Consider the following 111,387-nt stretch of genomic DNA (forward strand, 5'->3'; position numbering starts at 1 on the left):
AGCACGAGCAGCGCCACGTCCACGGCCAGCGGGCGCACGCCCAGACCGGCCGCGCTCAGCCGGTCGAAGCCGACCACCAGCAACCGGTCGTGGAGGACCCAGAGCGCCGCCAGCACGACGGCGACCAGCCCGGCGGCCAGCAGCAGGTCGCTGTCGCTGACGCCGAGCACGTCGCCGAACAGCAGGCCCTGGAGCCCCGCCGGCGACTCGGGGGACAGCGCCAGCAGGACGCCCAGCCCGAACAGGCCGGTGACGACGACCGCGACGGCCGTGTCCCGGTCCAGCCCGTCGATCCGTCCGGCGACCGCCACCGCCACCGCGCCGACCAGCAGCCCTGCGGCCCCGCCGAGCAGGAGCGGAAGCCCGAGCAGCGCCGCGCCCACCAGTCCCGGCAGCAGCGCGTGGGCCAGCGACTCGGCGCTGTAGGCGAGGTTGAAGAAGAGCAGCCAGCACCCCAGGGCGCCGCCCGCCACGCCCAGCAGGACGACCTCGAGCAGCGCGCGCCGCGTGAGCGCTTCCTGCCACGGGTCGGTCAGCCAGGTGAGGACCGCGAGCGTCGAGTGCACGGGCGCCGGCTCAGTGCTCGTGGTGGTGCGCGGGCAGCACGGCCGGGTGGTGGCCGTGCACGGCGCAGTCGATGTCGACGATCTCGCCGCCGTAGGTGGCTTCCAGCACGGACCGCGTCAGGACCTCCGCCCCGCCGTAGGCGATCTGGCGCCGGTTCAGGCACAGCACCGTCCCCCACCGCCGCGCCTGGTCGACGTCGTGCGTGGCGATCAGCAGCCCGCGGCCCTCGTCGGCGAGGGCCAGCAGCAGCTGCTCCAGCCGTTCGGCGCTGACGGCGTCGAGGCCGGTGAACGGCTCGTCGAGCAGGACGATCGGCGCGTCCTGCACCAGTGCCCGCGCTACCAGCACGCGCTGCCGCTGGCCGCCCGACAGATCGCCGAAGGTCCGGTCGGCGTGCTCGGCCAGGCCCACCTGATCCAGCGCGGCACGCGCGAGGCGCCGGTCGGCCCGCGACGGCCGGCGCCACCAGGCCAGCCGCGAGACGGCGCCCATCAGCGCCACGTCGGTCGCGCTGACCGGGAAGTCCAGGCGCGAGCGCTCGGTCTGGGGGACGACCGCGCAGCGCGCCGACAGGTCCAGCGTCCCGGCGAGCGGGTCGAGCTCGCGCAGCAGCGTGCGGAAGAGCGTCGTCTTGCCGCCGCCGTTGGGGCCGAGGACGGCGACGCGGTCGCCCGCGCGCAGCGTCAGGTCGACCCCGGTCAGGACGGGCGTCCCTGCGTACCCGCACGCCAGTCCCGCGGTCCGCACCAGGACGCGGGCATCGGCCGGAGCCGCGGCCGCTGCGCCCGGTGCGGGGACCGGGTCGGTCACAGCCCCTGGATCGCGCAACCCGATGCACCCCCCGTGAACCCGCGCACCATCGCGTCCGCGTTCGCGCGCTCCATGCCGAGGTAGGTCGCGCCGGCCGACCCGGCCTCGCCGAGCGTGTCGCCGTAGAGCTCGCGGCCCGCCGTCGCGCCGGTCTGCCGCGCGATCGCCTGGGCGAGCTTGTCGTTGAGCGAGCTCTCCGGGAAGACCGCCTTGACGCGCTCGCGGCGGATCAGCTGCGCGAGGTCCGAGATCTCGCCCGCCGACGGCTGCGCCTGCGTGCTCTGGGACGGGATGACCGCGCCGACCACGGTGATCCCGTAGCGCCGCGCGAAGTAGCCGAACGCGTCGTGGTCGGTGACGAGCTTGCGCTGCGCGGCCGGGACCGCGTCCACGCACGCCTGGATGCCCGCGTCGAGCGCCCGCACCCGGGCCAGGTACCGGGTCGCGCCGGCCTCGATCGCTGCAGCCCGCTCCGGCTCGGCCTTCACGAGCGCGGCCCGGATCTGCCCGACGGCGGCGACGACGTTGCGCGGATCGTGCCACCAGTGCGGGTCGTACTCGGAGGCCTCGTCGCCGTCGCGCTCGCCGGGGACCCGCTCGGGCACGAGCGCGCCGAGGTCGACGACCGTGGGCGAGCCACCGCTTTGCTCGACGACGTCTGCCATCCAGCTGTCGAGGTTGTCGCCGCTGACGAACACCACCTTTGCGCCCGCGGTCTCCTGCACGTCGCGCGGACGCGGCTCGTAGTCGTGCGGATCGGTGTTCGGCTTCAGGATCTGGACGACGCGGACGTCCTCGCCGCCGACCGCCCGGACGATGTCGCCGAGCTGGGTCGTCGTCGCCACCACCTTGATCCCGCTGCCGCCTGACTCCGCGGTGTCCCCGCAGCCCGCCGCGACGAGCCCGACGACCGCGAGCGCGGCGAGCACGGGACCGCGCCGCGACCGGCGACCACGGCGCACCAGCGCGCGCCCGATGGCGACCACCGTGAACACTCCCGCGGACAGGACGGCGATCGCCGCGCCGGGTGGCGCGTTCGCCTCCACCGAGATCCACAGCCCGACGACGCCTTCGACCGCGACGAGCAGGACAGTGGCCAGCTGCCAGGTCGGCAGTCGCGTGCACAGCAGCCGCGTGGTCGCCGCGGGGACGACCAGCACCGCGGTCGCGAGCAGGGCACCCAGCGTCGCGAGCGCGGCGACCGCGAGCAGGGCGACGAGGCCGAGCAGGATCGCGTCCGGCAGCCCGGAACGCGCACCGAGCGCCGGGGCCGTCCGCGCGTCGAAGCCGGTGATCAGCCACCGCGTGTGGAGCAGGTAGGCACCCACGAGCGAGAGCCCGCTCGCCACGGCCGCGAACGCGATGTCGCCGCCGTCGACCAGCAGCAGGCTCCCGAACAGCAGCGTCTCGACGTTCGCACCCGACCGGAAGACGTCGCTCGCCAGGATCACCCCGCTCGCCAGCGCGCCGACCAGCACGAGCGCGGTGAGGGAGTCGTAGCGGTCCGCCGCCCCCTCGCGCCGGGCGAGCGCGCCGACGCCGAGCGCGACCAGCAGGCCGGTCCCCGCCGCCCCGAGCGTGGCGGAGAACCCGATCCCGTCCGCGAGCACGAGGCCCGGAAAGGCCGCCGTGCCGACCGCGTGCGAGTAGAAGGCCAGCCCGCGCAGCACGATCCACGTCCCGATGACCCCGGCGCCGAGCGACAGCACGAGGATCTCGACGAGACCGCGCTGGACGAACGGGAGCTGGAAGACGTCGAACATCGCGCGCCGGAGCGTAGCAACGAATGAGAACGTGTCTCGTCTTCTCGGGCGCGGGGCGCTGTCGGGCTGTGGCGCACGGGCGCCCGTCGCCCGGTTACCCTTGCCGCGATGAGCATGTGCAGCAGAGCAACGTCGGCCCTCACCGCTGCGCTGGCCCTCGGCGCCCTCGCCACGGGCTGCGGCTCAGCCGATGAGAAGACCAAGACCCAGGCGCGCGCGTCCGCGCCCGACTCGGGGCAGACCGGGACGAGCCAGCGCGCGTCGGTCCCGATCCGCGACCAGGCCGAGGCCGACCAGGCGTTCGTCACGCCGCGCGGCACGAAGCTCACGAAGAAGGCGCCGGCGCCCGGCGCCGCCAAGGCCGCCGCGAAGAAGGCCGTCGCCAAGACGGCCGCCAGCGGCAGCTTCGGTGAGACCGCGGACAACTTCATCTCCCCCGGGGCCCCGTCCGACGCCGAGATCGCCGCCGAGCTCAGGCAGATGGAAGCGGTCCAGAAGCAGTCGGCCAAGTCGGGCGGCAATGGCCACGGCATCCGCCTGAACCCGGACGGTACCGCGACCGTCGCGCCGGACGTCCCGGCAGCCGTCGCGCGTATCGTCGCCGGGGCGAACGCCATCGCGAAGTTCCCGTACGTGTACGGCGGCGGACACGGATCGTTCGTGGACACGGCCTACGACTGCTCGGGGTCGCTCAGCTACGCCCTCGCGGCGGGCGGTCTGCTGACCACGACGAAGACGTCCGGCGAGCTCGCGCTGACCGGCGAGAAGGGCCCCGGCGAGTGGGTCACGATCTACGCCAACGCCGGGCACACCTTCATGGTCGTCGACGGCCTGCGGTACGACACCAGCGGCCGCAGCGGCCCGCGCGGCTCGCGCTGGCAGACCGCCCCGCGGTCGACCAAGGGCTTCGCCGTCGTCCATCCGCCCGGGCTGTAGCCGGATGCCCGCTGCCGCCGCCGTCCGGCCGGCGCTGCTGCTGCTCGCGACCGCGATCGCAGTCGCTGTCGCCACGGTGGTCGCCGTCGCGACCCTGACGACGACCGCTGCAGGCGCGGCGGCCAAGCCCGTCGTCCGGCTCACCGTCACGTACGACGCGGGCCCGCAGGCCGCAGCGAGGACGGCGACCGTCCGCTGCGGCCGCAAGGCGACAGCGACCGGGTTCCTGCGCACCACCGCCACCCGCGCCTGCCGTGTCGCCCGCGCGCAGGCGAAGTTCCTGGGGACCAAGCCGGCCCGGGACCGGGCCTGCACCCTGATCTACGGCGGCCCGCAGACCGGGCGCGTGCGCGGGACGATCGGCAGTCGCAAGGTCGACCGTGCCTTCTCGCGAGCCGACGGCTGCCAGATCGCCGACTGGACCACGGTCGAGGGCCTGCTGCCCCGGACGCCTGGCGCCGCGGCGCCCTGACCCGGCTTCGCCCCGCCGGCGGACACCGGACCGCCGAACGCCGGCGCCAGCAGGCCGCGCTCCTTCGCGGCGCGATCGGACAGCGGTCAGGGCGGCGTGAGCTTCGACGCGTCGCGCACCGCGCGGACGAAGACCGGCGTCGCGCGGACCGGCGCGGCCTTCGGACCGGTGATCGCGGTCAGGCGGTAGAGCGCGGGCTTCTTCAGCGGCACCCCAGCGGCGAACCGCGTTCCGGTGACCGCCGCCCGCACCTCCCCGGCCCCCACCCAGCGCCCACCGGCCTCCTGCCGCTCGACGAGGACGCGGACCACGCCGGAGGGCCCGACCGTGCCGGTCATCGCGACCTTCTTCCCGGCCAGGACCCGCGAGCGCTCGCCCGGGGCGGTGACCGCGACCGTCCGCACCAGCCCGACGCTGACCGGCGCCGACCGCGCCCGCCCGGCGTTCCCCGGCGCCAACTGCGCGACCGCGCGCAGCGGCGACGCCCGCTTCCACGTGACTCGGGACTCGTAGCGGCCGTCCGCCCCGCTCGTCGCGACCGCCACGCGGACCCACGTGCCGGCGGACGTCTGCTTCTGCACGCTGATGGCGATTCCGGCGGCCGGCGTCCCGTCGCCGTGCGTCACGGCACCGTTGAGGACCGCGTCCTGCCCGTAGGCGACGGCGGGCTCGGCGGCGACCAGGGTCGCGACGCCCACGGGCGCCACCGGGACCCCCGGCGTGGCGGCGGCCACCCGGGCGCGCAGGTCGTCGAGCTGGTCGTAGAGGGCGTCGCCGGGGCAGGCGGTCTTGCAGCCGTCCCGGTGCCCGCAGACGCGCGGCAGCGTCACCGTCTGTCCGTACGGGTAGCGGTTCTCGCTGCCGCCCCCGGAGATCAGCGGCACCGTCCCCACCGCCGGGACGCCGTGCAGCCCGAGCTTCCACGCGATGAGACGGGTCAGCGCGGCCATGCCGGCCGCCGGGAACGGCGTCGCGGCGAAGTCGCCGATCGTCGCCATCCCGGTCGACTGGCTGTTCCAGCCGCCGGCCTGCGCACCGATGACGGCACGGTCGATGCCGCCCGCGCGGCCCTCGAAGATCTGCCCGTAGCGGTCGACCAGGAAGTTGTAGCCGATGTCGTTCCAGCCGTTCGAGTCGCGGTGGTACTTGGCGATCGCCAGGACGATCCGGGCGCTGTCCTCGGGCGCGTAGGTGTTCGCCGACACGGTGTGGTGGACGAACGCCACGCTGATCGCGCCGTAGCTCGGGGACGCCCGGGGCGGGACCGCACCGGCCCCCCACGCGGCGCGCGGGACGATCGGCGGGGCGCCGGCCTGGCGGGTGACGGCCGTCGCAGCGCGGACGCCCGCACGCCGGGCGGGGCTCGACACCGCCGCCGCCGGCGCCGTGATCAGCTGCAGCCGGCCGCCGCGGACCGCGCGGCGGGCGCGCAGCTGCAGCTCGTCGGCGCCGCCGGCCCAGACCGGGTCGGACGCCGCCTGCGCCCGCGGGTGGTCGGGGGCGTGGTCGGCACCGGAGCCGAGCGGGACCCACGGGCTCCAGCGTCCGCCTGTCCGGCGCACCCGCAGCTCGGCGGCGGTACCGCGCAGGTCCGCCCCGCGCAGGCCGACCAGGTCGAAGGCCTCCGGTGCACGGACCACGACACCGGCCCGGCCACCCCCGGGAACCGCTCCGCGCGGCAGCGCGAGCCCCGCGGTCCGCACCCGCGCGGCCGCCGCCGACCCGGGCGCCGGGACGCCGACGAGCAGGCCCAGACCGCCGGTGGCGCCCAGCGCAAGGACGCGACGCCGGGTCAGGCCGCGGGCGAAACCGTCCATGTCACCGCTCCGGTCCATCGTCGCAAGGACCCGTTTCGGCGCCCAGGGTTGCGGACCCTGCCCCCTGCAACCCGCCACCCAGCCACGCGGCTGGACCGATGGTCGAGTGCCGGCGCGCACATTCCTGCGCAGCCGAGGCGTGTGAACGCCAGTTTGCGGCCCGCGGGTCGTTGACGTCCGCATGCACCTGTTCTCCCGTGCCGCGCGCGTCACGGCCCTGTCCGCGCTCGCCGCCCTCGCCTCCGTCGCCCCGGCCGGGGCCGCGGAGCGCTTCAGCCCGCTCCCGGCCGAGCGCCTCAGCGTCAGCGCGCCCGGGACGACCGCCGGCTCGTGCCGGACGCTGGCCACGCCCGGGGCGGCCGGCGTCTGGCAGCGGCGCTACGCCGCTCCGGCGGAGGGCTTCGGCGACTTCCGCCTGACCGGCGGCCGGCGCGGGGACTGGGACCTTGCGCTGTTCGACGCGGCCAGCGGCAAGGCCGTCGACTTGAGCCTGGGCTTCGGGGCCGACGAGGTCACGCAGGCGTGGATGCGCAGCGGCGGCGCCCTCGTCCTGCAGGCCTGCCGCCGGACCGGAGCGCCGCGGTCCGTGACGGGGACCATCGCCTTCGGCCTCGCGGCCTGGCCGGCCGCCCCGGCGGCGCTGAAGTACGTGCGGATCCCGCTCACCGACACGCGCCGGCAGGTGCCGCTGCTGCTGGCCCTGGGCGTCGACGTGGAGGAGAACGTCTACAAGGACCACGCCTTCGCGACGGTCGGGTCGACCCTCCTGGACCGGCTCGAGCAGGCCGGATTCGCGGCGGAGGTCGTGAACCAGGACGTGCTCGCGGCCGACCGCCGACTGATCGCCAAGGACGCCGCGCGGGCGCGCAGCAACCGCCGCGCGAACCTGCGGGCCGACGCACCGGGGGTCCCGTCCGGCCGCACGACGTACCGCATCTACGCCGACTACCAGAGCGACCTCAAGAAGCTCGCCGCGGACCACCCGGGCCTCGTCCGCGGCTTCACGATGCCGGTCAAGACGTTCCAGGGCCGCGACCAGGTCGGCGTCGAGATCTCGGCCGGCGTCGAGCGGACCGACGACCAGAAGCCGGTCTCGCTGATCCTCGGCGTCCACCACGCACGCGAGTGGCCCGCCGGCGAGATGCCGCTCGAGTACGCCTACTACCTGGCCGGGCAGTACGGCAAGGACGCACGCGTCACCAAGCTGCTCGACACGACCCGCGTCTTCGTCGTCCCGATCGTGAATCCGGACGGCTTCATCGCCTCCCGCGACGCGATCGACCCGGCCGACCTGCTCGGCGACCCGAACATCGCGGGTCTCTCGCCGAGCCTCGTCGAGAGCGTCGGCGCCGGCGGCTCGCTCGCCTACCGACGCAAGAACTGCAACGGCACGATCCCGTCGCCCAGCGTCCCGTGCGACCTGCAGCTCGGCGTCGACCCCAACCGCAACTACGGGTTCAACTGGGGCGGCCCGGGCGCGAGCACGAGCCCGAACTCGCAGTCCTACCGCGGCACCGGTCAGTGGTCGGAGAAGGAGACGCAGTCGGTCCACGAGTTCTCGCAGGTGCACAACGTCACGACGCTCGTGACCACCCACACGTTCGGCTCGCTGGTGCTGCGTCCCCCGGGGCTGAGCGTCGACGGCCTGGCGCCCGACGAGGCCCGGCTCAAGGTCCTCGGCGACCAGATGGCCGCCGACACGGGGTACGCCTCGCAGTACAGCTACCAGCTGTACGACACGTCCGGGACGACCGAGGACTGGAACTACGGCGCGGCCGGGACCTACGGCTACACGATCGAGCTCGGTCCCCCGTCCGACGACGACGGCAACTTCCACGTCGCCTACCAGCGCGGCGTCATCGACCAGTGGAACGGCACCGGCCCGCGGGCGGGACTGGGCATGCGCAACGCCTACCTGACGTCGTCGGAGTACGCGACGTCGACCCAGGACTTCTCCACGCTGGCCGGCAAGGCGCCGGCCGGGCGGACCCTGCGGCTGAAGAAGACGTTCACGACGCTTTCGGCCCCGGTCTGCGCGATCTCGAGCCCGGCCGACCTGGACCCGATCGACATCATCAACGGCGTCACCGGCGGCACCCAGAACCCGACCACGTGCGCGAACCCCGGTCCGCGCCAGTCGCAGGCCGACAAGCTCGAGTACACGACGAAGGTCGACTCCTCCGGGACGTTCGAGTGGCTCGTCACGCCGTCGACCCAGCCGTTCGACTACAAGAAGGGCGAGCGGCAGGCGTGGACGCTCACGTGCGAGGACGCCTCCGGGAAGGTGTTCCAGACGCGCGAGATCAAGATCTGGCGCGGTGAGCGGGCGAACCTGGTCCTGCCCTGCGGCAACGCCGCCGCGCTGCCGACGACCGTGACCGCCGACGGCAGGCGGGACACGGCAGCGCCGCAGTCGCGCTTCGTCCGCTCCAAGCTCCGCGCCACGCGGAAGGGCGTCTTCCTCAACGGCACCGCCAAGGACGTCGCGCCGAAGGGCCTGAAGCCGGCGCTGAAGGGCGTCACGGTCGCGCTGGCGAAGGTCGTCAGCGCCAACCGGTGCCGGTTCGCCACCACCAAGGGGACGTTCGGGCCGGTCGTCGACTGCGTGCGCACGAAGTACATCCCGGCGACGGGGACGACGAAGTGGAGCTTCGCCTTCAACCATGCGATCGGCAAGGGGAACTACTTCGCATGGGTCCGCGGCGTCGATCGGGCGGGGAACATCGAGCGCAAGGCGCGGACGCGCAACCTCATCAAGTTCACGGTCAAGTGAGGGGCGTCCGGATGCCGCGCACCACCACCCGGGTCACCGCCGCGCTCGTCGCTCTCACGGCACTCGGCGGCGCCGTCGCGAGCGCTGCCCAGGCCGCGCCAGCGCGCAGCGGCAAGGTCGCGATCGGGTCCCCGTACGCCTGGGACGGCGCGTCGATCAGCGGTCTCGGCGTCGGCAGCGAGACGGCGTGCCTGGCGCCGGGCTCCTGCGACGAGACGCTCGTCGACGTCGCCGCCGGCCAGGTGACGATCAGCATCGGCAGCGCCAGCCAGGGCGCCGTGGACCTGGACCTCTACGTCTACGCGTCGGACGCGAGCGGCAAGGTCGGCGACCAGGTCGCCTCGCAGGCGGACGGCGACTCGGACGAGTCCGTGACGTTCCTCGCGGGCAGCGCCGGGCCGTACCTCGTCCGGGTGGTCGGCGCGACCGCGCTGATGGGCACCTACAAGGGCACCGCATCGGTCGAGAAGGGCGTGGCGGCCGTCACGCCGACCGGGGCGACGGTCGCATCCACGGGGCCGAACGCACCGGGCGCAGCAGCCCCGCCCGCGCCGACCGTGATCTTCACCGACCCCGACCCGTCCACCGGCACCCCCGGCAGCGGGACGGCCGGTGGCGGCACGAGCGCCGGGACGGACGTCCCCGGGGTCAACGACGCGCCGTTCGCACGGGTCAAGGCGCCGCCGAGCCGCGGCACCCGCGTGCTGTCCGGCACCGCGGCCGACCCCGATGGCAAGATCGCGCGGGTCCGCGTCGCCGTCGTCCGGCTGGCCGCGAAGCAGGGCGGCCGGTGCACGCAGCTGGCGTCCGTCAAGCCGTCGTTCGCGAAGCTCGCGAGCTGCACGAAGCCGACGATCTTCCTCACCGCGAACGGCCACGTGATCTGGTCGGTGCGGCTGAAGGCGGCGCTGCCGAAGGGCCGCTACGTGGCCTACGCGCGGGCGACCGACACGGCCGGGCTCACCCAGTCCGGCTTCAAGGGGACGAGCAGGCGCGCCTTCACCGTGCGCTAGGAGGTTCCTGGTCCCGGTCAGGCGAGCGGCGCGGCCGTGGCCGCGGTCGTTCAGGCGAGGGCGGCGGGAATGACCTGCACGGCCGCCGCCTGCTCGCGGGCGCAGTCCTCGGCCAGCCAGCTCTCACCGTAGGACCGCATGCTGTCGACGATCGGCAGCAGCGCCTGGCCCTTGTCGGTCAGCGCGTACTCGACCCGCGGGGGCACCTCGGCGAACGTGCGGCGCTCGACGATGCCCTCCTCCTCGAGGGCGCGCAGGCGCAGCGACAGCGTCCGCGGGCTGATGCCGTTCAGCGAACGCTCGAGCTCGCAGAAGCGGGACGTCCCGGCGGCGAGATCGCGGATGAGCAGCAGCGTCCACTTGCCACAGACGATGTCTGCGGTGCGACAGACGGGACAGCTGTCATCAACGGCCATGCCTCCACTTTACCAAGTGAAGTGCTGCACCGGGACTGCGATCAGCGCAGGACGCTCGCCGCGGACCCGACCGCTTCCGAGCGCTGCGTCTCCGCCTGCGCGAGGTCGTCCATCGTCGTGCCCTTACGGCCGTCGGCCCCCACGAGCAGCTTGAAGTCGTGCGGGCTCGTGGCGGCGGCGAGCGCCTCCTCCATCGTGATGCGCCCCGCCTTCAGGTGCCCGAAGAGCGCCTGGTCGAAGGTCTGCATCCCGTAGTACTCGCCCTCGGAGATGACCTCGTTGAGCTTCCCGGTCTGCTGCGGGTCCATGATCATGTCGCGGACGCGGCCGGTCATCCGCAGCACCTCGCAGACGGCGACCCGGCCGTGGCCGGACGCGCTGCGCACGAGCCGCTGGGAGATCGCGCCCTTCAGCGTGCCGGCGAGCATCGCCCGGACCTGCTGGTGCATGTGCGGCGGGAAGAAGTCGATGAGGCGGTTCACGGTCTCGGCGGCGTCGACGGTGTGGACCGTCGAGAAGACGAGGTGGCCGGTCTCAGCGGCGCTGAGGGCGGTGTGGACCGTCTCCTCGTCGCGCATCTCGCCGATCAGGATGACGTCCGGGTCCTGGCGCAGGACACGGCGCAGGGCCTGCTTGAAGGACGCGGTGTCCTGGCCGATCTCGCGCTGGTTGATGGCCGAGCGCTTGTCGGCGTGGAGGAACTCGATGGGGTCCTCGATCGTCACGACGTGCTTCGCCATCGTCGTGTTGATGTGGTCGATCATCGCGGCGAGCGTCGTCGACTTGCCCGAGCCGGTCGTCCCGGTGAGGAGGACGATGCCGCGCTCCTCCTCGGCGAGCGTGCGGATGACGGGCGGGAGCATGAGCTCGTCGATCGTCCGGATCGAGACCGGGATCGCGCGGCAGACGAGCGACGCCGAGCCGCGCTGCCGGAAGGCGTTCACGCGGAAGCGGGCGACGCCGGGGATGGCGTAGGAGAAGTCGATCTCGCCGTTCTCGCGCCACTCCTGCAGGCGGGCCTCGTCGCGCAGCAGCTGCGGGACGACCGCCTCGGTGTCGGCGCTGTCGAGGGTCGGCAGGCCCTCGATCGGGCGCAGCTCGCCGTCGACGCGGATCAGCGGCGGGGACGGCACCTTCAGGTGCAGGTCCGATCCCCCTTCGGCGACGAGGTGGCGGAGGGCGGCGTCGACATCGAGCATGCAGACTGTTTCGGCCATCGCCGTCAGATCTTGAGGCGGCGGCGCGCCGCGGTGGACAAGCGCGCCGAGTCGTAGCTGACGCGCACCTCCGTGCGTCAGCTGGCATTCGGTGGTGGTGGCGGCGCCGGGAGGACGCCCGGGAACGACGAAGGGGCCCTTCCGGGCCCCTCCTCGTACAACCTGGTGCGGCCGGCGCCTGGCTAGGCGACGTCGCGCAGCTTCTGCGCCTCGGCCAACGACTGGAGCTTCTTCAGGGACTGGTTCTCGATCTGGCGGATGCGCTCGCGCGTCACGTTGAACGTGCGGCCGACCTCGTCGAGGGTGCGGGGGTGCTCGCCACCGAGGCCGTAACGGAGCTCGAGGACGCGACGCTCGCGGTAGGAGAGGTTCTCCAGCGCCTCGCGCAGGGCCTCCTTGGTGAGGATCTCCGCCGCGCGCTCATAAGGAGACTCGGCGCGTTCGTCGGCGATGAACTGCCCGAACTCGGACTCCTCCTCGTCGCCGACCGGCTTCTCCAGCGAGACCGGGGCCTGCGCGGAGCGCTTGATCGAGTCGACCTCCTCGGGATCGATGCCGGTGACCTCGGCGATCTCCTCCGCGGTGGGCTCGCGACCGAGCTCCGTGACGAGCTTGCGCTCGGCGCGGCCGATCTTGTTCAGCTTCTCGACGACGTGCACCGGGATGCGGATCGTGCGGGCCTTGTCGGCCAGGGCGCGGGCGATCGCCTGGCGAATCCACCAGGTGGCGTACGTGGAGAACTTGAAGCCCTTGCGGTAGTCGAACTTCTCCGCGGCGCGGACCAGGCCGAGCGTCCCCTCCTGGATCAGGTCGAGGAACGGCAGGCCCTGGTTGCGGTAGTTCTTCGCGATCGAGACGACGAGGCGCAGGTTCGACTCGACCATCTTCTGCTTGGCGTCGAGGTCGCCGCGCTCGATGCGCTTGGCGAGGTCGACCTCCTCCTGGGCCGTCAGCAGGCGGACCTTGCCGATGTCCTTCAGGAACAGCTGAAGGGAGTCGGTCGTCATGTCCGGCTTCAGATCCAGCGTGGTCTTCGCCTTGCGGCGGCCGCGCTTGTCCGGCGCGCGCTCGACCGTCTTCGTGGCCGCGGTCGCGGGGTCGATCTCCTCGACGAGCTCGATCTCGGACTTCTCGAGGAAGCCGTGCAGCTCCTCGATGTCCGACTCGTCGAGATCGAGCTCACCGACCGCCTTCGCGATCTCCGCGAAGGTGAGCACGCCGAGCTGGGTGCCTCGGTTGAGGAGGCCCTTGATCTCTTCCAGTTCCTGCAGTTCCACTACTGACATTGGCGTCCGTTTCGTTCGCCGACGCGGAGGCTCCCGCGGCCGGCATGGTGCGATACAGCGAGGACGGTCGAGGCAGACTGGCGCCTGCGTGGCGCCGGGCCCGTCCCGAGCGGACAGCCCATGGTAGTCGCTTCACTTTCCGAAGGCAAAGCTTGCAACGCCCGGTGGCCGACCTCTTCTGGAGCTACTACGGCGCAAGTCCCAGACGGTTTCAGTCCTTTGCGAGATCTTTCGCTGATCCAACTGTCGGTCACTCGCAGGGTGGCCTTGAGTCCCGTCGGCCGGGCCGCTCCCCCGGCGGTCTGGGGCGGCTGCGATGATTGGTCCGTGCCCGCACCGAAGAAGCCCGGATCCGCCGACGACGTCATGGCCGGCCTGCCGCGCTCACGGCCGCAGCGCCGGAGCGCCCGGCGCACGCCGGCGCCGGGGTCGTCGGGGGCCGCCGCCGACACCGCTGCCGCACCCGCAGCGTCCCCCACTCCGGCACCGAAGGCCCCGGTGAAGGCCAAGCCCGCCGCGGCGAAGGCGAAGGCCCCCGCCAAGGCCAAGCCGGCCGCAAAGGCCGTCCCGGCCAAGCCGAAGGCGACCCCGGCGGCCGCCAAGGCCAAGCCGGCGGCGAAGGCCCCGGCCAAGCCCAAGGCGACCCCGACGGCGGCCAAGGCCTCGACGCCGGCCAGGGCGACCCCCGCGGCGAACGCCCCCGCCAAGGCCAAGCCGGCGGCGAAGGCCCCGGCCAAGCCGGCAGCGACCGCGGCGGCGAAGGCCACCGCGAAGCCGAAGGCGACGCCGGCGACCAAGACCCCGGCCAAGCCCACGGCGGCCAAGCCCCGCGCCGCCGCGAAGCCCAAGCCGAAGGTCGCGCCCGTCGCCAAGCCGGTCGCCGCCCCCCGGCCGCTCGACCACCCCGTGCCCGCGGAGATGCCCGGCGCGCCGTTCGCCCCGCCCCCGCCCCGGAGCGAGGAGCCGACCCAGCCCGCACCCGACAAGCCGGCGCCCGAAGGTCAGGACGTCGTCCAGCTCGCGGTGCAGGCGGCGACGGACATCGCCCAGGCGGGCGTCGGCGTGGCCAAGGCCCTGCTGGGCCGCCTTCCGCGCCCCTGACACGCCCGCCGGCGGCGCGAGCGGAAGTCTGTGACCTTCCGCGCATGCCGGTGTAGGATTTCGTACATAGACGCCGAACTCCGACGCCAGCGGGCGCGGAGGCGGGGGACCCAACGCCGTCCGTTTCCCGGACTGCAGGGGCGAATCGACTCCTTGGGGTCGTAGCGCTGATCGTTCTGCGCGAGCCCGTCAGCTCACCCCGTAGGCCATCGAACGAGAGATCCACAGAACCGTGATTCGTCACAGCTTCGCGCGCCTCGGCGCTGTCGTAGCGGCGTGCACCGCGTGCGCCGCCCTTCCGGCGTCCGCTGCGGCCCAGTCCGACGGCGGCCTCGGCTTCGGCTCCTCGACCGAGGCGACCCCCGCGGCAGGGGCCGCCGGGACGCTCGTCGTGCGGACCGCCGTCTACCTGGGCAAGACGCTCCGCGTGGACGGCACGATGGCCCACGGGCTCGCAAACCAGCCCGTGCTGATCCAGCGCCAGGAGAAGAGCGGTGCCTGGTCCCGGGTCGCCACCGCGACCACCACCGCCGGCGGCGCGTTCACGGCCCGCTGGAAGACCGATCACATCGGGCGCTTCCCGATGCGCGCCATCCCCCGGCCGGCGACCGGGACGACCGTCTCCGCCGCCGCGCTGCCCGCGACCGGCGTCACGCCCGTCACCGTCTACCGCGCCCGCACCGCCACGTGGTACGGCCCCGGCTTCTTCGGCAAACGGACCGCCTGCGGCCAGATCCTGCGCAAGAGCACGCTCGGCGTGGCCCATCGGACGCTGCCGTGCGGCACGCAGGTGGCCTTCTACTACAAGGGGCGCACGGTCACGGTGCCCGTCATCGACCGCGGGCCGTTCCGCGACGCGACGATCTGGGACCTCACGCAGGCGGCCGCCCGGGCCATCGACTTCAAGGGCGCGGAGACGGTCGGCGCGCTGCGCCTGCCGAAGGCGACCGCGGTCGCCGCCCCGGCCGGCTGACCCGACAGGCGCTCAGGCGACCGGCACGCCGAGTGCGCGGGCGGTGAAGACGCCCTGATCGCTGTGGTCGAGCAGCCCCTCGACGTCCCGTCCGTCGTCGGGGAAGACCGCGATGCCGATCGACGCGGTCAGCCGGACCCCGTGGTGCACCGGCGCCGCCGCGACGAACGTCGCCGCGACCTGGCCGGCGAACTCGCGACCGGTGTCCGATCCGATCCCAGGGGCGATGAGCCACCAGCGGCCCGGCTGCTCGCGGATCAGCAGCGTCTGCGGGCCGGCGGTGGCAGCGAGCACATGCTCCACCGGCAGAAGCATGGCGACCACCGTGTCGTCCCCCTCGACCGCCACGAGCCGCTCGAGGCCGTCGAGCTCGATCGCCAGGAGGGTCACCGGCCCGGTCGCGTCGGCCAGGGCGGTGCGCAGCGCGCTGACGTGCCCGCCCTCGGGCCCGCTGCCGGAGTGCTCGCCCGCCGGGCGCGCGGTCGTGCTGCCGCCCTGACCGCCCGCCGGAGGACCGGGGAACACGGCGACCGCCGGCGGCGACGGACCCGCCGAGCCTGGCGCGAAGGCCTCGCGCCCGACGGAGTCCCCAGACGCCGGCGGGGCCGCCGGTCCGTGCGCAGCAAGGTCGATGCCCAAGTCACGCGGTGCCGCGTCGGTCGTGGGTACCGTCACCGATGGGGTCGCCCCGAGCGTGCGGGCTGCGACGTGGGCGCACACGTGCGCGAGCCGGTCACCGGTGTCCGCCGCGAGCGCCGCGTCGTCGCCGCTGCGCAGCGCGCGGTGCAGGACGGCCCGCAGCGCGTCGACCGCCGTGACGACGTCCACCGGGCCGACCGCGCCGGCCAGGACACCGGCGCGCGCCGCGAGCGCGGCACGGTCCCCCGACTGCAGGCGAACGAGCGCTGCGTCACCTGCGACGGCCTCGGCGATCGCCGAGCACAGCGCGGGCGCCTCCCGCGCCAGCAGCTCGACGGGCACGGACGCGACGTCCTGCAGCGGGCGGTGGGAGAGCAGCTCGAGCAGCCAGGCCTTGGCCACCGCGACGCCGTCGAGGTCGGGCAGCCCGGCGACCGGGCGCGGAGGGCGTCCGTGGAAGGTGGGTCCCGCAGGCATCGCCGGATGGATAGCACCACCGGTCGCGCGGACCGGGGAACCTCCCCGCATTGCGTCGGCTTGTGGTCGAGAATGCGCAGATGAGCGCCCTTCTCGACGTCCAGACCGCCCGCTCCCGCGTGCTGGCGGCGGTCCGCGTCCTGTCCCCCGAGGACGTCCCGCTGGCCGACTGCCTCGGACGCGTCCTGGCCGCCGACGTCCGCGCCGCCGGCGACAGCCCGCCGTTCACCAACAGCGCGATGGACGGCTTCGCGGTCCGGTCCGGGCCCGCCGGCCGGACCCTGCGCATCGTCGGGGAGTCGCGGGCGGGCGCGCCCGCGGACACCGCCGTCGCAGAGGGCACCGCGGTGCGGATCTCCACCGGGGCGATGCTCCCGGCCGGGGCCGACGCGGTGATCATGGTCGAGCGCACGGTCGAGCCCGGCGACGGCACGGTCCGCGTGGACGCGCCGACGGCACCGTCGCAGAACGTCCGCGGGGCCGGCGAGGACATGCGCGCCGGGACCACGGTCCTGACCGCCGGGATGCCCGTGGACGCGGCGGCGATCGGCATCGCGGCCGGCGCTCACGCTGCCGCGCTGGCCTGCGCCCGTCGTCCCCGGGTCGCGATCCTGTCGACCGGCGACGAGCTGGTCCCGCCCGGCGCGCCGCTGGGTCCCGGCCAGATCCACAACTCGAACGCCCTGACGCTCGCCGCCCTGGCGACGACCGCCGGCGCCGACGTCGTTGCCCGCGTGCACGTGACCGACACCGCGGAGGCCACCCGCGACGCCATCGCCGCCGTGCTGCAGGACGTCGACGTGCTCGTGCTGTCCGGCGGCGTCTCGGTCGGACCGCACGATCACGTCAAGGGCGCGCTGGAGGCCAGCGGCGTGCGCGAGGACTTCTGGCGCGTCGCGCTGCGGCCCGGCAAGCCGACCTGGTTCGGGACGCGCGGCGACGCGCTCGTGTTCGGCCTGCCGGGGAACCCGGTCAGCGCGATGGTGACGTTCCTGCTCTTCGTCCGGCCGGCGCTGCGGGCACTCCAGGGCGCCGACCCCGCGGCCCGGCGGATCGCGGTGGCCCTGCTCGAGGACGTCCCGCGGACCGAGGGCCGGGACGAGCTCGTGCGCGTGACCCTGGCCGACGGCGGCGCGACGCTGACAGGGCCGCAGGGCTCCCACGTCCTGACCTCGATGCGGGGTGCCGACGGGCTGGCGCGCATCCCGGCCGGGACGGGCGACCTCGTCCGGGGGACCGAGGTCGAGGTCGAGCTGCTCTGAGCCCGGCACGCGAGCGCGTTGCTCGCGCACCGAGCGACGGGGACGCGTGCGTCCGCCGCCTCAGGTCTCGAGGTAGGCGACCATCCGGTTGGTGAGCGCGGTGAGCGCGGGAGCGGGCTCCTCGATCGCCAGCGGACGCGCCTCCAGCAGCTCGTCGAGCCGCTGGCCCAGCTCGGCGTCGGCCTTCCCGGCCAGGCGGGCCGCGACCTGCGCCGCGCGGCGCGTGGCGACCGGGTTGACGGTCCACAGCGCCTCGAAGCGGCGGCTGAGGTCGTCCGGGCTGCCGGGTTCGGTGATCCCGGGCATCTCCCACGCCAGCAGGCACGCGCTGTAGCCGGGCGCGTCGATGATCACCGCCCACTCGTTGCCGAGCTGGTCATCGCTGCTGATCGGCACCTCGACCGGGCCGCCGTCGGGCGTCACGAGCTCGGGGAAGTCGGCGAACACCACGGCGGCGTCGGCGAAGCGAGCCATGTGCCGGTAGCGCTGCTCGACCGCGCGGTAGAACGGCTGGTGCTGGAAGGCGCCGAAGACGAGGGCCGGGCTGGCCTGGGCGAGCGCCTGATGCTCGATCGCGCGGCTCATCGCGACGAGCGTGGACTTGCGCAGGACCTGCGGCGCGGCGCCGTGGTCGGTGGCGGCGACGGCGGCGTAGATCGACGGGGTGTCCGCCGCCCCGCCGTTCTCGACGGCGCGCTCGATCGCGGCGGACACCGACAGCCCGCGGTGCCGGTAGGCGGCCACGCGGCGGAGCGCGTGCACGTCGTCGTCGGTGTAGACGCGGTAGCCGCCGGAGGTCCGGCCCGGCTCGGGAAACCCGTAGCGCTGCTCCCACATGCGGATCGTGCCCGCCGCGACTCCGGTCTGGGCGGCGACGTCTTTGATGGTCAGTCCGGTCATGGGTGGGGGCGGGCGCCGGGCGGCGGGCCTTCGACGCGGTGTCGAAGCCCATCCTGGGCGCTTGCCGAACGTTACGGACGTCGGCCGCCGACGGCTCATCCGGGCCCGGATTGGGTACGTACCGGCCTTGTGACCCTCCCCGACGCCCCGTCCCCCCGCACGATCCTGCTCACCGGAGCGACCGGCTACGTCGGCGGCGTGCTCGCGCCGGTCCTCGTCGAGCAGGGCCACACGGTGCGCTGCCTGGCCCGTGATCCCGGCCGCGCACGTGGCGCGCTCCCGCCCGGTGTCGAGGTCTTCAAGGGCGACGTGCTCAGCGGCGAGGGACTCGATGCCGCGCTCGCGGGCACCGACGTCGCCTACTACATGGTGCACTCGATGGGCGGCGGCGGGAAGGGCGACTTCGCGGAGAAGGACCGGGTCGGGGCGCGCACGTTCGGCGATGCGGTGGCGCGGGCCGGCACCGCGCGCACCGTCTACCTCGGCGGCCTGGAGGGCGACGCCGGGGACGTCACGTCCGAGCACCTGCGCAGCCGCCACGAAGTCGCCGATCTGCTGCGCGAGCACGTCGGGGACGGCGAGCTGGTCTACGCGCGTGCGGCGATGATCCTGGGTGCGGGCAGCGCGTCGTTCGAGATCGTCCGCCACCTCGTCAAGCGGCTTCCGCTGATGCTGACGCCCAAGTGGGTGGACACCCGTTCGCAGCCGATCGCGATCGACGACGTCGTCCACGCGCTGGCGCGTCTCGCGGTCCGGCCGTCCGCGCCGGAGGAGGTGCAGCTCGGCGGCGCCGACGTCCTCACCTACCGCGACATGATGGGTCGCTTCGCCGACGTGGCCGGGCGGCGGCGGGCCCCGCTGATCCTGAAGGTCCCCGTGCTGACCCCTCGGCTGTCGTCCCACTGGGTCGCGCTGTTCACCCCGATCGAGGCGGGTCTCGTGCGGCCGCTCGTGGACGGGCTGAGCGCCGAGACCGTCGTCCGGATCCCCCCGCCGCCCGGCATCAACGACACGCCGCTGGGCTTCGACGAGGCTGTCCGGGCCGCGCTCGCCGAGGCCCGACCGTCATGATGGACGCCTCATGAAGCCCGCTGCCCTGATTGCCGCGCTGGCCGCCGTCGTGGCCGGCGTCGTCGCGTTGTTCCTCCGGGTCAGGCCGCACACCGCGGTCATCAAGGGGGCGGTCGTCCACGACCCGACCGACGACACCGGGGTCGGCGCGGACGGCGCGGTGCACTCGATCCAGTCCGCCGACATCGACCTGCCGGCGGACGTCTTCGGGGACCTCTGGACGCCGGCGACGCTCGAACGACTCGCCCGCACCTACTGGTCGTTCCTCAGCCGCTGCACCTTCGGCCTCATCAAGGTGCACTACCGCGAGGACGGCCGCGACGTCATCCTCATCACCCGCCCGTTCGTCCTGTTGAGCTTCAAGGTCCCGGTCTACGAGATGAACGCGGACCGCGGCATCGTGCGGTGGCCGATCGACCGCGGGCTGCTCGTCGCCGGACAGGGTCGCGGGAAGGACGGCTACCTGGAGATCGACGTCCGCCGCAAGGGTGAGACGGACGCCGGCTGCCAGCGCGTGAACGTCGAGGTCGAGGTCTCGAACTTCTACCCCCAGATCGCCCACGCGTTCAGCAAGTTCGTCTACACGAACACCCAGTCGCGCGTCCACGTCCTGGTGACCTACGGCTTCCTGCGCCGCCTCGTCAGCCGGGAGCTCGAGGAGTCGGTGACCGGCGCCTACGCAGGCCCGGCCACCGCCGACGAGACGGACGAGCCCCAGAAGGCGCGCGACAAGGCGTCCTGAGGCGGGCCCGGTTCAGCCGTAGCGCTCGCCCGAGTAGGAGCGCAGCTTGTCGCGGTTGTGGGTCGCGAGGATCCGGCGCGTCGTGCCGGAACGGGAGCGCATGACGAGGGACTCCGTCGTCGCCGAGCGCCGTCCTTGGTAGCGGACGCCCTGCAGCACGTCGCCGTCGGTGACGCCGGTCGCGCTGAAGACGCAGTCGTCGCTCTTGACGAGGTCGTCCTGCGTCATCTGCTTGTCGAGGTCGTAGCCCGGGTTCGCCTTCGCGTAGTCGAGCGCGGCCTGGCGCTCGGCGTCGTCACGCGGGTACAGGCGGGTGACGAGGCCGCCGCCCATGCTCTTCAGCGCCGCGGCGGAGATGACGCCCTCCGGCGTCCCGCCAACGCCCCAGAGCAGGTCGACGGGCGAGCGGGGGCTGGCGGCGAGCAGCGCGGCGGAGACGTCGCCGTCCGCGATCAGGCGGACGCGGGCCCCGGCGTCGCGGATGGCCTTGATGCCGTCCTCGTGGCGCGGCCGGTCGAGGACCACGACGGTCAGGTCGCGGATGTCGACGTCGCGGCGGTCGGCGACGAGGGCGAGCGTGTCGGCCATCGGCCGGTCGAGGTCGAGCAGGTCGGCGATGTCGCCGCCGCCCGCCAGCTTCGACATGTAGACGCACGGACCCGGGTCGAACATCGTCCCGCGGGGGGACATGGCGATGACGCTGAGCGCGGACGGCATGCCCTTGGCCGTCAGCGTCGTGCCCTCGAGCGGGTCGACGGCGATGTCGACCGACGGCTCGCTGCCGTCGCCGATCTGCTCGCCGTTGTAGAGCATCGGCGCCTCGTCCTTCTCCCCCTCCCCGATCACGACGAGCCCGTCCATCTGGACGGTGTCGAGCACGATGCGCATCGCGTCGACGGCGGCCTGGTCGGCGGCGATCTTGTCGCCCATGCCGATGAGGCGGGCGGCGGCCAGTGCGGCGGCCTCGGTCGTGCGGACGAGCTCGAGCGCGAGGTTGCGATCGGGCCGGCCGAGCTGCGGGGTCGTGCTCATGCGGGTCCTTGCCTTCTGGGGAAACGGATCCGGTGATTCTCCCGGAAGTCGCCGCGCGGCGACGCGCCGGTGCGCGGCGACGGGGCCGGCTACATCACGCCGGGCGGATTGCGCCTGATCTCGGACTGCTGCTGGCGCATGACGCTGCCGGCAAGCATCGCGAGCGCGCCGACGAACGAGATGTACCAGCCGAGGCGCAGCTCGATCTCGCCGGACGGGTCGCCGGGACGGTCGACGACGCCGTTGTAGAAGATCAGGCCGATCGCGATGATCGCGATGACGGCCGTCGCCTCGCCGCGTGGCCAGCTGAGCTGGTGGTCGCGCAGGATCACGTAGGCGAGGACGATCGGCGCGACCGCCGCCAGCACCAGCAGGATCCGCATGATGCTGTGCACGTCCCAGCAGCTGTAGGTCCCGACACCCATCACCCCGCCGATCTCGGCGTTCGGGCTGACCGACGCGTACCACTTCAGGAAGACGCCGATGAGCAGGAGCCCCCCGCCGGCGACGGCGATGAGTTCCCCCCGGCTGAGCTTGCTCGTGTCCACGTGGCGACCCTATCCGAACCACCGGAAGCCGGGCGACCGTGCGGCGGCGACCGCTCCCTGGCGGGTCCTCAGCCGACGGAGGCGGCGATGCGCAGGACGTCGGCGAGCGCCCACGGCCCCTGCGCGGTCAGGCGCAGGTGCAGCCCGCCGGCGGACCACGTCACCTCGACGACCGGACGCAGCGACGGCTGCGCGGCCACGAGCGGGGCGTGCGTCACCGTCCACCCCTGGGGCGTGGTGACGTGCTCGGTGGTCTGCTGGTCGAGCTGGGGCGGCGCGGCGGCGGTGCCGGCGTACAGCGCGAGCCGGCCGGCCGCCCCGGCGCGGGAGTCGTCCAGGTTCCACTCGACCTCCGCGCCCGCGTCGAGCTGCCGGACCTCGACCCAGCGGGCGAGCGGGAGCGCCACCGCCGGGAGCGGGAACGGGCGGCCGAGGACGGCGTCGGCGGCGGCGATCCCCGCAAGCGGCTCCATCGGCGCAACCGTACCGGCCGTCGCGGCAGCGTCCGCGTGCCGGCGCACCCTTGGTGGGATAGGTTCGGCGACGATGCTGAACCCGGTTCAGGACGACTGGCTCGCCGCCGAGGGCTGGCAGGCCGCCGGCGACGACCCGCAGTGGTCGGACTCGTTCTACTTCGGCGGCGGGGACGCCGTCCGCCGGACCGCCTTCTACACCCGGATCGGACGGCGCCCGAACGAGGGGACGGTCGACGCGGCGATCGGGATCTGGCTGGCCGACGGACGGTTCGCGCTGGCCTTCACCCGCGCCGAGGCGGGGCCGGCCGACGGGCCGGTGGCGGGCGGCGGGCTGGCGTTCGACCCGCTCCTGCCGGGCCTGGTCTGGCGGCTGCGCGTGGCCGCGGACGCGCGGGTCTACACCCGCGCCGAGGACCTCGGCGTCCCCGGCGCACCGTTCGAGCGGCTGCCCCTGGGCGGTGAGCTGACGTTCACGGGCTGGACCCCGCCGCTGCACTTCGACAGCGGGCTCACCGCGCAGGTCGCGGCGCGGCACTACGAGCAGCCCGGGTCGCTGGCGGGGGTCCTGACGGTCGGCGACACGCGGCTGCCGCTCGCGGGCGCCGGGATGCGCGACCACTCCTGGGGCGTGCGCGACTGGCAGGGCGTGCCGTACTGGCGCTGGCTCGGCATGCTGGTCGACCCGGACACCTTCGTCCTGCTGAACACCGTCGGGACGGCGGACGGCGGCGAGACCGCCGGCGGCTACCTGATGCAGGACGGCGTGCTCGCGCCGCTTGTGAGGGCCCGCGTCGACGGCGACCAGCTGGGCTTCACCGCTGTCGCCACCGACGACCGCGGCCGCGGCGTCACGCTGACCGGCGGCGCGATCGCCGTCGCCCCGCTGCGCCAGCGCCGCGACGGCCGCCTCACCCTTGTCAACGAGGGCCTGACCGAGCTGCAGTGGGGCACGCGGTCGGGCCTGGCGATCTCCGAATGGCTGGTGCAGACCGATGCCTGATATCCGCTGGGGCCTGACCGTCCCGTTCACCGGCGTGCCGCTCGCGCAGCACGCCGACCTCTATCGCGCCGTCGAGGCCGCGGGGTACGACGACGTCTGGACCGGCGAGACGGCCGGCGCGGACGGCTTCACGCCCCTGGTCCTGGCCGCTGCCGTGACCGACACGCTGCGGCTCGGGACCGGGATCGTGAACCCGTTCACGCGCGGCCCCGGCGTCCTCGCCCAGCACGCGGCGGCGCTGGCGGACCTGTCGGAGGGCCGGTTCGTGCTCGGGCTCGGCTCGTCGTCCAACGTCATCGTCGAGCGCTGGAACGGCGTCCCGTTCGTCAAGCCGCTGTCGAAGGTCCGCGAGGCCGTCGAGCAGCTGCGCCCGGTGCTGGCCGGCGGCCGCGGGCTCGGCGGGTTCAAGCTCGAGGCCGCGCCCGCTCATGAGGTGCCGATCGTCCTGGCGGCGCTGCGCGGGAAGATGCTCGGCCTCGCCGCCGAGGTCGCGGACGGGGCGTTCACCAACTGGCTGCCGGTCAGCGGCGCGCGCCAGGTGGCGGCGGCGTTCGGGGCGCCGGACAAGGAGCTCGTCTGCCGCTTCTTCTGCATCCCGAAGCCCGAGGCCGAGGCGATGCCGCTCGCGAAGTGGATGTTCTGCGCCTACGGCACGGTGCCCGTGTACACGGAGTTCTTCCGCTGGCTCGGGTTCGGCGAGCAGATCGACCCGGTGTCCGAGGCGTGGCACGGCGGCGACCGCGCCCGTGCCCTTGAGCTGGTCGACGAGGACCTGATGCGGGAGATCTTCCTGTTCGGTGAGGAGGGCGCGATGCGGGAGCGGCTGGCCGAGTTCGCCGAGGGCGGGATCACGACGTTCGTCCTCACGGCGATCACCGAGCCGGCGGACCTGCCGCGGATGATCGACGCGCTGGCGACCGCGCGCCCCTGACCGCGGGCTGTCACCGAGCCCGTACGAGACGGTTGCTGGTCAACAGCGTCGTTCGGTCGCCCTCTGATCCAGGGTGGCCAGGAGGTCGGCGGACACGACGTCCCATTCGCGCGTCGCGTGCCGCCAGGTCACGCGGAACGTGATGATCCCGGCCGAGGTGCGCCGTCTGTGACAGGGGTGAGTCTGAACTCCGCGACCCTCGGGTGACCGTACGAACGTGTTGCTGAGCAACACGTTCGTACGGGGGTCGGGCGCTCGCCCCGCGCGCCTCAGCGGTTTCAGCCGGTCTCGGCGGGTGCAGACTGAGGCGACCATGTTCGCCTCGATCCCGCCCCGCGGCACCGCCGAGTGGTCCGTCCGGCAGCTGCTGCACGACCAGTGGCGCCCGACCGCAGGCTACGCAGCCGCCGGCGCCGCGCTGGTCCTCTACGGCGTGACGCAGGACGACGGCACCTGGGCGGTGCTCGGGGGCTTCCTGATCGTCATGCAGATCGGGATCCTGTCGTGGCTCGCCTGGTGGGGCCGGCCGCAGCCGCGCGACCCGGCGATCGAGCTGCGGACGGACGAGCTGTGGGCGATGACGCCGCTCGGCCCGGTGCTCGTGCCGTGGGCGGCGATCGCCGCCGTCGACCTGGTCGCGGACCGGGCGGGCAGTGCACCGGCGCTGGGCGTCAAGGTCACCGACCCGGCGACGGTGACGATGACCGCCGAGGCGCGCAGCCGCCAATCGGTCCATCGCCCGGACGGCTGGGACCTGCTGCTGCCCACGGCCGGCGTCGGCCGCGATCCCCAGGAGCTGCTGGACGACGTCCGCCGCACCTGGCGCGAGGCAGGCGACCAGCCAGAAGCGGCGGCGCTGGACTGACCAGCAGACCGTCAGTCCAGCGCCGCTGCAGCGCGCATCACGTCCGCCGTGACCGTATCCGCCGGGAAGAACGCCTCGACCGCCAGCTCGGCGAGCGTGATGTCCGTCGCGGTCCCGAACGTCGTCACCGTCGACAGGAACGTCAGCTCCACCCCGTCCGGCCCCTGGAGCCGGAGCGGGACGAACAGGTCGGCGAGCTGCTCGTGGGCGTACGGATCCGCGCCCCCCGGCAGGGCCACCAGCTCGGCGTGCAGCGCGTGCAGCGCCGGGTCGCCCGACTGCGCGGCCTGCCGCAGGAGCCGGTCCAGGACGTGCGAGCGCCACTGGTCGAGGTTGACGATCCGCGGCGCCAGTCCCTCGGGGTGCAGCGACAGCCGCAGGACGTTGACCGGGGGCTCCAGCAGGTGCGGCGCGACCCCGGTCAGCAGCAGGCCGACCGCGCGGTTCGCGGCGACCATCCCCCAGTGGCGGTCCACCGCGAGCGCGGGCGCCGGCTCGTGCGCGGTGAGGATCTGGTCGAGCGCGGCCTTCACCGGGCTGACCTCGCCGAGCAGGTCGTCCAGGTCGCGCTGTGAGTAGACCGGCGCGAAGCCCCCCGCCAGCAGCAGCTGGTTGCGCTCGCGCAGCGGGACGTCGAGCTGCTCGGCGAGGTGCAGGATCATCTCCGCGCTCGGCCGGGCGCGGCCCGTCTCCACGAACGACACGTGGCGAGCCGAGACCCCGGCCTCGAGCGCGAGCTCCATCTGGCTGAGGCGACGGCGGGTCCGCCAGTCCCGCAGCAGGTCCCCGACGCGCTTGGGGTGGACGGCCTGGCCGGTCATGGTCGGCACCGTACCGCGGCACCCGACCGCTGCCGCTTACCTCCGAGGTCATCGCGCACCCGCCTCGCCGCCGGGAGTCTGGACAGCGTCAACCACCTGCAACGGAGGCTTCCCATGTCCGCAGTCACCACCCTCGTCGACGACTACCTGGCCGCCTGGAACGAGACCGACGCCGCCGCCCGGCGCGCCCTGGTCGAGCGCGTCTTCACGGCGGACGCCGAGTACGTCGACCCGCACGCGTCCGGTGCCGGCACCGACGGCATCGACGCCCTCATCGCCGGGGTCCAGCAGCAGTTCCCGGACTTCCGGTTCACGCTCGCCGTCGCCCCGGAGAGCCACAACGACCGCCTGCGGTTCTCGTGGCACCTGGGCCCGGCCGGCGGGGACCCGATCGCCCTCGGCCTCGACGTCGTCACGCTGGCCGGCGACGGCCGCATGCAGTCCGTCACCGGCTTCCTGGACCCGCCCGCCGCCTGACCCCCGTGCGGCCCTCGGTGCCGAGCTGCGATCGACGCCGACCTGGGTGTCGAAGAACGCATCTCGGCCCGCTGGGGCCGACCACAGCGCGGCGGTGGCGGCTGGACCGGTGGTCCTCCGTCACCGAATCCTCATGAGCTGACGCCTCGAGGTGTCTAGGATCGGGCGTCGGGTACCCAAGCGACATCGGAGGATCGTTGGCAGAGCGCTGCATCGGAGTGGACATCGGCGGCACGAAGGTCGCCACGGCCGTCCTGGACGGCGCGGATCTGTCCACCCCGAAGGCCGTGCCCACGGTCACGTCGTCCACCGAGGAGCTGCTCGCCCAGCTCGCAGGGGCCATCGACGAGGCCGCCGCCGGCGACCGCGACGCCATCGTCGGCATCGGCTGCCCGTCGGTGATCGACTTCGCCACCGGCACCGCGCGCTCGTCGGTCAACATCCCGCTGAAGGACGTGCCGCTGCGGTCCGCGCTGCAGGAGCGGACCGGGCTGCCCGTCGTCGTCGACAACGACGCCACCGTCGCGGCGCTGGCCGAGGCCACCGACCTGGCGACGGGCCGCGCCACGGTCGACAACCTCATCATCCTCACGGTGGGGACAGGGGTGGGCGGCGGGATCGTCATCGGCGGACGTATCTACCGCGGCGCCACGGGCGCCGCCGCCGAGCTCGGCCACCTGATCGTCGCGGCCGACCTGTCCCGCGGTGCGCCGGCCGGGCAGGAGGACTTCCCGCAGCCGGACTCGCTGGAGGCCCACGCCGCCGGCGGTGCGCTCGGCGTGCTTGCCCGCGCGCGCGGCTTCGCCGACGGCAAGGCCTGCGTGGCGGCGGCACAGGCGGGCGACGCGACGGCCGTCGACGCGCTGCGGATCCTGGGCGAGCGGCTCGGGGTCGGCATCGCGAACCTCATCAACGCGTTCGACCCGGACGAGGTCGTCGTCGGCGGCGGCGTCTCCGCGGCCGGCGACCTGCTGCTGCAGCCCGCGATCGCGGTCGCGTGGCCGCTCGTCCTGCCTGGGATCGGTACCGCCACCACCATCCGGATCGCGCGTCACGGCAACCAGGCCGGCGTCATCGGCGCGGCGCTGCTGGCCCGCAGCGAGCTCGGCGCCGGGAGCAGGCTCCCACGATGAGGATCGCGCTCGCCTTCGATCATGCCGGCGTCCCGCTGCGTGACGTCGTCATCGCCGCCGTCACCGCGGGCGGCCACGCGCCGGCGGACCTCGGCACCTGGGACGACTACCCCCACGCCGCCGTCGCCGCCGGCCGCGCCGTGACCGGTGGCCAGGCGGACCGCGCGATCGTCGTCTGCGGCAGCGGCGCCGGTGTCGCCGTCGCCGCGTGCAAGCTCACCGGCGTCCGCGCCGCGTGCTGCCACGACACCTACACCGCCGCCCAGTGCGTCCAGCACGACGACGTCAACGTCCTCTGCCTCGGCGCGCGGGTCATCGGACCCGCCGTCGCCGACACCCTCGTCCGCGCCTTCACAGCCGCGACCTTCAGCGGCGAGGAGCGGCACGTGCGCCGCCTCGCCGAGGTCGCCGCCATCGAGGCCACCCCCACCGACCCTCCGGGACCCCCGTCCCCCGACTCCCCAGGAGCCAGAACCCCATGAGCCAGACCGACACGTCCGTCAACAAGCGCCTCGCCGCCGTCACCGCCGCGGGCACCAGCGTGTGGCTCGACCAGATCAGCCGCAGCCTGATCGAGACCGGTGAGCTCGCGACGATGGTCAAGGAGTACTCGCTCCGCGGCCTGACCTCGAACCCCGCGATCTTCGAGAAGGCGATCAACGGCGCGGAGGAGTACGACGAGCAGTTCACCAGCCTGAACGAGGCCGGGAAGGACGCCCGCGAGATCTACCAGGAGCTCGCGATCAAGGACATCCAGGACGCGGCGGACATCCTGCGCCCGGTCTACGACGAGTCGGACGGGCTCGACGGCTTCGTCTCCTTCGAGGTCGATCCGGACCTCGCGCAAGATGCCGACAAGACGATCGCCCAGGCACGTGAGTACTGGTCCCGCGTGGACCGGCCGAACCTCATGATCAAGATCCCCGGGACGCCCGAGGGCCTCGGCCCGATCGAGACGGCCATCTCCGAGGGGATCAACGTCAACGTGACGCTGCTGTTCTCCGTCCAGGCGTACGCGACCGTGGCCGAGGCGTTCATCAAGGGGCTCGAGAAGCGCCACGCCGCCGGCGAGTCCCTCGACGTGCAGTCGGTCGCCTCGTTCTTCGTCTCCCGCGTGGACAGCGAGGTCGACAAGCGCCTCGAGGAGCTGGACAAGCCCGAGCTCGCCGGCAAGGCGGGGCTCGCCAACGCCCGCGCCGCGTACATCAAGTTCAAGGAGATCTTCCACGGCGAGCGCTTCGCGGAGCTGAAGGCCGCCGGCGCGCCGGTGCAGCGTCCCCTGTGGGCGTCGACCGGGACGAAGAACCCCGACTACCCGGACACGCTCTACGTCGACGGCCTGGTCGGCCCCGAGACCGTCAACACGATGCCGATGGCGACGCTCAAGGCGGCCGCGGAGCGCACCGAGGTCGACCCGGCCAACCCGACCGTCGACATCGACCCCGAGCACGACCTGCTCGCGCTCGGCGGGGCCGGGATCGACATGGACGACGTCACCGCGAAGCTGCTGACCGACGGCATCGCCGCGTTCGTCACCCCGATGGAGTCGCTGCTGGAAGGCATCGAGAAGAAGCGGTCCGAGGCATGACGCTCGCGCCCGAGTCGATCCAGGCCCAGCTCCCGGCCGCCGTCGAGACCGCCGTCGAGGCGCGCCTGCTGGCCGCCGCCGAGCAGGACATCCTCGCCCGCATCTGGGCCAAGGACCCGACGGTCTTCGGGGAGCCGGGCACGCCCGATGTGGCCAACCGCCTCGGGTGGCTCGACATCGCCGCCCGCCTGACGCCGGAGGCCGGTGAGCTCGTCGCGTTCGGCGAGGAGGTCCGCGACGCCGGGATCAAGGACGTCGTGGTCCTGGGCATGGGCGGCAGCTCGCTCGCACCGGAGGTCCTGCGGCGGTCGCTGGGCTCCGGCGACGGGTTCCCGACCCTCCATGTCCTGGACTCGACGGACGCCCAGGCGATCCTCGACGTCGAGGCGAAGACCGACCCCGGCACCTCGCTCTACGTCGTCGCCACCAAGTCGGGCGGGACGATCGAGACGCTCAGCGCGTTCAAGCACTTCCACGCCCTGCAGCCCGACGGCGCGCACTTCGTCGCGATCACCGACCCGGGGTCGGCGCTGGTCGACCTGGCCGAGGAGCATGGCTTCCGGCGCACGTTCCTCAACGACGAGAACATCGGCGGTCGCTACAGCGCGCTGTCGTACTTCGGCCTCGTCCCGGCGGCGCTCATCGGCGCCGACGTCCGGGCGCTGCTGACCGGTGCGGAGATCGCCGCCGCGGGCTGCCGCCCGCTGGACACGAAGGTCGCCACGTTCGGCCTCTGGTTCGGGGCGGCGATCGGCGAGCTTGCGGCGCACGGCCGCGACAAGCTGACGTTCCTGATCGACGAGCCGCTCGCCTCCTGGGCGCTCTGGGTCGAGCAGCTCGTCGCCGAGTCGACGGGCAAGTCGAGCCCGAACCCCGAGCACTCCGACCACGCGGTGGGCGTGCTGCCGGTGGCCGACGAGCCGCTCGGCGCGGTCACGGCCTACGGCGACGACCGCGTCTTCCTCCACGTGAAGGACGGGGACGCCGCCGACGGCGTCCACGACGCGCGGATCGCCGAGCTGGCGGCGGCCGGCCACCCGACGATCACGGTGCACTTCTCCGCCGCGGACGCCGCGACCGAGCTCGGCAACCTGTTCTTCACCGCGGAGTTCGCGACGGCGGTCACCGGCTGGGTCCTCGGGATCAACCCCTTCGACCAGCCGAACGTGCAGGAGGCGAAGGACAACACCGCCAAGGCCCTCGCCGACCGCACGCCGGCGCAGCCCGGCGCGCACGACCACGAGCTGCAGGAGCTGCTGGCCGAGGCGACGCCGCCGTCGTACGTGGCGATCATGGCCTACGTCGCGCCGTCGGACGCGTTCGACGCCGCGATCGCGGACCTGCGCGCCGTCATCCGCGACGCGACGTCCGCCACCACGACGTTCGGCTACGGCCCCCGCTTCCTGCACTCGACCGGCCAGCTGCACAAGGGCGGGCCGAAGCACGGCCGCTTCCTGCAGCTGGTCCACGACGCGCCGCAGGACGTGGCGATCCCCGGCGAGGAGTACTCGTTCGAGGTCCTCAAGGCCGCACAGGCCATCGGCGACCTCGAGACGCTCCGCGATCACGGCCTGCCGGCCGCACGGGTCACACTCGGCGAGGACCCCGTCGCCGCCGTCCAGCACCTCACCGAGCGCGTCCGGGCGCTCGTCTCGTAACGACATACAGCCACCGAAGACAGACAAAGAGGACCAGCACATGGCACAGATCGGGTTCGTCGGCCTCGGCCGGATGGGCGGCAACATGGTCGCCCGCATCAAGCGCGACTCGGACCACGACGTCGTCGCGTTCGACCCCGACAAGGACGCCCGCGCGAAGGCCAAGGCCGCCGGTGCGCGGCCCGCCACCTCGCTCGCCGACCTGGTCAAGAAGCTCGACGCGCCCCGCACGGTCTGGCTGATGGTGCCGTCCGGCAAGATCACGCAGGACAACGTCGACAAGCTCGCCAAGCTGCTGGAGAAGGGCGACACCATCATCGACGGCGGCAACTCGCGCTGGTCGGACGACAAGGTGCGGGCGGAGGCGCTGAAGCCGCTCGGCATCAACTACATGGACGTCGGCACCAGCGGCGGCGTCTGGGGCCTGGAGGTCGGCTACTGCATGATGGTCGGCGGCCCCGCGGCGTCCGTGAAGCGCGTCGCGCCCATCCTCGACGTGCTCGCGCCGGCCACGACCGACGAGCACGGCCCGGGGTGGGGGCACTTCGGCCCGGTCGGCGCCGGCCACTACGTGAAGATGGTCCACAACGGCATCGAGTACGGGATGATGCAGGCCTACGCCGAGGGCTTCTCGCTGTTCGACGCGAGCGAATACGACCTCGACAACGGCAAGATCGCGCACCTGTGGATGCAGGGGTCGGTGGTCCGCTCGTGGCTCTGCGGACTGGCCGCCAAGGCGTTCGACGAGGAGGGCAACGCCCTGGACGACATCAGCCCGTTCGTCGAGGACTCCGGCGAGGGCCGCTGGACGGTGGAGGACGCGATCGACAAGCGGATCCCGCTGCCGGTCATCACGGCGTCGCTCTTCGAGCGCTTCTCGTCCCGGGGCCAGAACGCGTTCGCGGCGAAGGTCAACGCCGCGCTGCGCAACCAGTTCGGCGGCCACGCCATCGCCCGCGCGGTGAAGAAGACCGAGCCGTCATGAGCGACCCGGCCGCGGTGGAGAACCCGCTCGTCAAGGGCCTGGAGCGGCTGCCCGTCCACCCGACGGTGCTCGTGATCTTCGGCGCGACCGGGGACCTCGCCAAGCGCAAGCTGCTGCCGGCGCTCTACAACCTCGCGCACGAGGGCGCGCTCCCGGAGCGCTTCCACCTGATCGGCGTCTCGCGGCGCGACAAGGCGCACGAGGAGTTCGCCGCGGTGGCCGACACGGCCATCCGCGAGTTCAGCCGCCGCGAGCCGGACGACAAGGTCCTCGCGGCGCTGCTGGCGGAGGTGAAGTACGTCGCCGGGACGTTCGACGACGCCACCGTCTACGCCGCGCTGAAGGCGGAGCTCGACGCGTTCGACGTCGCCGCCGGCCAGCCGCTGAACCGCGCCTTCTACCTCTCCACCGCGCCCGAGTTCTTCCCCGTCATCGTCGAGCAGCTCGGCAACGCGGGCCTGACCGAGGCCGCCGGCGAGGCCGAGGTCCGCGTGATCATCGAGAAGCCGTTCGGGACGACGCTGGACGAGGCGATCGACCTCAACCAGCGCGTGCTGGCGGTCCTGGACGAGACGCAGGTCTTCCGGATCGACCACTACCTGGGCAAGGAGACGGTTCAGAACATGCTGGCTTTCCGGTTCGCCAACTCGATGTTCGAGCCGCTCTTCAACCGCAACTACATCGACAACGTCCAGATCACCGCGGCGGAGGACATCGGGATCGGGACGCGCGCGGGCTACTACGACAACGCGGGCGCGCTGCGCGACCTCGTCCAGAACCACATGCTCCAGCTGCTGACGCTGCTCTGCATGGAGCCGCCTGTCGACTTCTCCGCGGACGAGGTCCGCAGCGAGAAGGTCAAGGTGCTGCACTCGATCCGGCCCCCGCACCGCGACGAGGTCTTCCGCGCGCAGTACGGCCCGGGGACGCACGCCGGGGACGACGTCGTCGGCTACCTGCAGGAGGACGGCGTCCCGGCCGGCTCCCACACGGAGACGTTCGCGGCGATGCGACTGCACGTGGACAACTGGCGCTGGGCCGGCGTCCCGTTCTACCTGCGCACCGGAAAGTCGCTCGCGCGCAAGGTCACCGAGATCGCCGTCACGTTCAAGCCCGTCCCGCATCTGGCGTTCGGGGAGGAGGGGTCCGTCGGGGTCAAGCCCAACCAGCTGATCCTCACCATGCAGCCGAACGAGGGCGTGTCGCTGTCGCTCGGCGCGAAGATCCCCGGCAACCGCATGCGGATCCGGCCGGTGAACATGGAGTTCCTGTACGGCACCGCGTTCATGTCGCAGTCGCCCGAGGCGTACGAGCGGCTCATCATGGACGCCATGCGCGGGGACGCCACGCTCTTCACCCGCAACGACGAGGTCGAGGCGCAGTGGCGGATCTGCGACCCCGTCGTCCGCCGCTGGGAGGACGAGGCCGAGCCGCTCGTGCAGTACCCGGCCGGGTCCCAGGGCCCACCGGAGGCGAGCGCGCTCCTGCTGGGCGACGACCAGTGGCGGGCGATCTAGCGATGCCGATCGTCCCGGCCACCCACGACGGGCTCTGGCGCGAGCGGGACACCAGCCCGTCCGCAATCGAGGCCGCCATCCGCCGGCTGCTGACCGAGGCCCACGCGGAGAACGAGTCCTACGTCCCCGCCCGGGTGATGAACCTCGTCACGATCGTCGACCAGCAGTGGAGCGGGGAGATCGCCAACCGCCTGCGCCGGGTCGGCCGCCACCACCCGTCCCGCACCGTGGTCTGCGCGGTCGAGCCGCGACGGACGACGCTGGACGCCGTCTGCACGGTCGCCGGGCCGGCCGAGACGAAGCCGGGCGACTTCGCCGTCCTGCGCGAGACCGTGATCGTGACGTGCGGGCCGCAGCACCTGCCGCATCTGGACACGATCGTCGATCCGCTCGTGGTGACCGACCTGCCGACGATGGTGTGGTCGCCGCACGGGCACCCCGAGGCGGTCGACGCGCTGCGTCACCTGTGCCAGATCGCCCTGCTGGACAGCGTCGACGAGCCGGACTCCGGCGACGCGCTGCGGCGCGCGCACGAGCTGTGCGAGGAGCTGTACGTCGTCGACCTCGCGTGGCTGCGGTCGGCCCCGTGGCGCGAGCGGATCGCGGCCACGTTCGACCCGGCCACCGTGCGCGGGGACCTGCGGCTGCTGTCGTCCGTCGAGGTCCGCCACCATCCCGACTCCGCTGCCGCCGCGCTGCTGCTGGTCGGCTGGCTGGCGTCGCGGCTGGGCTGGACGGTGTCGCCGCTCGTGCAGCGCGGCGGGCCGGCGGGGCGGCGTGTCGGGACCGCCCACGCGCGGCGCCAGGACGTGAAGATCACCCTGGACGCGGACGCGACGATGACGGTTCCCGGCCTGGCGGGGGTGGCGCTGGCGTCCGCGTCGGGCCGCTCGCTGCGGTTCGACCGCGGCTCCGGGGGCCTGCGGGCGTCGTACTCCCGCACGGTCCGGGGCGGGACGGACGTCGCGCGCGAGTGGACGATCCTGGGTGCATCCCGGGGCGAAGCGGGGATCCTGGGCGAGGGGATCCGGCAGGCGCTGCTGCGGGACCCGACCTACGGGCCGGCGCTGGACGCGGCGCTGACGCTGGCGGGCTGAGCGCCCCGGCCGCGGTCCGGGACGGCCCGGCCCGTTTGCGCGGGAAGAGCCGTCGTGGTCGGTGGCGCTGACGCCGAGGACCGTCCCGGTCGTGACGGCTAAGGGAACTGCGGGCTGCAGACGGCGGTGAGCGCTGGGCGGATGCGGGGTCCGGGATGCGGAGCGTGGTGCGGGCGGCTGGCGGGCGGGACGAGTGGTGGGTGGCACGGCTCCTGGCCGGGCGGAACGCCGGCGACCGCCGGCCGGCGGGGCGAGTGGTGAATCGCACGGCTCCCAGCCCGGTGGAACGCCAGTGACCGCTCGGCGGTGGGACCAGCGGCCGATCGCACGGCTCCTCGGAGGATTCGGCGGGGCGTACCCCCCAAACCCTCCACGCGTCCGGGGCAGCGGCCAGGCGGCACCGCTCCTCGGAGGATCCGGCGGGGCATACCCCCCAGACCCTCCACGCGTCCCACGCGCAGTCGGGCTGGCCAGCTTCCGGACGTCCGCACACCCGCTCCCGCTCGCTGCCACCAGGGACCACCCGCGGAACCGCAGCCCGCACAGCCGCCAGCCCCGATCGCGCCGTCCTCAGAGGCCGTATCGCGTTTCACGAGCGTGCTCGCTTCGCCGCAACCACGACATCTCGTTGCCCCGGGACAGGCGATCCGCTACCGGCCCAGGGTGCGCACGAACAGGCGCGCGCGGCCCGGGATCTCGTGCAGGATCCGGCGGACCTCCGCCAGGCCCGCGCGGAGCTCAGCGTCCCCCACGTCGACCAGCATCATCGAGTCCTGGAGCGTGACCAGCGTCGCGTCCGCCCGGCCCGCCGCCGCGACCGCCGAGTCCACGAAGCCCTTCACGCCCTGCGAGGGGTGCCCTGGGGTGGCGGCGGCGAAGGTCCGCGGCGGCAGGTCGTTGCGCGCGGCGAAGCCTGCGTGCGTCTTCTTCAGCCGTCCGTAGGCCTTCTGGATCGGCCCGAACAGCTCGCCTTCTAGCCGCTCGCCGGTGAAGTCGTCGACCTGCTCGTAGGCCTCCCCGAGCTCGACGAGCGCGACCCCCACGTGGTCGGCCGCGGCGCCGATCGCATCGAGCAGCTCCTGCTGTGCCTCGGCTGTCGAATACGCCATGGTCGGCAGCGTAGTGCGGCGGCGGGGGCCGGGTAGCCGGTCATGCGGCCAGCGGCGTGCGTGGCGCCGGCCTGCGGTGCCCCGTTATGGAGAGTCTTGATCGGAACTTGAGGGTTCAGACGGGCGCCGGCATGATGCTGGGATCGCCGGCCATGACAGCGGAACCACCTCCGCGACCACCCTCGATCACGACTCGAGGGTTATCGGCGCGCAGCGTTACGGAACCACGGCGCCGGCGGCCTAAAGACTGGCCGCTTCGTGCACGTCGTGCGTCAGGATCACGGCGTCGTCGGTCATGGAGATGCGCCCGTAGTAGGTCGACATCACGACCTGGATCAGCGACCCGTCGACGGGGAAGCCGCACTCGTCGGTGAGCTCGTCGAAGTCGAGGATCAGGCGGTCCCGCGCGCGGACCTCGTTGTAGGAGGCGTTCTCGTAGACCTCCACGCCGTCGCGGTCGCACAGCGCGTCGACGATCGCGTCGCCCTCCTGGCTGCGGGCGATCGTGATCCCGACGTAGTCGAACGTCTGACCGTCACCGGAAGGCGCCGGGCCGTTCGTGACCGACATCAGGCCGCCGCGACGGGATCGGCGGCGACAAGCCCGGCGGCGGCGACCAGCGCCTGCTGGTCGGCCACCACGCGCGCACGCGCAGCAGCGAAGTCCACCCCGGGCGCCCCGGCGAAGATCGGCTCCAGGGCGTCGACGGCGGCGAGGGCCTCCGGCTCCCAGTCGGCCAGCCACGACGCGATCAGCGAGCGGTTGGCCGCCGCGTGCTGCTCGTCCTCCGTGCCGAACTGCGCGAACGCGAGGGCGAAGTCGTTCCACCAGGCGTTCTCGCGCTGGGCGCCGCGGACGATCGTCGGCGTGAGCGGGTCGGCCGCCCGCAGCGCGCCGCGCAGCAGCAGCTCGCGCCGGACGAGCGATCCGAGCAGCGGCTCGATCACCAGGCCGGTGACGACGATGAGCTCGCCCCAGTCGGTGATCGTCCCGAGCCGCTCGACCACGCGGCGCGCGTCCTGCCACGCCGGCTCGCCGGTCCAGCGGGCCTTCGCGGCCTCGATCTGGAAGTCGCCGAGGTCCTCGTCGAGGTCCATGCCCTCGATCACGAACGCCTGCGCCTGCCGCTGCTTGACCGCGGCGTACAGGACGATGCCGTGCGTCAGCGTGTCCGCCAGCGCCGCGCGGGAGCGCCGCGTCGCGATCGACCAGATGCCGTGCTCGACGAACGCCTGCACCTGGCCGTCGCGGCGCAGGAACTCGACCCAGGCGGGGTCGACGTCGGCGTACAGACCCTCGGAGCGGGCGCTGCGCGTGGCGTTCTCGATCTCCTTCTCGCATTGGGCGCCCTGCTGGTAGTACGGCCGCTCCCAGAGCTCGTTCGGGTCGCGGAAGACGGTCCAGTCGACGACGTCGACCCCGGTGGAGTCGTCCCACCACGTCCCGCGACCGTCGGGGAACGAGCACGTGTAGCCGCTCGCGAGGAACGTGTAGACGGACGGCTGCGTGCCGACCGTGACGTCCTCGTACAGCGACGCCTTCCGGCCCTTCGGCGTGATCCACTGGAACGAGCGCTCGGGATCGTCCCCGCGGCGCTTGCGGCGCTCGCCGGCGCGCACCTCGCCCGCCATCAGAGCTTGACCCAGGGCGTGTCGCCGACCGCGGCCTTCGCCAGGTCGTCGAGCCCGGACTGTCCGCGGCCACCGCCGTCGTGCCCCGCGCCGCCGCCGTACAGCGTCACGGGCTGGAAGCCGTTGCCGTCCGCCTGGACCGCACCGAACGGGTCGCCTTCGTCGTGCCACGAGCCACTCGGCAGCCCCATCGCCGCCGCGGACGTGATGTTCGGGCTGAGGATCGTGAAGTCCGCCGCGCGGATGTCGTCGATCGTCCACATGCGGTCGGGGTTCAGGTGCGGCTGGCCGACCAACGTCTTGCCGTCCGGGCGCAGGAGCTTCTGCTTGAGGATGACCTCCGACAGCGACATGCCGTGGTACTTGTCGAAGTAGTTGCGGTCGCCGGTGTAGCGGCCGGGGTTCGTCTCGTCGAGCCAGCGGCACTCGGGCGAGCAGTAGAACCGCGTGCGGTCCTCGCCGTGGCGGTCGGCGCACGTGCGGTGGCACATGTCGTCGTCGATGACGCACGCGAGCATGCACGTCCAGCAGAAGGGCGGCGCACCCTCCATGAACCCGCCGAGCAGCAGCGCGCCCTCCTCCGGGTCGGCCAGCGCGGCGTAGGCCTCCCAGGTGGCGCCGTACTCGTCGTACCAGCCCGGGTACTTGTCCTCGAACCACTCGAAGTCGGTCTCGGTGAGCGGGTCGAACTTCCAGAAGTTCAGCGGCCAGGTGGCGAACGCCAGCGGCGCGGTCTTGTGGTGCAGGCCGGCGACCAGGCGCTCGCGGGCGCGGTCGAACATGTCCGGCGGGATCGTCACGCCCATCTTGCCGAGCTGCTCGACGTAGGAGCGGTACCAGTCGTCGCGGATCCAGCGGTCCCACTTGACGAGGTAGCTCTCGTTGTCCGAGCGGTCGGTGGAGAAGTACTCCATCGTCGTGCCGATGAACGGGTCGACCCACGCGTGCACGATCCACCACGCCTGCTGCAGGTCGTGCTGGATCAGGGGGATGTTCTCCTCCTTCTGCAGCACCGTCAGCATCGTGGCGTAGCCGTTGGAGATGTGGCGGGCCTCGTCGGACTGGACGCTCGAGTAGGTCGTCGCCTGGATGAAGTCGCCGTTGCGGGTGGCGACGTCGGGCAGCGCGACGAACGCGACGTTCGTGAACGCCGTCTCGATGACGGTCATCATCGTGAAGCCCGCGGCGATCGGGTCCCCCACGAACGAGTGGCTGAACATGTTGATCCCCGCGCGGGTGATCAGGTTGTCGGCCATGTACTCCTGGCCGTTGTGCCAGCCCGCGGGGTCCGGCGTGTGCTTCGTGTACCAGCGCGCCAGGCCCATCTGCATGCCGATGTGGCGGACCTCGTCGACGAACTGCACGTGGTAGCCGTTGAGCAGCTCGTCGTTGGGGACGACGTCCATCACGACCGACATGCAGCGACCGGCCGCGCCCTCGGCGTAGACCAGGATCAGGATCAGCGGCTTCATGACCTGCAGCCAGCGCTCGTCGGCCTTGGTCGGCATGCCCGCGCGCAGCGCCGCGTCGAACCCGCCGTAGACGCGCTCGTCCTTCTCGAGCTGCATCGGCAGGTACTCGCGCATGACCTGCTTCATCGGGTCCTTCGCCTTGTCGGGGAAGACGTAGCGCGTGTCGTAGATCGGCACGGGCTGGTGGTAGTCCCGGTCCCACCCGAGCTGCGCGATCCGCTCGTGGGTCTTCGTGACGCTGCGGCGACGAGTCTGCTGGGTGGCCATGCTGCCAACTCTCTTCCCCCGCGCGCGTAGAAGCATCGCGCGTGCGGGGGATATGTCTCACCCGATCAGCGTCGTGGGCGTCACCTGGCCCATGCGCGCGGATACGTTCGCCCGCATGGCCACCTCGCGGATCAGCTTCGAGCCCATCGACGTCGAGATCGACTGCGAGGAGGACGAGAACATCCTGGAGGCGGCGTTCCGCCAGGGCTGGAACCTCGTGCACGGCTGCCGCGAGGGCCAGTGCACCGCGTGCAAGAGCTTCCTGCTCGAGGGTGACGTCTCCCTGCAGCCGTACTCCACGCACGCGCTGTCCGAGAGCGAGGAGGACCAGGGCTACACGCTCCTGTGCCGCGCGATGCCGGACAGCGACGACGTCGTCGTCGAGCTGCTGCACTTCGACGCCGACAACCTGCGGCTCGCGCACCCGATCGGGGACGGCCGCGCGACCGTGGCCGCCGTCGAGCCGCTCACGGGCGACATGGTGCGGCTGCGGCTCACCGTCGACGGCGGGCCGGGCGGCTTCGCGTTCACCCCCGGCCAGTACGTCGACCTGCACCTCCCCGGCACGGACGGCGAGGAGCGCCGCTCGTTCTCGATGGCGAGCCTGCCAGGCGACGACACCCTCGACCTGATCGTCCGCCGCTACCCCGGCGGCCGCTTCAGCGCGCTGCTGGACGACGGGATCGCTGTCGGCGACGAGCTCGCGTTCACCGGCCCGTACGGGTCGATGGCGCTGAAGCCGGGTGACCGCCCCGTCCTGCTCGTCGCGGGCGGGTCGGGGATCGGGCCGGTGCTGTCGCTGCTGCGGGAGCTGGCGGCCGCGGGCAGCTCGCGGGCCGTCCGCTTCTTCTACGGGGCCCGGACCGAGGCCGACCTCCCGCTGCAGGACGAGATCGCCGCGCTGGGCGCGCAGCTGGCGGACTTCGCGTTCGTCCCGGTGCTGTCCGACGCCGACTGGGACGGTGCCACCGGACTCGTGCACGACGCGGCGGTCGCGGTCGTCGCCGACGGGACGCTCGTGGACCCGCTCGTCTGCACCTGCGGACCGCCGCCGATGATCGAGGCGCTGATCGAGGTCCTGACCGGCCGCCACGGCGTCGCCGCGAACGACATCGCCTTCGACAAGTTCACGGTCGCAGCCGCGGCCGAGGACGACTGAGCGGACCGGCCGGCGCCAACCCGCCCCCGGCCCCGACCGCCGCTGGTACGGTCGCGACCATGACGGTGGCGGCCGAGCTCGAGGCGCTGAACGGGGTGCAGCGCGCCCTGGCCGAGCTGCGCGAGCCGGCCACCGCGGGGACCGTCATGGACCGCGGCCTGCGGGCCCTCTGCGAGCACACCCGCTTCTCCCGCGCGATCCTCTTCCGCGTGGTGGGGTCCGAGCTCGTCGGCGAGGCGATCCACTTCAGCGAACAGCCCGAGTGGGCGGCCGAGCTGCTGCTCGAATCGCGGCGGACGCGGATGCCGCTGCACCACATGGTCCTCGAGACCGAGATGCTGCGCCGCCGGACGGCGGGGATCGTCGCCCACCCGCAGGACGACCTCCGCGCGTTCAAGCCCCTGACGGAGCCCTTCCGCACCCGCTCCTACGCCGCCGCGCCGCTGCTGCCGGCCGGCCAGGTGGTCGGCTTCCTGCACGCCGACCTCTACTTCGAGCCCGGCCAGGACGTCGACGAGCTCGACCGGGTGGTGCTGGCCGCGTTCACCGAGGGCTTCGCGCTCGCCCTGCACCGCGCCGTCCTCGTCGACCGGCTCGCGCAGCAGCGCCAGGAGCTGCGGCGCCTGCTCGGTGAGGCGGGCGGTCTGGCCGACACCATGGGCGCGCTGGACGCCCAGCTGAGCCGCGCGGACGAGGACCTGCACGCGTCGCTGCGGTCCGCGGGCTCGCGTGCGGGCACCGCCCCGGCCGACGAGCGCCTGCAGTCGCTGCTGACCCCGCGCGAGCTCGAGGTCCTGCAGCTGATGGCCGAGGGGGCGACGAACGCCGCCATCGCCCGGCAGCTCGTGGTGTCCGACCAGACCGCCAAGACGCACGTCTCGCACGTCCTGCGCAAGCTCCGCGCCACCAACCGCGCCGAGGCCGTGTCGCGCTTTCACGCCATCACGCAGCGGGCGAGCGGCTGACGGCCACGCGCGTGGCAGACTCTCGCTAGTGTGATTTCGCGGCGCGCCGGACACGCCCCACCCTCCGGATCCATGCCTGCAGACCACGAGCCGACCCCCACCGCCGGGGCCCCCATCAGCGGTGAGGACGGCAGCCCGCTGCGCCTGCTGCTGGTCGAGGACGACGACGGGGACGCGTTCCTCGTCACCGAGCTGCTCGACAGCGCCGGCGCCGAGGCGGATGTCACGCGCGCGCGAACGGTCGCCGAGGCGCGGGAGCTGCTGCGGCACGGGCCGCTGCCGGACTGCGTCCTGCTGGACCTCGGGCTGCCGGACGCCGTCGGCCTCGACGCCCTCACCGCGGTCCGCGCTGCCGCGGGCCCGGTCGCGCTCGTCGTCCTGACCGGCGACATCGATCGCGCGCGTGGCCTGGCGGCGGTCGCCGCCGGCGCCCAGGACTACCTCGTCAAGTCCCAGGTCGACGAGGACCGCCTGGACCGGTCGATCCGCTACGCCGTGCAGCGCTCGCACGCCCAGATCGCGGCCCGTCGCCTGGAGGACGCGCAGCGCGCCGCCGAGGAGAACCGGCGCCTGGAGCGCGGGCTGCTGCCGATCCTGCTCGTCGACCACCCGCGGCTCGCGGTGGCCGCGCGCTACCTCCCCGGGCGCCGGCGGGCGCTGCTCGGCGGCGACTTCTACGACGCGGTGCAGTCCGCGGACGGCGTCGTCCACGCGCTGCTCGGCGACGTCAGCGGCCATGGCCCGGACGAGGCCGCACTCGGTGTCTGCCTGCGGATCGCCTGGCGGACGCTGCAGCTCGCCGGGACGCCGCCCGACCACACGCTCGAGGTCCTCGAGCAGGTGCTCATCCACGAGCGACATGACGAGGACGCCTTCGCGACGCTGTGCATGGTGCAGGTCGACCCGACCGCCGGCACGCTCGCGATCCGCCTGGCCGGCCATCCGTCCCCGATCGTGGTCGACGGCGGGGAGCACGCACGGGTGGTCGACGGTGTCGACCGACGGCCACCTCTCGGCGTGGCTCCCGGCGAGCAGGCTCCGGTCGCCGAGGTCGCGCTCGGCGCCGACGACGCCGTGATCCTGTACTCCGACGGCTTGACCGAGGGCCGTGCCGCCGGCGGCCGCGAACGGCTGGGCGACGATGCGCTCTGCGCCGTCGCCTCGGCCCGTGCGCAGGCGTCCCCCGGCTGGCGGGCGCAGCCGACCACGCTGATCGACGCGACGATCGCTGCGGTCCAGGACGCGAACGGTGGCCCGCTGGCCGACGACGCGGCGATGCTGGTGCTCGCCCGGCGCCCCGGTCCGGCGGCCGGCCCCGGGCCGGCTGCATGAGGCGCGCCGGCCGGCTCCGCGTCGGGCAGCGGTTCGCGGTCGTCACCGCGATCCTCGGCGTCCTGCTGGTCGCCGGGATCATCGCCGGGGCCATCGCGATGCATCAGCTGTCCGATGCCCGCTCGGACCTCCTCGACCGGGTCGGCCCGGCGCGCACCGGGGCGCTTTCGCTGCAGACCGCGTTCCTGAACGAGGAGACCGGCGTGCGCGGCTTCGTCGTCACCGGCGAGCCCCGGTTCCTCGAGCCCTACCGGCGCGGGCGCAGCGACGAGGTCGCGCAGACGGCGGCGCTGCGGCGCCTCATGCGCCACGAGTCCGTCCGCAGCGCCGCCCCGGCGTTCGAGCGCGTCCTCGCCGCCGGACGACGCTGGCGCACCGGCTTCGTCCTGCCCGCGCTGGCCGCTCAGCGCGCCGGCGCCCCGCCGCGCCGTGTCGACCGCGAGCTCGGTCGCGAGCGGTTCGACGAGCTGCGCCGCGCGTTCACCGGGCTGCAGCGGCAGCTGGACGTCAAGCGCGACGACGGGCGCGACCGCCTCGACGACACCGCCGACCACCTGGGCCGGCTGATGGCCATGTTCGCGTTCCTGCTCGTCCTCGGCGGGGTGGGCGCTTCGATCTTCGTGCGGCGCGCGATCACACTCCCCCTGGCGGCGCTGGCGGACGAGGTCCGGCGCGTCGCCGACGGCGACTTCGACCGCGGCGTGGAGGCCGATGGTCCGGCGGACATCGTCGCGCTCGCCGAGGACGTCGACTCGATGCGCGCCCGCATCGTGCAGGAGCTCACGGCCGTCCGCGCGATCCAGGAGGACCTGGAGCGCTCCAACACCGAGCTCGAGCAGTTCGCCTACGTCGCCTCCCACGACCTGCAGGAGCCGCTGCGCAAGGTCGCGTCGTTCACGCAGATGCTCCAGCGCCGGTACGAGGGCCAGCTCGACGAGAAGGCCGACCAGTACATCTTCTTCGCGGTCGACGGTGCCAAGCGGATGCAGGAGCTCATCAACGACCTGCTGGCGTTCTCGCGCGTCGGCCGGGTGGTCCGCGACCACCAGGCCGTGCCGCTCGGCACCGTCGTGGATCGCGCACTGACCGACCTCACGGGCGCGATCGAGGCGAGCGCGGCGCAGGTGACGGTGACCGGCGAGACGCCGATGGTGCGCGTCGACCCCGGCCTGATGGCGCTCGTCTTCCAGAACCTGATCGGGAACGCGATCAAGTTCCGCGAGGAGGACGTGGTCCCGCAGATCACGGTGACGACGACCGTCCGCGGGTCCGAGCTGGAGGTCGCTATCCACGACGAGGGCATCGGGATCGACGACGAGTACGCCGACCGGATCTTCGTCATCTTCCAGCGCCTGCACCCGAAGGAGCGCTACGGCGGCACCGGCATCGGGCTGGCCATGTGCCGCAAGATCGTCGAGTACCACGGCGGCCGCATCTGGCTCGACACCGGTTCGGAAGCCCCCGCCGCGGGCACCACCTTCCGCTTCACCCTCCCGATCGACCAGGAACCCGAGACGCCATGACGCCCCCTCCCCGCCCCATCACCGTGCTGCTCGTCGAGGACGACCCAGGCGACGTGCTGCTGATCCGCGAGGCGTTCGCGGACCACAAGCTGAACAACACGCTGCTCGTCGCCAGCGACGGCGTCGAGGCGCTCGAGCTGCTGCGGTCCCCCGACACCGAGCGTCCCGACCTCGTCCTGCTGGACCTGAACCTGCCGCGCAAGGACGGGCGCGATGTGCTGCGCGAGGTCAAGGCCGACGACGCCCTGCGGTCGATCCCGGTCGTCGTCCTCACCACGTCGGACGCGGAGGAGGACATCCTGCGCTCGTACGACCTGCACGCCAACGCCTACGTGACGAAGCCGGTGGACTTCGACCGCTTCATCGAGGTCGTCCGCCAGATCGACGACTTCTTCGTCAGCGTCGTGAAGCTGCCGAACCGCGGCTACTGACGGCAGGGGCCGGGGCGCCTCAGGGGCGGCGTGCGGCCTGAAGAACGCATGACGTTCTCCAGACGACAGACCGCCGGCGTTCTTGCGGTCTGCGGTCAGCGCGTACCGAGCAGCTCCAGCACGGACTGCTCGACGATCGCCGGGACGGGGCCTGCTGCGGGACGGTCCCCCAGGGCCTCCAGCGCCTCGTCCGCGATCGTCTGACCGGCCGCGTGGCGGTCCAGGACACGCGGGTCGACGTACGACCGGCGGCAGACCGCAGGGGTGTTCCCCAGGTACCGCGCGACCTCGCGGATCGCCTGGACCTGGACCTTCTTGCGGGCGGCCGCGGTCGCCCCGCGGCGCCGGCGGGCGGGCGGGGTGAGGTCCCCCACGCCGAGCGACACGGCGCACAGGACGGTCGCGCCCCAGGTGCGGAAGTCCTTCGCGGAGCCGTCCCCGCCGGACCGGTCCTTGATGTAGTCGTTCAGCTGCGCAGAGCGGACGTCCTGCCACCGGCGCCCGTCCTTGTAGGCGAACAGCTGGTCGGATCCGCCACGCCGCTTCTTCAGCGTGCAGATCAGGTCGGTCACCTCGGCGTCCACCACCTGCTGCACGCGGCGCTGGCCGCTCTTGGCGGGGTAGTCGAAGATGACCGCGTCCCCCCGGACGGCGATGTGCTCGCGCAGCATCGTCGAGAGGCCGTAGCTGCCGTTCTGCTCGGCGTAGTCCTCGCTGCCGATCCGGAAGAAGCCCAGGTCCAGCAGGCGGACCATCGCCGCGAGGATGCGGTCGCGCTCGGTCCCGCCGGCGTCGAGGTCGGACTGGACGACGTCGCGTAGCGCCGGCAGGCCCGCGGCGAACTCCTCCATCTCGCGGAACTTCACGCGGCCCTGCTGGGTGTGCCAGTCGTCGTGGTAGCGGTACTGGCGCCGGCCGGCCGCGTCGACGCCCGTCGCCTGGATGTGGCCGTGGGCGTGGGGCGCGATCCACACGTCGGTCCACGCCGGCGGGATGACGAGCTCGGTCACCCGCTGGCGCACCTCCTTGTCCGTGACGGTCTTCCCGTCGGCGTCGACGATCTGGAAGCCGCCACCGCGACGGCGGCGGGTGTATCCGGGACCGGACACGTCGGAGCGGCGAAGGCGAGGCACGGCGCTCGCTTACCCAGTCGCGCCGTGGGCGAACGGCCTCGCGCGGTCGCCATCCGCCAGGATGCAGGACGGATGCCGCCCGCCCCTCGCAACCTCGTGAACCTGAAGGCCGTCTGGAAGGGCTACGGCAGCCGGACCGTGCTGAGCGACATCACGCTGGGGGTGTCGGCCGGGGACCGGATCGGCATCGTCGGCCGCAACGGGGACGGCAAGTCGACGCTGCTGCGCCTGATCGCGGAGATCGAGGAGCCCGACCGCGGTCAGGTCACCCGGGCGGGGGACGTCGACCTGGCTGTGCTGGGCCAGGGCGACGAGCTCGACCCGGCCCGCACGATCCGCGAGGAGCTGATCGGCGGGCGCGCCGACCACGAGTGGGCCGGGGACGCGGCGTTCCGCGGCGTCCTGGACGGCCTGATGGGCGGGGTCGGGATGGAGCGGTTCCCGCAGGGCCTGGACACGCCCATCGCCGGGCTGTCGGGCGGGGAGCGCCGGCGGATCGCGCTGGCGCAGCTGCTTCTCGAGGGCCCGGAGCTGCTGCTGCTGGACGAGCCGACGAACCATCTGGACGTCGAGGGCGTCGACTGGCTCGCGCGGCACCTCGCCGCCCGCCGCGGCGCGATGCTGGTCGTGACCCACGATCGCTGGTTCCTGGACGCCGTCTGCACCCACACCTGGGAGGTCTCCGACGGGGACATCCACCAGTACGAGGGCGGCTACGCGGCCTACGTGCTGGCCCGCGCCGAGCGCGACCGCCAGGCGGGTGCCCGCGAGGACCGCCGCCAGCAGCTGATGCGCAAGGAGCTTGCCTGGCTGCGGCGCGGCCCGCCGGCCCGGACGTCCAAGCCGAAGTTCCGCATCGAGGCGGCGAACGCGCTGATCGCCGACGAGCCCGAGGTCCGCGACCGCGCCGAGCTGCTGCGGTTCTCGACCGCGCGCCTGGGTGGCAAGGTCGTCGACATCGAGAACGTCTCCGTCGCGTTCGGCGGCGACCGCATCTTCCGCGACGTGACCTGGCAGCTCGGGCCAGGCGACCGCCTCGGCCTGGTCGGCGTCAACGGGTCGGGCAAGACGACGCTGGTCAAGGTCCTGTCCGGCGAGCTCGAGCCGTCGACGGGGACGGTCGACCGCGGCACCACGGTCCGGCTGGCGCACCTGTCGCAGGACACCGCGGAGATCCCCGGTCACCTGCGGGTGCTCGAATCGCTGGAGGAGGTCCGCGGTGTCGCGACCACGAGTGACGGGATGACGCTGACGGCCGGCATGCTGTGCGACCGCTTCGGCTTCCGCGGGGAGCGGGCGCGGACGCTGGTGAAGGACCTCAGCGGCGGCGAGCGGCGTCGGCTGCAGCTCATGCGGCTGCTGATGGAGGAGCCGAACGTCCTACTGCTGGACGAGCCGACCAACGACCTGGACATCGACACGCTGACGGCGCTCGAGGACCTGCTGGACGGGTGGCCGGGGACGCTGGTGGTGGTCAGCCACGATCGCTACTTCGTCGAGCGGGTCTGCGACAACGTCCACGCGCTGATGGGCGACGGCGGGCTGCGGCACCTGCCGGGCGGGATCGACCAGTACGTCGAGCTGCGGCGGGCGGCGGGTGGCGCGGCCACTCCGGCGGCGAAGGCCGGCGGAAAGGGCGACGCGAAGCACGCCGCGTCGGCGTCCACGCTGACCGGCGGCGAGCAGCGCGCCGCCCGCAAGGAGCTGTCGAAGCTGGAGCGGCAGCTCGAGAAGCTCGAGAAGCGGGAGGCCGCGCTCCACGAGGAGATGGCCGCCGCGGCGTCCGACCACGGCCGTCTGCGGGCGCTCCAGGCGGAGCTGCGGACCCTCGGGGAGAACCAGGAGCAGGCCGAGGCGGCGTGGCTGGCGGTGTCCGAGAGCCTGGAGGACGTGAAGCGAGCGTAAAGACCCGATAGCGCAAACGCGCCAAGATAGTCAATGCGTCGCGGAACGGGACGCGCAAAACGGGGCGGAATGCCTTTCCGCCTCAATAGGCCGAAAACCGTCCTAGTGGCGGGGCCCCTTTGCTCGGCGCCAATGTTCACCGGGTTTTTCCGGCGCCCTGGACGGATGTTCCGGTCCCCATCGATCATGTTCCGCGCAACTTCGGTCGATTCCCCAAGTTCTCCCGTCGAGCCGCGTCGCGGTCGGGCACGGAACCTTTCTCGGTTTCGTCCGGTCGCGGCGGGTACGGTCGGTCCACACACGTTCATCTCCCGGTCCCTTGACCGGGGATTCACAGTCAACAGAAGGAACTTTGGTGAAAAACCTCTCGAAGACCCGCAAGGCGGGCCTCGCAGGCGTGCTCGGCGTCGCGGCACTGGCCGGCGGAGCAACCGGCACGTTCGCCCTGACCGCCGGCGGCGGCAACCAGCCTGTCACGTCCAACCCGGACCTCGTGTCGGCCGACATCGTCCGCGGCTACAACGCGACCCCCGGTGCTCTCCCGGCACGGATCGCAGCGTGCTACGACGTCGCGGTCAACGCGGCGGCCGCCAACTACACGCTCCGCGGCTACGACCAGGGGACGTCCTACCCGGCGCTCGCGGCGACCGTGAACCCGGACAACCAGAAGTGCGTCTTCGTCGACTTCCCGGCGACGACGGACGTCGCGGACTTCACGCTGCTCCAGGACACCGGTGGCGGCGCGACGACCCTCACCGCGCTGAACAGCACCCCCGGTTCGGCGGCGCTGACCGGCACCCGCGTCGTGCCGCGTCTCGGCGCGACCGCTGGTCCTGACCTGGTTGGGACCCCCGTGGTCTCCACCGCGGACAAGACGGTGACCTTCACCTTCGACTCGGTGCTGACCCCCGGCGCCGTGGCCACCCCGTCGGACTTCGTCACCTACAAGGCCGATGGCACGGTGCTCACGGCCCCGGTCACCGTGCTCGCAGGCGGCACGTCCGCCGTCGCGACCTACGCCTCGGTGACCGGCGCTGACGCGCCCGTCCGCTTCGCGGTGAAGGCCAACGCCGTCACCAGCGTGACCTCCGGCGCCACGAACCCGCTCGGCAGCGCCGGCGCGGGGACGCTCAAGCCCGAGCTGACCGCAGCCGTCCCGGTCGGCACCAGCCAGTACGACCTGACCTACGACCAGCCCGTCGTCGCGAACGACGCAAGCGTCGCAGCCGGCATCAAGGTGTACACCGAGGACGGCTCGGCCGTCCCCGCGGCGACCCTCGCCAGCGGCAGCGGCACGACCACGATCCGCGTGTCGATTCCGGCGATCGCGAAGTACAGCGACAAGGTCGTCGGCGTGTCGGACATCGGAGGCGTGCTGAACGCCGGCCTGACCGAGGCCAGCACCTTCTCGTACATCGGGTCCCACGCGCCGGCATCGCCGTCGCAGGCGGGCTTCACCGACGGTCCCGACCTCAAGCAGGCCGTGGTCGGCGCCGGCAACGCCGTGACGTTCACGTTCGACTCGAACGTCGACGACACCGCGCCCCCGGCCGCCGCCGGTCTCCGTCTGCTCGACAAGGACGGCGTGTACATCACGGGCTCCAGCACCACCGTGAGTGGCAAGGACGTCGTGGTGCAGTTCACGGCGAACCAGCTCGCGCTCGCGACGGGCGCACAGGTCTCCGAGAACGCCGTGTGCGATTTCGAGAGCAACACCGGTGACTGCTCGCCGCTGAGCACGGTCGCCCTCGGTGCCGTCCCGGTGACCCCCACCACGCCGACGACGCCGACCACCCCGACGACGCCGACGACCCCCACCACGCCGACGACGCCGACCACCCCGACGACGCCGACGACCCCCACCACGCCGACGACGCCGACCACCCCGACGACCCCCACCACGCCGACCAAGCCGACGACCCCCAAGGTCAACGCGAGCAAGGTCAGCGCGACCGCGAAGCGCACCGGTAACTCGGTCAAGGTGTCCGGCGCGATCTCGATCCCGGCCGGCCGCTCGAAGGCGACGTACTGCGGCAAGAAGGGCACGATCACGGTCACGGCCAAGGTCGGTACCCGCACGGTGGCCTCCAAGAAGGCGATCCTCGCCTCGACCTGCAAGTACAGCGCGACCATCACGCTGAGCTCCACGGTCAAGAAGAAGATCGGCAAGAAGGCGACGAAGCTGACGCTGACGACGAAGTTCGGCGGCAACTCGCTGATCCGCGCCCGCAACGCCAGCACCACCTCGGTGAAGCTGCCGAAGGCGAAGTAGCAAGGCTGGCGGGTCCCTGCGACCCGCCACCCGGTAGCACCGTCGAGGGCGCCCGCAAGGGCGCCCTCGCTCGTTGATCTCCAGGACAACTAGGCTGCCGACCATGCGACAGCTCGTCGGCGACGTGGCCCAAGGGGGCAGCGCGTTCCCACCCATCGCCGACTACGCGTTCCTGAGCGACGGCGAGGTCACCGCGCTCGTCGCGCCGAGCGGCAACGTCGAGTGGATGTGCCTCCCGCGGATGGACTCGCCGTCGGTCTTCGGCGCGATCCTCGACCGCGACGCCGGCACGTTCAAGGTCGCCCCGACGGACGCCACCGTCCCGGCCGGCCGGCGCTACATCCCGGGGACGATGGTCATGGAGACCACCTGGGGCACGCGCACGGGCTGGGTCATCGTCCGGGACGTCCTGCTGATCGGGCCGTGGCGCCACGACCGCGAGCGCTCCAACACGCATCGCCGCGCGCCGACCGACTACGACGCCGAGCACGTCCTGCTGCGGACCATCCGGTGCGTCAACGGCTCCGTCGAGATGGTCGTCGACTGCGAGCCGAAGCCCGACTACGGCCGGGACCAGGTCCGCTGGGAGTACTCCACCGACGGGTACAACCAGGCGGTAGCGACACCGACCAAGGGCCCGGCCGGCCACGCCCCGCTGACCCTCACCACCGACCTCAGGCTCGGCCTCGAGGCCGGCCGCGCCCAGGCTCGCCGGACGATGCGCGACGGCGACACCGCCTTCGTCGCGCTGTCCTGGAACGACCACGGCCCGCCGACCACCTTCAAGGACGCCTACGACGCGCTCGTCCGGACCGCCGACTACTGGCACGAGTGGCTCGCCCGCGGCCAGTTCCCCGACCACCCGTGGCGCACTTACCTGCAGCGCAGCGCGCTCACGCTGAAGGGCCTGACCTTCGTCCCGACCGGCGCGATGATCGCCGCAGCCACCACGTCACTGCCGGAGACCCCGGGCGGCGAGCGCAACTGGGACTACCGCTACACGTGGGTCCGCGACTCGACGTTCATGCTCTGGGGCCTCTACACGCTCGGCTTCGACTGGGAGGCGGGCGACTTCTTCGCGTTCATCGCCGAGGTCTCCGCCGGCGACCCGGACCTGCAGGTCATGTACGGCATCGGCGGCGAGCGGTCCCTCGAGGAGTCGACGCTCGACCACCTCTCCGGCTACGACGGCGCCGTCCCCGTCCGGATCGGCAACGGCGCCTACGACCAGAAGCAGCATGACGTCTGGGGCGCGTACCTGGACTCGGTCTACCTGCACACGAAGACCCGCGACCAGCTGCCCGAGTCGGTCTGGCCGATCCTCTCGCGGCAGGTCGAGTGCGCCGTCGAGCACTGGCGCGAGCCGGACCGCGGCATCTGGGAGGTCCGCGGCGAGCCGCAGCACTTCGTCTCCTCGAAGGTCATGTGCTGGGTCGCGTGCGACCGCGGCGCCCGCCTGGCCCGCCTGCGCGAGGACCACGCGCAGGCCGACGAGTGGCAGGGCGTGGCGGACGAGATCCACGCCGACGTCATGGCCAACGGGGTGGACGAGCGCGGCGTCTTCGTGCAGGCGTACGGCACCACGGAGCTCGACGCGTCCGCGCTGCTGATCCCGCTGCTGCGCTTCCTGCCGCCGGACGACCCGCACGTCGTCAGCACGGTGAACGCGATCGCGGACGAGCTGACCGAGAACGGCATGGTCCTGCGCTACCGCACGCAGACCACGGACGACGGCCTCTCCGGCGAGGAGGGGACGTTCGCGATCTGCTCGTTCTGGCTCGTCTCGGCCCTCGCGGAGATCGGGGAGACCGGCCGCGCGCGGGAGCTCTGCGAGCGCCTGCTGTCCTACGCGTCACCGCTCCAGCTGTACGCGGAGGAGATCGATGCACGTTCCGGGCGACATCTGGGCAACTTCCCTCAAGCGTTCACCCACCTCGCGCTCATCAACGCCGTCATGCACGTCATCCGTGCCGACCAGGAGATCATGCAAGCCAACCTGCCCCTCGACGCCCGCCGGCGCGAATCGTGACCCCACCGAACGTCGAGCGGACCGCCGACGCCGACGCCTGCGCCGCCCGCGCCGCCGATCTGGTCGCGGACGCCGTGCGCCAAGGCGCCCGCCACATCGTCCTCGCCGGCGGGTCCACGCCCGTCGCCGCCTACGAGCGACTCAGCACCATGGACCTGGACTGGAGCGCCGTCCACCTCTGGTACGGCGACGAGCGCTGCGTCCCCTTCGAGGACGACGAGTCCAACCACGGGCAGATCGCCGCCGTTCTGACCGCCCCGGGCGCGACCTGGCACCCCATGCCGGGCCCGCTCGGCCCCGCCCGCGGCGCGATCGCCTACGCAGCAGAGCTCAAGGCCGACGGGCCGCCGGACGGCGCCTTCGACCTCGTCCTCAACGGCATGGGGCCGGACGGGCACACCGCGTCCCTCTTCCCGGACCACCCCGGGCTGACCGCCGGCGGCGTGACCACGGGCGTCACCGACTCGCCCAAGCCCCCGCCCGAGCGCATCACCCTGACGCTCGACGCGCTCAACGCCGGCGCGAGCCTGATCCTGATGGTCACCGGCGTGGGCAAGCACGACGCGCTGAACCGCGTGCTCCATGACGAGCCCGGCCCGTCGACCCCCTCGTCGCTCCTGGCGCGGGACCGGCTCCTCGTCCTCGCCGACGCGGCCGCCCTCGACGGCGAATGACCCAGGAGGACGACGCCCGCGACCAGCCGCTGCCCAAGGGTGAGGTCTGGCTCATCCGCCACGCCGCCACCGAGTGGTCGGTGGCGGGCCGTCACACCGGCCGGACCGACATCCCGCTGACCGACGACGGCCGCGCCGCGGCCCGGGCGCTGGCCCCGCGGCTGGCGGGCCAGACGTTCGCCGCGGTGCGCTGCTCGCCGCTCGGCCGGGCGCGGGAGACCGCGACGCTCGCCGGCATCGACCTGGGCACGCCGCGCACCACCTTCGACGACGACCTGCTCGAGTGGGACTACGGCGACTACGAGGGCATCACCACGCCGCAGATCCGGGAGCAGCGGCCCGGCTGGTTCCTGTGGGCCGACGGCTGCCCCGGCGGCGAGGACGCGGACGACGTCGGGGCCCGCGTGGACCGGGTCATCGACGCCGCCTGTGCGGTCGACGGCGACGTGCTGCTCGTCGCCCACGGTCACGTGCTGCGGGTCCTCGGCGCCCGCTGGCTGGGGCTGCCGGCCGCCGCGGGCGCCCACCTGATCCTCGACACCGGCGGTATCTGCGTCCTCGGGCAGGAGCGCGGCGTGCGGGCGATCCGGCGCTGGGGCGCGTGAGTCATCCTGCGGTGAGTCCGGAATCCGGCCTGACGCCGGACGCACAACGACCGTCCAGGCCGCTCACACGCGCGTCCGCGCCTGCCGAGCAATGACCTGATGGCGTTCCTCCTGCGCAAGGCCAAGGCCAAGCCCAAGCTGAAGAAGAAGCTCACGCCCGCGCAGAAGAAGGCGCTGGCGAAGAAGAAGGCCGCCGCGGCCGCCGCCAAGCGCAAGGCCGCCGCCAAGAAGGCCGCTGCGAAGAAGGCGGCCGCCAAGAAGAAGGCTGCGGCCGCCGCTGCCGCCAAGAAGAAGGCGGCCGGCGGGGCCGCGCCCATCGCGGTCACCGACACCCTGCCGGCGCCGCCCCCGGCCACGATCCCCGCACCCGTCCCGGCCGCCCCCGCCCCCCAGCGGACCGTCGACTTCGGCCGCCCCCAGGCCGAGCGCCTGCTCTGGCGCGCGGGCTTCGGCCCCCGCCCGGGTGACGTCGACCGGCTCGTCGCCATGGGCCTGGACGCCGCCGTGCGGTCGCTCGTCTACCCGCAGGGCGGAGCGTCCCTCGTCGGACCGGCGCCACGCGACGAGCAGGGGCAGCCGCTCGCGCCGAACGACGTCTGGGGTCACGACGGCGTCTGGTGGCTCGACCGGATGGTCCGCTCCGACCAGCCGCTCGTCGAGCGCATGACGCTGTTGTGGCACGACTGGTTCGCCACGAGCCGCGACAAGGTGGGCAGCGCGCAGCTGATGCTGGACCAGAACGCGTTGCTGCGCCGACACGCCCTCGGTTCCTTCGCTGACCTCCTGCGGGACGTCACGCGCGATCCGGCGATGCTGTCGTTCTTGGACGGCATCGACAACCGGGTCGGTAGTCCGAACGAGAACTACGCCCGCGAGGTGATGGAGCTCTTCACGCTCGGGGCGGGCCGCGGCGCCTACTCCGAGGACGACGTCCGCGAGCTCGCACGGGCGTTCACCGGCTTCCGCGCCGACTGGCGCGACGGCGTCGGGCTCACGAACTTCCGCTTCGACGCGGCGCGCCACGACAACGGCAACAAGACCGTGTTCGGGCGGACCGGCAACTGGGGCGTCGACGACGGCTGGCGCCTGTGCCTCGAGCATCCGCTGCACGCCTCGTTCGTCGTCCAGAAGCTCTGGTCCGCATTCATCCCGCAGGCCCCGGACGCCGGGACGGTCGCCGCGCTCGCCCAGGCCTACGTCGGCAGCGGCCACCAGATCGCGCCGGTCGTCGAGGCGATCCTGAAGCACCCGGACCTGTACTACGGCGAGCGCATGGTCAAGGCGCCCGTCGTCTTCATCGCGGGCCTCCTGCGCGAGACCGGCCGCTCCGTGGACACGGACGCCTGGGCATGGCTCATGCGCCTCGCCGGTCAGCAGCTGTTCTTCCCGCCGAGCGTGGCGGGCTGGGACGAGTCCCGCTGGCTGGACACCTCGAGCTGGCGCGGGCGCTGGTACGCCGCCGCCTTCGTCCTGCGCACCACCGTCGCGGACGGCAAGACGTACAGCGCGACCGAGACGCCGGAGGAGGCCGTGGATGCCGCGCTCGCGTTCCTCGGCAGTCCGACGCTCACCCCGGAGATGCGTGCTGCCGTGGTCGACTCCGCGCGGTCGATGCTCGCCGGCGGGGTCCCGAACTGGGGCCAGGCGAGCTACCGCGCCGTCCGCCAGAACGGCCTGCGCATGCTGATCGCCACCTGCTCCGACCACCAGACCTGCTGAGGAGGCGCGCACCATGGCACGCCACTGCGACGACTTCACCCGCTCCGAGGCCCTCCGCCACGGCATCGCCCAGGCCGGCCGCGGGCTGCGCCCGATCGAGGCCGGCATGCCCACGCCGGCCGGCACCGGCCTGACCCGTCGCTCGCTGATGCTGCGCGGCGCCGCCGCCGGCCTGACGGTCTACGGCGCGTCGAAGCTGATGCCGGAGGCGCTCGAGGCCGGGATCGCCGAGGCCGCGTCCGGCCCCGCGCAGCCGGTCCTCGTGTCCGTCTTCCTGCCCGGCGGCGTCGACGGGCTGAGCGTCCTCGCCCCGACTGGCGACGAGCGCTTCGCGAGCCTGCGGCCCACGCTGCGCATCGCGCGCGGCGCCGGCAAGGCGTTCACCGAGGACGACCGCCTGGAGTGGACCCCGGCGGCCGACGCGCTCCGCGTCCTCCACAGCGAGGGCAAGGTCAGCGTCATCCCCGCGATCGGATACGACCACCCCGATCAGTCGCATTTCACCTCCCGCCACTTCTGGGAGGTCGGCGCCACCGACGTCCAGGGTCGCTTCGGCTGGCTGGGCCGCTACCTGGACCAGCACGGCAGCGCAGACAACCCGCTGCAGGGGCTGAGCCTGGACAGCAACCTCAGCCCGGCCCTGGCCGCGGGCGGCGTCCCGGTGGCGGCCGTCGACGACCCGCAGGACTTCGGCCTCTGGGCGCCCGGGGTCTGGGGCGGGGTCGAGGATCCGCTGTTCTCGGCGATCGGCGCGCTGGGAACGCTTCCGACCGAGGACGGCGCCCTGCGCGCCGCCCGGCGCGTCGCGACCCAGGTCGACTCGATCCGCCGGTCGCTCGGCCCGCTGCAGGCCGTGGCCGGCAAGCCCGCGTTCACCGCCCCGGTGACCTACGCGGACAACCGCTTCGCCCGCCGCCTCAGCTCGCTCGCCGCGATGCTCGATGCGGGACTGCCGCTGCGCGCCGTGACCCTCGACGCCCCCGGCAACTACGACACGCACTCCGGCCAGGCGTCGACGCTGGCGGATGACCTGCGCGAGAGCTGCGAGGCGCTGCTCGCCTTCCAGCGCGACCTCGAGCACCGCGGGCTGGCGGGCCGCGTGCTGACGCTCGTCTGGAGCGAGTTCGGCCGACGCCCGCGCCAGAACGCCGACGGCACCGACCACGGCGCTGCCGGTGTCGGCTTCGTCGTCGGCAACCGGGCCGGCGGGCGCATGCTCGGGGAGTTCCCCGGGCTCGCCAAGCTCGACGAGCACGGCAACCTGCGCTCCACCTTCGACTTCCGCAGCCTCTACTGCGGCCTGCTCGAGCAGTGGTTCGGCGTCGACGCCGGTCCGATCATCCCGGGCGCCGCCGGCTTCGCCCGTCCGGCGCTGCTGAGCTGACGCAGCGCCGGACGGATCTGCCGCGGCCGACCGTCAGCGCGGTCCCGACGCGACCGCTCCGGGGGACGGCGGGGGCGCCACCGGCGTGGGCATGACCGTCGACGGCGGGTACGTCGGCTGCGGCTGCACCTGCCTGACCGGGAACGCGGTGAACGTCTCGTCACTCAGCGTGCTGAGCGACGAGCGCCCGAGGCCGGCGTAGGAGAGCGTGTACAGCTTGCCGTCGGCCACGAGCGAGCGCACGATCTGCGCGCGCTGCTTGTTGCCGTCGGTGTGCGTCACGCGACCGGCCTCCGTCAGGCCGTCCGTCCGGTCGACGCGCAGGCCGACGGCACCCTCGAACGACGGCTGGCCGTAGTCGGTGATCGGGAGGACCGCGAGCTTCGTCGGGGCCCAGTAGAGGAACGCGTGCGGATCGAACTCCGCCGGCGAGCTGCCGCTGCCCAGGCGCTTCTGGGACAGCCGCTTCGGCTTCGTCGGGTCGGACACGTCGAACAGCGAGACCTGCGACCCGAGGACCCGGCCCTGCTCCGTCGCGTCCTGCCCGACGCCGAGCAGCAGGCCGTCGCTGACCGGGTGCAGGTAGGCCGAGTACCCGGCGATCTTCAGCTCGCCCTTGACCTTCGGCGCCGTGGCGTCCGACAGGTCGACGACGTAGAGCGGGTCGACCTGGCGGAAGGTCACGACGTACCCGGCGTCCCCGACGAAGCGGACGGCGTAGATCCGCTCGCCCTTGCCCAGGCCGCCGACGCGGCCGACCTGCTTCATCTTCACGCGGTTCACCGGGTCATCGGCCAGGACGGTGACCGAGCTGGAGCTCTCCTCCTCCTGCACCTCGCCGTCGGAGTCCTCGAACCACAGCGGCTCCTCGGTCGTCGCGACCCGCAGCCGGCCCTCGTGCTCGGACAACGCGTACTGATTCAGGACGAAGCCGCTGACCTGGCCGCTCGAGCGGTACGTGGTCGCGCCGTCCTTGGACGCGTCGAAGCGATGGATGAGCGTCGTGCTGCGCTCCGGGACCTCGTCCCCCTCCTCGAGCGACGGGTAGTACCGCTGGCTTGCGACGTAGATGCTGCCGGTCGACCCGTAGACCACCTGCGCCCCGGCCATGACCGCGTCGCGGTCGACCGAGTACAGCCCGCGGTCCAGGTCGATGGTCATGATCGTCAGCAGCCCGGTGCCGGCGAAGCTGCGCGGGTGGCGCACCTGGCCGCACTTGGTCAGCGGACGCTTGAAGGTCTTGCCGCTGAGGGAGCTCTTGAGGACCGTCCGCGGGATGTAGCGGCTGGTCCCGGTCGCGTCGATCGCCTGCTTGAGGCTCTCGCCGTCGTCCGCCGCGATCGGCTCGGGGGACGCGCCGATGATGATGCGGGCGGTGCCGCCGGTCAGGCGCGAGCCGACGAGGTCGCCGTCGACCGTCATCGTGCGGGCGACCTTCGGCGCCGTGCGGTCCTTGATGTCGACCTCGGTCAGGATGCTCTGGCCGCGGCCCGGCTGCGGCGGCGCGACCGACCCCACGGAGACCGGCGGGGCGACCGACGGCGCGACTGCAGCCTGGCGGTAGTAGCGGTAACGGCTCACGCTGGCGGTCACGAGCAGGCGCTCGCCGCGCAGCAGCAGGTGGTGGCCGAAGCCGCTCAGCGCGAGCGTGCCGACGACGACCGGCGTCCCCTGCGTGATGTCCACGATCCGCAGCGTGTTGTCGGTGACCGTGTAGACGTGGCGGCCATCGGTCTTGACGACGTCCGGCTCGTCGACCCCCTCTTCCTGGTTGTTGGTCGTCGAGAAGGTCGGCGACGCCTCCTTGGCGCCGCTGCCGGCGGTGGCCTGCGCGGCGGACGGCGCGGGCGCTGCGGTCGGGGCGATCGGCTGCGGCTGCGTGGTTGCGCCGGAGTCGCCGGCGGTGGTCGTCGTCGGCGCGAAGTACGTCGGGCTGCTGATCGACTCGGGGGTCTGGGTCGCCCGCAGCGGGACGCCCTCGCCGCCGCGCGCCCGCAGCGAACCGGCGTGGGCGTACGTCAGCAGCTCGCGGCAGGACGTGAAGGCGGGCAGCGTCGACACCGCGCGGGTGGTCGCCTTCTTCTTCTTGACCGCGGCGTCGGCCGTGGCGGTGCCGGCGAGCGCAGGGCCCGTCAGGGCGATCAGCGCCCCGCAGAGGATGGCGCCGCCGCGGCCACGCGCCGTCATCGCATGAACGTGCATCGGAGTGGTGTATCGCGTCGTCATACGAGGTGCAACGCCCGCGTGACCGATTCGTCACAGCTCGTGCGCGAACGGCGGCGCGCCAGGTGCCGGGCCCGATGGCAGGGCGTCATCGCGACCTCACCGGGCTGTCGCCGTCCCGTGCGGCGGACCCGAAAGGCGGGCGCGCCGACCGCACCGGGCGACCCAGGCCTTGCCCTGACGGCCGCTGGCGTCGATCCTGTGGGCCGATGACGGATCTTCACACCGACCTCTCCGACGCCGCGCCCGACGACGAGTACGGCTCCCACCCGCCGCGCCGCGGGGCGATGGACCCCTACATGTCGGAGACGTTCACGGCGGATCCGACCCCGTTCGTGGAGCGGCTGCCGACCCAGTCGCCGTTCCCGCCGATCGCCGACTACGGGTTCCTCAGCGACTGCCACACGGCGGCGCTGGTCGCGCCGGACGGCACGGTCGAGTGGCTCTGCCCGCCGCGTTTCGACGCCCCGAGCGTCTTCGCGGCGATCCTGGACCGCAGCGCGGGCGGGTTCCGCCTCGGCCCGTCCTCGATGGGCGTCCCCGCCGGCCGCCGCTACGAGCCCGGGACGAACATCCTGGAGACGACGTGGATGACGCCGACCGGGTGGCTGGTCGTCCGCGACGCCCTGGTCATCGGCCGCTGGCGCGAGCGGACCACCAACACCCCCACCGCCCACACCCGCCCGCCCACGGACTACGAGTCCCACCACGTCCTCGTGCGGACCATCACCTGCGTCCACGGCCAGGCCCAGATCGAGCTGCTCTGCGAGCCGATGTTCGACTACGGGCGGCTGCCGGCCAAGTGGGAGCACGTCGAGGACGACGCGATGTCCGTCGACGCGGTCGGCGAGGACGGGGCGCGGCTGCGCCTCATCAGCGACCTGCGCGTCGGGATCGAGGGCTCGGTCGCCCGCGCCCGCCACCGCCTCAAGACCGGGGAGACGCGGTACTGCGCGCTGTCGTGGTCCCGGCTGCTGGACGGGCCCCGGAGCGCCGACGAGGCACTTCGCGCGCTGCAGACCACCTCGGAGTACTGGCGCGGCTGGCTCGCGGACGGCAAGTTCCCCGACCACCGCTGGCGCGGGCACCTGCAGCGCAGCGCCCTGGTCCTGAAGGGCCTGACCTACGCGCCGACCGGTGCGATGGTCGCCGCGCCCACCACGTCCCTGCCCGAGACGCCGGGCGGCGAGCGCAACTGGGACTACCGCTTCACCTGGATGCGCGATGCGACGTTCACGCTCAGCGCGCTGAACTCGCTCGGGCTCAACTGGGAGGCGGACGACTTCATCCAGTTCGTCGCCGACGCGGACCGCAACGAGGACGGCTCGCTGCAGATCATGTACGGGATCGGCGGCGAACGGCAGCTCGAGGAGCGCGAGCTCACGCACCTCACCGGCTACGAGGGCGCGTCACCGGTCCGGGTCGGCAACGGCGCGTACGACCAGCGCCAGAACGACGTCTACGGCGCCGTGCTCGACTCGCTCTACCTGCACACGAAGGAGTACGGCCACAACTCCCAGCGGCTGTGGCCGGTGATCGAGGACCAGGTGCGCCGCGCGGTGGAGATGTGGCACCTGCCCGACCAGGGCATCTGGGAGGCCCGCGGCGAGGCGAAGCACTACACGTCCAGCAAGCTCATGTGCTGGGTCGCCCTGGACCGCGGCGCCCGGCTGGCCGCCCGGCGCGGGAAGATGGCGCTCGCCGACGAGTGGCGCGAGATCGCCAACGAGATCCACGCGGAGATCTGCGAGAAGGGCACCGACTCGCGCGGCGTGTTCACGCAGCACTACGACACGGACGCGCTCGACGCGTCCAACCTGCTGATCCCGCTGGTGCGCTTCCTCCCCCACGACGACCCGCGCGTCCGCGCGACGGTCATCGCGATCGCGGACGAGCTGTCCGACAACGGGCTCGTGCTGCGCTACCGCGTCGAGGAGACCGACGACGGCCTGTCCGGCGAGGAGGGCTCGTTCCTCATCTGCTCGTTCTGGCTCGTCAGCGCGCTGCTGGAGATCGGCGAGCGCAAGCGCGGGCGCCAGCTCTGCGAGCGGCTGCTGTCCCTCGGCTCCCCGCTCGAGCTCTACGCCGAGGAGCTCGACGCCGCCACGGGCCGGCACCTGGGCAACTTCCCGCAGGCGTTCACGCACCTGGCCCTCATCAACGCGGTCATGCACGTGATCCGCGACGAGCAGCAGGCGCCCCTCGCCTGAGGGCCGCGGCCGCGCGCACGGGCGCTATCTTCAGGACGAGCCCCGCCAGATGCACGACGCGGCGTTTCGTGAATGGTCACCACGGCACGCGTCGTCATCGCCATGATTCGCCCCCTGCCCCGTTGGGCAGGCACCCCCCATCGCCACCGTGTCGACCACACCCTCACTCCGCGGCTCCGTCGCAGCCGACGACGTCGCCCGGATGGCGGCCGACCTCGCCGCCACCCGCGCCCGGACGCTGAAGCTCGTGGCGCACCTGTCGACCGCCGACCTCGAGCGGCAGATCGATCCGATCCTGAGCCCGCTGGCGTGGGACCTCGGCCACATCGCCGCGTACGAGGACCTCTGGTGCGTGCACCGTCACGCCGGGCTCGACCTGCTCCACGGCGATCTCGCCGCGGTCTACGACGCCTTCGAGACCCCGCGGGCGGTCCGGGGCGACCTCGACATCCTCGGCCACGCGGCCAGCGTGCAGTACCTGGACGACGTCCGCGCGCGGACCCTGCGCGCGATGCAGACCCACGGGGTCGACCCGGTCATCCACGAGATGGTGCTCCAGCACGAGCTGCAGCACACCGAGACGATGCGCCAGGCGATGGAGGTCGCGGGCCTGCTCCCGGCCGGCGACGGCCTGCGGACCGAGCTGCCCCGAACGCTCGGTGGCGTGCACCACCCGACCGGCGGCTGGCTCGACCTCGACGCGGGCAGCTTCACCATGGGCGCCGGCCCGGACGTCTTCGCGTACGACAACGAGCGGCCGCAGCACCAGGTGCACGTCCCCGCGTTCCGCATCGCCCGGCGGCCGGTGACGAACGCGTCGTGGCTCACGTTCACCGAGGGCGGTGGCTACGTCCGCCGCGAGTGGTGGTCGGACGAGGGCTGGGCCTGGAAGGAGGACCAGGACATCAACGGGGACAGAGCGGTGGCGGACGTCGCCGCGGCGCCTCCGGGCGCCCCCGTCTGCCACATCTCCTGGTTCGAGGCCGATGCCTTCGCCCGCTCCGTCGGGGCCCGCCTCCCCACCGAGGCCGAATGGGAACGCGCCGCACGCCGAACCGCCGCCTCCGCCGGACCTGCAGCCCTCGACGGCGTCGGCCGCGTGTGGGAGTGGACGTCGACCGAGTTCGACGGCTACCCGGGCTTCGCGCCTCACCCGTACCGCGAGTACTCCGAGGTCTTCTTCCGGCAGGGCTACCGCGTCCTGCGCGGCGGCTCGTGGGCGGCCGACCCGCGCGTCACGACCCGCACGTTCCGCAACTGGGACCTGCCCCAGCGCAGCCAGATCTTCGCCGGAGTCCGCCTCGCCGCGGACCGGCCGGCTTCTCACCCGAACCCCGAATCCGGGAGCTGAGCAACGCCATGAAGCCCACCCTGTCCCCCGCACCGACCGTCCGGTCCTACCTGGACGAAGGCGCGGGCAGCTCCCTCGCCAACGATGTCCTGGACGGCCTCACGCGCCCGTTCAAGGAGCTCCCGCCGAAGCACTTCTACGACGCGGTCGGCGCCGACCTGTTCGACCGGATCTGCGAGCAGCCCGAGTACTACCCCACGCGCGCGGAGCGGGAGATCCTGCAGCTGCGCTCGGGCGACATCGCGCGGATCACGGGCGCCGCCGAGCTGGTCGAGCTCGGGTCGGGGACCGCCGCCAAGACCCGCGTGCTGCTCGACGCCCTGCGCGACGCGGGGACGCTGCGGCGCTACGTCCCGTTCGACGTGACCGAGGGCATGGTCCGCGACGTGGCCGCCGCGCTGCTGGACGAGTACCCGGGCCTCGAGGTCGAGGGCATCGTCGGCGACTTCGAGCGTCACCTGCAGCACGTCCCGCCGTCGGTCCCGGGTCGGCCACGGATCGTCGCGTTCCTCGGCGGCACGATCGGCAACTTCATCCCCGGCTCGCGGCGCGAGTTCCTGGCGTCGCTGGGCGAGCTGCTGTCGGACGGGGACCACCTGCTGCTGGGAACGGACCTCGTGAAGGACCCCGCCGTGCTCGAGGCCGCCTACGACGACGCCGCCGGCGTCACCGCGGCCTTCAACCGCAACGTCCTCCACGTCCTGAACCGCGAGCTGGACGCCGACTTCGAGCCGGACGCGTTCGACCACTTCGCGTTCTTCGACCGCGAGCACGAGTGGATCGAGATGCGGCTGCGCGCGCAGCGGCGCATGGTCGTCCCGATCCGCGGGCTGGGCATGGAGGTCGCCTTCGAGGCCCGCGAGGAGGTCCGCACGGAGATCAGCGCGAAGTTCACCCCCGAGCGCCTGGAGGCCGACCTGGCCGCGTCCGGGCTGGAGCTCGTCGAGATCCTGACCGACCCGCAGCAGCGTTTCGCGCTGAGCCTGTCCCGCCGCGCCTGACCGTCCCCCGCCGCCGCGGATAGGCTGGCGGCGATGGCTCAGGAACTCAGTGCCGCGGACCGGTCCTCGCTCAGCGCCGAGCAGGGGCCGATCACGATGGCGATCGGCGGCGTCATGGTCTTCGAGGGCGGCCGCGCGTTCCAGCAGGAGGTGCTGCTCGAGCGCGTCTCCTCGCGGCTGCACCTGATCCCGAAGTACCGCAAGCGGCTGCAGGCGCCGGCGCCCGGCGTCCTGAACCCCGTCTGGGTCGACGACCGCGGGTTCGACCTCAGCTACCACCTGCGGCGCGCCTCGCTGCCCGGTCCCGCGAGCGACGCCTCCCCCGCCGAGCAGCTGTCCGCCGTCATCGGCGCGGAGATGTCGCGGCGCCTGGACCGCACGCGGCCCCTGTGGGAGCTGACGGTCATCGACGGGCTGCCCGCCGGCCGCGTGGCGCTGCTGACGAAGATGCACCACGCCCTGGTCGACGGCATGGGCGCGGTCGACATCGGGACCGTGCTGCTGGACCCCACGCCGGAGCCGCTCGTCATCCCGCCGCCCGACCAGCCGTGGGCCCCGGAGGCGTACGACCGCAGGCGGCACCTCACCAAGCTCGGGCTCTCGCCCGCGATGCAGGCCGGCCGGATGGTGTTCGACTCGATCGACCGCGCGCGCAACCCGCGCGCACCGCTGAAGATGGCGAACGACCTGCTGAAGGCCACCGAGCTGGTGACCGAGCTGGCCCGCCAGCGGCCCGCGGCGCCGATGACGCCGCTGAACGAGGCGATCGGTCCCAACCGCCGCTATGCGCTGCATCGGGCCCGGCTCACCGACGTGAAGGGGGCCGCGAAGGCGGCCGGCGGCACGATCAACGACGCGATCCTGAGCGTGGTCGCCGGGACGCTGCGCCGCTACCTCGAGGATGCGGGCGTCGACGTGCGGTCGTCCCCGGTCGCCCTGATCCCGGTGTCCGTCCGCAAGCCCGGCGAGGAGGGCGGCAACCGGATCTCCACCGTGCTGATCGACCTGCCCGTGCACGAGGCCGACCCCGCCGAGCGGATCCGGATCATCAACGCGGCGATGCTTGAGATCAAGGACTCCGCGGCGGTTCGCGCCGGTGCGCTCGCGGTCGCCGCGAGCGGCTGGGCCCCGCCGCTGGTGTCGTCCGGGCTCGCGCGTGCGATGGGCGGCGTGCGGGCGTTCAACCTCGTGGTGAGCAACGTGCCCGGCCCGCAGACGACGTTCTTCATGAACGGGTCCAAGCTGCTCGAGGTGTACCCGTGCGTGCCGCTGAACCCCTCGAACCAGGGGCTCAACGTGGGCGTGATCTCCTACGACGGCGGGATGGGGTTCGGGCTGATGGCCGACCGCGACCTGGACCCGCCGCTGGCCGTCGCGGCAGCGCACCTGCGCACCGCGGTCGACGAGCTCACCGCCACCGTCGCCTGACGTACACTCGCGTTCATGAGACCACGGGGAGGCCTCATCGCGGCGGCGGCCGCGGTGCTCACGCTGGGCGCCGGACTCGCGGCGCCTAGGGCCGCGGTGGCGGCCACGCCGGCCGTGCCGTACCTCGACTGGCCGTCGCTCCTGCCCGCCCTCCCGTCGCCGTTCACCCCGAACCTCGAGCCCGACTGCGCGGACGGCTCGGATACCTGCATCGACCGCACGATCGTCGACATGCAGCGCCGCCTGGACACGGTCGTCCCGGTCTGCGACCACCGCGCGGTCTTCGCGCTCGCGTACCTGCGCGTGACCGAGGACGTGCGGGCCGGCCGCCGGGCCGGGATCTTCGCCGACCCCGCGTGGCTCAACCGCGAGGACGCGGTCTTCGCTCGGCTCTACACCGACGTCTACGACGCCTACGCGGCGGGGCAGCGGACCGGCGTCCCGATGGCGTGGCAGCTGGCGTTCGACAGCCAGCGGGGCCGTGAGCTCAGCGCGCTCGGGGACTTCCTGATGTCGATGAACGCGCACATCAACCGCGACATGCCGTTCGTGATCGCGGCGGTCGGGATCACGAGGCCGGACGGGCGGACGCGCAAGCCGGACCACGACGTCTACAACCGTCGTCTGGCGGCGCTGTACACGCCGGTGCTGAAGGAGGTCGCAGCGCGGTTCGACCCGACCGCGGACGACATCGAGGTCGGCCCGGTCGACGACCTGGCGGCCGCGGCGATCCTGCAGAGCTGGCGCGAGGGGGTCTGGCGCAACGCCGAGCGCCTGGTGAACGCGCCGAACGCCGCGGCACGTGCCGACGTGGCGGCGTCGATCGAGCTGCTTGCCACCACGATCGGCCGGACGCTCCGCGCGACGTTCAAGGGCGACGCCGGCTCGCGCGCTGCGTGGTGCGCCGCCCACGGCGGCCAGAACCCGGCTGCGGTGACCCCGGCCGGCAAGCCGTCGGCGGGCGATGCAGCTGCGAAGAAGGCAGCCGCTGAGCGGGCAGCGGCCGCGAAGAAGGCAGCAGCGCGGAAGGCGGCCGCACAGCGCAGGGCGGCCGCCGCTCGGCGTCGCGCCGCCGCGCGGCGTACGGCCGCCCCGGCGGCGAAGCGCAAGGCGCTCGCCAAGCGGAAGGCGCTGGCCAAGCGCCAGGCCGCGGCGCGTCCCCGTGGGTCCGCGCCGCAGCCGGCCGGCGGCTGAGCGCTACTTCAGCCGCTCGACGATCATCGCCTCGCCCTGGCCCTGCGCGACGCACATGGTCTCCAGGCCGATGGTGCCGTCGAGCGTCTCCAGGTCGTTCAGGAGCGTCGTCATGATGCGGACGCCCGTCATGCCGAACGGGTGGCCGAGGGCGATCGCGCCGCCGTGCGGGTTGAGCTTGGCGTAGTCGAAGCCCACCTCCTCGGCGATCGGGATGACCTGCGCGGCGAACGCCTCGTTGAGCTCGTAGACGTCGACGTCCCCGATGCTCATGCCGGCGCGGTCCAGCGCCTTCTTGATCGCCCCGATCGGCGCGACGCCCATGTACTCGGGCTCGTTGCCCCAGGTCGCCGCGGTGATGATGCGCGCCCGCGGCTTCAGCCCGAGCTCCTTCGCCTTGTCCGCGCTCATGATCAGCGACGCCGCAGCGCCGTCGTTCAGCGGGCAGGCGTTGCCGGCGGTGACGGTCCCGTCCTCTTTGAAGGCGGGCTTGAGGCCGGCGAGCTTCTCCATCGTCGTACCGGCGCGGGGGCCGTCGTCCTTGCTGACGACCGTGCCGTCGGCGAGCGTGACGGGGACGATCTCGCGGTCGAAGAAGCCGGCCGCCTGCGCGGCGACAGCGCGCTCCTGGGAGCTCACGGCGAACTCGTCCTGCTGCTCGCGCGTGACGCCGTACCTGGCGGCGACGTTCTCCGCCGTCATGCCCATGGCGATGTACGCATCCGGCTCACCGGGGTTCTTGCCCTGCAGGTGCTCGTTCTGGTCCTCGGGGTGCGCGGCCTCGGCCTGCGCGTTGTAGCGCGAGACGAACTCGACGCCGCCGGCGAGGTAGACGTCGCCCTGCCCGGCGACCACGTTGTTCGCGGCGATCCGGATGGCGTCCAGGCCCGACGCGCAGTAGCGGCTGATGGTGGACCCGTTGACGGTCTGCGGCAGCTTGTCGGACAGCAGCACCGCGATGCGCGCGATGTTGTTGGCCTGCAGGCCCTGCTGGGCTCCGCAGCCGGCGATGAGTTCCTCGATGGTCGACGGGTCGACCCCGGGGTTGCGCTCGAGCAGCTGGTCGACGACGAACGCGAGGGTCTCGTCGGGGCGCAGGCTGACCATCGAGCCCTTGAACGCGCGGCCGATCGGGGTACGGATCGCGTCGACGATCACGGCTTCAGGCATGGTGTTCCTTTCGATTGAGGACGCTCGGCGGTCTCACTCCACGAGCGGGTTTAGCCCCCGGCGGTCTCACTCCACGGGGCCCATCGCAGATAGTAGCGATTCACTACCCACCCCACCACTCGACCCTACCTGTCGTCCCCATCCGTCTGACGACCAATTTTGGTCGTCCCCACGGCCAAAACTGGTCGTCAGACCGCGGAGGGAGGCGACGAGCGGGGGCGGACAGGCCGACCGATGACCTAGTGACGGTATGGACCACGCGCGCATCCGCCACCACGCTTCGGACCAGGGGGGCATGTTCAGCCGCTGGCAACTGAGGGACGATGAGCTCACCCCCGGTGCGATGCGCTGGGCCATCCGCGGGCTGCGTCGTGAGTTCGCCGGCGTTTACCCATCGGGCTGGGGTTCGGTCACCCAGCTTCAGCGCTGGTGCGGCGCAACGCTGACCGCGCCGGAGACCTCACTGAACCTGGCGAGTGCAGCCGGCTTCTGGGACATGCGGCCCGACCCCGGGTTCTTCGTCACCGTCGTGCGTCCCGGAACCCGCGGCCCGAACCAGAGCAAGGGCCTTCTCGTCAGCTACTCGCAGACGCTGGCAGGCAACGTGGTGACAGTGGGGGCTCTGCGTGTCACGACCCCGGAGCGGACGTTGATCGACCTCTGGCCGCACCTGGCGGCCGACGAGCGCTCGCGGATGCTCCGCGAGACGCTGCGGCTGAAGCTGACGACCCCCGCGCGACTCCTCGCCGTCCTGCATGCCCACCGCCGGCGGCACGGCGTTGCCCAGTTGCGCAGCGAGCTGCTGCGCATCGCGGGTCTCCCGCTCGGCCGCTGCCGGTCGCCCGCCGAGGCGTTCGGCCTCGCGGTCCTCCAGGAGGCAGGGGTCGAGCTCCCGGTGGTGAACCGCCGGTTCGCCGGCGAGGAGGCTGACTTCACCTGGCCGGCGCACTGGCAGATCGTGGAGATCGACGGTCCGCAGTGGCACCGCTTCGCGGACGAGGACGCACGAAAGACCGCGGCCTGGGTGGCTGCCGGGTTCACCGTCGACCGCCTGCCGAGCCCGCTGCTGTTCGAGGACCCGTCGTCGCTGCTCCGGCTGGCGCCCGCTCCCCCGACCCCGACCTCCACCTCGACGTCGACCTCGACCTCGACGGTCTGACGACCAATTTTGGTCGTCCTGACGACCAGAATTGGTCGTCAGACGGGCGGGCGGGACGCGTGACGCGGGTGGCGCGCATAGGTGGCGCGGGCGGGACAGCGGACGGCGGACGGCGACGTTGGGCTAGAGGCCCAGGCCTTCCACGCCCAGCTCGTCGAAGCCCACGTGGTGCGCCAGCTCGTGGCGGACCGTCTGCGTCACCTGCTCACGCAGGAGCTCCGGGTCGTGTCCGAAGTCCCGGCGCAGGGTGTCGCGGTAGATGATGATGCGGTCCGGGTGGTCGTCGCGCGCGGCGCCGTCCCCGTGGTACAGGCCGTAGGCCCCCCGCTTCCGCCCGCCGTCGCTGATGATCACGGCGACGTTGTGGTTCGTGATCAGCGGCAGCAGCAGGTCCGGCAGCTCGTCGAGCGCGTCGGCGACCAGCTCCTCGAAGTCCGCGTCGTCGTAGGGATCGAGATCGAGGAACTCCGTCTCGTCCGGCTCGGCGAATGTGCCCTGCTTGGCCAGCAGCTCGGAGCGGCGGACGACGCGCTCGAACTCCTCCTCGCTCTCGGGCTCGGTCCAGCCCGCCAGGCGCAGACCGATGGCCATCATGCCGCCGCCGAGCGCCGCGCCCGCCACGACGACGAGCGCCAGCGTCTGCAGGATGCGGATCGGGCCGCTCGTGGACATCCCCTCCAGGACGACGATCGCGCTCAAGCCCAGGCTGAGCGCGATGGTGGCGGCGATGGCGATACGGCGGAGGGGCATGTGGTCGACCGGGTCGTGGTGTGCGGCGGGGCGCCGCAGTCGGCGCGGCGTCGCAGGAGGCGAGACCCAGGCTACTGCGTCATCTGACGGGCGATGACCACGCGCTGGATCTCGTTCGTGCCCTCGTAGATCTGCGTGATCTTGGCGTCGCGCATCATGCGCTCCACGGGGTAATCGTTGACGTAGCCGTAACCGCCGAGGATCTGGATCGCCTCGAGCGTCACCTTCATCGCGTTGTCCGACGCGAACAGCTTGGCCATCGACGTGTACTTCGGCAGCTCCGGCGGACGCTGCGGCAGGTCGCACATCGCGCATGCCTTGTACAGCAGCTCACGCGCGGCAGCGGTCCCGGTCTCCATGTCGGCGAGCTTGAACTGCAGCCCCTGCAGCTGGTTGATCGGCTTGCCGAACGCCAGGCGCTCCTTCGCGTACTGGTTGGCGTAGTCCGTCGCGCCCTGCGCGATCCCGACGGCCTGCGCGGCGGCGCCGAGGCGCGTGCGCTCGAGCGTGGACAGGGCGACCGAGAGGCCCTTGCCCTCCACGCCGATGATGTTCTCGTGCGGGACGCGGACGTCCTCCATCACGGGCGACCCGGTCGGGGAGCCCTTGATGCCGAGCTTGTGCTCGTAGTTGCCGATCGAGAAGCCCTCGCGGTCGGCCTCCACGAGGAACGCGGTGATGCGGTTCTTCTCGCGGTCGGTCTTCGCGAAGACGCAGTAGAAGTCGGCCTCGCCGGCGTTCGTGATCCAGTTCTTCGTCCCGTTGATGACCCACTCGTCACCGTCGCGGACCGCGGTGGTGCGCATCGCGGCCGGGTCCGAGCCGGCCTCGGGCTCGGACAGCGCGAACGCCGGCGAGCACTCGCCGGACGCCAGGCGCGGGAACCACTTGGCCTTCATCTCGTCGCTGCCGTGCAGCGTGATCGGCAGCGAGCCGAGCTCCTGGATCATCAGGATCAGGGCCGAGGACGCGCACGCCTTGGCGATCTCCTCGACCGCCATCTGCAGCATCAGCGTGCCGGTGCCCATGCCGCCGTACTCCTCGGAGAACGGCAGGCCGAGGATGTCCTGCTCGGCCAGCAGCTTGCGGATGTCCTGCGGGTAGGCCGCGTCGCGATCGATGTCGGCGGCACGCGGAGCGATCTGCTCCGTCGCGATCTGGCGGACCAGATCGCGGAAGTCCAGCATCTCCTGCGGGATCGAGTACAGGTCGGGCGCGGTCGTCTCCATGGCCTTGATGCTACCCAGCCCCGCCGGGCCGCGAATACGGGCTTTCCGCCAGGAACGACGGGCTCAGGTGTAGCGGACCGACAGAGAGACTGCCGATAGCAGGAAATCAGAAGGTGAAACGCCCGATGATCGACGACCTCCATCATCGGGGGGCAGGCCATCGGGCGCCCTACTTCGTGGTGGATGCCGCGGCGCGGCCTGCCCTAGGCGATGCTGCCCCGCCCGGGGCTGCCCGGGTCGGGCGGCGTCGGGGACGACGGCACCAGCCGGTCGAGCCGGTACCAGTCGGTGATGTGGCCGTCGACGACGCGGATGGCACTGCGCGCCTCGCCGCCGGCACCGCCCATGCAGTCGCCGCCGGCCCGCTCGGTCAGCACGAAGTCCACGATCGTGAAGCCCTTTCCGCCCTGCTGCAGCTTCGTCGCGCGCGCGCCGCACGGGAACGCCTCGTTGAAGATGACGCGGTCCCCGGCCTTGCGGAGCGTCAGGACGCTCGTCCCGTTCTGCACGCGCGCCGGCAGCGCGAAGAAGCGTGCCGCCCGCTCGATGTCGCCCTTGCTGAGGGCGCCGAGCCACTTCTTGATGACGCGAGCGCTCACCGCGTCCGTCGTACGGCCGTTCGGCCGCTGAGGGACAGCGCGCGGCACCTGGTAGGCCTCTGGAACCTGCGGACGGGCCGGCACCGAGGGGACCGACGGGCTCGACGGCGTCGGCGACGACGACGTGATCGTGGGCACCGCCGCCGTGTCGTCCCCGCCGTCGTCGCCGCAGCCGGACAGGGCCACGAGGCCGACGGTGGAGGCGATCAGCACGAGCGGGGCCAGGCGGCGCATCTCCTCACTATCGCAGCCACGTACCCCGCCGCTGGGCCAGCCCGTAGCCTCCGGCCATGACCTGGGAGCCGGAACTGGAAGAGCTGGCGCGCCGCCGCGCGTTCGCCCGCGAGTTGGGCGGCGCCGACCGCGTGGAGCGCCAGCACGCGACCGGCCGGCTCACCGTCCGCGAGCGGATCGACGCGCTCCTGGACGACGGGACCTGGCGCGAGACCGGCGAGCTGGCCGGCGTCGGGCACTACGCCGCCGACGGGACGCTGGACGGCGTGACCCCGGCCAACATGGTCACGGGGCAGGGCGCGGTCGACGGCCGTACGGTCGTCGTCCAGGGCGACGACTTCACCGTCCGCGGCGGTGCGGCGGACGCGGCCATCTGGCAGAAGATGGTCTGGGCCGAGCGCGCTGCGCATGACCTGCGCCAGCCCCTGGTCCGGCTGGTCGACGGCACGGGCGGTGGCGGCAGCGTGAAGACGCTCACCTCGATGGGCTACAGCTACGTCCCACCGCTGCCCGGCGCCGACCTGGCCATCGACAACCTCGCGCGGGTCCCGGTCGTCGCCGCCGCGCTGGGTCCGTGTGCGGGCCTCGGTGCCGCCCGTGTCGTCCTGAGCCACTTCAGCGTCATCGTCGACGGGCTGGCCCAGCTGTTCGTCGCCGGCCCGCCGGTCGTCGCCTGGGCCATGAACGAGACGCCGGACAAGGAGGAGCTCGGCGGGGCGAAGGCGCAGACGCGCGCCGGGGCGATCGACAACCTCGCCAAGACCGAGGAGGACGCGTTCGCGCAGCTGCGGCGCTTCCTGTCCTACCTCCCCACGTCGGTCTTCGAGGCGCCGCCGATCACGGCCACCACGGACAGCGCCGACCGGCGCGAGGACGAGCTGCTGGGCATCGTCCCCCGCGACGAGCGCAAGACCTACAAGATGCGCCGGGTCCTCGAGCTCGTGTTCGACACCGGCAGCGTCTTCGAGCTCGGCGCGCGCCACGGGCGCTCGACGATCACGGCGCTCGCCCGCCTGGACGGCCGCCCCGTCGGCGTCCTGGCGAGCGACCCGAACCACTACGGCGGCGGGCTCACGGCCGAGGCGTCCGAGAAGCTCGCGCGCTTCGTCGACCTCTGCGACACGTTCCGGCTGCCGGTCGTGAACCTGGTCGACCAGCCCGGGTTCGTCGTCGGCACCGCCAGCGAGCGCAGCGGCACCATGCGGCGCGGGGCACGCGCCCTGTGCGCGGTGCGGCAGGCGCAGGTCCCGTGGTGCTCGATCCTCGTGCGCAAGTGCTACGGCATCGCCGGCGCCGGCCACGGGGACGGGGCCAAGCTCAACCTGCGCTACGCGTGGCCGAGCGGCAACTGGGGCTCGCTGCCGATCAGCGGCGGCCTGGAGGCGGCGTTCAAGCGGGACCTCGCCGACGCCGAGGACCCGGCCGCCCTGCGCGCGCAGATCGCGGCCGAGCTGCAGGCGGTGATGTCCCCGTTCCGCACCGCCGAGCGCTTCAGCATCGAGCACATCATCGATCCGCGCGACACGCGTGCCCGCCTCTGCGAGTGGGCCCGGCAGGCCCACGTCATCGTCGCCCAGGACGTGACGGCCTCGCCGGGACCGCACGCCCGCGGATACCGGCCGTAGGGGCACGCCGCAGTCCGTACCATTGCCGACATGACATCCGTGTTCCCGCCGTCGGACGGCCTCGAGGTCAGCCCCGAGCAGACCCAGCAGGCCCTCGCCGACGGCACGGCCATCGTCGTCGACGTCCGCGAGCAGGACGAGCGGGACGCCGGCTACATCGAGGGCAGCCGCCACATCCCGCTGCAGTCGCTGTCCAGCGAGGCCGCGACGCTGCCGAAGGACACGACGATCGTGTTCCAGTGCCGCGTCGGCGGGCGTTCGGGAATGGCCGCGCAGGCGCTGCGCGCATCCGGGTACGCCGACGCCTGGTCGATGGCCGGCGGCCTGCTGCAGTGGGACGCCGAGGGGCGCCCGCTCGCCCCCGACGGCGGCGTCGTCGCCGACCACTGACGGCCGCTCCCGCCGACCGTCCCGCCACCGGACCTCCGTCCGCTGCCACGGCTGATCCTCCGTGCCGGCCTCGCCCTCGTGCTGGTCGCGGTCCTCGTGGGCGTCGCGCTGCCTGCGGCGTTCCCGAGCGAGCAGGTCGACGTGTCGCTCGTGACCGCCGACGAGTCGTTCCTGGCGCCCGGCGTGCACCGCGGCTTCAACGTGACCGCCTACACGCCGCTGGGGTTCTCGGGGCCGGGCGCGACGCAGGCGCTGCAGGCGCTCGCCGCGACGGGGTCGACGCACGCGGCGTTCGTCCCCACGTGGTACCAGCCGACCATCGCGAGCAACGAGATGGCGCCCGATGCGGACAAGACGGTCAGCGACGCGAGCCTCGTCGCCGGGCTGCAGGCGGCACGCGCCGCAGGACTCCAGGTCGTGGTCAAGCCGCATGTGGACGTCGCGGACGGCACGTTCCGCGGCCTGATCCGCCCCGCGGACTACGACGTCTGGTTCGCCGCCTACCGCGAGATGCTGCTGCGCTACGCCCGGATCGCGCAGACCGCCGGCGCCGAGCTGTTCGTCATCGGGGACGAGCTGACCGGGGTCCAGGGCGACACCGTCCGCTGGCCCCCCCTGATCGCCGCCGTCCGGGAGGTGTTCAAGGGCAAGCTCACGTACGCCGCCAACTGGGACCCGGGCTACAAGGCGGTGCCGTTCTGGAAGCTGCTCGACTACGTCGGCATCGACGAGTACCACCCACTCGTCACGGGCACCGACACGCCGACCGCCAAGCAGCTGCAGGCGGCCTGGGCGCCGCTGGTCGATGAGCTGCGTGCGGCGCACGAGGAGACCGGCAAGCCGCTGCTGCTGACCGAGCTGGGCTATCCCTCGCGACGGGGCTCGACCGCGGCTCCCGCCGGCGAGGACTTCGGGCGACCGGTGGACGCGCGCGGTCAGGCCCGGGCCTACACCGCTGCCTACCGCGCGCTGCGCGGCCTGCCTTACGTGGCCGGGATCTACTGGTGGGAGTGGCCCACCGATGCGCGCGACCACGAGGCCGACGGCGGCGCCGGGAACTACACCCCGCGAGGCAAGTCCGCCGAGCGCGTCCTCCGCGACTTCTCGGGTTGAGTCCGGCGGGGGCGCGACAGCCGTCCGGTCGGGACTGCGTCAGAGCTTGGTGACGGCGACCGCCTTCGGCCCCTTGTCGCCCTGCTCCTCCTCGTACGACACGCGCGCGCCCTCAGCGAGCGAGCGGTAGCCGTCCGCGATGATCCCCGAGTGATGGACGAACAGGTCGCGGGAGCCTTCGTCAGGCGTGATGAACCCGAACCCCTTGTCATCACTGAACCACTTCACGGTGCCGGTCGGCATGTCTGGCAATCCTCCGAAAAATCAGCTTGCGCGCGCTGCGGCAGTCATCCAAGGCCCCGCAGCGAACGATGAACACCGCGGACGCTACCAGTGCCTACCCCACGATTCCTAGCCTCAGGGCGTCACATTTGCCCGTAGGGTAGGGCGATGCCGAAGCCGATCGTCGCCGTCGTGACCGGGGCCTCCAGCGGGCTCGGGGAGGCCACCGCCCGCCTGCTCGTGGCCAAGCACGGTGCCCGCGTGGTCCTCGTCGCCCGCCGGGAGGATCGCCTCGCGGCGCTGGCCGCGGAGCTCCCGGGCGCCACCTACGTCGCCTGCGACCTCACCGACCCGCGGGCGGCGGGCGCCGTGCGCGCCCACGTCGCCCAGCATCACGACGGTCGCCTGGACCTGCTCGTCAACAACGCCGGCGCTGCGTGGCGCGCGACGTTCGCCGAGGGCGGCTTCGCGAACGTCCAGCGGACGATGGCGCTGAACTTCGACGCCGTCCTGCGGCTGACCGAGGCCCTGCTGCCGTTGCTGCGGCAGTCGGCGCCGAGCGCGATCGTGAACGTCTCGTCGACCGCGGCACGGGTCACGCGCGCCGGCTCGGCGGCCTACAGCGCCTCCAAAGCGGCCCTGTCGGCATGGTCGGACGGCCTGCACCTGGAGGAGAAGGAGCACGGCGTGCACGTCGGGCTCGTGCTGCCGGGCTTCATCCAGACCGAGGGCTTCCCCGCGACCGAGCTGCTCGAGAGCGCCGCCACCCGCTGGCTGGTGTCCTCCCCCGAGCACGGTGCGGCCGCGATCGTGAGCGCTGGCCTGGACCGGCGTGCCGAACGCTACGTTCCGCGGCCGTATGCGCTGGCCGCGATCCTCAAGATCGCGCTCCCCGCCGTTGCGCGGTTCGTGCTCAGCGGCGGCCCGGCGAAGGCGATGACGACTCGCACAGGCGCGGATGCCGCCGACGCGCGCGCCGCGTCGGCCGGCGCCGCCACCGACTGAACGCCTGCAAACGGCTATGTCTCACCCTGTACTCGAGGGTGAGACATGGTCCGCAGGCCGCCTACTTCGCCGCGGGGACCTCGATCTCGCGCTTGAGGATCTTCCCCGTCGGACCCTTCGGCAGCTCGTCGACGAACCACACCAGCCGCGGGTACTTGTAGGCCGCGACCTGGTCCTTGACGAAGCCCTGGAGCTCCTCCTCGGTCGCCTCGGCGCCGTCCTTCAGGGCGACCGCCGCGCCGACCTCCTCGCCGAGGTCCGGGTGCGGCATGGCGACGACCGCAGCCTCGCGGACGGCAGGGTGCTCGTAGAGGACCTCCTCGATCTCGCGCGGGTAGACGTTGTACCCGCCGCGGATGATGAGGTCCTTCTTGCGGTCGACGATGAAGAAGTAGCCGTCCTCGTCGATCTTTGCCATGTCGCCGGTGAGGAACCAGCCGTCCTTCATCGTCTCGGCCGTCGCGTCCGGCCGGCCCCAGTAGCCCTTCATGACGTTGTGGCCCTTGATGGCGATCTCGCCGACCTCACCGGCGGCCACCGGCTCGCCGCCGTCGTCGACCACGCGCATCTCGACGCCCTCGATCGGGGTCCCGATCGATCCGGCCTTGCGCTCCTTGTCGGGGTGGTTGAAGGACGCGACGGGGGACGTCTCGCTCAGGCCGTAGCCCTCGAGGATCTTGCAGTTGAACTGCTCTTCGAAGCCCTTCATCAGCTCGACCGGCATCGACGCACCGCCCGACGCGCAGACCTTCAGCGTCGACGTGTCGAACGACCCGGCGTCCGGGTGGTTGAGCATCGCGCCGTACATCGTCGGGACGCCCTCGAAGACGTTGACCTTGTCGCGCTGGATGATCTCCAGGGCCTTGCCCGGCTCGAAGCGCGGGATCAGGGTCAGGACGCCGCCGCCGGCCATCGTGGCGTTCAGGCCGCAGGTCTGCCCGAAGGAGTGGAACAGCGGCAGTGCGCCGAGGACGACCGCGTCGCTGCCGACGCCGAACAGGCCGACCGCCGCCAGCGCGTTGCGGCGCATGTTGTCGTGGGTCAGCTCGGCGCCCTTGGGGGTCCCGGTGGTGCCGGACGTGTAGAGGATCACCGCGGTGTCGTCGCCGGCGCGCTCGACCGGGGTCGCCGCCTCGGCCGGGAACGACGCGACCAGCTCACGGAAGCCCGCGGGGTCGACGACGATGCACTCGGCGCCGGCCTCCTCCGCCCCGGTCTGCGCGGCCTCGGCGAAGTCGGCCCACGCGAAGACCGCCTTGGCCCCCGGGTCCTTGAGGTAGAACGCGGTCTCGCGCCCCTTCAGCAGCACGTTCATCGGGACGACGACGCCGCCAGCGCGCAGGATGCCGTAGTAGGCGATCGCGAAGTGCGGGACGTTGGGCAGCATCACGCCGACGCGATCGCCGGGCCCGATGCCCTTTGCCGAGAGCATCCCGGCGACGTGCTGCGTCGCGACGTCGAGCTCCGCGTACGTCATGACGAAGTCGTCCAGCTGCAGCGCCGGATGGTCCGGGTCGCGCGCAGCGGAGTCGACGAGGAACGTGGCCAGCGAGTCGCTCATTGGAACCGACCCTACCCCAGCTGGTCGGTCACCTCACCCGCAGTCCGCTGCTCGCGCTCGCGGCGCGCGCGGCGCGTGTCGGCCGACGCAGCGCTGTCGACCGCGAGCAGCATCAGGACCTTGCGGGCGAGGCCGAGCGCCCCGATGAAGTCCACCCGGCCGTCTGCCAGCCGGGCGAGCGCCGCACGGCCCCGTCGGGACGTCGGCTTCGGCAGGCCGCCGGCGAGCGGCGACGCGATCAGGGCGTTGACGTCGCCGAGACGGCCGACGATCTCCAGGTCGTGCGCGCGGTCTTCGAGGTCCCGGGCGTCCTCGACGTGGATCTCGTCCCCGCGGAAGTCGATCCGCACCGCGGAGTAGTCGTCCGCGAAGCGCAGCACGACGCTGCCGCGGAGCTCCGCGGCCAGCGCCGGGCGCAGCAGCGCGCCGTGCCGGACCAGGACGTAGACGCTGGCGGCGATCGACTCGTCGGCAAGCACGCCCAGGTGGACGGCCGGCGGCAGCAGGACCTCTTCAGGCGCGGACATCCGCCAGATGCTGGCCGATCGCCGGCTCGCGTCGTGTGAGCCGGCGCACACGACCTGCCACCATGCCCGGGCGATGGACGACGCGCTGCACCCCACCCCGAACGTCGCGATCCCGCTCACCGAGGTCGCGCTCCGGACCACCCGTTCCTCGGGACCCGGTGGCCAGCACGCGAACGTCACCGACTCCCGCGTCGAGGCCAGCTTCGACGTCGCGGCGTCGGGCGCGCTGAGCGACGCCCAGAAGGCACGGGTCGTCGCGCGGGTCGGGCCCGTGGTGCGAGCGGTCGCCCAGGACGCGCGCTCGCAGCTGCGCAACCGGGAGCTGGCGCTGGAGCGGCTGGAGGGAAAACTGCGGCAGGCGCTGCACGTCGACCGTCCCCGCCGCGCCACGAAGCCGTCGCGCGGGGCGAAGCAGCGCCGCCTGGACGCCAAGAAGCAGCTCGGCCAGCGCAAGGCGGGCCGGCAGCGCCCGCGCTTCGACGACTGACGGACGCGCCGTAGTCTCCGCCGCATGCGCCTGAGCCTGCGGCCCGACAGCGTTCCGGAGGCGGTCGGCCTGGCCACGGGGCTCGTCCCGGAGCCGATCTTCGACAGCTACGTCGCGCTCATGCAGGCGCGGACGCTGATGGTGGCCTGGAAGGTCGGCGTGTTCGACGCGCTGGCGGACGGCCCCGCGGGCGTCGGCGAGCTCGCGCGGCGCCTGGACGTGACCGCCGACGGCCTCGGCGTCGTCCTCCCCGCGCTGCACGCGCTCGGCTACCTCGCGGCGGACGGCGACCGGTTCCGCCTGTCCGCGAAGGGCCGGCGGACGCTCACCGCCGGCGGGCGGAGCGCGGTCACCGACTGGATGGCCTTCACCCACGACATGTGGGACGCGTTCGACGGGCTGGAGGCGGTGCTGCGCGGCGGGCCGATCCAGCAGATCCACGCCTTCGACGCCGAGGACCCGTACTGGGGGCGGTACATGCGCGGGCTGCTGCAGATCTCCCGGGTCAGCGCGGCCGACGTCGCCCGCGCGATCGGGGCGCCGCGCCGCGCGCGCACGCTCCTGGACGTCGCCGGCGGGCACGGCGGGTACTCGATGGCGCTGTGCCGCCGCCACCGCCGGCTGCGCGCGACCATCGTCGAGCTCGAGGGAGCGGCGCGGATCGGACGGACGATCGTGGCCGAGGCCGGCTTTGCGAACCGGGTCGAGCACGTGGTCGCCGACCTCCACGCTGATGACCTGCCGCGCCCGGTCGCCGGCTACGACATCGCCCTGGCGGCGAACATCCTGCACCACCTGTCCCGCGCCGAGGCGGTCGCGCTGCTGCGCCGGGTCCGGACCGCCATGGCGCCGGGCGGGCGGGTGGCGGTCTTCGAGCAGGAGCGCCCGGCCGACGGTGAAGCGGGCACCCAGATCGGCACGCTCACCGGCGTGCTGTTCCACATCACGAGCGGCGCCCGGACGTGCACCGCCGGCGAGCTCACGGGCATGCTCGTCGACGCCGGCCTGCACGAGGTCCGGGTGAAGCGACTCGTCCGCGCGCCGGGACAGGTCCTGGTCCTGGGCCGCGCCTGACCACGCCCGACGCAGCCGCGGCGTGTGGTCAGAAGTGCCGTCGATGTGACCCTTGCGCAACACGCCCGGTGGCCGGCGGCGTTACGGTCGTCGGTCATGTCCCGGCCGATCACCGTCCGCACCCTGGTCCAGGGCGAGCAGCCGCCCGAGCAGACCGCCGCCACGCTCATCGCGTTCCTCGGGGTGGCCACCCGCTCGCTGGACCTGGCGCTCTACGACGTCCGCCTGCCGGGCGCCGTGGGTGACGCGGTCGCCGGTGCGCTCCGGGCCGCGAAGGACCGCGGCGTCGTCGTCCGCATCGCCTACAACGGCGACGACGAGCCCCCGACGCGGCGCTTCCCGCCGCCCCCGTCGACCGCCCCCGCGATCCTCGAGCAGCTGGGCCTGCCGCTGAAGGCGATCCCGGGGGAGCCCGACCTCATGCACCACAAGTACGTCGTCCGCGACCGGGAGGCGGTGTGGACGGGGTCGACGAACTGGACGCTCGACTCCTGGACGCTGCAGGAGAACGCGATCGTGACCATCCAGTCCGGCCAGGTCGCCGAGGCGTTCGGCCGCAACTTCGACGAGCTGTGGGCGAGCGAGCGCGTGCAGGGCTCAGGGGCGTTCGACGTCCCGCCGGTCGACGTCGGCGGTGCTGCGGTGCGTGCGTGGTTCTGCCCCGGCCGCGGCGAGGCGCTGAGCCACCGGATCGCGAAGGCGATCGGGAGTGCGCGCACGCGGGTGCGGATCGCGTCACCCGTCCTGACCGCCGGCCCGATCCTGGGGACGCTCGCCGAGGTCGTCGCCGAGGAGCGCGTCGACATCGCCGGCGTCTGCGACGCCACGCAGATCCTGCAGGTGTTCCAGCAGTGGCGGCAGAACCCCGCGTCCGCCTGGAAGGCGCCGCTGCTCGAGCGCGTGCTGGCGGGCGCGCACTTCACCGGCAAGCCGTCGGCGCCGTACGGGCGCGGGTCGGTCCACGACTACATGCACGCCAAGGTGACCGTCGCCGACGACACGGCGTTCATCGGGTCCTTCAACCTCAGCCGCTCCGGGGAACTGAACGCCGAGAACGTGGTCGAGATCCGCGACGCGGCCATCGCGACGCAGCTGGCGACCTTCGTCGACGCGCTCCGGGCGCGCTACCCCTCGCCGGTGCTCGTCCCCCACTGAAGCCCCATCGCGCGCTCGCAGATGGCGACGACCTCCTCCGCGTCGTCGGTGACGTGGAGCAGCTCGAGGTCCTTGGCGGCGATCAGCCCACGGGTCAGGAGCTGGTCGCGGATCCAGTCGAAGAGCCCGCTCCAGTAGGCGCTGTCGACGAAGATCACGGGGAAGTGGGCGACCTTGCCGGTCTGGATCAGGGTCAGGGACTCGAACAGCTCGTCGAGCGTCCCGAAACCGCCCGGGAAAACGACGAACGCACCCGCGTACCGGACGAACATGATCTTCCGCGTGAAGAAGTAGTGGAACAGCAGCGCGTCGTCCTGGTACGGATTGCCGCCCTGCTCGAACGGCAGCTCGATGTTGAGGCCGATCGACCGCGCGCCCGCCTCCTGGGCGCCGCGGTTGCCGGCCTCCATGATGCCGGGCCCACCGCCGGTGATGACGCTGAAGCCGGACTCGCCGAGGCGCCGGGCGACCTCGCGCGCGTGCTCGTAGATCGGATCGCCCGCAGGGATCCGGGCCGAGCCGAAGATCGAGACCGCGCGGGTGGTGCCGCGCAGGCGGTCGAAGCCCATCGTGATCTCGGCGGCCATGCGCTCCACGCGCTGGTCGTCGGTGTACTGCCCCTCGACGGTCGGCAGCTCGGCGGCGAGCAGCTCCTCGTCGGGGGTGCGGGCCCTGTGGGCGATGGGGTCGTGCGGGCGCTCCGTCATCTCAGGCGAGGCTACCGCCCGGAACCGGCGGGCAGGTGATCAGGCGGTGGTGCCCGGCGCCGAACGGCGCGCGAGCTCGGCATCGGCGCGGGCCTTCCGCGCCTTCGGGACGGCCTTGCTGATCGTGATGCGGTTGCGCGCCACGAGGCCGTACCCGCCGCGGACGAGCCACGGGAGCAGCTTCGCGATCAGGCCGAACGGCGCGGCCCCGGGCAGGACCCCGCTGACGACGCTGACGGCGTCCCCACCGGAGCGGATCGACCCGTCCGGCGCGACGACGTGCGCGGTCTTCAGACGATCGGCCGGAGCGATCGGGGCCAGGAGCTCCTGACCGCGAGGCGACTGGATGGCGACGGGCTCAAGGCCGCGCCGCCCCCTGTTGTCCCACGCGAGGATCTGCACGACGGTCCAGCGGCAGAAGCCGCAGTCCGCGTCGTACAGAAGCTGATGCGTCAGAGACCCACCGGATGCGAGACGCCGTAGCCCTTGGTGGGCCGACTGCTCTTGTGCCAGCGGCTGCCGTCTTCCTTCGCACCCGAGGTGTCGAAGCGCAGGCCGGCGACGACCATGTAGACGTGGCCGGCGTTGCCGTAGATCGTGACCCACTGGCCCGGGCCCTTCTCGCCCCAGGACGGGAAGTCGCCGGACACGAGCGGGGCGTCGAGCAGGTCGGCGCCGTGGAGGGCGTAGCTGACGCTGCCGGAGCAGTCGTAGCCCTTGTCCTCCCACTTGCCGTGCCCGCCGCCGTAGATGTACGGCGTCTTCGCGATCTTGTTGCCCGCGGCGATGATCTGCTTCACGGCATCCGGGGCGGACGCCGGGGCGATGGCCAGGCCGTCGGGGCCGACGGTCGCGCGGTCACCGGGACCGAGCTTCAGCGGCTGGGCCGCTGCGGTCGCGTCCGAACCGGCGGACGCCTGGCCGCGGAGGACCTCGATGTCCGGGGCGTCGACCACGCCGTCCTGCGGAAGCTTGTTGGCCTTCTCGAACTTCTTGACGGCCGTCGTGGTGCCCTTGCCGAACTCGCCGTCCACCGAGACCTTGAAGCCCGCGCGGTTGAGGAAGTCCTGCAGCACCTTGATGTCGTGGCCGCTCATGCCGGGGCGGACCGGGATGCGGTCGCCGAGGCTCTTCGTGCTGCCCGACGTCGTGCTGAAACCGCCGCCGTCGTACTGCGCCTTGCTGCCACCGGCCGCGGAGCGACGCAGGGCGTCGATCGTCTTGGGGCCGACGGTGCCGCTCTTGTCGAGCATCGCGATGCCCTGGAAGCGCTGGACGGCCTTCTTGGTGCCGGCGCCGAACGTGCCGTCGACGGTGGTCTTGATGCCGACCTGGACGAGCAGCTGCTGGAGCTCCTTGACGTCCTTGCCCTTGTCCCCCATCCGCAGCGAGCGGTCGCCGAGCTTGTTCGCCGCGAGGGCGGGAGCGGCGGGGAGCAGCGCCGGCCCGGCGAAGGAGCCGAGGACGAGCGCGCAGATCAGGTGCGTAAGACGACGACGTGAGGCGGGTTGCGACTTGGTGACGCGGGTACGGCGATAACGACGATGCAGCACGGGGATGAGACCTCGCTCTTTCGGGTGCCTACGGGGTTAGCTGACGGACTCGGGCTGAAAGAGCTGCCCTACGCCACGGTGAAGTGACGATTCGCCCCATGGCCGCACCTGGAAGAGCATGCGACCGACTGGTTCCCCCGATCTCACGCAGGCGGGCTGCGATCGACTCGGCTTGTGCAATGACGACGCGCGGAAGGCTACAGAAGACCGCGCGGATATGCCACGAGGTTTCCCGAAGTCGCCTGCAAGCCCCGTTTCAAGGCTTGCGCGCAGGTGTGCCTAGTCCGCAGGAGTTCCCCGGCCGGCGTCGACAGCGGCGATGACGGCGTCCGCGACGGCCAGCGCGACCCGCGCGCGACGCTCCAGCGACGACGCCAGGACGTACTCCCCGGGCGCGTGCGCGAGGCCGCCGAGCGGCCCCAGGCCGTCGACGCAGAGCGGCACGACGGCGGCGAAGTGGCTGGCGTCGCTCGCACCGCCGCGGCTGCCCGCGGTGATCGGCGATCCCAGCCGGGCCCCGGCGTCCGCGAGGATCGGCGCCATCGACTCCCGGTGGTCCATCCCGGGCCAGTGACGCAGGTTCTGCGCAGTGAGGGTGGCGCCGCCGACCTCGGCCGGGACCGCGGCCAGCACCGCCGCGAACGCGCTCAGCCGGTCGGCCCGGACGTCGCAGATCAGCTCCCCGGCCGCCGGGACCACGTTGAACGCCCCGCCGCAGTGCATCACCGTCGGGACGGCGGTCACCCGGTCGGGGCCGTGGGGGTCGTGGCACGCGGCGATCGCCTGGGCCGTCGCGGCGAGCGCCAGCAGCGCGTTGCGCCCGTCGTCCGGGCTCGTGCCCGAGTGGGCGGACCGACCCGCAGCGGTCACGCGGATCGTCCCCGCGGCCTTGCGGCGCACGACGACCCCGTCGTCGCCGGCGGCGTCCAGCTCCCCCGCCTCGAAGCACAGGCAGGCGTCGTAGCCCGCGAAGCGCGGCCCGTGGGCGAACTCGCCGAGCCGCCACTCCTCGTCGGTCACCAGCAGCAGCGTGGCCTCGGCGATGTCGTCCGGGCGGGCGGCCAGCGCGTGGAGGACGCCGAGCGCGAGGACGTCACCGCCCTTCATGTCGACGCTGCCGGACCCGACGAGGCGGTCGGGGTCGCCGGGGTCCGCGGCGAGCGGCGCGTGCTCGTCGTGGGCGATCACCGTGTCGACGTGGCCCACGAGGACGATACGCGCGCGGCCGGTCCCGGAGATCCGCGCGATCAGGTCGCGGGCGTGGTGGGGCGTGGAGCAGGCGGGCCGTTCGATCACGGCGCCGTCCGGCAGGCGGTCGACGACAAGGTCGATCACACGGTCGGCGGCAGCGCTGTCCCCCGACGGCGAGGAGACGGCGACGAGCGCCGCGAGGTCCTGTCGGGCGGAGGCGGCGATCCGGGCGGCGTGCAGGTTGAGCCAGTCATCCATGTTCTTCGTAAAGTAGGGGCATGGGTTCAGTGAACGTCGGCGACCAGGCTCCGGACTTCTCCTTGGAGGGGACCAGCGGCACCTTCAGGCTCTCCGAGCACCGGGGTGAGCGCATCGTCCTCCTCTTCTACCCGGGCGACGACACGACGGTCTGCACCAAGCAGTTCTGCTCCTACCGCGACCACGAGGCCGACATGTCCTCGCTGAACGCGAAGGTCGTGGGCATCTCGACGGGGACGGTGGCGTCGAAGGAGGCGTTCGTCGCCAAGCACGGCCTGAAGACGGAGCTGCTGGCCGACGAGGACGGCGCTGTCGCGGCGCAGTTCGGCATCTTCGCCAAGCGCCTGAAGATGGCCAAGCGGACCGTGTTCATCATCGACGAGCAGGGCAAGGTCGCGCACAAGCACGGCAATCCGCTGTCGCTGACCTACGACGACGTGGACGACCTGAAGAAGGCGCTGGACGCCCTGCCCGCCGCCGCCTGAGCGCGGGCACGCGGGATCGGCCTACGGTGCGGCGGGGTCCTCCGCCGGCCGGTGCCAGACTGTCTGCTGAGGGAACGGGATCTCGATCCCGGCCTTGTCGAACGCCGCCTTGATGCGCTCGCGCAGGAGCCGGCTGATGCGCCACTGCTCGGCCGGCGTGGTCTTGACGACGAGGCGCAGCGTCACGCCACTGGCCCCCAGCGCCTCCACGCCCCACAGGTCGGGCTGCTCGAGCACGGAGTCCTTCTCCTTCCAGACCTGGTCCGCGGCGGCCTGGATGACCTCCTTGGCGTGCTCGATGTCGGTGTCGTAGGAGACCTCGACGTCCAGCAGCGACCGCGACCACAGTTGGCTCTTGTTGCCGACCTTCGCGATCTGGCCGTTCGGGACGTGCCAGACGGTGCCGTCGACGGCCCGCAGACGCGTGGTCCGCAGCGACACCTGCTCGACCGTGCCGGCCGCGTCGACGTCGATCTCGATGATGTCGCCGACGCCGAACTGGTCCTCGACCAGGATGAAGATCCCGCTCAGGAAGTCCTTGACGAGCGACTGCGCGCCGAAGCCGACGGCGAGGCCGATGATGCCGGCGCCGGCCAGGAGCGGCCGGAGGTCGATGCCGACGGCACCGAGGACCATGAAGCCGGCGATCAGGCCGATGACGAACGACACGATCGAGCGCAGGACACCGGAGAGCGCGTCCATCCGCTGCTCGCTGCGGAGGTTGTTCTCCCCGGTCGAGGCCAGGACGCTCGCCATCGGGCGACTGCGCGCGGCGGGGGCGCCGTCCTCGTCGACGCCGCGGCGACGGCGGTGGATCCGGCCAGGGAGCTGCAGCGCACCGGGCTGCAGGCGCGCGAGCAGCGTCCGGACCCCTCGGCGGGCGAGGCGGTTCGCGATGAACGCGATGAGCAGGATCCCGAGGATGCGCAGGGGCGTCCCGATGATCGTGTCGCCGAGCGTGGCCAGCGTCCGGTTGTCGGTCGCGTTCAGCAGCGTCCGGCACCAGAAACGGGGATCGTCACCGCAGACGGAGTCCATCCGGCGGACGGAGACGTCGGCCAGCGACACGGACGGGGACAGGACAGCGGACAAACCCATTCCGTAGGTCGTTGCCGATCGCGCCAGGTCGAAAACCCCGGATCACGTCAGCATGAGACGTGTAACCCACCTGGGCGGCGGATCGTCCGGTCAGGGCAGGGTGATGCTCCGCGAAGCGGTTCCATGGCGCCCCGCGGTCGTCGTGTACCGGACAGCGACCCGGTAGCGGACCCGTCGCAGCTTCCCTGCCAGCCGCACGCGGACCAGGCGCGCGGCCCCGGCGCGGACCCGGCTGCGGATGACGAGCGTGCCCACGCGACGACCGAACGGATCGATGACGCGGACGTCGGCCGCCCGCAGCGCCACGCCGTCGGCGCGCAGCCGGACTTGCAACGCCCGCTTCCCGCGCGCAGCCCGCACCACACCAGGGACCGTGACCGTCACGCGACCCTCGGCGGCCCGGACCGACGCCGCGGGCGGCGGCGGGGCCTGAAGGCCCGGCTGGACGACCGGCAGCGTGACGTCGGCGCGCGTGACGGTGAACGTGCCGCTGGCCGTCTGCGCGCGGAACAGCGAGCTGGCGGGCATCAGCTGCAGCGCGTAGCGCGCCCCCGGCCGCACGTGCAGCGCCACCGTCTCCAGGTCGCGGCTGATGGTGCGCGGCGCACCGTCGAGCACGACGGGCAGCGGGGTCACCTGGCCGCCGACCACCGTGCCCGAGTCGAGGTCCACGAGCTGGGCGAAGACGGGGACCGATGGGCCGCCACGCGCTGCCCCCTGGTAGGCCAGCGTCAGCTGCGGCGGGCCGACCACGTCGAGCTCCTCCGTCGGCGGCGGCAGCGGGACGCTGAGCGCGAGGGGTGACGGCGCCGACGTGACGAAGTTCCCCGGGCCGACCCCGGGGGTGATCGCGAGCGTCCCGGCCCCGCGGGCGGCCCACGTGGCCGGGGCGGGGGCCGGCGGGTAGTCGGGCGCGCTGTGCCAGACGCCGTCCTGGGACACCCACTCGAAACCGGGGCCGGTTTCCGCGAGCGGGTCGCGCTGCAGGTACCGCGCGAACCAGGCGAGGACTGCGCGTTCGATGCGGTGGGGTTCGGAGCCGGGGTTGCTGAGGCACGCGCCGTGGCCACCGCAGTGCCAGAGCATCTTCACCGGGACCCCGTTGCGGCGGAGGATCGCGTGGTTCGCGATCGCCTGGCGCAACGTCAGCAGGGTGTCCGGGGTGCCTTGGGTGAGGAAGGTCGGTGCGGTGATCCGGCCGACCAGGGTGCTGACGTCCCGCGCGTGCAGCAGCGCGATCGACGGCGGCGTGAGCGCGTCGGTCATCACCCCTTCGGTGAGCGCACGGGTCACCGCGGGGTCGAGGGAGCCCGACTCCAGGCCCGTCTTGGCGATCAGCCCGGGGACGAGCGACTGCGAGACGCCGAGGCCGAGCAGGATCCGCCCCCACCCGGCCTTGAAGGCGCCGTCGGGGGTGAGGCCCTCGCGTAGCGAGTTCCACGCCAGGTCCGGCACGATGGCGTCGATGCGCTGGTCCTGGCCGGCGGCGATCAGCTGGATGCCGCCGGCGTAGCTGGACCCCACCATCCCCACGCGTGGGTCGCCGGGCCCGTCCAGGACCGCGTCGGGCTGCTGCGCGACGGCGTCGATGAGCGCGCTGACGTCCCGCCCCTCGGAGGCCGGGTCGTCGAGCCTGGCCTCACCGCCGGACGCACCGAATCCGCGGGCGTCCCACGTCAGGATGTTGTAGCCGGCCAGGCGCAGCGGGCGCAGGCCGATCGAGCCGGCCGGGCTCGACGCCGAGTCCGGATCCAGCGCGCGATGCCCACCCCACCCGTGGCCGACGAGGACGGTCGGAGCGCGCTCGCCGGACGGCAGGCTCGCGGCGGGGTAGTAGGTCGCCAGGAGCTTCGTGCCGTCGAAGCTCCGCACGACGATCTCGCGCGCATGCGCGGGCGACGCACCGAGCAGCGTCAGCGTGGCGACGAGCAGCCCGAAGCGAACGCCCCGATGGCGTCGTGCCCCACGCGCATCCGTGCGTGTTCCCCCGAACATCCGCGCGGACTTATACCAGAATCAGGTCTGTTCCGCGACAAACCAGGCATACCTGCATCGCCTCCGGGATGACTGCCCTAGCTCAGCACCCCAGCCGACGAGGTGGCGCCGGGGCGCGAGCCGAGGGAGCGCCGGAGTTCTCGGCGCCGCAACGACGACGGGCGGAAGGCGGTCATGCCCCGAAGCGCCATGGCCGCGAACGAGAGCCTCTGCTACGGCGGTGCCGCGTCGGCGGAAAGCGAAGGGGCATGACCGCCCCCGCCCGGTGGCCCTACTCAGCCAAGAACAGCGGCAAGCCGAGCGTCGAGCGCCCCAGCGATCGCCTCGCGAACCGCGCCCTCTTCGAATCGCTCCACCAGCGCCTGCAGGAACCCCTCGATGACCAGCCGCTGCGCGGTCCCGGTCGGCAGTCCGCGGGACTGCAGGTAGAACAGCTGCTCCGCGTCGATCTTGGCGATCGCCGCCGCGTGCGTGCAGCGGACGTCGTCGGCCAGGATCTCGAGCCCGGGGATCGCGTCGGCGTGGGCCTTGCCGCCGAGCAGCAGGTTGCGCGACTCCTGGAAGGCGTCGGTCTGCTGCGCCTCCTTGTCGACCTGGATCATCCCGCGCCAGACGGTGCGCGAGCGGCCGTCCAGGATCCCGCGGAACGCGAGGTCGCTCGTGGTGGAAGGCGCTGCGTGCTCCTGAAGGGTGTCGAAGTCCAGGTGCTGGCGGGCGTGCGTCGCGTAGGCGCCGGTGACGCCCGCGTGTGCGCCGCGGCCGTCGAGCTTCGTCTCGAGGAAGACCTTGCCGAGCTTCGCGCCGAAGCCGAGCGTGATCCAGTCCAGGTGGCCGTCGGCGGCGACGATCGCGCGCTGCGTGCCGAGGACGTAGGACTTCTCGTTGAGGTTCTGGGTGCCGACGTAGCGCAGGCGGGCGTTCTTCCCGACGGACAGCTCGACGACGGTGTTGACGAGGCCCTCGACCTCGTCGTCCGCGGACAGGAGCTCGTCCCAGACCTCGGCCTGGGCGCCCTCCTCGAGGACGATGAGCGTGCGCGTGTTCAGGGAGGTGCCGGCCTGCTCGTGGACGGCGGACAGGTGGATCGGCGCCTCGACCTGGATGTTGCGCGGGACGTAGACGAATGCGCCGTCGGTCCACTGCGCGTCGTTGCGGGCGACCAGCGGCGAGTCCTTGACGACCGAGCCGAGGTGCCGGGCGATCAGGTCCGGGTGGCGCTCGCGGGCGAGCGCGAGCGACAGCACGAGCGGGCCCTCGGAGGTCGCGGCCGGCTCCTTGTCCCCGGCGGCGACGGTGACCGTCCCCTCCGCGGGGAACAGCGCCCGCGACGCGGCCAGCTCGGCGCTGCCGCCGGCCGCGGGGGCGAACGCGTCGACGTCGAGCTTGCCGAGGGGGGTGAACTCCCAGCCCGGCGCGCCCTTGTAGGACGGGAGGGCGGGGAAGTCCAGGGTGGAGCCGGCGACCGACATCAGCCGATCGACCCTTCCATCTGCAGCTCGATCAGGCGGTTCATCTCCACGGCGTACTCCATGGGGAGCTCCTTGACGATCGGCTCGATGAAGCCGTTGACGATGAGCTTGCCGGCCTCCTCCTCGGAGATGCCGTGCGACATCAGGTAGAAGAGCTGCTCGTCGCCGACCTTGGAGACGGTCGCCTCGTGGCCGACGTCGACGTCGTCCTCGCCGATGCGGATCGTCGGGTACGTGTCCGACCGGCTGGTCTCGTCGAGCAGCAGGGCGTCGCAGACGACCTTGGACTTGGAGCCGTGGGCGCCCTTCGCGACCTCGAGCAGGCCGCGGTAGGAGCTGCGGCCGCCGTCCTTGGAGATCGACTTGGCGAAGATGTTCGACGTCGTGTTCGGCGCGGCGTGCACGATCTTGGCGCCTGCGTCCTGGTGCTGGCCGGCGCCCGCGAAGGCGATCGACAGGACCTCGCCGTGGGCGCGCTCGCCGGTCAGGTAGACCGCCGGGTACTTCATGGTCAGCTTGGAGCCGAGGTTGCAGTCGACCCACTCGACGGTCGCGTCGCGCTCGGCGACCGCCCGCTTGGTGACGAGGTTGTAGACGTTCTGCGACCAGTTCTGGACCGTCGTGTAGCGGATGCGGGCACCCGGCTTGGCGATCAGCTCGACCACCGCGGAGTGCAGCGAGTCACCGCTGTACGTGGGGGCCGTGCAGCCCTCGACGTAGTGCACGTAGGAGCCCTCGTCGGCGATGATGATCGTCCGCTCGAACTGGCCCATGTTCTCCGTGTTGATGCGGAAGTAGGCCTGCAGCGGCATCTCGACGTGGACGCCCGGCGGGACGTAGACGAACGAGCCACCGGACCACACGGCGCTGTTGAGCGCGGCGAGCTTGTTGTCGTTCGGCGGGATGATCGTCGCGAAGTACTCCTTCACGAGCTCCGGGTGCTCACGCAGCGCGGTGTCCATGTCGGTGAAGATCACGCCCTGCTTCTCGAGCGCCTCGTTCACCTGGTGGTAGACGACCTCGGACTCGTACTGGGCGCCGACGCCGGACAGGAACTTGCGCTCCGCCTCCGGGATGCCGAGACGGTCGAAGGTCTTCTTGACGTCCTCAGGGACGTCGTCCCAGGAGCGCTCGGAGCGCTCGGAGGCGCGGACGAAGTAGTGGATGTCGTCGTAGTCGACGTCCGCGAGCATGGGGCTGCCCCACGTCGGCTGGGGACGGTCGAGGAAGTACTGGAGCGCCTTCAGGCGGAAGTCGCGCATCCACTGCGGCTCGTTCTTCATCTCGGAGATCGTGCGGACGACCTCCTCGTTGATGCCCTTCGGCGCCTTGTACAGGTAGCCGTCTTCGCCGTCGTGAAAGCCGTAGCGCTCGGTGTAGTCGCTACCGAGGCCGCGCAGGGCGGCTTCGTCGGCCGTCAGCTCCTTGGCGGAGGCGGACTTCGTGTCGATCTCGATCTCGGGCGTGGCCATCAGATGGTCTCCAACTGGTTTTCCTGCGGCAGAACGTAAATCCGATTGCTTCGGTAGGACATAGTACCGACCGGGTCCCCGCTTCCCCTTCGACGGGCGGTCCAGGCGTCACCGGACCACGTGCGGGACGTGGGTGCGCTGACGGGCGGGTCGTCAGTCGACGTCGACGCGGACCATGCCGTCCGCGACGGTCACCGGGAACGTCTCGACGGGCTGGTAGGCGGGCAGCGTGGTCGGCTTGCCGGTCTGCAGGTCGAACAGCGACCCGTGCCGAGGACATTCGATCGTGCACGCCGCCGCATCGACCGGGCCGTCGCCGAGCGGGCCGTCGTCGTGCGAGCAGCGATCCTCGATCGCGTAGAGCGTCCCGCCGACGTTCAGGACCGCGATGTCGAAGTCCTCGTGCTCGAACGTGCGGCGGCTGCCCGGGGGCAGGTCGGCGAGCGGGCAGATGTCGATCAGGGGGCTCATCGCGGGAGGCGGCGCATGGTATCCGGCCGGGCTGAGGGCATGCCCGGGCCGTACCTGATGCAATAAGTCCCGACATGGCTGACGACGAGACGACCACGCCCCCCGCCGACCAGGCCCCGGCTCCCGAGCCCGCGCCCGCGGCGGAGGCCTCCGCGCCCGTCGATCCGGCACCGGCGGCCGAGGCTCCCGCCGCCGAGGCGGCGCCCGCGAGCGAGGCACCGGCGGCCGACGCGGCCTCTGCGCCGGAGCCGGCAGCAGCCCCGGCGGCCGAGTCCGCTCCGGACGCGGCCGCGCCGTCGTCCGGCGACACCGCACCCGCAGCCGAAGGTGCACCGTCCGGCGACGCGGCACCGGCCGCCGAGGGCGCACCGGCCGAGGGTGGCCCCGCCGGCGACAAGCCCAAGCGTCGCCGCTCGCGCGGTGGCGGCGGCAGCAAGGTCGCCAAGGCCTGGGGCGTGAAGGCCGCGAACGTCGACGGTGTCCCGACCACCGACCTCACGCCGACCGGCGAGGGTGTCCCGGCCGGCGGCGGCGGTCAGCAGCGCGGCGGCCAGCGCGGCGGTGGCGGCGGCAAGTCGAACCGCGGCGGAGGCAAGCCGGGCCGCGGCCAGGGCGGCTCCCGTCCCCCGCGCGAGAAGGGCCCGCTGCCCTTCGACGACCTGCGCGAGGCCGCCCGGACGATCGTCGAGATCCACGGCAAGCGCGTGGCCCTGCGTGACGCGTTCGGCGAGCTCGCCCAGAAGGAGCGCGACCAGATCTCCGAGATCGTCGCGGCCGACGGCGACTTCCGCGTCCGCGCCCGCGCGATCTCCGCCGGCTCGCTCAGCGCCGGCAAGATCGGCAAGGCACTCGCCGCCCAGCAGATCGCGATCGCCGACGTGCAGGACCTGTGGGCGCTCACGCTGTCCAAGGAGGACGCGGCCGAGCGCCAGTCCTGGGTCCGCAACGCCAAGCGGCGGGACGACGAGCGCGCGAAGAAGCAGGCCGAGCGCCGCAACAGCGCCGACCGCATCTCCAAGGAGGACATGGCGAAGGCCCGCGACGGCCACGTCGGCGCGAAGGTCCGCATGGACCCGGCCATCCTCGCGGCGTTCGGCGGCGGTGACGCCGCGGCGGCCCCCACCGAGGCCGAGGCCGCAGAGGCCAAGAAGGACAAGAAGAAGAAGCAGCCGCAGAAGTCCAGCGTGCTGGACCGCCTCGGCTACTGAGGCTTCGCACGCGGCGTGCGGCCCAAAGCTCCTCATGGGAGCTCTGGGCCGCAGGCCGCCGCCGACGTCGTGTGAGGTCAGGCGCGGGCGACGACGACCGTCCGGTCGACCTCGTCCGTGATCCGCCAGCCCGGCAGTGCTTCCGGGCCGCGGAACAGCGTGTCCGCGACGGCCGTCGGGCCTGGGAGCCCTCGGCCGCCCGGCCGGCCGAGGCGCGCGTCGTGGATGAGGACGACACCGTCCGCCGACACCTTGTCGTGGAACCCGTCCCAGTCCCGGCGACAGCCGGCCTCGGAGTGGTCGCCGTCGATGAACAGCAGGTCGATGGGCTCGAGCCACGTCGACGCGAGGTCCTGGCTGAGCGCGACGTGCCAGTGGACGTTCACGGTGCCTGACGTGCGCCGGCGGGCGGCACGGGCGACGACGCGCCTGGTCGCCTGCTCCAGCGCGCCCCAGCCCGCGGGCAGTGCGTCGGGGTGCTCGCCGAACGGGTCGACCAGGTGCAGGTCGGTCCCCGGGTCGACCCACCCTGCCAGCAGCGCGGCGGAGCCGCCCTCGTAGACGCCCAGCTCGACGACCCGGCGGCGACCGCGGGCCAGGCGCTGCAGCAGCGCCGCCTCGTCCTCGGAGTGCATGGCCCGCGGCGGGATGAGCCCTGAGCCGACCGCGAGCGCACGCAGCCGCACGTTGTGTTTCAGGCCGGCCGGGGTGGCACGGCGCAGGGCATGCGGGAGCTGCACCGGGGCGAGGCTACCGAGCCGCCCTCGATTGCGGCCGCCGGCGGCCCTTCGCCGCCGATCGAGGACAACGGCGCTGGTGAATGACGATCCACCAGGCTCCCACCCGTGCGACCCGCCAGTCACCCACCCCACTCGTGGTGAATGTCGGTCCACCAGGCCCGGAGCCGTGCGATCCACCACTGCCCCCCCCCCCGTGAAGTACGGCCACGCGAGAGCAGGCCAGAACGTGCGTGCGCAGTGCCGACAGGCCGCCTGCAACGTGCCTCCCGCCGCGGGGAAGCGGCGCTGGTAGCGTCGCCGGCCGGCCTGCGGGGGCCGCACGACCATGGTCCCCTCCGCTCCCTCCCCCCGCCGCTCCCGCGCTGCCCAACGCGCCGCGATGGCCGTCGCGATCGCCGCGCTCGTGCTGGCCGCCGCGCCGTCCGGCCGGACCGGCGACGCCGCCTCCGCGGCCGACGTGCAGCAGCAGATCGAGTCCTCGTCCGCGAAGGACCGCCGCCTGCGGCAGAGCATCGCGGCGAACCAGGAGCACGCCCAGGGCTTCGCCGGGCGGATCGGCGACCTGCGGCAGCGGCTCGACGGCCTGCAGACCGTGCTCACCGGGGAGCGGCACGAGCTCGCCTCGCTCCAGCGTGAGCTCCGCGGCACGCGCGCCCGCCTCGTCGTGCTCAGGCAGAGCTACGTGCGGGACCGCCGTGTCCTGGCCCGGCAGCTCGTCAGCCAGTACGAGGCGCCCAGGCCGGACCTCGTGAGCGTCGTGCTCCAGGCGCACGGCTTCGCCGAGCTGCTCGAGACCGCCGACCGCTTCAAGGCCGTCGCCGACCACAACGCGATGGTCGCCGGGCGGGTCCGCACCGCCCGCCGGCTCGTCGGGCGCCAGGCCACGCGGCTGACCGACCTCGAGGCCCGTCAGGCGCGGACCACAGGTGCGCTGTCGGCCCAGCGCGACCAGGTGGCCCAGCTGAAGCTCGCGGTCGTAGAGCGGCAGCTGGTCTACCTCCGCGCGCAGCACCGGCAGCGCGCCCAGCTGACCGGCCTGCGGGCGCGGCGCGGCCGGCTCCGGCGGCAACTCGCGAAGCTGCAGGCCACCCAGGGAGCGGCGATTCCCGGCTCCGGCGCGGCGGGCACCGGGCCTGGCCTGCCCACCGGCGGTGCACCCGCCTGGTCCCCCCACGCCGGCGCCTACGGGTTCTTCCAGGCGGCCGGGACCAACTACAGCGTCGGGGACACGCCGCGCATCGCCGCGCGCCTGGACTACATGGGCAAGGCGCTCCACCTGCACCTGATCGGACTGTCCGGATACCGCACGCCGCAGCACTCCGTCGAGGTCGGAGGCTTCGCGAACGACCCGCACACGAAGGGACAGGCGTCGGACACACCTGGCCTGGAGGGCGTTCCCGAGGCGACGCTGAACGCCTACGGCCTGACCCGGCCGTTCGGCGGCGTGGCGGAGCTGGACCACGTCCAGCTCGTCGGATCGATCTGAGCCGGGCGCTCAGCGGTGCGAGCGACGCCGGTCCTGCGCGAGCAGCGACGGCCGGCCGCCCCGGGAGGACAGCGGACGCGGAACCCGCCGCGCGGCTGCGGCCTCTGCACGGCTGCGCGCTGCGGCGGCCGCGTTGGCCACCGCGAGTGCCTCGCGCTCCGCCTCGGCAGCTGCTTCCGCCTCGGCGGCGTCGCGCGCATCGCGGTAGGCCCGCGACCCGCGGATCGTGCGGTCCAGGACGAACAGGAACGCCATGACCCACACGACCTGCAGCGCGACGAGGAACACATCGGCCCCGTCCTCCGACAGCCGCGTGAGCAGCCACACCTCGAGGATCGGCAGCGCGTAGGCCACCGCACCGAACCACCCGAGGCGCGTCGTCAGCATCGCGGACGGACTCTATTCGACGGCGGAAGCGAGGGCCGCGTCAGACCGCGTCGACGCTGCCGGCCGGGCGGACGGCGTCGGGGACGCCGGCCTCCCAGTCCACGCCCGCGCCGCCCAGACCGGCCGACTTGAGCACCTTCAGGGACAGCAGCGCGCACTTCATCCGCGTCGCCGAGATCTCGATCCCGAGCAGGTCCAGGACGAACGACTTCTCGAGCGACAGCAGGTCGTCGACCTTCATCCCGATGACCTCATCGGAGGCCATCGAGGCGGACGCCTGCGAGATGGCGCAGCCGTGGCCGTCGAACCGGATGTCCTCGATGACGCCGCCCTCGCCGACGCGGAGCATGACCTTCAGCTCGTCGCCGCACAGCGGGTTGTTGTCCTCGGCCTCGAGGTCGGGATCCTCCATCGGGCCCCAGTGGTGGGGCCGCTTGTAGTGCTGGAGGATCTCCTCGCGGTACATGTCGTCCATAGTCCGCCTCACTGTAGCCCGGCGGGGTCCTCAGCCCGGCGCCCGGTGCAGTCCGACGCCGGCGATGACGAGCGCCACCCCGGTCAGCTCGGCCACCGTCGGCAGCTGTGCCAGGACGACGATGCCGATCACCGTAGCGACCGCCGGCAGCAGGGCGACCAGCAGGGCGTAGGTCGCGCGGGCGAGCCGGGCCAGGGCGAGCTGGTCGCAGACGTACGGGATCACGGACGACGACACGCCGACGCCGAGCCCAGCGAGCAGCGCGACGGGGTCCCCCAGCGTCGGCAGCGCGGCCACCGCGCCGATCGGCGTGATGACGACGGCGGCCACCAGCATCGCGGCCGCGAGGCCGTCGATCCCGCTCACCGCGTCGCGCTTGGCGACGCGATCGGCCAGGACGATGTACGTGGCGAACAGCGCGGCGTTGGCGAACGCGAACGCCAGGCCGACCGGCGCGCTCGCGAACTGCACACCGGTGAGGAGGTACACGCCGGCGACAGCGCACCCGAGCGCGGCGGCGTTGCGTCCCGTGCGCGCGCCGAGCGCGGCCAGCACGATCACCGGCAGGAACTCGACAGCGGCCACGGTCCCGAGGGGGAGCCGGTCGATCGCGGTGTAGAAACAGGCGTTCATCAGCGCGAGGACGGCTCCCCAGGCGAGCAGCAGCCGGCGCCCCGCGTCGTCCTGCGCGCGGTAGGCACGCCACGGCCGCCGCCAGGCCGCGAAGATCAGCGCCGCCGCGACGATGCGCAGCCAGGCCACGCCGAGCACGTCGACCCGCGCGAACAGCAGGACCGCGAACGCCGGTCCCAGATAGTGGAAGAAGGCGCTGACGACGAACCAGACGTGCGGGGGAACGGTCACGGCGGGCGCGGCGGCCGGTGGGTCGAGTGCGTTCACGTCGACACATGGTCGAGCACCGACGCGGCCCCGGACAGCCATGATCGACGGCATCTCGGCCCGCTGGCCATAAGATCGACGGCCCATGGTGACGATCACCGACGACGGTCTGCTGGACGCGACGAACCTCCGCGTGCTTGCCGAGCTCCAGGACGACGCGCGGGTCTCGATGGCCGAGCTCGGCCGGCGCGTCGGGCTGTCGTCCCCCGCCGTCGCCGAACGGGTCCGCCGCCTCGAGTCCGCCGGTGTCATCACCGGCTACCGCGCACAGGTGGACCCGCGCCGGATCGGATACGGGTTCGGCGTCCACGTGCGGATCCGGCCGTCGCCGCGCCTGCTGGCGGACGTCGCGCAGCTGGCCCGCGACACGCCCGAGGTCGTGGAGTGCCACCGCGTCACCGGCGACGACTGCTACGTGATGACGGCGTACGTCCGGGACGTCGAGCACCTGGAGCGACTGATCGACGCGTTCGCCGCGTTCGGGCAGACGACGAGCGCGATCATGCAGTCCTCCCCCGTCCCGCGGCGCGGGATCGACGTGGACGCGGTCGGGTAGTCAGTCCCCGAAGAGCTCGATCACGCGGCCGAGGCCGGCGATCATCTGGTCGACGTCGGCGGTGCTGTTGTGGACGCCGAACGAGGCGCGCGTGCTCGCGGCGATGCCGAGCCGCTTCATCAGCGGCTGGGCGCAGTGGTGACCGGCCCGGACGCAGACCCCGCGCCGGCCGAGGATCTCGGCGATGTCGTGCGGGTGCGCGCAGTCCAGGTGGAAGGACACGAGCCCGCCCCGGGCCGCCGCGTCGAGCGGGCCATGGATCGTCAGGCCCGGCACGTCGGCCAGCTGCGTCAGCGCGTACGCCGTCACGTCGAGCTCGTGGGCACGCACCGCGTCCAGGCCCCCGAGGCCCTCCAGGAACGTGAGCGCCGCGCCCATCCCGATCGCCTCGGCGATGGGCCCCGTCCCGGCCTCGAACTTCCCGGGCAGCTCGGCCCAGGTCGACTTCTCGATGGTGACCGTGCTGATCATGTGGCCGCCGCCGATGAACGGCGGCATCGCCTCCAGCAGCTCGCGGCGGCCGTGCAGGATCCCGATCCCGGTCGGCCCGTACGCCTTGTGCGCGGTCCAGACGTAGAAGTCCGCGTCGATGGCCGCGGCGTCGACGGCCATCTGCGGGACGGCCTGCGTCCCGTCCACCAGCACCACGGCGCCGGCGGAGTGGGCCCGGGCGACGATGTCCTGCACCGGGTTGATCGTCCCAAGGACGTTCGACACGTGCGCGACGGCGACGAGCTTCACGTCGCCGACCGCGAGCTCGGCGTCGAGCGCATCGAGGTCCAGCAGGCCGTCGTCCGTGACCGGGACGGCCGCCATCGTCGCACCGGTCATCTCGCACGCGAGCTGCCAGGGGACGATGTTGGAGTGGTGCTCCATGACGGTGACCAGGACGCGGTCGCCGGGCCTCAGGTTGGTGCGCGCCCAGGTGTAGGCGACGAGGTTCGTGGCCTCCGACGCGTTGCGCGTGAAGATCGTCTCGTCCACGCCCCAGCCCACGAGCGCCGCAGCCTGACCGCGGGCGTTCTCGTAGAGCTCGGTCGCCTCCTCGGCGAGCGGGTAGACGCCGCGGTGCACCGAGGCCCGGTGCGCGCGGTAGTAGTCGTCCATCGCCGCCAGCACGGGCAGCGGGGTCTGCGAGGTCGCCGCGCTGTCCAGGTAGACGAGGCCGTCCCGCTCCAGCGTGGGGAAGGCGCCGGAGACGTCGAACCCGGAGGCGGCGACGGTCATGACGCGGCCGTGGCAGCGACCTGCGCCTCGACCCAGCCGTAGCCCTCGGACTCGAGGCGCTCGACCAGCTCCGGACCGCCCTCGTGGACGATGCGGCCCTGGTACATGATCGACACGCGCTCGGGCTTCACCATGTGCAGGATCCGCTGGTAGTGCGTGATGATCAGGACGCCGGTGCCGGCGGACTTCGCGACGGTGTTGATGCCTTCGGCGATGGTGTTCAGCGCGTCGATGTCGAGGCCGGAGTCGGTCTCGTCGAGCACCGCCATCGTCGGGCGCTGGAGCGCGAGCTGGAGCGTCTCCAGGCGCTTCTTCTCGCCACCGGAGAAGCCGTCGTTGAGGTAGCGCGAGGACCAGTTCTTCGGGACCTTGGTCAGTGCCATGGCCTCCTCGACGGTCTTGCGGAACTCCTTGAGGGAGATCTCGGGCTCGCCCTTGGCGACGCGGTGCGCGTTCATGACCGTGCGCAGGTACTTGGCGATCGTGACGCCGGGGATGGCGACCGGGTACTGGAACGCCATGAACAGGCCGAGCTGCGCGCGCTCGTCCGGCGACGCCTCGGTGATGTCCTCGCCGCCGTAGATGATCTGGCCCTCGGTCACCTCGAGCGACGGGTGGCCCATGATCGCGTTCGCGAGCGTGGACTTGCCGGAGCCGTTCGGGCCCATGAGCGCGTGGATCTCACCGGGCTTGACGGTGAGATCCAGCCCGCGCAGGATCTGCTTGTCGTCGGCCTGGACGTGGAGGTTGCGGATCTCGAGCTGGGACATCGGTGTCAGGTGTCGCTTTCGGGTGTTCGGGGTCGGTCTTGCGGGAAGTGTGTGGGGCGGTGGCTCAGCCGGCCGCGATCGTCAGCGGCGCGCCCGTGTGGGCCGCGCCGCGGACCGGTGCGGTCTCGCGGGTCGCGAACGCCACGAGCTCGGCGAGCGTGGTCTGCGAGAGCTTCTCCATGACGCCGCCCTGAACCCGCATCCAGAGCAGCTTCGTGGCGCAGCCGTGGCCGCTGTCGCTTTCGTGGGAGCACAGCACACGCGGGCTGTCGGTGTCGTCCACGAAGCACGTCATGGGGGCGACGGCGCCCTCCAGCGCGACGATGACCTCGTCCATCGAGATCGTCGCCGGATCGCGCTTAAGGCGGTAGCCGCCGTGCGCGCCCCGCGTGGACTCGACGAGGTCGGCCTTCTTCAGCAGCGCGACGATGCGCTCGAGGTACGCGAGCGGCAGCCCCTCGGCGGCAGCGATCGCCTTGAGGGAGAGGACGGCACCGGCACCGGCGGCTTCGCCCTGCTCGGCGCCGTGGCGGCCGAGCTCGACGAGGAGCCGCACGCCGTACTCCGCCTTCGTCGTGAAGATCATCGTCTTCAATCCTACCAGCGAGGTCGGAGATGGCCGGGGCGGCCGCAGTGGCTCAGGTGAGGGTCAGGTCGACGCCCCCGGCCACGCGCAGGCGCTCGCGCAGGACCGGGATCGCGATGTCCAGCGTGCCGAGGGGCAGGCTGATCGCCGCGCCGCCGGAGGTGCGGGCGTTGCGCCGCATCCGGCGCGTCAGCCAGGGCCGGTCCGGGTCCGTGTCCCGCCCTGCGGGCTCGTCCAGCCGGATCACGAGCGTGCGCACCCGGCGCTGCTGCACCCCTACGTTCACCCCTGCGATCGCCGGCCAGGGGATCGGGCCCTGCCCCATCACGGTCAGCCCGGCGGGGTCGACGACCAGCGGGTGGGGCGTCCGCGCCACCGTCCCCAGCTGGACGGCGACGACCGCCGCGAAGAGCAGCGCGATCGGGATGCCGATGAGCGCTGCACCGGCGACGGCCATGCCGGCTCCCGCCGCGACGAAGAGCAGCAGCAAGAGGGTGTTCAGCGCGACCCGGCTGCGCCGCCAGCCGACGGCCGTCCGCGGCCCGGGGAACGACAGCGTGCCGTCGGCCCCCGCCGGTGGCGGCGCCTCCTGCTCGACATGGGTGCGGAGCGCGTCGCGGCGCCGGGCCGTCCGGCGGACCGCCCGCCGCTTCACGCGGGCGGCGGCCTCCGGATAGATGCCGAGCGCCGCACCGAGCGCGATCAGGTCGCCGTCGCCGCCCGGCCCGTCGTACCCGGTCGCGGCCAGGAGCTCCGCCAGGACGCCCATCCACCCCATGACCACCAGCGTCGGCACGAGCTCCATGAGCATGCTGTCCTCGGCCTCCGCGTCGACCATCTCCCGCTCGAGCCGGGCCTCGAGCTCCGCGGTGCCGCGCGCGGCCAGGTCCCGGCGGGCGGCATCGTCGAGTGCCGGGTCGGCCAGCGCGTCCTCGAGCCGGCTCAGCCCGTCGTAGAAGCCTTCGTCGCGCTCGCTCGCCCGGGGCCGCAGGCGTCGCCGGACGAGGTAGTACGGCAGCACCGCGGCGGCGACGGCGACGACCGCCCCGAGCCATGCGGACGCCGACAGTTCGGCGATCCCGACGCCGGCGCCGATCGCGAGGACGGCCAGGACGGGCACGAGGATCAGCGGCAGCGTGCGCGCTGCCGTCTCCTCGTCCGCCGAGTCCATGGACAGAGCATGCCGGGTCGATCGGCCGGTGCTCTGAGCTCCGGCCGGGGGGTATACCCCCGAATGGGTCGACAGCCGGGACGTGCGGGGTGACCATGAACCCGTGTCGATCTCCGTCCCGCCCGCCCCCGCCGCGCAGCCCGCGCCCGACCCGGCGGCACCGACGGCACTCCGGGACGACGTGCAGCCGACCGCGAACGAGACGCTCGACCGCACGCTGACCGGGCTGATCACGGCGATCCCCGTCGTCGCCCTGTTCGTCGCCGGCTGGCAGATGTGGGGCGGCGCGCTGAAGTGGCACGACCTCGTGGTGTTCGCGATCATGTACGCCTTCACGTCGCTCGGGATCACGGTCGGCTTCCACCGGATGCTGACCCATCGCTCCTTCCAGACAGGCCCGCGCCTGCGGGGCTTCATCGCGATCTGCGGCTCGGCAGCGATCGAGGGCCCGGTCATCTCCTGGGTCGCCGATCACCGCAAGCACCACGCGTTCTCCGATCGGGAGGGCGACCCGCACTCCCCGCACGTCGACCACGGCCACGGGCTGAAGGGCGCGCTCGGCGGCCTCTTCCACGCCCACGTCGGCTGGATCTTCAAGCATGACCAGCGCGCGCTGAAGACCCGCTACGCGAAGGACCTGATCGACGACCCGGTCATCAACTTCGTGAGCCGCTACTTCCTGCTGTGGGTCGCGCTCGGCCTGCTCATCCCGTTCCTGCTGGGCTGGGCGATCGGCGGCTCCCTGACGGCCGGCCTGACCGGGCTGCTTTGGGGCGGCGCGATCCGCATGCTCGTCCTGCACCACGTCACCTACGCGATCAACTCGCTGTGCCACTTCTTCGGCCGGCGCGACTACGACAGCGGGGACCAGTCGCGCAACCTGGCGTGGCTCGCGCCGTTCAGCATGGGCGAGTCGTGGCACAACAACCACCACGCGTTCCCGACCTCGGCCGCCCACGGGCTGAAGTGGTGGCAGGTGGACGTGAGCGCCCTGGTGATCCGCGGCCTGGAGCGTCTTGGCCTGGTCTGGGACGTCGTCCGCATCACGCCGGAGCGCCAGGCCGCGAAAGCGCGCTAGCCGGAGCGTGGTCGCGGGACGGGACCACCCGCGCCGGTGCACGCCGGACGAGCGCTGGAGCACCCGGTCCCTGACGATCGCCGCCTGACGGGTCCGGTCACCGGCGCAGCAGGCGGATCGTGCGCTGGTAGCCGTCGCCGGCAACCGTGAAGCGGACGGTCAGTCGGGTCGCCCCCGGACCCACGCGCAGCCGGACCGGACGACCCGTGCGCAGCGTGCGCCCGCCGATGCGCAGCGTCGCGGCGACCCGGCGCCCCTTGGCGCCACCACGGGTCAGGCGCGGCACGAAGGCCACGAACCCGCCGCGCACGCGGGCGGCCGCGGGCTGCAGCGTCAGGCGCGGGGCACGGATCGGCCGCACGGCCGGCCCCGGCACCGCGGCGGGGGGCGCAGCCTGCGGCGCGAGCCGGCCGCCCGGCACCTCCACGACCTTCCCGTCGAAGCCGACGGCGAACAGGCGGCCGGCCGAGAAGCCCCGGGCGCCCTGCCCGTACGCGACCGCGCTCGTGCTGACCAGCCCGCGGCCCAGCGCGCAGCCCGTGCCGTCGGTGTCGATCCGCCAGACCTCGCCGGTCAGGTTCGCGGCGACGACCAGGCGGTCGGCCGGGTCGATCGCCATGCCGTCCAGCCCGGCGGCCAGGTCGGCGGGCGCACGGAAGTAGGTGGAGACGCGGCGCGGGTCGGCCAGGTCGATCCGGGAGATCTGAGCCGGCACGAACGTCTGGTTCACGAACAGGGACCGCTGCGCCCGGTCGATCGCCAGGCCGTTGCCGGAGATCACGCTCGCCCAGTCGCGCCGGAGTCCGCCGTCGGGCGCGATCCGGTCGAGCGAGGTGCCCAGGTCGGTGGACGCGTAGAGCGTGCCGTCGGCTGCGCGGACGAGGCCGTTCGCCATCCGCAGCCCGGTGGCGAAGACCGTTGCCTGCCCGCTGTCGACGTCCACGCGCAGCAGCGACGCGGCCGGCGCCAGGTTCCCGGTCAGCCCGCCCGCGAGCGAGTCGCCCTGCCCGACGAACAGGTGGCGGCCGTCGGCGTCGAACGCCAGGCCACCGGGGGCCTCGATCCCGGCGCGGACCACGACCGGCGCTGCGCCCGGCTCGTCCAGGCGCATGAGCGCCTTCGCGGTGGTGTCGGTGTAGAAGAGCCGCCCGCCCCCGTCCACGATCACCGACTCGAGCGAGCCCTGACCGGCCAGGACCGGGACGACCGCCGGCAGCGGCGTCGCGCAGTCCGGTACGGCGGACGCGGACGGGGCGGCGACCAGCGCGCCGACGAGTCCGGCCAGGACGCCGGCGAGGGCCACACCCCGCCGGCGCGGCCGATGCGTCAGGACCGGCACGGACAGCCGGCTCACTTCAGGCGCAGGGTCAGCGTCGTGCGCCCGGCGCGCCGGCGCTCCACGTTGCCGGCCGCGTCAGCGCCGCGTACCGCCAGGCGGTACGTCCCGCGGGGCAGCGGCAGCCGCCGGGCGAACGTCCAGGTGGACGTGCCGCGGGCGCCGAGGTACGCGTTGTGCGAGCAGGCGCGGCGTTTGGAGAACGTGCCGCTCGGCTGCAGGAAGCGGCAGAGGCGACCGTCGACGCGGGCGACGGCCACCGCGATCCGGACCAGGGCGCCGGGAACCTCGTCGCAGCCGCTGTCCCGCGCCGTCCCGCGGACGGTCAGGCTCCGCCGGCTGATCGTCGTCCGTGCGCGCGTGATGCGCGACACGGGGGCGGCGACGTCCCGGCAGGGCTGCGCCGTGGGCGCGGTGGCCGCCGCACCCGAGGCGCCGACCGGCGTCCCCGACGAGCCCGCGGCCTTCAGCGACGAGACCCCCGACAGCGACGCCGGCGTGCCCGGCGCGGCCACGGCGTCGACGCGGCGGATGGCGGCCAGGGACGAGTAGGGCACCTTCTCGCCGTCCGGGCCGAACCCGGGGCAGCCCGCGGGCCGGACGTCCTCGCACAGCACCCGCTTGCCGGCGTCCGTGCGGATGTCAACGCGCGAGCGGTAGTAGCGCGAGAAGACGTTGCCGTCCTTGTCGGGGTCGATCTCCGCGCTCGGCGCGTCGCTGCGCCAGCGGTCGGTCAGCAGCCGCGCGTCCGCCGTCGGGTCGCCGCCCTTCACGTACTTGTCGAGCCACGCGGTCGTGTACCAGCTCGTCAGGTCCTCGCCCCGGAGCGAGGCGCCGAAGACCGGGTTCGGGATGAAGGCGAACTCGAAGTGGGTGCCGCCGCGGATGACGAGCTCCGCCGTGTCGACCCCGGCCGCCGACAGCGTCTTGGAGCCCTTCGACTTCGCGAGCGGCTCGGGCTCCTGCGTGTTCGGCGTCGGCAGCAGCCCGTAGTCGCCGCTGAGCCCGAGCGCCGGCTTGGTGAACGCGGGCGCCGGTCGCGCGCTCGAGCCGCTCTTGCAGGTGAACGGAGCCGCGGCGGGCGCCCCGAGGTTGTCGTAGGCGACGATCGCCTTCACACGTGGGTCGATCTGCCCGATGTACGACACCCCGCCGGCGCCGAGCGAGTGGCCGACCAGGCCGATCCGCGAGCGGTCGAGGATCTCGGCCATCGGGTTGTAGGCCGAGTTCAGGCCGGCCGCGACGCGTCGCGCCTGCTTCGCGCCGTGGTCTGTCCCCGACGAGCACGACCTGCGCGGCACGAACGGCGCCGCCCGGGTGGACGTGAAGAAGTCGAGCGCGTCCTCGGTGCCGTCGTAGAACGGCTGGCCGGTCTGGGACGGCACGCCGTCGAGCAGGTCGGGCCCGGCGCCGATCGTGTCCGAGTAGCCCTGGCCCTGCGGATCCCACGTCATCACGACGTAGCCCGCCTTGGCGAGCGTCTGGGCCGCGAACCAGTAGAGCTCCTCCGGCGCCTGGACGGAGCCGTTGGTGATCACGACGCCGGGACGCTTCGCGGGCCCGGCCACGGTCGCCCAGAGGTGCCCGGAGAGGGTCGCCCCGTTGCGGGCGGTGAAGAGGATCGGGGTGACGCGGCCGTAGTTCTTCGTGGCGAAGTCGTAGAGGCGCGCGTCCCCGGTGCAGGCGTCCAGGTGCTGGAAGCAGGCCTGACCCACGAAGGTGCGGCCCGTCGGCGGCCCGTCGTTCGCCAGGATCTGGGCGACCTGGAGCTCGTTGTCGACCCCGATCGCGCGCAGCCGCAGCTGGTAGTCGGGCAGCAGCGTCAGCCGCGCGGCCCGCTCGGTCGTCTTCGAGTAGTTGCGCGCCTCGTAGCCCGCGTCGAAGGCGGCACCGGCCGGCGCGGCGGCCCCGAGCAGGCCTCCGAGCACGATCAGCGCAGCACAGGTCTTCCTCCGTGAAGCTCCCCCCATGGCGGCGACGCTACCAGCCCGGGCCGGGCGGTCGCGCGGCTTTCCGGACCGTGCCGCCGCACTCCGCGTGCTCCGGGCGCCACCGCCGCCCGGTCGTGCGATACCGTTCGGCCCGCAATGTCTCTCGCCCTGACGCTCGCCCTCACCGCCACGCGCTCGACGCTCGGCCTGGTCATCGTGTTCTTCGTGGTCTTCCCGGCGCTGGCGCACGTCCTGATCGGCGTGGCCGTGGCGCAGGTCCTCGGCGAGAAGGAAGCGAACGAGAACTACCGCCAGGGCCTCACCGAGGACTAGGCGTCCCGGCGCGCCCGCCATCGCGGCGCGCCCCTGCAGGACCAGCAGCCGACCAGGGTTCCCCGGCCGGCCAGCATCGCGGACCGGCGACGTCAGGCGGACGCCACCGGCTCGCCCGACGCCATCTGCGCGCGGGCCGCGTCAAGGTCCCCGTGGCCGCCGACCGACAGGCACGCCACGACCCGCTTGGACGCGTCGAGGTAGGTGACCGAGTAGGCCCCGTCCTCGACCGAGCCGTCGACGACCTCCGAGTCCCAGTCGGCCGCGGGGCCGACGTACTCGAGCGACAGCCAGTCGGCGAGGTCGCTGAAGAAGTAGGGGACCTCGGTGTGCGGGTCGGTGGAGCCGAGGATCGCCCGGGCGACCGTCGCGCCCTGCGCCGCCGCGTGCTCCTCGTGCTCGACGCGCAGCGTCCGGCCGTGGACCGTGGACTCGTACTCGCACATGTCCCCGGCGGCGTAGATCCCGTCGAAGCCGGTCACCGCGAGGCCGGGGCCGCAGGAGACGCCGCCCAGGTCGCCGATCGGCAGGCCGCTCTTGCGGGCCAGCATGACGTCGGGCTGGGCGCCGACGCCGACGACCACCAGGTCGGCCGGGACGACCTCGCCGCCGGCGAGCTGGACGCCCTCGACCGCCTCGCCTTCACCCACGAACGCCTCCACGTCGACGCCCCCGCGGACGGTGACGCCGTTCGCCTCGAGGACCGAGCGGATCTGCTGCGCGGCCGTCGTCCCGAAGTGCCGGTCGAACGGGTGCTCCTCCATCATCAGGACCGTGCACGACTTGCCCATCGCGGTCAGCGACGCGGCGGTCTCGCAGCCGATGTAGGAGCCGCCGACCATCACCACGTTGGTGGCCTTCTCGGCGTCGGCCCGCAGCGCGTCGGCGTTGCCCGGGGCGCGGAGGTAGTGGAGCCCGTCGAGGTTCGCGCCGTCGAGCGGCAGGCGGCGGACCATCGCGCCGGTCGCCACGACCGCATGCGTGAAGCTGACCTCGTCCTTGGTCGAGAGCTTCGCGACCTTCGCCGCGCCGTCGAGGGACATGACCGACGTCCGCGTGAGGACCTCGACGTCGTCCGGCAGCGCGATGTAGCCGTCCTCCTTGGACTCCTTGCCCTGCAGGAAGCCCTTGGTGACCGGCGGCCGGTGGTAGGGCGGATCGAGCTCGCGGCCGACCAGCAGGATCGACCCGTCGAACCCGTTCTCGCGCAACGTGATTGCAACGTTCGCGGAGGCGACGCCGCCTCCGATGAGCAGGACATCAACTGTGCGTTCGGCCATTTCGACATCGTGTCAGAGCGTTGGACGGTGTGCCTTCCCACGCAGACGCGCCGGATCTCGACCGAAGTTGCCGACACGGGGGATGATGTCCGCGGACGTGAAGGCTCCACCCACCCTCCCCACGGTCCCGTGGACATCCCCTGAGCTGCGGGACGGCGTCAAGGCGATCGCGATCATGCGAGCCGTCGCCGTTCCCGTGCTCGCGATCGCCGGGTTCCTGCGCGACGAGACGCACCTGCTCGCGTTCGCGGTCCTGGCGATCGTCGCCATGACGCTGGAGCTCTGGCAGCTGCGGATCATCTACTCGGGCCGGTGGGCGAAGCTGCCGCTCCCGCAGCTGCTGTTCATGGACATCGGGATGGTCGCGGTCGCGATGGCGCTCACGGGCGGCATCGACTCCCCCATCGCCTACATCGGCCTGCTGACGATCTTCACCGCCACGTTCGCGTTCTCGGCGCGGTTCATCGGGCAGATCTGCGCGTGGACCTGGATCGCCTGCGGCGGCGTCGCCGTGACGGACGGGATCAACCAGGGCGACGGCCGCGCGGTGGTGACCTACATCGGGGCGCTCGTCTTCACGTCGGTGCTGAGCGTCAACGCCGCGCGGGTCCGCGAGCGGACGTCCGAGCACCTGCGCGAGCTCGCCGCGTCCCGCCGGCGCCTGGTGGTCGACGCGGCCCAGCTCGAGGCCGGCGACCGGCGCCGGATCTCCCAACAGCTGCACGACCAGGCGCTGCAGGTGATCCTGGCCGCCCGGCAGGACCTCGACGAGGTCGCCGCCGGCGACCCGAACGCGCTCCAGTTCGCCCGCGACGCCCTGCAGAACGGCCTCCAGGCGGTGCGGGCGACCATCTACGACATCGATCCGAGCGCCCTGGCCGGCACGCGTCTCCCGGAGGCGCTGCAGGCGATGGTCGAGCGTGTCGCCGCCAACGACAGCGTCCTCATCGGCAGCTCGATCGCCCTCGACGCCTCCGGTCCCCACGACGATCTGCTGTACGCCGTGGCGCGGGAGCTGGTCCGCCACGCGACGGACGACCCCGGGATCCGGCGGGTCGCCATCGAGCTGCGCCGCGACGGCTCCGCGGTCCACCTCACCGTCACCGACGACGGCCCGCCGCCGCCGTCGGACGGCTATCCGGAGGGGACGGTCGGCATCGCGTCCGCCGCGGCCCGGCTGGAGGCGGTCGGCGGCACGCTCTCCCTGCACCCGCAGCCGCACGGCGGCACCCGCGTCGCCATCCTGGTCGCCGACGCCGCCCCGGGGGCATGAGCATCGAGGTGTCCGACGGCTTCGACCTGCCCGGCGCCGCGCGCGCCCTGCTGGAGGGCAACTGGAAGGAGGGCGACTACCGCGGCCTGCACTACGCCTTCAGCGTCCCGAGCCCGCGCAGCTACCCGTGGCAGTGGTACTGGGACTCGTGCTTCCACGCGATCGTGCGCGCCCGCTACGACGAGGACCGCTCGCGCGCGGAGCTGCTGACGCTGCTCGGCGCGCTGCGCGACGACGGCTTCATCGGACACACGGTCCTGTGGGGTCAGCCGCTCGACCTCGGCCGGGCCGTCCGCTACAACATCGCCTCGCGCGCCGACCTGATGACGTCGACGATCCAGCCGCCGATCATCGCCTGGGCCTGGGCGCGGGCGCTGGGCGACCCGGCCGCGGACCCCGTGGCCGCGCCGCTGCTCGAGCGTCACCACGCGTGGCTGCGCGCGAACCGCGACCTCGACGGGGACGGGCTGCTGTGGCTCATCCAGCCCGACGAGTCGGGGATGGACGCCTCGCCGAAGTTCGACCACGTCTGGGGCCTGCGCGCGCAGGGCCGGATGCTGTTCCCGTCGCTGATCCATGCCAACCGCCGGCACGGGTTCGACGCGCGGCGCGTGGCCGCCGCCGGGCGGCCGGTGGTCTGCGAGGTCCTGACGAACGTCATCTGGTCGCTCAGCGAGCAGGCGCTGGGCCGGCCGTCGCTGACCGGCGTCCTCGTCGACCGCCTGTGGGACGACGCGGCCGGCCGCTTCTACGACGACGTGCGCGGCGCGGTGCACCCCACCCCCGGCCCGGCGCGGCCGGCCACCTGGGACACGCTCGCGCCGCTCGCGCTGCCGGACCTCCCGGACGCGATCGCCGAGCGGCTCATCGCGGAGGTCCTGGAGGCGCCGCGGTTCGCGGTCGGCGTCCCGCTCGCGGCCGTCGCCCTGGACGATCCGGCCTTCTCGGACCGCGAGACGTGGTGGGGCCGCCACCGCCACTGGCGCGGACCGAGCTGGGTGAACTCGGCCTGGCTGGTCGCGCTGGGGCTGCGCCGCCGCGGCCGCGACGACCTCGCCGACCGGATGGCGGAGCGGCTGCGGGCGACGATCGCCCGGGAGGGGTTCCGCGAGTACTACGAGCCGGGGACCGGGGCCGGCATGGGCGCGCACGACTTCGGCTGGTCGACGCTCGCGTGGGAGCTCATCGACCCGCGGCCGCCGGCGTTCGGTCCGTGACCGCCGCGGTGTGAGACCGATAGGAGACGGCGGGCGGCGGCCGGCGACGTAGGGTCGAGGACGCCGTCCCGTCCTCACGATCCAGGAGTGCCCCGATGTCCGACGACCCCAGGCCGGCCGCTGCCGAGACCGCGGCGCTGAACGCCCGCGGCGCCGAGATGCGCCGCCTGTGGGCCGAGGGGATCGCGGGCAGCGCCACCATCCACCGGGTCCGGGACACCGGGACCCGCCTGGCCGGCAACGTGGTCCTGGACCTCGAGCTCGAGGTGTCCGTCACCGGACGCGAGCGCTACACCACCACGCTCAGCGTCCCGATCGGCGGGACGGACACCACGCCGTACGCCGCCGGCGCGCGCTACGACGTGCGGGTCGATCCGCACGACCGCGACAACCTCGCGTTCGCCGGCTGAGCCCGGCGGATCCCGATCGCGCGGTCGCCTCGAGCCGCGGCGCAGACCGCGCTGCCCGGGCGGGCATCTACATTGGGGGCGTGGAAGCCGTCCCGCCCCTCGACAACGTCGCCCTGCGCGACGGGCCGGGCGGGACGTGGGTCGTGCTGGCGTTCCCGTACGACGCGCAGATCGTCAACGCCGCACGCTCGATCCCGGGGCGGCGCTTCGACTGGGACACCAAGGAGTGGCTCGCGCCGGTCGGGGACTGGGTCGCGGTCCACGTGGCCGAGATCGTCGAGCGCTTCCCGGAGCTGCAGTGCTCGCCGGAGGTCGTCGCGTGGCTCAGCGAGACCGAGCGCCGGTGGATCGGGATCGTCTCGGCCGCGCCCGCCGGTGACGGTGGCGGCGCGTACACGCTGACCACCCGTGCCGGGAAGCTGCCCGAGGAGGTCGCGTCGGTGGCCGTCCCGCACCCGGACGGACGCCTGCGGGCACCGCTGACCGTCGAGGTCACCGAGAGCCTGCAGGCGATGCACGGCGCCCGCTTCGAGGCGCCGGCGGTGCGCTGCGCCCAGCGTGTCCTGACCGGCCTGGACGTCCCGCCGGGCGCCCTGAAGATGGCGGGCGGGGTCGACGGGCCCGCGCTCAAGCTCGACGTCCTCTGGGACACCGACGCCGGCGCCGCGTTCGAGCGGCTGCCCGGCGTCCTGGAGAGCACCCGCACCCTGCCGCTGGACCCGTGGGTGCTGGAGGGCCTGGAGCCGTTCCTCGCCCTGCACCGGATCGAGGTCGACGGCATGGCGTCGGACGCGCTGCGCGAGCTCCGGCTCGAGCGCGACGAGGCGCAGGCGGCGATCGCGCGATCCAAGGCACGGACCGCGGATCCGATCGACGGTGTCGCCGAGCGCCTCGGCGGGGAGCTGCGGCCGTTCCAGTGGGCGGGCGTCCGCTATCTGCTGGAGGCGCGGCGGGCGTTCCTCGCCGATGAGCAGGGCCTCGGCAAGACGGTCCAGGCGCTCGCGACGCTCGAGGCCGACGACGCCTACCCGGCGCTGGTCGTCGCCCCCGCCTCGCTGAAGCTGGTCTGGGAGCGCGAGGCCGGTCACTGGCTGCCCCATCGCACCGTGGCCATCGTCAACGGGCGTGGCGCCGTCCCGCCCGAGGCGGACATCGTGATCCTCAACTACGAGATCGTCGCCGCGCACCGCGAGGCGCTCTCCCGGCGGCGGCCGCGCGCGCTGATCGTCGACGAGTCCCACCACTGCAAGAACCCGCGGGCCAAGCGCACCCAGGCCGTGCGCCGGCTGGCCGAGGCCGTCCCGGCGGACGGGCTGCGGCTCGCGCTGACGGGGACCCCGGTCCTTAACCACGCCGAGGAGCTGATCTCGCAGCTGCGCGTGATCGGGCGGCTGTCGGACTTCGGATCGGGCGCGTCGTTCTCGCGCCAGTTCGAGGGCAACCTCAGCGAGGAGCGGCTGCACTGGCACCTGCGCCGGCGCTGCTTCGTCCGGCGCCGGAAGGACGAGGTCCTGCCCCAGCTGCCCGCCAAGCGACGGGTCGTCGTCCCGGTCGCCCTGACCAACAAGCGCGAGTACCGCGTGGCCGAGGACTCGGTCATCGAGTGGCTGCGGTCCCAGCCCCTGGAGCTCGACGAGCTGAACGCGAAGATCTCCGCCACGCTGCGGGCCGAGCGCCTGGCGCAGATCGGGACGCTCAAGCGCCTGGCCGCCCGCGGCAAGCTCGCTGCCGCGGTCGTGTGGATCGCCGACTTCCTCGAGCACGGCGAGCCGCTCGTCGTCTTCGCCCGCCACGTCGAGGTGCTGGACGCCGTGCGCCGGCACTTCCCCGACGCGCTGCACCTGGTCGGCCGCGACTCGGCCAAGGCCCGCGACGCCGCCGTCACGGCGTTCCAGAACGGGACCGGGCCGCAGCTGCTGATCTGCTCGACGCCCGTCGCGGGTCAGGGCCTGACGCTCACGCGTGCCTCGAACGTCTGCTTCCTGGAGCTCGAGTGGACGCCCGCCATGCACGACCAGGCCGAGGACCGCTGCCACCGCATCGGCCAGCACGACGCCGTGACCGCCTGGTACCTGCTGGCGGCCGAGTCGATCGACGAGACCATCGCGCAGCTGCTCGAGGCCAAGCGCTCGACGGTGGGCGCGGTGACCGACGGGGACCGCGCGCTGTCGGGCGGCCTGGTCGACGACCTCGTCGCCGACCTGCGCGAGCGCCCGCTGCGCCACCTGCGCGCCGCGGGCTGAACCGGCCCTCGCCCGGGGCCGGTCTCACACCGCTCTCAGGCACGCGACAACGGTCGCCGCGCGGAGTACGGTCGGCGGCGGCATGGGGCGACGGGACGCATTCGGCAACGAGATCGACGACGACGCTCCGGACGGCGGGACCGGAGCGTCGGCGTCGGTGTCCGGCCGGTCGGGCGGCGGGACGCGCGACCCGTTCGGCGGCGCGCCCGACCCGTTCGGCGCGCCGCCCGACCCGTTCACCGGTGCGTCGGGTCCGTTCTCCGGCGCGCCGGGCCCGTCGGCCGGTGACCTGCGCCCGCCCTTGCCACCGCCTCCGCCGGGACGCCCCGGCCGACCGGCACCGGGTCCGCGCCGTCGCGGGCTGGTCTCGCCGGCGCTGGGTGTGCTGCTGACCGTCGGCG

102 protein-coding genes and 2 riboswitches (2 of these 104 running past the window's edge) are annotated in these 111,387 nt (G+C 72.9%); of the genes, 56 read left to right on the plus strand and 46 right to left on the minus strand.

Annotated features, from left to right (window positions below; all coding sequences use genetic code 11):
* The 3 genes in view from DSM112329_RS20100 to DSM112329_RS20110 are tightly spaced (at most 10 nt apart) and all read right to left on the minus strand, a layout consistent with a single transcriptional unit that may run on beyond the window.
* On the minus strand, window positions 1–566 hold the 5' portion of the coding sequence (locus tag DSM112329_RS20100) for a metal ABC transporter permease (protein ID WP_354698339.1). The gene continues 307 nt to the left of window position 1, outside the view; only the first 566 of its 873 coding nucleotides appear in the window; the start codon lies at window positions 564–566; its stop codon lies off the left edge, out of view.
* Between the two features lie 10 nt (window positions 567–576).
* Window positions 577–1,377, minus strand: a complete 801-nt coding sequence (locus tag DSM112329_RS20105; protein ID WP_354698340.1) for a metal ABC transporter ATP-binding protein — start codon at window positions 1,375–1,377, stop codon at window positions 577–579.
* Window positions 1,374–3,140, minus strand: a complete 1,767-nt coding sequence (locus tag DSM112329_RS20110; protein WP_354698341.1) for a zinc ABC transporter substrate-binding protein — start codon at window positions 3,138–3,140, stop codon at window positions 1,374–1,376. The genes DSM112329_RS20105 and DSM112329_RS20110 overlap by 4 nt, the downstream gene beginning before the upstream one ends.
* 108 nt (window positions 3,141–3,248) lie before the next feature.
* On the opposite strand from DSM112329_RS20110, the gene DSM112329_RS20115 reads away from it, so the two are divergent.
* A complete protein-coding gene (locus DSM112329_RS20115) occupies window positions 3,249–4,076 on the plus strand; it encodes a hypothetical protein (protein WP_354698342.1) in 828 nt (275 codons plus the stop codon).
* A gap of 4 nt (window positions 4,077–4,080) precedes the next feature.
* Window positions 4,081–4,548, plus strand: a complete 468-nt coding sequence (locus DSM112329_RS20120; protein ID WP_354698343.1) for a hypothetical protein — start codon at window positions 4,081–4,083, stop codon at window positions 4,546–4,548.
* Between the two features lie 86 nt (window positions 4,549–4,634).
* Here the strand turns inward: DSM112329_RS20120 and DSM112329_RS20125 are convergent, their stop codons facing one another.
* Entirely contained in the window at window positions 4,635–6,365 is a 1,731-nt protein-coding gene (locus tag DSM112329_RS20125) for an N-acetylmuramoyl-L-alanine amidase (RefSeq protein WP_354698344.1), read from the minus strand.
* A gap of 181 nt (window positions 6,366–6,546) precedes the next feature.
* Here DSM112329_RS20125 and DSM112329_RS20130 point away from each other — a divergent pair, with 181 nt between their 5' ends.
* Both DSM112329_RS20130 and DSM112329_RS20135 read left to right on the plus strand, forming a co-directional pair.
* A complete protein-coding gene (locus tag DSM112329_RS20130; RefSeq protein WP_354698345.1) occupies window positions 6,547–9,138 on the plus strand; it encodes a M14 family metallopeptidase in 2,592 nt (863 codons plus the stop codon).
* 11 nt (window positions 9,139–9,149) lie between these two features.
* Window positions 9,150–10,151: a PPC domain-containing protein gene (locus DSM112329_RS20135; protein ID WP_354698346.1), complete on the plus strand. Its 1,002-nt coding sequence runs from the start codon at window positions 9,150–9,152 to the stop codon at window positions 10,149–10,151.
* A gap of 50 nt (window positions 10,152–10,201) precedes the next feature.
* On the opposite strand, the gene DSM112329_RS20140 is transcribed toward DSM112329_RS20135, so the two are convergent.
* The 3 genes from DSM112329_RS20140 to DSM112329_RS20150 all read right to left on the minus strand — a co-directional run bounded on the left by DSM112329_RS20140 (window position 10,202) and on the right by DSM112329_RS20150 (window position 13,070).
* Entirely contained in the window at window positions 10,202–10,567 is a 366-nt protein-coding gene (locus DSM112329_RS20140; RefSeq protein WP_354698347.1) for a helix-turn-helix domain-containing protein, read from the minus strand.
* Between the two features lie 41 nt (window positions 10,568–10,608).
* Window positions 10,609–11,784, minus strand: a complete 1,176-nt coding sequence (locus DSM112329_RS20145) for a type IV pilus twitching motility protein PilT (RefSeq protein ID WP_354698348.1) — start codon at window positions 11,782–11,784, stop codon at window positions 10,609–10,611.
* Window positions 11,785–11,966: 182 nt separating this feature from the next.
* Window positions 11,967–13,070 carry a sigma-70 family RNA polymerase sigma factor gene (locus DSM112329_RS20150; protein WP_354698349.1) on the minus strand — a complete coding sequence of 368 codons (1,104 nt, stop codon included), beginning with the start codon at window positions 13,068–13,070 and terminating at the stop codon, window positions 11,967–11,969.
* A gap of 327 nt (window positions 13,071–13,397) precedes the next feature.
* Between DSM112329_RS20150 and DSM112329_RS20155 the strand changes: the two genes are divergently transcribed.
* Window positions 13,398–14,171 carry a hypothetical protein gene (locus DSM112329_RS20155; protein ID WP_354698350.1) on the plus strand — a complete coding sequence of 258 codons (774 nt, stop codon included), beginning with the start codon at window positions 13,398–13,400 and terminating at the stop codon, window positions 14,169–14,171.
* A gap of 61 nt (window positions 14,172–14,232) precedes the next feature.
* A riboswitch (cyclic di-AMP (ydaO/yuaA leader) is annotated at window positions 14,233–14,394 on the plus strand.
* 9 nt (window positions 14,395–14,403) lie between these two features.
* Complete coding sequence (locus DSM112329_RS20160; protein WP_354698351.1) at window positions 14,404–15,144, plus strand: septal ring lytic transglycosylase RlpA family protein; 741 nt, start codon at window positions 14,404–14,406, stop codon at window positions 15,142–15,144.
* 12 nt (window positions 15,145–15,156) lie between these two features.
* On the opposite strand, the gene DSM112329_RS20165 is transcribed toward DSM112329_RS20160, so the two are convergent.
* On the minus strand, window positions 15,157–16,260 hold the full coding sequence (locus DSM112329_RS20165; protein WP_354698352.1) for a diguanylate cyclase: 1,104 nt from the start codon (window positions 16,258–16,260) through the stop codon (window positions 15,157–15,159).
* Between the two features lie 80 nt (window positions 16,261–16,340).
* On the opposite strand from DSM112329_RS20165, the gene glp reads away from it, so the two are divergent.
* Window positions 16,341–17,522, plus strand: a complete 1,182-nt coding sequence (gene glp, locus DSM112329_RS20170; RefSeq protein ID WP_354698353.1) for a gephyrin-like molybdotransferase Glp — start codon at window positions 16,341–16,343, stop codon at window positions 17,520–17,522.
* A gap of 60 nt (window positions 17,523–17,582) precedes the next feature.
* Here glp and DSM112329_RS20175 read toward each other — a convergent pair whose 3' ends face one another.
* Window positions 17,583–18,422: a DICT sensory domain-containing protein gene (locus tag DSM112329_RS20175; RefSeq protein WP_354698354.1), complete on the minus strand. Its 840-nt coding sequence runs from the start codon at window positions 18,420–18,422 to the stop codon at window positions 17,583–17,585.
* Window positions 18,423–18,551: 129 nt separating this feature from the next.
* On the opposite strand from DSM112329_RS20175, the gene DSM112329_RS20180 reads away from it, so the two are divergent.
* The gene (locus tag DSM112329_RS20180) at window positions 18,552–19,493 is read left to right on the plus strand and encodes an NAD(P)H-binding protein (protein ID WP_354698355.1); all 942 of its coding nucleotides are present in this window, start codon (window positions 18,552–18,554) and stop codon (window positions 19,491–19,493) included.
* A 10-nt stretch (window positions 19,494–19,503) separates the two neighbouring features.
* A complete protein-coding gene (locus DSM112329_RS20185; RefSeq protein WP_354698356.1) occupies window positions 19,504–20,235 on the plus strand; it encodes a hypothetical protein in 732 nt (243 codons plus the stop codon).
* Between the two features lie 12 nt (window positions 20,236–20,247).
* Here the strand turns inward: DSM112329_RS20185 and glpX are convergent, their stop codons facing one another.
* From glpX to DSM112329_RS20200, 3 genes are all read right to left on the minus strand, one after another.
* Window positions 20,248–21,267, minus strand: a complete 1,020-nt coding sequence (gene glpX, locus DSM112329_RS20190; RefSeq protein WP_354698357.1) for a class II fructose-bisphosphatase — start codon at window positions 21,265–21,267, stop codon at window positions 20,248–20,250.
* A gap of 89 nt (window positions 21,268–21,356) precedes the next feature.
* Window positions 21,357–21,815 carry a hypothetical protein gene (locus DSM112329_RS20195; RefSeq protein WP_354698358.1) on the minus strand — a complete coding sequence of 153 codons (459 nt, stop codon included), beginning with the start codon at window positions 21,813–21,815 and terminating at the stop codon, window positions 21,357–21,359.
* Window positions 21,816–21,883: 68 nt separating this feature from the next.
* The gene (locus tag DSM112329_RS20200) at window positions 21,884–22,288 is read right to left on the minus strand and encodes a hypothetical protein (RefSeq protein WP_354698359.1); all 405 of its coding nucleotides are present in this window, start codon (window positions 22,286–22,288) and stop codon (window positions 21,884–21,886) included.
* 73 nt (window positions 22,289–22,361) lie between these two features.
* On the opposite strand from DSM112329_RS20200, the gene DSM112329_RS20205 reads away from it, so the two are divergent.
* The 3 genes from DSM112329_RS20205 (at window position 22,362) to DSM112329_RS20215 (ending at window position 25,087) form a co-directional block, all read left to right on the plus strand.
* The gene (locus DSM112329_RS20205; RefSeq protein WP_354698360.1) at window positions 22,362–23,291 is read left to right on the plus strand and encodes a hypothetical protein; all 930 of its coding nucleotides are present in this window, start codon (window positions 22,362–22,364) and stop codon (window positions 23,289–23,291) included.
* Window positions 23,284–24,222 (plus strand): LLM class F420-dependent oxidoreductase, encoded by a 939-nt coding sequence (locus DSM112329_RS20210; RefSeq protein ID WP_354698361.1) that lies wholly within the window; start codon window positions 23,284–23,286, stop codon window positions 24,220–24,222. The genes DSM112329_RS20205 and DSM112329_RS20210 overlap by 8 nt, the downstream gene beginning before the upstream one ends.
* 313 nt (window positions 24,223–24,535) lie before the next feature.
* Window positions 24,536–25,087 (plus strand): hypothetical protein, encoded by a 552-nt coding sequence (locus DSM112329_RS20215; RefSeq protein WP_354698362.1) that lies wholly within the window; start codon window positions 24,536–24,538, stop codon window positions 25,085–25,087.
* A gap of 11 nt (window positions 25,088–25,098) precedes the next feature.
* Here DSM112329_RS20215 and DSM112329_RS20220 read toward each other — a convergent pair whose 3' ends face one another.
* On the minus strand, window positions 25,099–25,908 hold the full coding sequence (locus DSM112329_RS20220) for a helix-turn-helix transcriptional regulator (RefSeq protein WP_354698363.1): 810 nt from the start codon (window positions 25,906–25,908) through the stop codon (window positions 25,099–25,101).
* Between the two features lie 114 nt (window positions 25,909–26,022).
* On the opposite strand from DSM112329_RS20220, the gene DSM112329_RS20225 reads away from it, so the two are divergent.
* The 8 genes from DSM112329_RS20225 to DSM112329_RS20260 all read left to right on the plus strand — a co-directional run bounded on the left by DSM112329_RS20225 (window position 26,023) and on the right by DSM112329_RS20260 (window position 34,363).
* Window positions 26,023–26,385, plus strand: a complete 363-nt coding sequence (locus DSM112329_RS20225) for a nuclear transport factor 2 family protein (RefSeq protein WP_354698364.1) — start codon at window positions 26,023–26,025, stop codon at window positions 26,383–26,385.
* A gap of 197 nt (window positions 26,386–26,582) precedes the next feature.
* On the plus strand, window positions 26,583–27,518 hold the full coding sequence (locus DSM112329_RS20230; RefSeq protein WP_354698365.1) for an ROK family protein: 936 nt from the start codon (window positions 26,583–26,585) through the stop codon (window positions 27,516–27,518).
* Window positions 27,515–28,000, plus strand: a complete 486-nt coding sequence (locus DSM112329_RS20235) for an RpiB/LacA/LacB family sugar-phosphate isomerase (protein ID WP_354698366.1) — start codon at window positions 27,515–27,517, stop codon at window positions 27,998–28,000. The genes DSM112329_RS20230 and DSM112329_RS20235 overlap by 4 nt, the downstream gene beginning before the upstream one ends.
* Window positions 27,997–29,106 carry a transaldolase gene (gene tal, locus DSM112329_RS20240; protein ID WP_354698367.1) on the plus strand — a complete coding sequence of 370 codons (1,110 nt, stop codon included), beginning with the start codon at window positions 27,997–27,999 and terminating at the stop codon, window positions 29,104–29,106. Before DSM112329_RS20235 ends, tal begins: the two co-directional genes overlap by 4 nt.
* Window positions 29,103–30,764 carry a glucose-6-phosphate isomerase gene (locus tag DSM112329_RS20245; protein WP_354698368.1) on the plus strand — a complete coding sequence of 554 codons (1,662 nt, stop codon included), beginning with the start codon at window positions 29,103–29,105 and terminating at the stop codon, window positions 30,762–30,764. Before tal ends, DSM112329_RS20245 begins: the two co-directional genes overlap by 4 nt.
* 40 nt (window positions 30,765–30,804) lie before the next feature.
* Window positions 30,805–31,749: a phosphogluconate dehydrogenase (NAD(+)-dependent, decarboxylating) gene (gnd, locus tag DSM112329_RS20250; RefSeq protein ID WP_354698369.1), complete on the plus strand. Its 945-nt coding sequence runs from the start codon at window positions 30,805–30,807 to the stop codon at window positions 31,747–31,749.
* Complete coding sequence (gene zwf, locus DSM112329_RS20255; protein ID WP_354698370.1) at window positions 31,746–33,266, plus strand: glucose-6-phosphate dehydrogenase; 1,521 nt, start codon at window positions 31,746–31,748, stop codon at window positions 33,264–33,266. Before gnd ends, zwf begins: the two co-directional genes overlap by 4 nt.
* 2 nt (window positions 33,267–33,268) lie before the next feature.
* Window positions 33,269–34,363 carry a glucose-6-phosphate dehydrogenase assembly protein OpcA gene (locus tag DSM112329_RS20260; RefSeq protein ID WP_354698371.1) on the plus strand — a complete coding sequence of 365 codons (1,095 nt, stop codon included), beginning with the start codon at window positions 33,269–33,271 and terminating at the stop codon, window positions 34,361–34,363.
* Window positions 34,364–35,013: 650 nt separating this feature from the next.
* Here the strand turns inward: DSM112329_RS20260 and DSM112329_RS20265 are convergent.
* The 4 genes from DSM112329_RS20265 to DSM112329_RS20280 form a co-directional block, all read right to left on the minus strand.
* Window positions 35,014–35,472 carry a hypothetical protein gene (locus tag DSM112329_RS20265; RefSeq protein WP_354698372.1) on the minus strand — a complete coding sequence of 153 codons (459 nt, stop codon included), beginning with the start codon at window positions 35,470–35,472 and terminating at the stop codon, window positions 35,014–35,016.
* A gap of 240 nt (window positions 35,473–35,712) precedes the next feature.
* Entirely contained in the window at window positions 35,713–36,042 is a 330-nt protein-coding gene (locus tag DSM112329_RS20270) for an MmoB/DmpM family protein (RefSeq protein WP_354698373.1), read from the minus strand.
* Window positions 36,042–37,103, minus strand: coding sequence for a hypothetical protein (locus DSM112329_RS20275; RefSeq protein ID WP_354698374.1), 1,062 nt, complete (start codon window positions 37,101–37,103; stop codon window positions 36,042–36,044). Before DSM112329_RS20275 ends, DSM112329_RS20270 begins: the two co-directional genes overlap by 1 nt.
* The gene (locus DSM112329_RS20280) at window positions 37,103–38,842 is read right to left on the minus strand and encodes a methane monooxygenase (protein WP_354698375.1); all 1,740 of its coding nucleotides are present in this window, start codon (window positions 38,840–38,842) and stop codon (window positions 37,103–37,105) included. Before DSM112329_RS20280 ends, DSM112329_RS20275 begins: the two co-directional genes overlap by 1 nt.
* 115 nt (window positions 38,843–38,957) lie before the next feature.
* Here DSM112329_RS20280 and DSM112329_RS20285 point away from each other — a divergent pair, with 115 nt between their 5' ends.
* The 5 genes from DSM112329_RS20285 to DSM112329_RS20305 all read left to right on the plus strand — a co-directional run bounded on the left by DSM112329_RS20285 (window position 38,958) and on the right by DSM112329_RS20305 (window position 44,252).
* Window positions 38,958–40,001, plus strand: a complete 1,044-nt coding sequence (locus DSM112329_RS20285) for an FAD-binding oxidoreductase (RefSeq protein WP_354698376.1) — start codon at window positions 38,958–38,960, stop codon at window positions 39,999–40,001.
* A 59-nt stretch (window positions 40,002–40,060) separates the two neighbouring features.
* On the plus strand, window positions 40,061–40,966 hold the full coding sequence (locus DSM112329_RS20290) for a LuxR C-terminal-related transcriptional regulator (RefSeq protein ID WP_354698377.1): 906 nt from the start codon (window positions 40,061–40,063) through the stop codon (window positions 40,964–40,966).
* Between the two features lie 72 nt (window positions 40,967–41,038).
* Window positions 41,039–42,298 carry a SpoIIE family protein phosphatase gene (locus DSM112329_RS20295; RefSeq protein ID WP_354698378.1) on the plus strand — a complete coding sequence of 420 codons (1,260 nt, stop codon included), beginning with the start codon at window positions 41,039–41,041 and terminating at the stop codon, window positions 42,296–42,298.
* The gene (locus tag DSM112329_RS20300; RefSeq protein WP_354698379.1) at window positions 42,295–43,821 is read left to right on the plus strand and encodes an ATP-binding protein; all 1,527 of its coding nucleotides are present in this window, start codon (window positions 42,295–42,297) and stop codon (window positions 43,819–43,821) included. The genes DSM112329_RS20295 and DSM112329_RS20300 overlap by 4 nt, the downstream gene beginning before the upstream one ends.
* The gene (locus DSM112329_RS20305; RefSeq protein ID WP_354698380.1) at window positions 43,818–44,252 is read left to right on the plus strand and encodes a response regulator; all 435 of its coding nucleotides are present in this window, start codon (window positions 43,818–43,820) and stop codon (window positions 44,250–44,252) included. Before DSM112329_RS20300 ends, DSM112329_RS20305 begins: the two co-directional genes overlap by 4 nt.
* A 95-nt stretch (window positions 44,253–44,347) precedes the next feature.
* On the opposite strand, the gene DSM112329_RS20310 is transcribed toward DSM112329_RS20305, so the two are convergent.
* The gene (locus DSM112329_RS20310; RefSeq protein ID WP_354698381.1) at window positions 44,348–45,385 is read right to left on the minus strand and encodes a DNA topoisomerase IB; all 1,038 of its coding nucleotides are present in this window, start codon (window positions 45,383–45,385) and stop codon (window positions 44,348–44,350) included.
* Between the two features lie 72 nt (window positions 45,386–45,457).
* Here DSM112329_RS20310 and DSM112329_RS20315 point away from each other — a divergent pair, with 72 nt between their 5' ends.
* The 7 genes from DSM112329_RS20315 to DSM112329_RS20345 all read left to right on the plus strand — a co-directional run bounded on the left by DSM112329_RS20315 (window position 45,458) and on the right by DSM112329_RS20345 (window position 55,973).
* Complete coding sequence (locus DSM112329_RS20315) at window positions 45,458–47,290, plus strand: ABC-F family ATP-binding cassette domain-containing protein (protein ID WP_354698382.1); 1,833 nt, start codon at window positions 45,458–45,460, stop codon at window positions 47,288–47,290.
* A gap of 355 nt (window positions 47,291–47,645) precedes the next feature.
* Window positions 47,646–49,562 carry a hypothetical protein gene (locus tag DSM112329_RS20320; protein WP_354698383.1) on the plus strand — a complete coding sequence of 639 codons (1,917 nt, stop codon included), beginning with the start codon at window positions 47,646–47,648 and terminating at the stop codon, window positions 49,560–49,562.
* Window positions 49,563–49,665: 103 nt separating this feature from the next.
* Entirely contained in the window at window positions 49,666–51,591 is a 1,926-nt protein-coding gene (locus DSM112329_RS20325) for a glycoside hydrolase family 15 protein (protein ID WP_354698384.1), read from the plus strand.
* The gene (gene pgl / locus DSM112329_RS20330; RefSeq protein ID WP_354698385.1) at window positions 51,588–52,265 is read left to right on the plus strand and encodes a 6-phosphogluconolactonase; all 678 of its coding nucleotides are present in this window, start codon (window positions 51,588–51,590) and stop codon (window positions 52,263–52,265) included. The genes DSM112329_RS20325 and pgl overlap by 4 nt, the downstream gene beginning before the upstream one ends.
* Window positions 52,262–52,870 carry a histidine phosphatase family protein gene (locus DSM112329_RS20335; RefSeq protein ID WP_354698386.1) on the plus strand — a complete coding sequence of 203 codons (609 nt, stop codon included), beginning with the start codon at window positions 52,262–52,264 and terminating at the stop codon, window positions 52,868–52,870. The genes pgl and DSM112329_RS20335 overlap by 4 nt, the downstream gene beginning before the upstream one ends.
* 99 nt (window positions 52,871–52,969) lie before the next feature.
* Window positions 52,970–54,589, plus strand: coding sequence for a DUF1800 domain-containing protein (locus DSM112329_RS20340; RefSeq protein ID WP_354698387.1), 1,620 nt, complete (start codon window positions 52,970–52,972; stop codon window positions 54,587–54,589).
* A 13-nt stretch (window positions 54,590–54,602) separates the two neighbouring features.
* Window positions 54,603–55,973 carry a DUF1501 domain-containing protein gene (locus DSM112329_RS20345; RefSeq protein ID WP_354698388.1) on the plus strand — a complete coding sequence of 457 codons (1,371 nt, stop codon included), beginning with the start codon at window positions 54,603–54,605 and terminating at the stop codon, window positions 55,971–55,973.
* A 33-nt stretch (window positions 55,974–56,006) separates the two neighbouring features.
* Here the strand turns inward: DSM112329_RS20345 and DSM112329_RS20350 are convergent, their stop codons facing one another.
* Window positions 56,007–58,175, minus strand: a complete 2,169-nt coding sequence (locus tag DSM112329_RS20350; RefSeq protein ID WP_354698389.1) for a beta-propeller domain-containing protein — start codon at window positions 58,173–58,175, stop codon at window positions 56,007–56,009.
* A 320-nt stretch (window positions 58,176–58,495) separates the two neighbouring features.
* On the opposite strand from DSM112329_RS20350, the gene DSM112329_RS20355 reads away from it, so the two are divergent.
* The 5 genes from DSM112329_RS20355 to DSM112329_RS20375 all read left to right on the plus strand — a co-directional run bounded on the left by DSM112329_RS20355 (window position 58,496) and on the right by DSM112329_RS20375 (window position 65,380).
* Window positions 58,496–60,406: a glycoside hydrolase family 15 protein gene (locus DSM112329_RS20355; RefSeq protein WP_354702507.1), complete on the plus strand. Its 1,911-nt coding sequence runs from the start codon at window positions 58,496–58,498 to the stop codon at window positions 60,404–60,406.
* Between the two features lie 148 nt (window positions 60,407–60,554).
* The gene (locus tag DSM112329_RS20360; protein WP_354698390.1) at window positions 60,555–61,757 is read left to right on the plus strand and encodes an SUMF1/EgtB/PvdO family nonheme iron enzyme; all 1,203 of its coding nucleotides are present in this window, start codon (window positions 60,555–60,557) and stop codon (window positions 61,755–61,757) included.
* An 8-nt stretch (window positions 61,758–61,765) separates the two neighbouring features.
* Window positions 61,766–62,758, plus strand: coding sequence for an L-histidine N(alpha)-methyltransferase (gene egtD, locus DSM112329_RS20365; protein ID WP_354698391.1), 993 nt, complete (start codon window positions 61,766–61,768; stop codon window positions 62,756–62,758).
* A gap of 33 nt (window positions 62,759–62,791) precedes the next feature.
* A complete protein-coding gene (locus DSM112329_RS20370) occupies window positions 62,792–64,186 on the plus strand; it encodes a wax ester/triacylglycerol synthase family O-acyltransferase (protein ID WP_354698392.1) in 1,395 nt (464 codons plus the stop codon).
* 15 nt (window positions 64,187–64,201) lie between these two features.
* Window positions 64,202–65,380, plus strand: a complete 1,179-nt coding sequence (locus tag DSM112329_RS20375) for a DUF5995 family protein (RefSeq protein WP_354698393.1) — start codon at window positions 64,202–64,204, stop codon at window positions 65,378–65,380.
* A 3-nt stretch (window positions 65,381–65,383) separates the two neighbouring features.
* Here DSM112329_RS20375 and DSM112329_RS20380 read toward each other — a convergent pair whose 3' ends face one another.
* Window positions 65,384–66,550 (minus strand): acetyl-CoA C-acyltransferase, encoded by a 1,167-nt coding sequence (locus tag DSM112329_RS20380; protein ID WP_354698394.1) that lies wholly within the window; start codon window positions 66,548–66,550, stop codon window positions 65,384–65,386.
* Window positions 66,551–66,800: 250 nt separating this feature from the next.
* Between DSM112329_RS20380 and DSM112329_RS20385 the strand changes: the two genes are divergently transcribed.
* Window positions 66,801–67,709, plus strand: a complete 909-nt coding sequence (locus tag DSM112329_RS20385) for a hypothetical protein (RefSeq protein WP_354698395.1) — start codon at window positions 66,801–66,803, stop codon at window positions 67,707–67,709.
* A gap of 123 nt (window positions 67,710–67,832) precedes the next feature.
* Here the strand turns inward: DSM112329_RS20385 and DSM112329_RS20390 are convergent, their stop codons facing one another.
* The 3 genes from DSM112329_RS20390 to DSM112329_RS20400 all read right to left on the minus strand — a co-directional run bounded on the left by DSM112329_RS20390 (window position 67,833) and on the right by DSM112329_RS20400 (window position 70,521).
* Window positions 67,833–68,459, minus strand: a complete 627-nt coding sequence (locus DSM112329_RS20390) for a metallopeptidase family protein (protein WP_354698396.1) — start codon at window positions 68,457–68,459, stop codon at window positions 67,833–67,835.
* Between the two features lie 71 nt (window positions 68,460–68,530).
* Window positions 68,531–69,688 (minus strand): acyl-CoA dehydrogenase family protein, encoded by a 1,158-nt coding sequence (locus tag DSM112329_RS20395; RefSeq protein WP_354698397.1) that lies wholly within the window; start codon window positions 69,686–69,688, stop codon window positions 68,531–68,533.
* Window positions 69,689–69,891: 203 nt separating this feature from the next.
* Window positions 69,892–70,521, minus strand: a complete 630-nt coding sequence (locus DSM112329_RS20400; RefSeq protein WP_354698398.1) for a hypothetical protein — start codon at window positions 70,519–70,521, stop codon at window positions 69,892–69,894.
* Window positions 70,522–70,577: 56 nt separating this feature from the next.
* Between DSM112329_RS20400 and DSM112329_RS20405 the strand changes: the two genes are divergently transcribed.
* From DSM112329_RS20405 to DSM112329_RS20415, 3 genes are all read left to right on the plus strand, one after another.
* On the plus strand, window positions 70,578–72,146 hold the full coding sequence (locus DSM112329_RS20405) for a carboxyl transferase domain-containing protein (protein WP_354698399.1): 1,569 nt from the start codon (window positions 70,578–70,580) through the stop codon (window positions 72,144–72,146).
* Window positions 72,147–72,176: 30 nt separating this feature from the next.
* Window positions 72,177–72,536: a rhodanese-like domain-containing protein gene (locus DSM112329_RS20410; protein ID WP_354698400.1), complete on the plus strand. Its 360-nt coding sequence runs from the start codon at window positions 72,177–72,179 to the stop codon at window positions 72,534–72,536.
* A 78-nt stretch (window positions 72,537–72,614) separates the two neighbouring features.
* A complete protein-coding gene (locus DSM112329_RS20415) occupies window positions 72,615–73,649 on the plus strand; it encodes a hypothetical protein (RefSeq protein ID WP_354698401.1) in 1,035 nt (344 codons plus the stop codon).
* 39 nt (window positions 73,650–73,688) lie between these two features.
* Here the strand turns inward: DSM112329_RS20415 and DSM112329_RS20420 are convergent, their stop codons facing one another.
* Entirely contained in the window at window positions 73,689–73,892 is a 204-nt protein-coding gene (locus DSM112329_RS20420) for a cold shock domain-containing protein (RefSeq protein WP_254573073.1), read from the minus strand.
* Window positions 73,893–74,039: 147 nt separating this feature from the next.
* Between DSM112329_RS20420 and DSM112329_RS20425 the strand changes: the two genes are divergently transcribed.
* Window positions 74,040–74,876 (plus strand): SDR family NAD(P)-dependent oxidoreductase, encoded by an 837-nt coding sequence (locus DSM112329_RS20425; protein WP_354698402.1) that lies wholly within the window; start codon window positions 74,040–74,042, stop codon window positions 74,874–74,876.
* A 61-nt stretch (window positions 74,877–74,937) separates the two neighbouring features.
* On the opposite strand, the gene DSM112329_RS20430 is transcribed toward DSM112329_RS20425, so the two are convergent.
* Both DSM112329_RS20430 and DSM112329_RS20435 read right to left on the minus strand, forming a co-directional pair.
* Entirely contained in the window at window positions 74,938–76,437 is a 1,500-nt protein-coding gene (locus DSM112329_RS20430; protein ID WP_354698403.1) for a long-chain fatty acid--CoA ligase, read from the minus strand.
* 11 nt (window positions 76,438–76,448) lie between these two features.
* A complete protein-coding gene (locus DSM112329_RS20435) occupies window positions 76,449–76,964 on the minus strand; it encodes a hypothetical protein (protein WP_354698404.1) in 516 nt (171 codons plus the stop codon).
* 7 nt (window positions 76,965–76,971) lie between these two features.
* Here DSM112329_RS20435 and arfB point away from each other — a divergent pair, with 7 nt between their 5' ends.
* The 3 genes from arfB to DSM112329_RS20450 all read left to right on the plus strand — a co-directional run bounded on the left by arfB (window position 76,972) and on the right by DSM112329_RS20450 (window position 79,680).
* Window positions 76,972–77,451: an alternative ribosome rescue aminoacyl-tRNA hydrolase ArfB gene (gene arfB, locus DSM112329_RS20440; protein WP_354698405.1), complete on the plus strand. Its 480-nt coding sequence runs from the start codon at window positions 76,972–76,974 to the stop codon at window positions 77,449–77,451.
* 24 nt (window positions 77,452–77,475) lie between these two features.
* Entirely contained in the window at window positions 77,476–78,525 is a 1,050-nt protein-coding gene (locus DSM112329_RS20445) for a class I SAM-dependent methyltransferase (RefSeq protein WP_354698406.1), read from the plus strand.
* Between the two features lie 96 nt (window positions 78,526–78,621).
* Window positions 78,622–79,680: a phosphatidylserine/phosphatidylglycerophosphate/cardiolipin synthase family protein gene (locus DSM112329_RS20450; protein WP_354698407.1), complete on the plus strand. Its 1,059-nt coding sequence runs from the start codon at window positions 78,622–78,624 to the stop codon at window positions 79,678–79,680.
* On the opposite strand, the gene DSM112329_RS20455 is transcribed toward DSM112329_RS20450, so the two are convergent.
* The 4 genes from DSM112329_RS20455 to DSM112329_RS20470 form a co-directional block, all read right to left on the minus strand.
* Window positions 79,650–80,387, minus strand: coding sequence for a TIGR00730 family Rossman fold protein (locus DSM112329_RS20455; RefSeq protein WP_354698408.1), 738 nt, complete (start codon window positions 80,385–80,387; stop codon window positions 79,650–79,652). The genes DSM112329_RS20450 and DSM112329_RS20455 overlap by 31 nt on opposite strands.
* A 39-nt stretch (window positions 80,388–80,426) precedes the next feature.
* Window positions 80,427–80,900, minus strand: coding sequence for a DUF393 domain-containing protein (locus DSM112329_RS20460; RefSeq protein WP_354702508.1), 474 nt, complete (start codon window positions 80,898–80,900; stop codon window positions 80,427–80,429).
* Window positions 80,840–81,940, minus strand: a complete 1,101-nt coding sequence (locus DSM112329_RS20465; protein ID WP_354698409.1) for a peptidoglycan-binding protein — start codon at window positions 81,938–81,940, stop codon at window positions 80,840–80,842. Before DSM112329_RS20465 ends, DSM112329_RS20460 begins: the two co-directional genes overlap by 61 nt.
* Before the next feature lie 10 nt (window positions 81,941–81,950).
* A riboswitch (cyclic di-AMP (ydaO/yuaA leader) is annotated at window positions 81,951–82,123 on the minus strand.
* Between the two features lie 96 nt (window positions 82,124–82,219).
* Window positions 82,220–83,389, minus strand: coding sequence for a M20/M25/M40 family metallo-hydrolase (locus DSM112329_RS20470; protein ID WP_354698410.1), 1,170 nt, complete (start codon window positions 83,387–83,389; stop codon window positions 82,220–82,222).
* A gap of 20 nt (window positions 83,390–83,409) precedes the next feature.
* Here DSM112329_RS20470 and DSM112329_RS20475 point away from each other — a divergent pair, with 20 nt between their 5' ends.
* Window positions 83,410–83,874 carry a peroxiredoxin gene (locus DSM112329_RS20475; RefSeq protein WP_354698411.1) on the plus strand — a complete coding sequence of 155 codons (465 nt, stop codon included), beginning with the start codon at window positions 83,410–83,412 and terminating at the stop codon, window positions 83,872–83,874.
* Window positions 83,875–83,895: 21 nt separating this feature from the next.
* On the opposite strand, the gene DSM112329_RS20480 is transcribed toward DSM112329_RS20475, so the two are convergent.
* From DSM112329_RS20480 to DSM112329_RS20500, 5 genes are all read right to left on the minus strand, one after another.
* Window positions 83,896–84,966: a mechanosensitive ion channel family protein gene (locus tag DSM112329_RS20480; protein ID WP_354698412.1), complete on the minus strand. Its 1,071-nt coding sequence runs from the start codon at window positions 84,964–84,966 to the stop codon at window positions 83,896–83,898.
* Between the two features lie 96 nt (window positions 84,967–85,062).
* Window positions 85,063–86,967 carry a CocE/NonD family hydrolase gene (locus DSM112329_RS20485; RefSeq protein WP_354698413.1) on the minus strand — a complete coding sequence of 635 codons (1,905 nt, stop codon included), beginning with the start codon at window positions 86,965–86,967 and terminating at the stop codon, window positions 85,063–85,065.
* Window positions 86,968–87,242: 275 nt separating this feature from the next.
* Window positions 87,243–88,436, minus strand: a complete 1,194-nt coding sequence (gene sufD, locus DSM112329_RS20490) for a Fe-S cluster assembly protein SufD (RefSeq protein ID WP_354698414.1) — start codon at window positions 88,434–88,436, stop codon at window positions 87,243–87,245.
* Window positions 88,436–89,908, minus strand: a complete 1,473-nt coding sequence (gene sufB / locus DSM112329_RS20495) for a Fe-S cluster assembly protein SufB (RefSeq protein WP_354698415.1) — start codon at window positions 89,906–89,908, stop codon at window positions 88,436–88,438. The genes sufD and sufB overlap by 1 nt, the downstream gene beginning before the upstream one ends.
* Window positions 89,909–90,061: 153 nt before the next feature.
* On the minus strand, window positions 90,062–90,379 hold the full coding sequence (locus DSM112329_RS20500; protein ID WP_354698416.1) for a non-heme iron oxygenase ferredoxin subunit: 318 nt from the start codon (window positions 90,377–90,379) through the stop codon (window positions 90,062–90,064).
* 74 nt (window positions 90,380–90,453) lie between these two features.
* On the opposite strand from DSM112329_RS20500, the gene DSM112329_RS20505 reads away from it, so the two are divergent.
* The gene (locus tag DSM112329_RS20505; protein ID WP_354698417.1) at window positions 90,454–91,587 is read left to right on the plus strand and encodes a hypothetical protein; all 1,134 of its coding nucleotides are present in this window, start codon (window positions 90,454–90,456) and stop codon (window positions 91,585–91,587) included.
* Between the two features lie 77 nt (window positions 91,588–91,664).
* On the opposite strand, the gene DSM112329_RS20510 is transcribed toward DSM112329_RS20505, so the two are convergent.
* Window positions 91,665–92,327, minus strand: coding sequence for a class I SAM-dependent methyltransferase (locus DSM112329_RS20510; protein ID WP_354698418.1), 663 nt, complete (start codon window positions 92,325–92,327; stop codon window positions 91,665–91,667).
* A gap of 379 nt (window positions 92,328–92,706) precedes the next feature.
* On the opposite strand from DSM112329_RS20510, the gene DSM112329_RS20515 reads away from it, so the two are divergent.
* Window positions 92,707–93,813 carry a hypothetical protein gene (locus tag DSM112329_RS20515; RefSeq protein ID WP_354698419.1) on the plus strand — a complete coding sequence of 369 codons (1,107 nt, stop codon included), beginning with the start codon at window positions 92,707–92,709 and terminating at the stop codon, window positions 93,811–93,813.
* A 9-nt stretch (window positions 93,814–93,822) separates the two neighbouring features.
* On the opposite strand, the gene DSM112329_RS20520 is transcribed toward DSM112329_RS20515, so the two are convergent.
* From DSM112329_RS20520 to DSM112329_RS20530, 3 genes are read right to left on the minus strand one after another with little or no spacing between them, the layout of a single operon-like run.
* Window positions 93,823–94,200, minus strand: a complete 378-nt coding sequence (locus tag DSM112329_RS20520; protein ID WP_354698420.1) for a hypothetical protein — start codon at window positions 94,198–94,200, stop codon at window positions 93,823–93,825.
* 40 nt (window positions 94,201–94,240) lie between these two features.
* Window positions 94,241–94,675: an iron-sulfur cluster assembly scaffold protein gene (locus tag DSM112329_RS20525; RefSeq protein ID WP_354698421.1), complete on the minus strand. Its 435-nt coding sequence runs from the start codon at window positions 94,673–94,675 to the stop codon at window positions 94,241–94,243.
* A 30-nt stretch (window positions 94,676–94,705) separates the two neighbouring features.
* Window positions 94,706–95,575: an EamA family transporter gene (locus DSM112329_RS20530; RefSeq protein ID WP_354698422.1), complete on the minus strand. Its 870-nt coding sequence runs from the start codon at window positions 95,573–95,575 to the stop codon at window positions 94,706–94,708.
* Between the two features lie 85 nt (window positions 95,576–95,660).
* On the opposite strand from DSM112329_RS20530, the gene DSM112329_RS20535 reads away from it, so the two are divergent.
* Complete coding sequence (locus DSM112329_RS20535) at window positions 95,661–96,131, plus strand: Lrp/AsnC family transcriptional regulator (protein ID WP_354698423.1); 471 nt, start codon at window positions 95,661–95,663, stop codon at window positions 96,129–96,131.
* On the opposite strand, the gene DSM112329_RS20540 is transcribed toward DSM112329_RS20535, so the two are convergent.
* From DSM112329_RS20540 to DSM112329_RS20555, 4 genes are all read right to left on the minus strand, one after another.
* On the minus strand, window positions 96,132–97,358 hold the full coding sequence (locus DSM112329_RS20540; protein ID WP_354698424.1) for a SufS family cysteine desulfurase: 1,227 nt from the start codon (window positions 97,356–97,358) through the stop codon (window positions 96,132–96,134).
* A complete protein-coding gene (sufC, locus tag DSM112329_RS20545) occupies window positions 97,355–98,128 on the minus strand; it encodes a Fe-S cluster assembly ATPase SufC (RefSeq protein ID WP_354698425.1) in 774 nt (257 codons plus the stop codon). The genes DSM112329_RS20540 and sufC overlap by 4 nt, the downstream gene beginning before the upstream one ends.
* A gap of 64 nt (window positions 98,129–98,192) precedes the next feature.
* On the minus strand, window positions 98,193–98,714 hold the full coding sequence (locus DSM112329_RS20550; RefSeq protein ID WP_354698426.1) for an Rrf2 family transcriptional regulator: 522 nt from the start codon (window positions 98,712–98,714) through the stop codon (window positions 98,193–98,195).
* Window positions 98,715–98,766: 52 nt separating this feature from the next.
* On the minus strand, window positions 98,767–99,885 hold the full coding sequence (locus DSM112329_RS20555) for a hypothetical protein (protein ID WP_354698427.1): 1,119 nt from the start codon (window positions 99,883–99,885) through the stop codon (window positions 98,767–98,769).
* 103 nt (window positions 99,886–99,988) lie between these two features.
* Between DSM112329_RS20555 and DSM112329_RS20560 the strand changes: the two genes are divergently transcribed.
* Window positions 99,989–100,963 carry a fatty acid desaturase gene (locus DSM112329_RS20560; protein ID WP_354698428.1) on the plus strand — a complete coding sequence of 325 codons (975 nt, stop codon included), beginning with the start codon at window positions 99,989–99,991 and terminating at the stop codon, window positions 100,961–100,963.
* A 97-nt stretch (window positions 100,964–101,060) separates the two neighbouring features.
* Here DSM112329_RS20560 and DSM112329_RS20565 read toward each other — a convergent pair whose 3' ends face one another.
* Together DSM112329_RS20565 and DSM112329_RS20570 are read right to left on the minus strand one after the other, a co-directional pair.
* Window positions 101,061–102,317 carry an SMP-30/gluconolactonase/LRE family protein gene (locus tag DSM112329_RS20565; protein ID WP_354698429.1) on the minus strand — a complete coding sequence of 419 codons (1,257 nt, stop codon included), beginning with the start codon at window positions 102,315–102,317 and terminating at the stop codon, window positions 101,061–101,063.
* The gene (locus DSM112329_RS20570) at window positions 102,314–104,269 is read right to left on the minus strand and encodes a hypothetical protein (protein ID WP_354698430.1); all 1,956 of its coding nucleotides are present in this window, start codon (window positions 104,267–104,269) and stop codon (window positions 102,314–102,316) included. The genes DSM112329_RS20565 and DSM112329_RS20570 overlap by 4 nt, the downstream gene beginning before the upstream one ends.
* Window positions 104,270–104,386: 117 nt before the next feature.
* On the opposite strand from DSM112329_RS20570, the gene DSM112329_RS20575 reads away from it, so the two are divergent.
* Entirely contained in the window at window positions 104,387–104,563 is a 177-nt protein-coding gene (locus DSM112329_RS20575) for a hypothetical protein (RefSeq protein WP_354698431.1), read from the plus strand.
* Between the two features lie 92 nt (window positions 104,564–104,655).
* On the opposite strand, the gene DSM112329_RS20580 is transcribed toward DSM112329_RS20575, so the two are convergent.
* On the minus strand, window positions 104,656–105,843 hold the full coding sequence (locus tag DSM112329_RS20580) for an FAD-dependent oxidoreductase (RefSeq protein WP_354698432.1): 1,188 nt from the start codon (window positions 105,841–105,843) through the stop codon (window positions 104,656–104,658).
* Window positions 105,844–105,940: 97 nt separating this feature from the next.
* Here DSM112329_RS20580 and DSM112329_RS20585 point away from each other — a divergent pair, with 97 nt between their 5' ends.
* The 5 genes from DSM112329_RS20585 to DSM112329_RS20605 form a co-directional block, all read left to right on the plus strand.
* Window positions 105,941–107,116 (plus strand): ATP-binding protein, encoded by a 1,176-nt coding sequence (locus DSM112329_RS20585; protein WP_354698433.1) that lies wholly within the window; start codon window positions 105,941–105,943, stop codon window positions 107,114–107,116.
* Window positions 107,113–108,333 (plus strand): hypothetical protein, encoded by a 1,221-nt coding sequence (locus DSM112329_RS20590; protein ID WP_354698434.1) that lies wholly within the window; start codon window positions 107,113–107,115, stop codon window positions 108,331–108,333. Before DSM112329_RS20585 ends, DSM112329_RS20590 begins: the two co-directional genes overlap by 4 nt.
* Window positions 108,334–108,428: 95 nt before the next feature.
* Complete coding sequence (locus tag DSM112329_RS20595) at window positions 108,429–108,743, plus strand: hypothetical protein (RefSeq protein ID WP_354698435.1); 315 nt, start codon at window positions 108,429–108,431, stop codon at window positions 108,741–108,743.
* Between the two features lie 80 nt (window positions 108,744–108,823).
* Complete coding sequence (locus DSM112329_RS20600) at window positions 108,824–110,986, plus strand: DEAD/DEAH box helicase (RefSeq protein WP_354698436.1); 2,163 nt, start codon at window positions 108,824–108,826, stop codon at window positions 110,984–110,986.
* An 82-nt stretch (window positions 110,987–111,068) separates the two neighbouring features.
* Window positions 111,069–111,387, plus strand: the start of a protein-coding gene (locus tag DSM112329_RS20605) for a hypothetical protein (RefSeq protein WP_354698437.1). 608 nt of this gene lie beyond the right edge of the window; the window shows 319 of its 927 coding nt (coding positions 1–319); its start codon is at window positions 111,069–111,071; the stop codon falls past the right edge of the window.

Source organism: Paraconexibacter sp. AEG42_29 (assembly GCF_040581415.1).
Lineage (GTDB): Bacteria > Actinomycetota > Thermoleophilia > Solirubrobacterales > Solirubrobacteraceae > Paraconexibacter.

What these genes read in the sequence shown, in the direction of transcription:
- DSM112329_RS20410 (WP_354698400.1), top strand. Translation starts at nt 72,177, where the DNA reads ATGACATCCGTGTTCCCGCCGTCGGACGGCCTCGAGGTCAGCCCCGAG.
- DSM112329_RS20245 (WP_354698368.1), top strand. Translation starts at nt 29,103, where the DNA reads ATGACGCTCGCGCCCGAGTCGATCCAGGCCCAGCTCCCGGCCGCCGTC.
- DSM112329_RS20280 (WP_354698375.1), bottom strand. Translation starts at nt 38,842, where the DNA reads ATGGCCACCCAGCAGACTCGTCGCCGCAGCGTCACGAAGACCCACGAG.
- DSM112329_RS20575 (WP_354698431.1), top strand. Translation starts at nt 104,387, where the DNA reads ATGTCTCTCGCCCTGACGCTCGCCCTCACCGCCACGCGCTCGACGCTC.
- arfB (WP_354698405.1), top strand. Translation starts at nt 76,972, where the DNA reads ATGCTGGCCGATCGCCGGCTCGCGTCGTGTGAGCCGGCGCACACGACC.
- DSM112329_RS20325 (WP_354698384.1), top strand. Translation starts at nt 49,666, where the DNA reads ATGCGACAGCTCGTCGGCGACGTGGCCCAAGGGGGCAGCGCGTTCCCA.
- DSM112329_RS20380 (WP_354698394.1), bottom strand. Translation starts at nt 66,550, where the DNA reads ATGCCTGAAGCCGTGATCGTCGACGCGATCCGTACCCCGATCGGCCGC.
- DSM112329_RS20370 (WP_354698392.1), top strand. Translation starts at nt 62,792, where the DNA reads ATGGCTCAGGAACTCAGTGCCGCGGACCGGTCCTCGCTCAGCGCCGAG.
- glp (WP_354698353.1), top strand. Translation starts at nt 16,341, where the DNA reads ATGAGCGCCCTTCTCGACGTCCAGACCGCCCGCTCCCGCGTGCTGGCG.
- DSM112329_RS20135 (WP_354698346.1), top strand. Translation starts at nt 9,150, where the DNA reads ATGCCGCGCACCACCACCCGGGTCACCGCCGCGCTCGTCGCTCTCACG.
- DSM112329_RS20555 (WP_354698427.1), bottom strand. Translation starts at nt 99,885, where the DNA reads ATGGACTCGGCGGACGAGGAGACGGCAGCGCGCACGCTGCCGCTGATC.
- DSM112329_RS20520 (WP_354698420.1), bottom strand. Translation starts at nt 94,200, where the DNA reads ATGCTGACGACGCGCCTCGGGTGGTTCGGTGCGGTGGCCTACGCGCTG.
- DSM112329_RS20150 (WP_354698349.1), bottom strand. Translation starts at nt 13,070, where the DNA reads ATGTCAGTAGTGGAACTGCAGGAACTGGAAGAGATCAAGGGCCTCCTC.
- sufD (WP_354698414.1), bottom strand. Translation starts at nt 88,436, where the DNA reads ATGTCGGTCGCCGGCTCCACCCTGGACTTCCCCGCCCTCCCGTCCTAC.
- egtD (WP_354698391.1), top strand. Translation starts at nt 61,766, where the DNA reads ATGAAGCCCACCCTGTCCCCCGCACCGACCGTCCGGTCCTACCTGGAC.
- DSM112329_RS20110 (WP_354698341.1), bottom strand. Translation starts at nt 3,140, where the DNA reads ATGTTCGACGTCTTCCAGCTCCCGTTCGTCCAGCGCGGTCTCGTCGAG.
- zwf (WP_354698370.1), top strand. Translation starts at nt 31,746, where the DNA reads ATGAGCGACCCGGCCGCGGTGGAGAACCCGCTCGTCAAGGGCCTGGAG.
- DSM112329_RS20130 (WP_354698345.1), top strand. Translation starts at nt 6,547, where the DNA reads ATGCACCTGTTCTCCCGTGCCGCGCGCGTCACGGCCCTGTCCGCGCTC.
- DSM112329_RS20300 (WP_354698379.1), top strand. Translation starts at nt 42,295, where the DNA reads ATGAGGCGCGCCGGCCGGCTCCGCGTCGGGCAGCGGTTCGCGGTCGTC.
- DSM112329_RS20590 (WP_354698434.1), top strand. Translation starts at nt 107,113, where the DNA reads ATGAGCATCGAGGTGTCCGACGGCTTCGACCTGCCCGGCGCCGCGCGC.
- DSM112329_RS20145 (WP_354698348.1), bottom strand. Translation starts at nt 11,784, where the DNA reads ATGGCCGAAACAGTCTGCATGCTCGATGTCGACGCCGCCCTCCGCCAC.
- sufC (WP_354698425.1), bottom strand. Translation starts at nt 98,128, where the DNA reads ATGTCCCAGCTCGAGATCCGCAACCTCCACGTCCAGGCCGACGACAAG.
- DSM112329_RS20335 (WP_354698386.1), top strand. Translation starts at nt 52,262, where the DNA reads ATGACCCAGGAGGACGACGCCCGCGACCAGCCGCTGCCCAAGGGTGAG.
- DSM112329_RS20205 (WP_354698360.1), top strand. Translation starts at nt 22,362, where the DNA reads ATGCTGAACCCGGTTCAGGACGACTGGCTCGCCGCCGAGGGCTGGCAG.
- DSM112329_RS20405 (WP_354698399.1), top strand. Translation starts at nt 70,578, where the DNA reads ATGACCTGGGAGCCGGAACTGGAAGAGCTGGCGCGCCGCCGCGCGTTC.
- DSM112329_RS20390 (WP_354698396.1), bottom strand. Translation starts at nt 68,459, where the DNA reads ATGCCCCTCCGCCGTATCGCCATCGCCGCCACCATCGCGCTCAGCCTG.
- DSM112329_RS20275 (WP_354698374.1), bottom strand. Translation starts at nt 37,103, where the DNA reads ATGGCGGGCGAGGTGCGCGCCGGCGAGCGCCGCAAGCGCCGCGGGGAC.
- DSM112329_RS20570 (WP_354698430.1), bottom strand. Translation starts at nt 104,269, where the DNA reads ATGGGGGGAGCTTCACGGAGGAAGACCTGTGCTGCGCTGATCGTGCTC.
- DSM112329_RS20580 (WP_354698432.1), bottom strand. Translation starts at nt 105,843, where the DNA reads ATGGCCGAACGCACAGTTGATGTCCTGCTCATCGGAGGCGGCGTCGCC.
- DSM112329_RS20175 (WP_354698354.1), bottom strand. Translation starts at nt 18,422, where the DNA reads ATGACCGGACTGACCATCAAAGACGTCGCCGCCCAGACCGGAGTCGCG.
- DSM112329_RS20385 (WP_354698395.1), top strand. Translation starts at nt 66,801, where the DNA reads ATGGACCACGCGCGCATCCGCCACCACGCTTCGGACCAGGGGGGCATG.
- DSM112329_RS20220 (WP_354698363.1), bottom strand. Translation starts at nt 25,908, where the DNA reads ATGACCGGCCAGGCCGTCCACCCCAAGCGCGTCGGGGACCTGCTGCGG.
- DSM112329_RS20375 (WP_354698393.1), top strand. Translation starts at nt 64,202, where the DNA reads ATGAGACCACGGGGAGGCCTCATCGCGGCGGCGGCCGCGGTGCTCACG.
- DSM112329_RS20450 (WP_354698407.1), top strand. Translation starts at nt 78,622, where the DNA reads ATGTCCCGGCCGATCACCGTCCGCACCCTGGTCCAGGGCGAGCAGCCG.
- glpX (WP_354698357.1), bottom strand. Translation starts at nt 21,267, where the DNA reads ATGAGCACGACCCCGCAGCTCGGCCGGCCCGATCGCAACCTCGCGCTC.
- DSM112329_RS20210 (WP_354698361.1), top strand. Translation starts at nt 23,284, where the DNA reads ATGCCTGATATCCGCTGGGGCCTGACCGTCCCGTTCACCGGCGTGCCG.
- DSM112329_RS20470 (WP_354698410.1), bottom strand. Translation starts at nt 83,389, where the DNA reads ATGGATGACTGGCTCAACCTGCACGCCGCCCGGATCGCCGCCTCCGCC.
- sufB (WP_354698415.1), bottom strand. Translation starts at nt 89,908, where the DNA reads ATGGCCACGCCCGAGATCGAGATCGACACGAAGTCCGCCTCCGCCAAG.
- DSM112329_RS20435 (WP_354698404.1), bottom strand. Translation starts at nt 76,964, where the DNA reads ATGTCCGCGCCTGAAGAGGTCCTGCTGCCGCCGGCCGTCCACCTGGGC.
- DSM112329_RS20225 (WP_354698364.1), top strand. Translation starts at nt 26,023, where the DNA reads ATGTCCGCAGTCACCACCCTCGTCGACGACTACCTGGCCGCCTGGAAC.
- DSM112329_RS20200 (WP_354698359.1), bottom strand. Translation starts at nt 22,288, where the DNA reads ATGGAGCCGCTTGCGGGGATCGCCGCCGCCGACGCCGTCCTCGGCCGC.
- DSM112329_RS20400 (WP_354698398.1), bottom strand. Translation starts at nt 70,521, where the DNA reads ATGCGCCGCCTGGCCCCGCTCGTGCTGATCGCCTCCACCGTCGGCCTC.
- DSM112329_RS20595 (WP_354698435.1), top strand. Translation starts at nt 108,429, where the DNA reads ATGTCCGACGACCCCAGGCCGGCCGCTGCCGAGACCGCGGCGCTGAAC.
- DSM112329_RS20305 (WP_354698380.1), top strand. Translation starts at nt 43,818, where the DNA reads ATGACGCCCCCTCCCCGCCCCATCACCGTGCTGCTCGTCGAGGACGAC.
- DSM112329_RS20120 (WP_354698343.1), top strand. Translation starts at nt 4,081, where the DNA reads ATGCCCGCTGCCGCCGCCGTCCGGCCGGCGCTGCTGCTGCTCGCGACC.
- DSM112329_RS20455 (WP_354698408.1), bottom strand. Translation starts at nt 80,387, where the DNA reads ATGACGGAGCGCCCGCACGACCCCATCGCCCACAGGGCCCGCACCCCC.
- DSM112329_RS20500 (WP_354698416.1), bottom strand. Translation starts at nt 90,379, where the DNA reads ATGAGCCCCCTGATCGACATCTGCCCGCTCGCCGACCTGCCCCCGGGC.
- DSM112329_RS20260 (WP_354698371.1), top strand. Translation starts at nt 33,269, where the DNA reads ATGCCGATCGTCCCGGCCACCCACGACGGGCTCTGGCGCGAGCGGGAC.
- DSM112329_RS20235 (WP_354698366.1), top strand. Translation starts at nt 27,515, where the DNA reads ATGAGGATCGCGCTCGCCTTCGATCATGCCGGCGTCCCGCTGCGTGAC.
- DSM112329_RS20185 (WP_354698356.1), top strand. Translation starts at nt 19,504, where the DNA reads ATGAAGCCCGCTGCCCTGATTGCCGCGCTGGCCGCCGTCGTGGCCGGC.
- DSM112329_RS20420 (WP_254573073.1), bottom strand. Translation starts at nt 73,892, where the DNA reads ATGCCGACCGGCACCGTGAAGTGGTTCAGTGATGACAAGGGGTTCGGG.
- DSM112329_RS20125 (WP_354698344.1), bottom strand. Translation starts at nt 6,365, where the DNA reads ATGGACGGTTTCGCCCGCGGCCTGACCCGGCGTCGCGTCCTTGCGCTG.
- DSM112329_RS20475 (WP_354698411.1), top strand. Translation starts at nt 83,410, where the DNA reads ATGGGTTCAGTGAACGTCGGCGACCAGGCTCCGGACTTCTCCTTGGAG.
- DSM112329_RS20485 (WP_354698413.1), bottom strand. Translation starts at nt 86,967, where the DNA reads ATGTTCGGGGGAACACGCACGGATGCGCGTGGGGCACGACGCCATCGG.
- DSM112329_RS20340 (WP_354698387.1), top strand. Translation starts at nt 52,970, where the DNA reads ATGGCGTTCCTCCTGCGCAAGGCCAAGGCCAAGCCCAAGCTGAAGAAG.
- DSM112329_RS20425 (WP_354698402.1), top strand. Translation starts at nt 74,040, where the DNA reads ATGCCGAAGCCGATCGTCGCCGTCGTGACCGGGGCCTCCAGCGGGCTC.
- DSM112329_RS20540 (WP_354698424.1), bottom strand. Translation starts at nt 97,358, where the DNA reads ATGACCGTCGCCGCCTCCGGGTTCGACGTCTCCGGCGCCTTCCCCACG.
- DSM112329_RS20215 (WP_354698362.1), top strand. Translation starts at nt 24,536, where the DNA reads ATGTTCGCCTCGATCCCGCCCCGCGGCACCGCCGAGTGGTCCGTCCGG.
- DSM112329_RS20350 (WP_354698389.1), bottom strand. Translation starts at nt 58,175, where the DNA reads ATGCACGTTCATGCGATGACGGCGCGTGGCCGCGGCGGCGCCATCCTC.
- DSM112329_RS20315 (WP_354698382.1), top strand. Translation starts at nt 45,458, where the DNA reads ATGCCGCCCGCCCCTCGCAACCTCGTGAACCTGAAGGCCGTCTGGAAG.
- DSM112329_RS20430 (WP_354698403.1), bottom strand. Translation starts at nt 76,437, where the DNA reads ATGAGCGACTCGCTGGCCACGTTCCTCGTCGACTCCGCTGCGCGCGAC.
- DSM112329_RS20270 (WP_354698373.1), bottom strand. Translation starts at nt 36,042, where the DNA reads ATGTCGGTCACGAACGGCCCGGCGCCTTCCGGTGACGGTCAGACGTTC.
- DSM112329_RS20445 (WP_354698406.1), top strand. Translation starts at nt 77,476, where the DNA reads ATGCGCCTGAGCCTGCGGCCCGACAGCGTTCCGGAGGCGGTCGGCCTG.
- DSM112329_RS20345 (WP_354698388.1), top strand. Translation starts at nt 54,603, where the DNA reads ATGGCACGCCACTGCGACGACTTCACCCGCTCCGAGGCCCTCCGCCAC.
- DSM112329_RS20265 (WP_354698372.1), bottom strand. Translation starts at nt 35,472, where the DNA reads ATGGCGTATTCGACAGCCGAGGCACAGCAGGAGCTGCTCGATGCGATC.
- DSM112329_RS20285 (WP_354698376.1), top strand. Translation starts at nt 38,958, where the DNA reads ATGGCCACCTCGCGGATCAGCTTCGAGCCCATCGACGTCGAGATCGAC.
- DSM112329_RS20535 (WP_354698423.1), top strand. Translation starts at nt 95,661, where the DNA reads ATGGTGACGATCACCGACGACGGTCTGCTGGACGCGACGAACCTCCGC.
- DSM112329_RS20395 (WP_354698397.1), bottom strand. Translation starts at nt 69,688, where the DNA reads ATGGAGACGACCGCGCCCGACCTGTACTCGATCCCGCAGGAGATGCTG.
- tal (WP_354698367.1), top strand. Translation starts at nt 27,997, where the DNA reads ATGAGCCAGACCGACACGTCCGTCAACAAGCGCCTCGCCGCCGTCACC.
- DSM112329_RS20290 (WP_354698377.1), top strand. Translation starts at nt 40,061, where the DNA reads ATGACGGTGGCGGCCGAGCTCGAGGCGCTGAACGGGGTGCAGCGCGCC.
- DSM112329_RS20355 (WP_354702507.1), top strand. Translation starts at nt 58,496, where the DNA reads ATGTCGGAGACGTTCACGGCGGATCCGACCCCGTTCGTGGAGCGGCTG.
- DSM112329_RS20295 (WP_354698378.1), top strand. Translation starts at nt 41,039, where the DNA reads ATGCCTGCAGACCACGAGCCGACCCCCACCGCCGGGGCCCCCATCAGC.
- DSM112329_RS20505 (WP_354698417.1), top strand. Translation starts at nt 90,454, where the DNA reads ATGGCTGACGACGAGACGACCACGCCCCCCGCCGACCAGGCCCCGGCT.
- gnd (WP_354698369.1), top strand. Translation starts at nt 30,805, where the DNA reads ATGGCACAGATCGGGTTCGTCGGCCTCGGCCGGATGGGCGGCAACATG.
- DSM112329_RS20515 (WP_354698419.1), top strand. Translation starts at nt 92,707, where the DNA reads ATGGCCGTCGCGATCGCCGCGCTCGTGCTGGCCGCCGCGCCGTCCGGC.
- DSM112329_RS20115 (WP_354698342.1), top strand. Translation starts at nt 3,249, where the DNA reads ATGAGCATGTGCAGCAGAGCAACGTCGGCCCTCACCGCTGCGCTGGCC.
- DSM112329_RS20525 (WP_354698421.1), bottom strand. Translation starts at nt 94,675, where the DNA reads ATGGACGACATGTACCGCGAGGAGATCCTCCAGCACTACAAGCGGCCC.
- DSM112329_RS20165 (WP_354698352.1), bottom strand. Translation starts at nt 16,260, where the DNA reads ATGCCTGCGGGACCCACCTTCCACGGACGCCCTCCGCGCCCGGTCGCC.
- DSM112329_RS20140 (WP_354698347.1), bottom strand. Translation starts at nt 10,567, where the DNA reads ATGGCCGTTGATGACAGCTGTCCCGTCTGTCGCACCGCAGACATCGTC.
- DSM112329_RS20550 (WP_354698426.1), bottom strand. Translation starts at nt 98,714, where the DNA reads ATGATCTTCACGACGAAGGCGGAGTACGGCGTGCGGCTCCTCGTCGAG.